The 115,343-nt window shown below is 38.5% G+C and carries 102 protein-coding genes and 1 pseudogene (1 of these 103 running past the window's edge); 52 read left to right on the forward strand and 51 right to left on the reverse strand.

Annotation, left to right across the window (positions count from 1 at the left end):
- From AW165_RS00005 to pepN, 4 genes and pseudogenes are all read right to left on the reverse strand, one after another.
- A pseudogene (locus tag AW165_RS00005) lies at positions 1 to 316 on the reverse strand (fimbrial biogenesis outer membrane usher protein); the annotation flags it as partial.
- A 9-nt stretch (positions 317 to 325) separates the two neighbouring features.
- Positions 326 to 1,030, reverse strand: coding sequence for a molecular chaperone (locus AW165_RS00010; RefSeq protein WP_057086118.1), 705 nt, complete (start codon positions 1,028 to 1,030; stop codon positions 326 to 328).
- Between the two features lie 73 nt (positions 1,031 to 1,103).
- Positions 1,104 to 1,640 (reverse strand): spore coat U domain-containing protein, encoded by a 537-nt coding sequence (locus AW165_RS00015; RefSeq protein WP_014207080.1) that lies wholly within the window; start codon positions 1,638 to 1,640, stop codon positions 1,104 to 1,106.
- A gap of 578 nt (positions 1,641 to 2,218) precedes the next feature.
- A complete protein-coding gene (gene pepN / locus AW165_RS00020; protein WP_060464631.1) occupies positions 2,219 to 4,825 on the reverse strand; it encodes an aminopeptidase N in 2,607 nt (868 codons plus the stop codon).
- A gap of 318 nt (positions 4,826 to 5,143) precedes the next feature.
- Between pepN and AW165_RS00025 the strand changes: the two genes are divergently transcribed.
- From AW165_RS00025 to thiM, 3 genes are all read left to right on the forward strand, one after another.
- The gene (locus tag AW165_RS00025; protein ID WP_005068647.1) at positions 5,144 to 5,401 is read left to right on the forward strand and encodes a hypothetical protein; all 258 of its coding nucleotides are present in this window, start codon (positions 5,144 to 5,146) and stop codon (positions 5,399 to 5,401) included.
- 151 nt (positions 5,402 to 5,552) lie between these two features.
- Positions 5,553 to 6,710, forward strand: coding sequence for a hypothetical protein (locus AW165_RS00030; protein ID WP_039757913.1), 1,158 nt, complete (start codon positions 5,553 to 5,555; stop codon positions 6,708 to 6,710).
- Positions 6,711 to 6,745: 35 nt separating this feature from the next.
- The gene (gene thiM, locus AW165_RS00035; RefSeq protein WP_060464632.1) at positions 6,746 to 7,573 is read left to right on the forward strand and encodes a hydroxyethylthiazole kinase; all 828 of its coding nucleotides are present in this window, start codon (positions 6,746 to 6,748) and stop codon (positions 7,571 to 7,573) included.
- Between the two features lie 122 nt (positions 7,574 to 7,695).
- Here the strand turns inward: thiM and AW165_RS00040 are convergent, their stop codons facing one another.
- Together AW165_RS00040 and AW165_RS00045 are read right to left on the reverse strand one after the other, a co-directional pair.
- Positions 7,696 to 8,055 carry a 5-carboxymethyl-2-hydroxymuconate Delta-isomerase gene (locus AW165_RS00040; RefSeq protein WP_017480884.1) on the reverse strand — a complete coding sequence of 120 codons (360 nt, stop codon included), beginning with the start codon at positions 8,053 to 8,055 and terminating at the stop codon, positions 7,696 to 7,698.
- A gap of 43 nt (positions 8,056 to 8,098) precedes the next feature.
- A complete protein-coding gene (locus AW165_RS00045; RefSeq protein WP_019767620.1) occupies positions 8,099 to 9,811 on the reverse strand; it encodes an AAA family ATPase in 1,713 nt (570 codons plus the stop codon).
- A gap of 230 nt (positions 9,812 to 10,041) precedes the next feature.
- On the opposite strand from AW165_RS00045, the gene mdh reads away from it, so the two are divergent.
- Positions 10,042 to 11,214 (forward strand): iron-dependent methanol dehydrogenase, encoded by a 1,173-nt coding sequence (gene mdh, locus AW165_RS00050; protein ID WP_005068634.1) that lies wholly within the window; start codon positions 10,042 to 10,044, stop codon positions 11,212 to 11,214.
- Between the two features lie 195 nt (positions 11,215 to 11,409).
- Complete coding sequence (locus tag AW165_RS00055) at positions 11,410 to 12,378, forward strand: alpha/beta hydrolase (RefSeq protein ID WP_060464633.1); 969 nt, start codon at positions 11,410 to 11,412, stop codon at positions 12,376 to 12,378.
- Here the strand turns inward: AW165_RS00055 and AW165_RS00060 are convergent.
- Positions 12,375 to 13,565 (reverse strand): helix-turn-helix domain-containing protein, encoded by a 1,191-nt coding sequence (locus AW165_RS00060; protein WP_005068630.1) that lies wholly within the window; start codon positions 13,563 to 13,565, stop codon positions 12,375 to 12,377. The two genes, AW165_RS00055 and AW165_RS00060, sit on opposite strands and share 4 nt — an antisense overlap.
- Before the next feature lie 142 nt (positions 13,566 to 13,707).
- Here AW165_RS00060 and AW165_RS00065 point away from each other — a divergent pair, with 142 nt between their 5' ends.
- The 6 genes from AW165_RS00065 (at position 13,708) to AW165_RS20015 (ending at position 20,251) form a co-directional block, all read left to right on the forward strand.
- Positions 13,708 to 15,219: an aldehyde dehydrogenase family protein gene (locus AW165_RS00065; protein WP_060464634.1), complete on the forward strand. Its 1,512-nt coding sequence runs from the start codon at positions 13,708 to 13,710 to the stop codon at positions 15,217 to 15,219.
- A 220-nt stretch (positions 15,220 to 15,439) separates the two neighbouring features.
- Positions 15,440 to 16,876 (forward strand): ethanolamine permease, encoded by a 1,437-nt coding sequence (gene eat, locus AW165_RS00070; protein WP_060464635.1) that lies wholly within the window; start codon positions 15,440 to 15,442, stop codon positions 16,874 to 16,876.
- A 14-nt stretch (positions 16,877 to 16,890) separates the two neighbouring features.
- On the forward strand, positions 16,891 to 18,276 hold the full coding sequence (locus tag AW165_RS00075; RefSeq protein WP_060464636.1) for an ethanolamine ammonia-lyase subunit EutB: 1,386 nt from the start codon (positions 16,891 to 16,893) through the stop codon (positions 18,274 to 18,276).
- A 10-nt stretch (positions 18,277 to 18,286) separates the two neighbouring features.
- The gene (gene eutC, locus AW165_RS00080) at positions 18,287 to 19,102 is read left to right on the forward strand and encodes an ethanolamine ammonia-lyase subunit EutC (RefSeq protein WP_060464637.1); all 816 of its coding nucleotides are present in this window, start codon (positions 18,287 to 18,289) and stop codon (positions 19,100 to 19,102) included.
- A gap of 166 nt (positions 19,103 to 19,268) precedes the next feature.
- Complete coding sequence (locus AW165_RS00085) at positions 19,269 to 19,991, forward strand: glutamine amidotransferase (RefSeq protein ID WP_005073676.1); 723 nt, start codon at positions 19,269 to 19,271, stop codon at positions 19,989 to 19,991.
- Positions 19,992 to 20,137: 146 nt separating this feature from the next.
- Positions 20,138 to 20,251, forward strand: a complete 114-nt coding sequence (locus AW165_RS20015) for a hypothetical protein (RefSeq protein WP_079284197.1) — start codon at positions 20,138 to 20,140, stop codon at positions 20,249 to 20,251.
- A gap of 77 nt (positions 20,252 to 20,328) precedes the next feature.
- Here AW165_RS20015 and AW165_RS00090 read toward each other — a convergent pair whose 3' ends face one another.
- Positions 20,329 to 22,056 (reverse strand): glutamine--tRNA ligase/YqeY domain fusion protein, encoded by a 1,728-nt coding sequence (locus tag AW165_RS00090; protein ID WP_060464638.1) that lies wholly within the window; start codon positions 22,054 to 22,056, stop codon positions 20,329 to 20,331.
- Positions 22,057 to 22,223: 167 nt separating this feature from the next.
- Here AW165_RS00090 and AW165_RS00095 point away from each other — a divergent pair, with 167 nt between their 5' ends.
- Positions 22,224 to 22,733: a peptidylprolyl isomerase gene (locus AW165_RS00095; protein ID WP_002122280.1), complete on the forward strand. Its 510-nt coding sequence runs from the start codon at positions 22,224 to 22,226 to the stop codon at positions 22,731 to 22,733.
- Positions 22,734 to 22,748: 15 nt separating this feature from the next.
- Positions 22,749 to 23,468 carry a UDP-2,3-diacylglucosamine diphosphatase gene (locus tag AW165_RS00100; RefSeq protein WP_060464639.1) on the forward strand — a complete coding sequence of 240 codons (720 nt, stop codon included), beginning with the start codon at positions 22,749 to 22,751 and terminating at the stop codon, positions 23,466 to 23,468.
- A gap of 7 nt (positions 23,469 to 23,475) precedes the next feature.
- Here the strand turns inward: AW165_RS00100 and AW165_RS00105 are convergent, their stop codons facing one another.
- Entirely contained in the window at positions 23,476 to 23,706 is a 231-nt protein-coding gene (locus AW165_RS00105; protein WP_060464640.1) for a hypothetical protein, read from the reverse strand.
- A 138-nt stretch (positions 23,707 to 23,844) separates the two neighbouring features.
- On the opposite strand from AW165_RS00105, the gene nfsB reads away from it, so the two are divergent.
- Positions 23,845 to 24,498 (forward strand): oxygen-insensitive NAD(P)H nitroreductase, encoded by a 654-nt coding sequence (gene nfsB, locus AW165_RS00110; protein WP_060464641.1) that lies wholly within the window; start codon positions 23,845 to 23,847, stop codon positions 24,496 to 24,498.
- Positions 24,499 to 24,537: 39 nt separating this feature from the next.
- On the opposite strand, the gene AW165_RS00115 is transcribed toward nfsB, so the two are convergent.
- From AW165_RS00115 to tsaE, 5 genes are all read right to left on the reverse strand, one after another.
- Complete coding sequence (locus AW165_RS00115; RefSeq protein WP_060464642.1) at positions 24,538 to 25,395, reverse strand: DMT family transporter; 858 nt, start codon at positions 25,393 to 25,395, stop codon at positions 24,538 to 24,540.
- Positions 25,396 to 25,536: 141 nt separating this feature from the next.
- Positions 25,537 to 26,052, reverse strand: coding sequence for an RNA chaperone Hfq (gene hfq, locus AW165_RS00120; RefSeq protein WP_060464643.1), 516 nt, complete (start codon positions 26,050 to 26,052; stop codon positions 25,537 to 25,539).
- A 93-nt stretch (positions 26,053 to 26,145) separates the two neighbouring features.
- Positions 26,146 to 27,090 carry a tRNA (adenosine(37)-N6)-dimethylallyltransferase MiaA gene (gene miaA / locus AW165_RS00125; RefSeq protein WP_060464644.1) on the reverse strand — a complete coding sequence of 315 codons (945 nt, stop codon included), beginning with the start codon at positions 27,088 to 27,090 and terminating at the stop codon, positions 26,146 to 26,148.
- A 6-nt stretch (positions 27,091 to 27,096) separates the two neighbouring features.
- Positions 27,097 to 29,046, reverse strand: a complete 1,950-nt coding sequence (gene mutL / locus AW165_RS00130; protein ID WP_060464645.1) for a DNA mismatch repair endonuclease MutL — start codon at positions 29,044 to 29,046, stop codon at positions 27,097 to 27,099.
- Complete coding sequence (gene tsaE, locus AW165_RS00135) at positions 29,039 to 29,512, reverse strand: tRNA (adenosine(37)-N6)-threonylcarbamoyltransferase complex ATPase subunit type 1 TsaE (RefSeq protein WP_046812018.1); 474 nt, start codon at positions 29,510 to 29,512, stop codon at positions 29,039 to 29,041. The genes mutL and tsaE overlap by 8 nt, the downstream gene beginning before the upstream one ends.
- A 120-nt stretch (positions 29,513 to 29,632) precedes the next feature.
- On the opposite strand from tsaE, the gene AW165_RS00140 reads away from it, so the two are divergent.
- The 3 genes from AW165_RS00140 (at position 29,633) to AW165_RS00150 (ending at position 31,502) form a co-directional block, all read left to right on the forward strand.
- Entirely contained in the window at positions 29,633 to 30,541 is a 909-nt protein-coding gene (locus tag AW165_RS00140; RefSeq protein ID WP_060464646.1) for a pseudouridine synthase, read from the forward strand.
- 110 nt (positions 30,542 to 30,651) lie between these two features.
- Positions 30,652 to 30,960, forward strand: a complete 309-nt coding sequence (locus AW165_RS00145) for a type II toxin-antitoxin system RelB/DinJ family antitoxin (RefSeq protein ID WP_005068595.1) — start codon at positions 30,652 to 30,654, stop codon at positions 30,958 to 30,960.
- Positions 30,961 to 31,058: 98 nt separating this feature from the next.
- Positions 31,059 to 31,502, forward strand: coding sequence for a GNAT family N-acetyltransferase (locus tag AW165_RS00150; protein WP_002122286.1), 444 nt, complete (start codon positions 31,059 to 31,061; stop codon positions 31,500 to 31,502).
- Here AW165_RS00150 and AW165_RS00155 read toward each other — a convergent pair.
- Both AW165_RS00155 and AW165_RS00160 read right to left on the reverse strand, forming a co-directional pair.
- Positions 31,495 to 32,199, reverse strand: coding sequence for a pseudouridine synthase (locus AW165_RS00155; protein ID WP_060464647.1), 705 nt, complete (start codon positions 32,197 to 32,199; stop codon positions 31,495 to 31,497). The genes AW165_RS00150 and AW165_RS00155 overlap by 8 nt on opposite strands.
- 102 nt (positions 32,200 to 32,301) lie before the next feature.
- A complete protein-coding gene (locus AW165_RS00160) occupies positions 32,302 to 32,520 on the reverse strand; it encodes a hypothetical protein (protein WP_060464648.1) in 219 nt (72 codons plus the stop codon).
- Between the two features lie 250 nt (positions 32,521 to 32,770).
- Here AW165_RS00160 and AW165_RS00165 point away from each other — a divergent pair, with 250 nt between their 5' ends.
- Complete coding sequence (locus tag AW165_RS00165) at positions 32,771 to 33,223, forward strand: DUF441 domain-containing protein (RefSeq protein WP_032012958.1); 453 nt, start codon at positions 32,771 to 32,773, stop codon at positions 33,221 to 33,223.
- 59 nt (positions 33,224 to 33,282) lie between these two features.
- On the opposite strand, the gene AW165_RS00170 is transcribed toward AW165_RS00165, so the two are convergent.
- The 3 genes from AW165_RS00170 to AW165_RS00180 form a co-directional block, all read right to left on the reverse strand.
- A complete protein-coding gene (locus AW165_RS00170; RefSeq protein WP_002122195.1) occupies positions 33,283 to 34,203 on the reverse strand; it encodes a LysR family transcriptional regulator in 921 nt (306 codons plus the stop codon).
- Between the two features lie 288 nt (positions 34,204 to 34,491).
- The gene (locus tag AW165_RS00175; RefSeq protein ID WP_060464649.1) at positions 34,492 to 35,289 is read right to left on the reverse strand and encodes a DUF4198 domain-containing protein; all 798 of its coding nucleotides are present in this window, start codon (positions 35,287 to 35,289) and stop codon (positions 34,492 to 34,494) included.
- A gap of 152 nt (positions 35,290 to 35,441) precedes the next feature.
- Positions 35,442 to 35,870 carry a hypothetical protein gene (locus AW165_RS00180; protein WP_060464650.1) on the reverse strand — a complete coding sequence of 143 codons (429 nt, stop codon included), beginning with the start codon at positions 35,868 to 35,870 and terminating at the stop codon, positions 35,442 to 35,444.
- A gap of 225 nt (positions 35,871 to 36,095) precedes the next feature.
- Between AW165_RS00180 and AW165_RS00185 the strand changes: the two genes are divergently transcribed.
- Positions 36,096 to 37,295 (forward strand): MFS transporter, encoded by a 1,200-nt coding sequence (locus AW165_RS00185; protein WP_060464651.1) that lies wholly within the window; start codon positions 36,096 to 36,098, stop codon positions 37,293 to 37,295.
- Between the two features lie 26 nt (positions 37,296 to 37,321).
- Here AW165_RS00185 and AW165_RS00190 read toward each other — a convergent pair whose 3' ends face one another.
- The 7 genes from AW165_RS00190 to AW165_RS00220 all read right to left on the reverse strand — a co-directional run bounded on the left by AW165_RS00190 (position 37,322) and on the right by AW165_RS00220 (position 51,255).
- On the reverse strand, positions 37,322 to 38,305 hold the full coding sequence (locus tag AW165_RS00190; protein WP_060464652.1) for an ion transporter: 984 nt from the start codon (positions 38,303 to 38,305) through the stop codon (positions 37,322 to 37,324).
- A gap of 116 nt (positions 38,306 to 38,421) precedes the next feature.
- Positions 38,422 to 38,856: a hypothetical protein gene (locus tag AW165_RS00195; protein ID WP_005068573.1), complete on the reverse strand. Its 435-nt coding sequence runs from the start codon at positions 38,854 to 38,856 to the stop codon at positions 38,422 to 38,424.
- A gap of 230 nt (positions 38,857 to 39,086) precedes the next feature.
- Positions 39,087 to 41,726, reverse strand: a complete 2,640-nt coding sequence (locus AW165_RS00200; RefSeq protein ID WP_060464912.1) for a bifunctional aconitate hydratase 2/2-methylisocitrate dehydratase — start codon at positions 41,724 to 41,726, stop codon at positions 39,087 to 39,089.
- Between the two features lie 253 nt (positions 41,727 to 41,979).
- A complete protein-coding gene (locus AW165_RS00205) occupies positions 41,980 to 42,342 on the reverse strand; it encodes a hypothetical protein (protein ID WP_081410476.1) in 363 nt (120 codons plus the stop codon).
- A 135-nt stretch (positions 42,343 to 42,477) separates the two neighbouring features.
- The gene (locus AW165_RS00210) at positions 42,478 to 43,713 is read right to left on the reverse strand and encodes a lactonase family protein (RefSeq protein ID WP_060464653.1); all 1,236 of its coding nucleotides are present in this window, start codon (positions 43,711 to 43,713) and stop codon (positions 42,478 to 42,480) included.
- Positions 43,714 to 43,984: 271 nt separating this feature from the next.
- A complete protein-coding gene (locus AW165_RS00215; protein ID WP_060464654.1) occupies positions 43,985 to 48,493 on the reverse strand; it encodes a translocation/assembly module TamB domain-containing protein in 4,509 nt (1,502 codons plus the stop codon).
- Positions 48,494 to 48,519: 26 nt separating this feature from the next.
- Entirely contained in the window at positions 48,520 to 51,255 is a 2,736-nt protein-coding gene (locus AW165_RS00220) for an autotransporter assembly complex protein TamA (RefSeq protein ID WP_017385429.1), read from the reverse strand.
- Between the two features lie 166 nt (positions 51,256 to 51,421).
- On the opposite strand from AW165_RS00220, the gene AW165_RS00225 reads away from it, so the two are divergent.
- The gene (locus tag AW165_RS00225) at positions 51,422 to 52,744 is read left to right on the forward strand and encodes an MFS transporter (protein WP_081410477.1); all 1,323 of its coding nucleotides are present in this window, start codon (positions 51,422 to 51,424) and stop codon (positions 52,742 to 52,744) included.
- 3 nt (positions 52,745 to 52,747) lie between these two features.
- Positions 52,748 to 53,383, forward strand: a complete 636-nt coding sequence (coq7, locus tag AW165_RS00230) for a 2-polyprenyl-3-methyl-6-methoxy-1,4-benzoquinone monooxygenase (RefSeq protein WP_002119684.1) — start codon at positions 52,748 to 52,750, stop codon at positions 53,381 to 53,383.
- 44 nt (positions 53,384 to 53,427) lie between these two features.
- Here the strand turns inward: coq7 and AW165_RS00235 are convergent, their stop codons facing one another.
- Positions 53,428 to 53,976 carry a DUF2799 domain-containing protein gene (locus AW165_RS00235; protein ID WP_002132149.1) on the reverse strand — a complete coding sequence of 183 codons (549 nt, stop codon included), beginning with the start codon at positions 53,974 to 53,976 and terminating at the stop codon, positions 53,428 to 53,430.
- Positions 53,977 to 54,382: 406 nt separating this feature from the next.
- Here AW165_RS00235 and AW165_RS00240 point away from each other — a divergent pair, with 406 nt between their 5' ends.
- On the forward strand, positions 54,383 to 55,807 hold the full coding sequence (locus tag AW165_RS00240; RefSeq protein WP_060464655.1) for a glutamine synthetase family protein: 1,425 nt from the start codon (positions 54,383 to 54,385) through the stop codon (positions 55,805 to 55,807).
- 76 nt (positions 55,808 to 55,883) lie between these two features.
- Here AW165_RS00240 and AW165_RS00245 read toward each other — a convergent pair whose 3' ends face one another.
- The 9 genes from AW165_RS00245 to AW165_RS00285 all read right to left on the reverse strand — a co-directional run bounded on the left by AW165_RS00245 (position 55,884) and on the right by AW165_RS00285 (position 66,863).
- Positions 55,884 to 56,600 carry a response regulator gene (locus tag AW165_RS00245; protein ID WP_017480855.1) on the reverse strand — a complete coding sequence of 239 codons (717 nt, stop codon included), beginning with the start codon at positions 56,598 to 56,600 and terminating at the stop codon, positions 55,884 to 55,886.
- Between the two features lie 11 nt (positions 56,601 to 56,611).
- Positions 56,612 to 59,266 carry a sensor histidine kinase gene (locus tag AW165_RS00250; RefSeq protein WP_060464656.1) on the reverse strand — a complete coding sequence of 885 codons (2,655 nt, stop codon included), beginning with the start codon at positions 59,264 to 59,266 and terminating at the stop codon, positions 56,612 to 56,614.
- Positions 59,267 to 59,304: 38 nt separating this feature from the next.
- The gene (gene kdpC / locus AW165_RS00255) at positions 59,305 to 59,910 is read right to left on the reverse strand and encodes a potassium-transporting ATPase subunit KdpC (RefSeq protein WP_060464657.1); all 606 of its coding nucleotides are present in this window, start codon (positions 59,908 to 59,910) and stop codon (positions 59,305 to 59,307) included.
- Between the two features lie 13 nt (positions 59,911 to 59,923).
- Complete coding sequence (gene kdpB, locus AW165_RS00260; RefSeq protein WP_081309259.1) at positions 59,924 to 61,963, reverse strand: potassium-transporting ATPase subunit KdpB; 2,040 nt, start codon at positions 61,961 to 61,963, stop codon at positions 59,924 to 59,926.
- A gap of 8 nt (positions 61,964 to 61,971) precedes the next feature.
- A complete protein-coding gene (gene kdpA / locus AW165_RS00265; protein WP_060464659.1) occupies positions 61,972 to 63,681 on the reverse strand; it encodes a potassium-transporting ATPase subunit KdpA in 1,710 nt (569 codons plus the stop codon).
- A gap of 258 nt (positions 63,682 to 63,939) precedes the next feature.
- Positions 63,940 to 64,377 carry a 2-amino-4-hydroxy-6-hydroxymethyldihydropteridine diphosphokinase gene (locus AW165_RS00270; RefSeq protein ID WP_060464660.1) on the reverse strand — a complete coding sequence of 146 codons (438 nt, stop codon included), beginning with the start codon at positions 64,375 to 64,377 and terminating at the stop codon, positions 63,940 to 63,942.
- Complete coding sequence (gene folB / locus AW165_RS00275) at positions 64,334 to 64,714, reverse strand: dihydroneopterin aldolase (protein WP_060464661.1); 381 nt, start codon at positions 64,712 to 64,714, stop codon at positions 64,334 to 64,336. Before folB ends, AW165_RS00270 begins: the two co-directional genes overlap by 44 nt.
- 15 nt (positions 64,715 to 64,729) lie before the next feature.
- On the reverse strand, positions 64,730 to 66,028 hold the full coding sequence (locus AW165_RS00280; protein WP_005306693.1) for an ABC1 kinase family protein: 1,299 nt from the start codon (positions 66,026 to 66,028) through the stop codon (positions 64,730 to 64,732).
- Positions 66,029 to 66,086: 58 nt separating this feature from the next.
- A complete protein-coding gene (locus AW165_RS00285) occupies positions 66,087 to 66,863 on the reverse strand; it encodes a HesA/MoeB/ThiF family protein (RefSeq protein WP_032054155.1) in 777 nt (258 codons plus the stop codon).
- A 173-nt stretch (positions 66,864 to 67,036) separates the two neighbouring features.
- Here AW165_RS00285 and AW165_RS00290 point away from each other — a divergent pair, with 173 nt between their 5' ends.
- The gene (locus AW165_RS00290) at positions 67,037 to 67,615 is read left to right on the forward strand and encodes a flavin reductase family protein (RefSeq protein WP_060464662.1); all 579 of its coding nucleotides are present in this window, start codon (positions 67,037 to 67,039) and stop codon (positions 67,613 to 67,615) included.
- A 92-nt stretch (positions 67,616 to 67,707) separates the two neighbouring features.
- On the opposite strand, the gene AW165_RS00295 is transcribed toward AW165_RS00290, so the two are convergent.
- Both AW165_RS00295 and AW165_RS00300 read right to left on the reverse strand, forming a co-directional pair.
- Positions 67,708 to 68,844: an acyl-CoA dehydrogenase family protein gene (locus AW165_RS00295; protein WP_060464915.1), complete on the reverse strand. Its 1,137-nt coding sequence runs from the start codon at positions 68,842 to 68,844 to the stop codon at positions 67,708 to 67,710.
- Positions 68,845 to 68,863: 19 nt separating this feature from the next.
- Complete coding sequence (locus tag AW165_RS00300) at positions 68,864 to 69,634, reverse strand: 3-hydroxyacyl-CoA dehydrogenase (RefSeq protein WP_060464663.1); 771 nt, start codon at positions 69,632 to 69,634, stop codon at positions 68,864 to 68,866.
- A gap of 169 nt (positions 69,635 to 69,803) precedes the next feature.
- Between AW165_RS00300 and AW165_RS00305 the strand changes: the two genes are divergently transcribed.
- The 3 genes from AW165_RS00305 to AW165_RS00315 all read left to right on the forward strand — a co-directional run bounded on the left by AW165_RS00305 (position 69,804) and on the right by AW165_RS00315 (position 72,884).
- On the forward strand, positions 69,804 to 70,832 hold the full coding sequence (locus AW165_RS00305; RefSeq protein WP_060464664.1) for an AraC family transcriptional regulator: 1,029 nt from the start codon (positions 69,804 to 69,806) through the stop codon (positions 70,830 to 70,832).
- A 234-nt stretch (positions 70,833 to 71,066) separates the two neighbouring features.
- Positions 71,067 to 72,041: an aliphatic sulfonate ABC transporter substrate-binding protein gene (locus AW165_RS00310; protein ID WP_060464665.1), complete on the forward strand. Its 975-nt coding sequence runs from the start codon at positions 71,067 to 71,069 to the stop codon at positions 72,039 to 72,041.
- Positions 72,042 to 72,044: 3 nt separating this feature from the next.
- The gene (locus AW165_RS00315) at positions 72,045 to 72,884 is read left to right on the forward strand and encodes an ABC transporter permease (protein ID WP_060464666.1); all 840 of its coding nucleotides are present in this window, start codon (positions 72,045 to 72,047) and stop codon (positions 72,882 to 72,884) included.
- A 2-nt stretch (positions 72,885 to 72,886) separates the two neighbouring features.
- On the opposite strand, the gene prmC is transcribed toward AW165_RS00315, so the two are convergent.
- From prmC to AW165_RS00330, 3 genes are all read right to left on the reverse strand, one after another.
- Entirely contained in the window at positions 72,887 to 73,702 is an 816-nt protein-coding gene (prmC, locus tag AW165_RS00320; protein ID WP_060464667.1) for a peptide chain release factor N(5)-glutamine methyltransferase, read from the reverse strand.
- On the reverse strand, positions 73,702 to 74,790 hold the full coding sequence (gene prfA / locus AW165_RS00325) for a peptide chain release factor 1 (RefSeq protein ID WP_002119588.1): 1,089 nt from the start codon (positions 74,788 to 74,790) through the stop codon (positions 73,702 to 73,704). Before prfA ends, prmC begins: the two co-directional genes overlap by 1 nt.
- Before the next feature lie 289 nt (positions 74,791 to 75,079).
- Complete coding sequence (locus AW165_RS00330; protein WP_060464668.1) at positions 75,080 to 75,919, reverse strand: type 1 glutamine amidotransferase domain-containing protein; 840 nt, start codon at positions 75,917 to 75,919, stop codon at positions 75,080 to 75,082.
- Positions 75,920 to 76,038: 119 nt separating this feature from the next.
- Here AW165_RS00330 and AW165_RS00335 point away from each other — a divergent pair, with 119 nt between their 5' ends.
- From AW165_RS00335 to AW165_RS00355, 5 genes are all read left to right on the forward strand, one after another.
- Positions 76,039 to 76,941, forward strand: coding sequence for a LysR family transcriptional regulator (locus AW165_RS00335; RefSeq protein ID WP_060464669.1), 903 nt, complete (start codon positions 76,039 to 76,041; stop codon positions 76,939 to 76,941).
- A gap of 192 nt (positions 76,942 to 77,133) precedes the next feature.
- The gene (locus AW165_RS00340; RefSeq protein ID WP_005068514.1) at positions 77,134 to 77,553 is read left to right on the forward strand and encodes a glycine zipper domain-containing protein; all 420 of its coding nucleotides are present in this window, start codon (positions 77,134 to 77,136) and stop codon (positions 77,551 to 77,553) included.
- A gap of 235 nt (positions 77,554 to 77,788) precedes the next feature.
- Entirely contained in the window at positions 77,789 to 78,295 is a 507-nt protein-coding gene (locus AW165_RS00345) for a hypothetical protein (protein ID WP_002119687.1), read from the forward strand.
- Between the two features lie 133 nt (positions 78,296 to 78,428).
- Positions 78,429 to 79,430 carry an LLM class flavin-dependent oxidoreductase gene (locus tag AW165_RS00350; RefSeq protein WP_060464670.1) on the forward strand — a complete coding sequence of 334 codons (1,002 nt, stop codon included), beginning with the start codon at positions 78,429 to 78,431 and terminating at the stop codon, positions 79,428 to 79,430.
- A 152-nt stretch (positions 79,431 to 79,582) separates the two neighbouring features.
- On the forward strand, positions 79,583 to 80,146 hold the full coding sequence (locus tag AW165_RS00355) for a hypothetical protein (protein ID WP_017398520.1): 564 nt from the start codon (positions 79,583 to 79,585) through the stop codon (positions 80,144 to 80,146).
- Positions 80,147 to 80,183: 37 nt separating this feature from the next.
- On the opposite strand, the gene pgaD is transcribed toward AW165_RS00355, so the two are convergent.
- From pgaD to AW165_RS00380, 5 genes are all read right to left on the reverse strand, one after another.
- Positions 80,184 to 80,642 (reverse strand): poly-beta-1,6-N-acetyl-D-glucosamine biosynthesis protein PgaD, encoded by a 459-nt coding sequence (pgaD, locus tag AW165_RS00360; RefSeq protein WP_005073598.1) that lies wholly within the window; start codon positions 80,640 to 80,642, stop codon positions 80,184 to 80,186.
- Complete coding sequence (pgaC, locus tag AW165_RS00365; protein ID WP_032004705.1) at positions 80,639 to 81,886, reverse strand: poly-beta-1,6-N-acetyl-D-glucosamine synthase; 1,248 nt, start codon at positions 81,884 to 81,886, stop codon at positions 80,639 to 80,641. Before pgaC ends, pgaD begins: the two co-directional genes overlap by 4 nt.
- Entirely contained in the window at positions 81,886 to 83,712 is a 1,827-nt protein-coding gene (gene pgaB / locus AW165_RS00370; protein WP_060464671.1) for a poly-beta-1,6-N-acetyl-D-glucosamine N-deacetylase PgaB, read from the reverse strand. Before pgaB ends, pgaC begins: the two co-directional genes overlap by 1 nt.
- Positions 83,712 to 86,150, reverse strand: coding sequence for a poly-beta-1,6 N-acetyl-D-glucosamine export porin PgaA (gene pgaA, locus AW165_RS00375; RefSeq protein WP_060464672.1), 2,439 nt, complete (start codon positions 86,148 to 86,150; stop codon positions 83,712 to 83,714). The genes pgaB and pgaA overlap by 1 nt, the downstream gene beginning before the upstream one ends.
- Positions 86,151 to 86,522: 372 nt before the next feature.
- Positions 86,523 to 87,359 (reverse strand): pyruvate, water dikinase regulatory protein, encoded by an 837-nt coding sequence (locus AW165_RS00380; protein ID WP_002119749.1) that lies wholly within the window; start codon positions 87,357 to 87,359, stop codon positions 86,523 to 86,525.
- 147 nt (positions 87,360 to 87,506) lie between these two features.
- Between AW165_RS00380 and ppsA the strand changes: the two genes are divergently transcribed.
- The 12 genes from ppsA to alr all read left to right on the forward strand — a co-directional run bounded on the left by ppsA (position 87,507) and on the right by alr (position 99,926).
- The gene (gene ppsA, locus AW165_RS00385) at positions 87,507 to 89,894 is read left to right on the forward strand and encodes a phosphoenolpyruvate synthase (RefSeq protein WP_005803576.1); all 2,388 of its coding nucleotides are present in this window, start codon (positions 87,507 to 87,509) and stop codon (positions 89,892 to 89,894) included.
- A 64-nt stretch (positions 89,895 to 89,958) separates the two neighbouring features.
- Complete coding sequence (locus AW165_RS00390; RefSeq protein WP_002119677.1) at positions 89,959 to 90,714, forward strand: RDD family protein; 756 nt, start codon at positions 89,959 to 89,961, stop codon at positions 90,712 to 90,714.
- A gap of 316 nt (positions 90,715 to 91,030) precedes the next feature.
- Positions 91,031 to 92,083 (forward strand): ubiquinol oxidase subunit II, encoded by a 1,053-nt coding sequence (gene cyoA, locus AW165_RS00395; protein ID WP_002119579.1) that lies wholly within the window; start codon positions 91,031 to 91,033, stop codon positions 92,081 to 92,083.
- Positions 92,084 to 92,086: 3 nt separating this feature from the next.
- Positions 92,087 to 94,078, forward strand: a complete 1,992-nt coding sequence (gene cyoB, locus AW165_RS00400; protein ID WP_005068497.1) for a cytochrome o ubiquinol oxidase subunit I — start codon at positions 92,087 to 92,089, stop codon at positions 94,076 to 94,078.
- A 4-nt stretch (positions 94,079 to 94,082) separates the two neighbouring features.
- Positions 94,083 to 94,703, forward strand: a complete 621-nt coding sequence (gene cyoC / locus AW165_RS00405) for a cytochrome o ubiquinol oxidase subunit III (protein ID WP_016140562.1) — start codon at positions 94,083 to 94,085, stop codon at positions 94,701 to 94,703.
- Positions 94,703 to 95,032 carry a cytochrome o ubiquinol oxidase subunit IV gene (locus AW165_RS00410; protein WP_000094534.1) on the forward strand — a complete coding sequence of 110 codons (330 nt, stop codon included), beginning with the start codon at positions 94,703 to 94,705 and terminating at the stop codon, positions 95,030 to 95,032. Before cyoC ends, AW165_RS00410 begins: the two co-directional genes overlap by 1 nt.
- A gap of 10 nt (positions 95,033 to 95,042) precedes the next feature.
- Positions 95,043 to 95,921 carry a heme o synthase gene (gene cyoE / locus AW165_RS00415; RefSeq protein WP_002119614.1) on the forward strand — a complete coding sequence of 293 codons (879 nt, stop codon included), beginning with the start codon at positions 95,043 to 95,045 and terminating at the stop codon, positions 95,919 to 95,921.
- Between the two features lie 181 nt (positions 95,922 to 96,102).
- Positions 96,103 to 96,486 carry a 30S ribosomal protein S6 gene (rpsF, locus tag AW165_RS00420; protein ID WP_002119610.1) on the forward strand — a complete coding sequence of 128 codons (384 nt, stop codon included), beginning with the start codon at positions 96,103 to 96,105 and terminating at the stop codon, positions 96,484 to 96,486.
- An 11-nt stretch (positions 96,487 to 96,497) separates the two neighbouring features.
- Complete coding sequence (rpsR, locus tag AW165_RS00425; RefSeq protein ID WP_000090661.1) at positions 96,498 to 96,725, forward strand: 30S ribosomal protein S18; 228 nt, start codon at positions 96,498 to 96,500, stop codon at positions 96,723 to 96,725.
- Between the two features lie 8 nt (positions 96,726 to 96,733).
- Positions 96,734 to 97,180, forward strand: coding sequence for a 50S ribosomal protein L9 (gene rplI / locus AW165_RS00430; RefSeq protein WP_000382591.1), 447 nt, complete (start codon positions 96,734 to 96,736; stop codon positions 97,178 to 97,180).
- 197 nt (positions 97,181 to 97,377) lie between these two features.
- Positions 97,378 to 98,823, forward strand: coding sequence for a replicative DNA helicase (gene dnaB / locus AW165_RS00435; protein WP_002119718.1), 1,446 nt, complete (start codon positions 97,378 to 97,380; stop codon positions 98,821 to 98,823).
- A gap of 32 nt (positions 98,824 to 98,855) precedes the next feature.
- A complete protein-coding gene (gene alr, locus AW165_RS00440) occupies positions 98,856 to 99,926 on the forward strand; it encodes an alanine racemase (RefSeq protein WP_060464673.1) in 1,071 nt (356 codons plus the stop codon).
- 59 nt (positions 99,927 to 99,985) lie between these two features.
- Here the strand turns inward: alr and AW165_RS00445 are convergent, their stop codons facing one another.
- From AW165_RS00445 to AW165_RS00460, 4 genes are read right to left on the reverse strand one after another with little or no spacing between them, the layout of a single operon-like run.
- On the reverse strand, positions 99,986 to 100,720 hold the full coding sequence (locus AW165_RS00445) for a proteasome-type protease (RefSeq protein ID WP_002119721.1): 735 nt from the start codon (positions 100,718 to 100,720) through the stop codon (positions 99,986 to 99,988).
- A gap of 16 nt (positions 100,721 to 100,736) precedes the next feature.
- A complete protein-coding gene (locus AW165_RS00450) occupies positions 100,737 to 101,516 on the reverse strand; it encodes a transglutaminase family protein (RefSeq protein WP_060464674.1) in 780 nt (259 codons plus the stop codon).
- 2 nt (positions 101,517 to 101,518) lie between these two features.
- On the reverse strand, positions 101,519 to 102,115 hold the full coding sequence (locus AW165_RS00455) for an alpha-E domain-containing protein (protein ID WP_057070485.1): 597 nt from the start codon (positions 102,113 to 102,115) through the stop codon (positions 101,519 to 101,521).
- A 22-nt stretch (positions 102,116 to 102,137) separates the two neighbouring features.
- The gene (locus tag AW165_RS00460) at positions 102,138 to 103,688 is read right to left on the reverse strand and encodes a circularly permuted type 2 ATP-grasp protein (RefSeq protein WP_060464675.1); all 1,551 of its coding nucleotides are present in this window, start codon (positions 103,686 to 103,688) and stop codon (positions 102,138 to 102,140) included.
- 225 nt (positions 103,689 to 103,913) lie between these two features.
- On the opposite strand from AW165_RS00460, the gene AW165_RS19910 reads away from it, so the two are divergent.
- A complete protein-coding gene (locus tag AW165_RS19910; protein ID WP_002119763.1) occupies positions 103,914 to 104,921 on the forward strand; it encodes a helix-turn-helix transcriptional regulator in 1,008 nt (335 codons plus the stop codon).
- 373 nt (positions 104,922 to 105,294) lie between these two features.
- Here AW165_RS19910 and mnmG read toward each other — a convergent pair whose 3' ends face one another.
- Positions 105,295 to 107,175: a tRNA uridine-5-carboxymethylaminomethyl(34) synthesis enzyme MnmG gene (mnmG, locus tag AW165_RS00470; RefSeq protein ID WP_017385460.1), complete on the reverse strand. Its 1,881-nt coding sequence runs from the start codon at positions 107,173 to 107,175 to the stop codon at positions 105,295 to 105,297.
- Positions 107,176 to 107,407: 232 nt separating this feature from the next.
- Between mnmG and AW165_RS00475 the strand changes: the two genes are divergently transcribed.
- The 8 genes from AW165_RS00475 to AW165_RS00510 form a co-directional block, all read left to right on the forward strand.
- Entirely contained in the window at positions 107,408 to 107,638 is a 231-nt protein-coding gene (locus AW165_RS00475) for a hypothetical protein (protein WP_060464676.1), read from the forward strand.
- A gap of 154 nt (positions 107,639 to 107,792) precedes the next feature.
- Complete coding sequence (gene prmA / locus AW165_RS00480) at positions 107,793 to 108,698, forward strand: 50S ribosomal protein L11 methyltransferase (protein WP_002119634.1); 906 nt, start codon at positions 107,793 to 107,795, stop codon at positions 108,696 to 108,698.
- Between the two features lie 12 nt (positions 108,699 to 108,710).
- Positions 108,711 to 109,556 carry a zinc-ribbon and DUF3426 domain-containing protein gene (locus AW165_RS00485; protein ID WP_002119660.1) on the forward strand — a complete coding sequence of 282 codons (846 nt, stop codon included), beginning with the start codon at positions 108,711 to 108,713 and terminating at the stop codon, positions 109,554 to 109,556.
- Positions 109,557 to 109,932: 376 nt separating this feature from the next.
- Positions 109,933 to 110,202, forward strand: coding sequence for a DNA-binding transcriptional regulator Fis (fis, locus tag AW165_RS00490; RefSeq protein ID WP_001086304.1), 270 nt, complete (start codon positions 109,933 to 109,935; stop codon positions 110,200 to 110,202).
- 85 nt (positions 110,203 to 110,287) lie between these two features.
- Positions 110,288 to 111,862, forward strand: a complete 1,575-nt coding sequence (gene purH, locus AW165_RS00495) for a bifunctional phosphoribosylaminoimidazolecarboxamide formyltransferase/IMP cyclohydrolase (protein ID WP_060464916.1) — start codon at positions 110,288 to 110,290, stop codon at positions 111,860 to 111,862.
- A 126-nt stretch (positions 111,863 to 111,988) separates the two neighbouring features.
- Positions 111,989 to 113,275, forward strand: a complete 1,287-nt coding sequence (gene purD / locus AW165_RS00500) for a phosphoribosylamine--glycine ligase (RefSeq protein WP_002119643.1) — start codon at positions 111,989 to 111,991, stop codon at positions 113,273 to 113,275.
- A gap of 474 nt (positions 113,276 to 113,749) precedes the next feature.
- The gene (locus AW165_RS00505; protein WP_060464677.1) at positions 113,750 to 114,622 is read left to right on the forward strand and encodes a MetQ/NlpA family ABC transporter substrate-binding protein; all 873 of its coding nucleotides are present in this window, start codon (positions 113,750 to 113,752) and stop codon (positions 114,620 to 114,622) included.
- Positions 114,623 to 114,697: 75 nt separating this feature from the next.
- Positions 114,698 to 115,343: the 5' portion of a methionine ABC transporter ATP-binding protein gene (locus tag AW165_RS00510; RefSeq protein ID WP_060464678.1), read on the forward strand. It continues 380 nt past the right edge of the window; only the first 646 of its 1,026 coding nucleotides appear in the window; it begins with the start codon at positions 114,698 to 114,700; its stop codon lies off the right edge, out of view.

A 115,343-nucleotide genomic window follows, 5' to 3' on the forward strand; every position in this document is an offset into this window, starting at 1 on the left:
TATCTGGGATATATTCATCCATTTTTAGTCTTAAAGTTTTTAAAGTGCTAGATCGAATATATAGTTTCCCATCCTTAGATTGCTTTACAGCAACCAAATCTTCAGAAGCATTTGAGTTAATCGAAATATTTAAAAATAGATTAATTAAATCAATATTTTGCTCCTGCTCATTCGTTCCTACGTGTTTATATTTATTATCGTTACCAACAGATTTAGGAACACTCGGAACTGCAGTATTCGTATAATCTAGTAACTGTTCGGCAAAAGAATATGCAGGAAAATACGCAACACATAAGACACCTATAATGTATTTCATATAAGCCTCTTAAAGTGTGGTTTTCTTACCATTAACTGTTAGAGATACGCTGTATTTATGATTTGGTTGGTAGGTAAAGTTACTAATCGAGTAACTTTTCGACTTCTCCGCAAGAATATAACCATTCACAGTATTTACTTTAATCGGATAACTTTTATTGGCAGTTGTATCAACAAGCATTAGACTATTTAACAGCGCATGTCGGTTACCTATATTGCTAATATTTAAAGAAGGTGTGTTCTGGTTAACATCAATTTTCCAACTCAGTTTGGTAATCGCATCTTTATTTACTACAAATACAGGTAATGATGAGCGAAGTAATACATTTACTCCCTGAGCTGCTTTACGGCTATCAATTGGTTTTGGTAACTCATCAATAATAATACGATAAGTTTTTTCACCAGAAATAGGTTCTGGGTTAATTCTAACTACACGTAAGTTATAAGAGTCACTAGGTTGTAGTTTTAAAAATGGTGGACTAACTACAATCTCATCCGTAGGGATTAATTGATCTTGCCCAGCATTTTGTCTCCACTCAAATACACGCACCTGCAAATCAGCGCTTTCATTTGACTGGTTATATAAACTAATTGAAGCAGCATTTTGATTACTTAATATTTCTACATTTACAGGTGAAAGACGGATTGTTGCGGCGTTAATAGAGCTAGATAAAGATAAGAATAATCCCGTAATAATAAAAATATTTTTTTTCATGATTTGCTCAAATATAACTTTTTTAATGTATTAGCCCTTTCAAAAGGGCTAACGTAATTCTAATTTATGCAAATTAATAAGTTACCGTTACAGTCACACTGTCAACATAGCTACCTGCACTTGGTAAAGTTGTTCCTGCAGGAATACGACCATATACATTTACAGTTTGAACATTACCCGTTCCGGTTCCACTGTAGGCAGTCGTTGCAATACCAATTGCTGTGGCACGTCCTGTGTCAGAGAAAAGGTTGTAAGGAATATATTCGTTGCTAGTCGCCCCGCCGATCATGCGACGTTGGGTTGATAAAACATTCTGACCACCATCAAATGACAAAGTCCATGGCACAGTATTATTACAAAGGACTTTAATTGAGGTACCACCAGTCGTTGTGGTATCTGCATCAACATTACCAGCAAGTGAACTTAATGTACCAAAATCTAAAACGGCATTTGTTGTCGTGCCAGTTGCAGAGGTATTCAATACACAACTATTCGTTACTGTTGCTCTAACAGTTAATGTACCTGTTGCTGTAGCTGCATTTGCCGCATTGAGAGAAAATACTCCTGCAACAACTGCTGATAAATAAATAAAAGTCTTTTTCATGGCCAAAACCTTTTAAACTAAATTGTCGAATTAATAGATATAAAAAATTTAACCCTTATTCTTACAATCATTTTTATTTGACTGCTCTTTTAAAGCTTATTTTTTTATCCTACTTTCCAACATAATACATAAAAATAAATAAAATGCATGTTCACGTTATTATTTTAATTTCTAATCAATAAAACAAATTTACCTAAACCTATCTTACGGATACAAAAAAACAATATTTACAAAATATAAATATTTGATTTAAATAATTTTAATAAAAACACTAGAAAAAATATTAAGATAAATTTAAATAAATATTTCAAAATTTAGCTAACTTTAAAAAATTAGATAATTTTCTAGAGCCAATTTATTTTTTATATTATTTATCCCTTTAATTTTTATTTTATATTATTTCTTAAAAGTGCATCTTCAAAAAACTATTAAAGATTATAATTTATATAAAAATAAAATGATAAAGCTTGATCTACAGATGAACTATGACAAAGATAGTTTTGTTTATTTTAAATATTGAATAGCTATGAGATATAAAAAAATAAAGGCCTCTTTAGAGACCTTTATTTAGTAATTTTAAATAATTAAACGCTCAGCATGCTATTTAAAGTTTCAGAAACATTTTTCGATTTCACTTTAGGCTGCAGTGCTTGTAAAGCTTGTTGTAGTTGAGTACGCTGAGGCTCTGCAAGCGTATACCAGCGAGATAACACCTGTAATAGGCGTGAACCTAAAATTGGGTTTTTCTCGTCAAGATATTCTGCAAGGTTAATAAAGTGAGCTACACCAAAGCCCCAAGTATTTTCTGGATTATTTGACAAGCCACCACTTACCGCACGAATACGGTTTGGCGTCGTGAGGTCATAATCAGGATGCTGAGTAAGATATTCAATCGTCTCAACAGTGGCATTTGGATTTGCTGCCTGAATCATAAACCATTGATCTAAAGACAATGCTTCATCTTTAAAACGGTCATAGAAATCAGCTAGGGCAGCTTGAGCTTGAGGTGCATTTTGCCAAACTAATACACGTAACGCACCTAAACGTTCAGACATATTGCCTGTGTTTTGATATTGGACATGTGCTAATTCAAATGCACTTTGGTCGTCCTGACGAGCCATCATCATCAACATGATATTTTTTAATGCACGAACGCCCATGGCTAACGAGAATTCTTTTTGCAAGTCTGGGTCAAGGGTAAGGTAAGTATCTTTCCAGAATGAACCCAACTCTTGTGCTAAACGATTAAGCAAGGCTTCACGTTTTACATGAATATCTGCTGGTGCATAGTTCTGATCAATACGACTACCCAAATAACCTTCACTTGGTACATCAAACAAACGTGATGCTAAAAGCGGGTCACGACCAACCAAATCAGGCAAAGTGCTCTGAATAGCTTGAATATACGCATCTGCAGAATGGTCTTCTAGCAAAATACGCTCAAGCAAGGTTTGCGTTGCTTGCCATTGGTTAAAGCCGTTGGTTTCGTGTTGAATTAAGAATGCTAATTCAGCATCGGTATAGTCAAATACAAGATTTACAGGCGCAGAGAAATTACGGAGTAACGACACAACTGGCTGTTCAGTCACACCTGTGAATTCAATGGTTGCTTCGTCTTGATCAAACAAGTACATACCATCTTTAACATCATTTACGAATAGACTGTTACTGTGCAATGTATATTGCTCCCCTGTTTTAGCGTTAAAAAGCGCTAAAGCAACAGGAATTGGAACAGCTTTTAAATTTGGATATTTAGGATGTGCTTTTAGGCTTTGTTTAAAACTTAAACGGTAAGTTTGCGTCGCTGCATCATATTCACCTTTTGCTTCAAGCTTTGGCGTACCTGGTTGGTTGTACCAAGTTAAAAATGCAGATAAATCGACACCTGAACCTGCAGATAATGCAGCAACCCAGTCTTCTACTGTTACGGCTTGTCCATCATGACGGCGGAAGTATTCATCGGTTCCTTGACGGTATTTTTCTTTGCCTAACAAAGTCGACATCATGCGGTTAATTTCCGCACCTTTTTCATAGACTGTCGCTGTGTAGAAGTTATTAATTTCTACAAAGTGATCTGGACGTGGTGGATGCGACAATGGACCAGCATCTTCAGGGAATTGATGCGATTTAAGTACAGCGACATCATCAATACGTTGAACCGCAGCAGATTGTAAATCTTCAGAGAAAGACTGGTCACGGAATACGGTTAAGCCTTCTTTTAAGCACAGCTGGAACCAGTCACGGCAAGTAATGCGGTTCCCTGTCCAGTTATGGAAATATTCATGGGCAATCACAGACTGTACACGCATAATCGCTGCGTCAGTTGTGTATTCTTCATCGGCAAGTACGCATGAAGTATTAAAGATGTTTAAACCTTTATTTTCCATTGCACCCATGTTGAACTGGCTCACCGCAACAATCATATAGTTGTCGAGGTCATAAGCACGGCCGTAGTGTTCTTCATCCCAACGCATTGAATGCTTTAATGCTTCCATCGCGATATGGCATTTTGGAATGTCTTTCTCGATTGCATAGATTTCTAAAGCAACATCACGCCCTTCCGAAGTCGTATAACGATCTTTAAGAACAGCTAGATCACCAATAACACAAGCAAACAAATAGCTTGGTTTTTTAGTCGGGTCTTGCCAGATCGCAAAGTGGCGGTTTTCACCTACCTCACCTGTTTCAAGCAAATTACCATTGGCAAGTAACACTGGATATTTTTTGTCTGCTTCTACGCGTGTCGTAAAGACTGAAATTACATCTGGACGGTCTGGATAGAACGTGATTTTGCGGAAACCTTCAGGTTCATTCTGGGTTACAAACAACTCATCTGCTTTATACAAACCTTCAAGCTGAGTGTTGGTTTCAGGATGAATAATCACTTGAGTCTGTAAAATGACTTCATCTGGTGCATCAGTGATCACCAGTTGTTCACTGTCGAGTGAATATTGTGCAAGAGTAAGATCTTGACCATTGAGCTGAATAGATTGCAACTCAAGATCACGGCCCAATAACACCAAGTCTCCAGCAGTTTGACGCTTCATGACTAATGTTGAATCAACAATTGTTTTGTCATCATATACTTGAATATCAAGATTAATAGATTCAACCAAGAATGAAGGTTTTTGATAATCTTTTAAATAAATTGTTTGATCTGCCTGAACTGGAGGCTGTGCCGCAATATTCATCTTTATTCCTTATATACTTTTCGGAAACCGTAGTACGAATTTTATGAACTTGGTCATACACATTCATACATACCGTATTTGTTTACCTTTATAAAATTAATGGGACTTCATTTATACATTTCAAATTACAATCGTCTTTTATTAGCACAGATTAGACCAAATTTACGATAATCGTTGCTTATATAATCAATCTATACAATAAAAATAAAACAACTTCAGCTTTTAACATTTTTTAGAGTCAGCTTACATTTTGGGCATGGTTCTTGCCTTCATTAATACACCAATATAAATATTTCAATCAGAACAAGAGGTGTCAGTATGGAATTAAAAGCACATTTTCATCGTTTAGAAAATATCAAAGCAATTCATGATCTAGATGCAGCAGGACTCGACCACCATGTGATTGCAGTGTTTTTATCTGCGGAAGGTATTTCTATTACAGCTCAGGAGGTGACCTCTATCGTTAATACTTATGATGCTTTAGGTAAAGTAAAATTACCAAGTAAAAAAGTGCAGGCACTTATCAATGCCAAAAAGCTTGGACAGAATGATGAGAGCTTGCCGTGCCCTGTTTAATTTTAAATTTTAACCCCTTATGAAAACCTAAAGTTAAGACAAAGACTTTAGGTTTTCTATTTTTGCACCAAACAAAAATACAATCTCAGCTATCGGCAATGCGGCTGTGTATAATAAGTCAATCATGATAGTTTTAAACGTTCGGAGCAAAATGGTCTTACAAATTCTACAGAAACAGCTAGATGAAAGTAGCCATTGTCCTCTCTGCCAAGCTTCAATGTACTGGGTAGATGCCGAGCAATTTGAACAAGACATTCAGTTTCATGAATGCAGTCATTGTCAGCACCGTGTTTTTAAAGACACGAAAATGACTTGCCATTGTGAAACATGCACAAAACAACGGAAAAAGCTTTTACAGCAAACACGCCTACAAGAACAACGCCAGTTTAAGTCAAAAGAGCAACCTCAACGTAGTCTGGAACAGCTCAGTTTTTTGCATAAACTTTTTTTACTCAGCCTGCTTGATGACTATGCACGTGACGATGTTGCTCATGACGAATACATTCACTGGGACCAAATTAAATATCACTCTATTACCCCGAACTGGATTTTTCAAAACTATCTGATTAAGCAACTCCATAAAGATGGAATTTTAAACGCCCAAGATCAAGCTGATGAACCTCAGTGCTTTTATTTAAACATTCGCTTGGACGGTTATAGTGACCCAAGTTTATTTAGTGTAGCTCAGCAACTACGCCACTGGTTTTATGAAAATTTAAGTCTTGGTATTCCGTTTCGTAGTGCCGATGAAGTAAAAGACGTACTTTTTCAGGTGCTCTATCAAGAGATTATTCAGTTTATGCAGTTCTATTGCCGAACTTGGGGCATTCAAATTGCAGGAAGCTCTAATTTTCAAACTTTTTGCTATCGCTTAATGGATTCATTGGCAATTGGTCAGATTTATTATTTAATTCAAACCGCACTTGAGTACCTTTATAAACAGAAAGCCCTACAGCCGCGTAATGAAAAATTTATTAACACGAATTTGTTAAAGAAAACCTTAGAACAATATCGCGAGAGAGCCTTAGCTGAAAAGTGGGAAACCTCAATGTTGCCTCGTCCTCACAATATTCCCTACAGTAAAATGAGTTATATTTTACTTAACCGCTTCTTAGGTTACGACGAACAAATCTTTGTACAACCTGTCTGGAAAGCATGGCGAAAAATTGAACCGCGATTAAACTTTTATTCAGTTAAACGTTGTATGCATTGTGGTTCAAACGATTTAAGTGTTGATTATGATGCGGCAGATTATGTTTCTTTAATTTGCCAAAGATGTAAGCATCAAGATCATTATTTTACTCACTAAATCTACAATTACTTTGGCTTAATAAGGATAATAACATGACATCAGCATCGACTTTGATTGAGCAGGTAATTGACGCTTGGCAAAACATGCAGGCAAAGACGCCTCTTGTGCAATGCATTACCAATAGCGTCGCGGCCAACTATACAGCCAATGTTTTACTTGCTTCTGGTGCTTCACCTGCCATGATCGATAATCCTTATGAAGCAGAAAGTTTTACCAAAATTTCATCGGCTTTAAGCATCAATTTAGGCACCCCGACTTCAGAGCAAATGCAAGCCCTGCAAATATCTGCCAAGACTGCACAGCTCAATGGCATTCCATGGGTGCTTGATCCAGTCGGCTATGGACCAATTTTAGCTTGGCGTAGTCAAATGACAGACGAGCTTTTACAGTTCAAGCCAAGCATTATTCGTGGTAATGCTTCAGAAATTAGTACACTTGCAGGCAACCAAGTTCAATCTAAAGGTGTGGATAGTACTTTAAGCAGTGATCAAGCCTATCAACAGGCTTATGCACTATTAGCACATACGGACTGTATCGCTATTTCAGGTGAGTCAGATTATATTTTGTCTAAAGAATTAGACATTGTGATTCAAGTAAACGGCGGAAGTCCTTTACAGCCCAAAATCACAGCAACTGGTTGTGCTTTGGGTGCGCTAATCGCAGCATATAGTGCTGTGACGACACCAACAATTGCTGCTCTTTCTGCTCATGTTCATTTTGCGATTGCGGGTAAACTTGCTGCAAATCAAGCGCAAACTATGGGAAGTTTTAGCACCATCTTTATGGATTACATCCACATGCTAGATGACAACTTGATTGAGCAATATGCAGATATTAAGCTTTTAGAGATACAGGCATAATCTAGGTTATACCTGTATCACGCTAGACTCACTTTAAAAGTAAGTAGATTTCTGTTCATTCGATAGCACTACTTTTACATAGTGCTAATCGCTATTCTTGATCGAAATTGCGCTTTTTAGTGTTATACAACTTGCTTGAAATAATCTTCTCTTGGCATATCGACAAGCTCAACGCACAATTGAATTTCTTTATTAAACTCTTGTTGTAGATATTTTTTATTACTAAGCGCCGCTAATAACTGCTCACCCATAAGCTGTTTTTGTTCAGCCGTTCTTCCCGACAAAATGTAGGCTTTTACATGAATATAGGCTTGATCAGCTCCCAAGCCAATGAGGAAAACATCATCTTTACGCGCACGGCTTTTAATGTCTTCTGGACTAAATAGCTCTGTCTCAATCAATGTGGTATTAATTTCTTCAAGTAATTGTTTTGCGTTTAATCCAGTTAAGTTTTCTGAATAATCAACTACAACGTGCGGCATAGCCACCTCAATTTATATAATAAGTCATTAAGCTAATTAAACTTTACTCAATAAATAATAAAGCTAATCGAACTTGATCATATCCCATTCGAGGACTGGTTGCTTCAACAATTGGTCTTAGTTTGATCGAACCATCATCAGAAAAATGATCTGGATTTTGGCGCTTTTTCAGCTTCTTATAAATTTTACGAATTTCTTCGACCACCTCTTCACCCGGATGGGCAACCGAAATATCTAGCTTTTGCTCTTTATGAAGTCGAGCCAAGTGATTAATAATCGTCGCTGGGGTTAAACCACGTTCATGCGCGATGTCTTCAATCTCATAGCCTTCTTCAAACAGCACACGTGTCTCATCTAAAGTTGCCGTAGCATAATTTTGCTTTCCACCTTTTGCGAGTTTCTTCTCATTACGAGAAATCTCAGTTTCATTCAAGGTGCCACCACAGTGACGAATAAACGCTTTATGCTGAGCCGTTAAATCTACATCTGCAAAGTTGTCTTCGGCCTCTTTTGAAAGTTCTTGGAAACGACGATCCGCTTTTACAGCTAAACTGTCTAGCTCTAAAGCTTGCTCGTTAATACCTAATAATTTTAGACCAGTTAAAGATTTTAAGCGTGACAATGCAACATAACCCTGACCTTTTTCAAAGGTGTTCATGAGGTTAATTTCAGCCGCTTCTAAAGTCATCCCTTGGCTTTTATGAATGGTAATCGCCCACGCTAAACGAAGCGGAATTTGCTGAAAACTTGCAATCACTTTGCCTGCTTCATTTTCAACGGACCACGTTTCAGGAGCAACCAGCAAAGTCGTGCCATCAGTCAGTTTTACTTTCGGCAGTAAGCCATTTTCGTCATCTTCCTCAAAGCCGATGACTTCACCCAAACTTCCGTTGATATAGCCCATATCAAAGTTATTTTTTACAAACATGACTTTGGCATGCTTTTTAAGTGTGAGTTCTTCTGGCGCACGTACTGAAGATTTTAAAGTTTCTAATAATTTTTCATTACCATCTAAAACAGCATTGAATTGATGCCCTTCATTATCAATTTCATTTAAGTGCTGATAATTGATATTGTCGACATCCATATTGTGTGTATAAAGACGAGTAAAGGTCTCACCAATATCGTGCGCGCGTGATTGACGCAGTGCTTGCAAATGATCGGGTTGAATATTTTGCGCGCGAATAGCGTTTAAAATCTGATTCAGAATTTCATCATCTTGACGGTGTTGTTCTGTTAAATAACATACGCGGAATTTGGCTTCGACCCATGCATCTGACATAAAACAGAACTTATCACGGTTGGCTTCACCATTACGTCCTACAGGCGGTAACTGGAAGAAATCTCCAGCCACAATGACTTGAATACCGCCGAATGCTTCATCGCTTTCTTTAAAATATTTTAGAACTTGATTGACCAGATTAAGCTGTTTCGCATGTAGCATTGAGATTTCATCAATCACAAGAACTTGCGCATTTTCAAGGTGTTCCTTGAGATATTTACGCTCTTTCATGCGTTTTAGATCGTCGTCAGTTAACAGATCTTTAATGCCAATGCCAGCCCATGTATGAATGGTCATACCGTTCATATGCGTTGCCGCAATACCTGTAGACGCCGTAATAGCTACAGGCACTTTACGTGCTTTTAGGTATTGGATGTACTGATTGAGTGTATAGGTTTTCCCTGCACCAGCCGAACCGGTTAAAAAAACATTTTCACCTGCTTTGAGCAGTTTAAGCGCAGTTTCCTGTTTCATAATCTCATGTGTACATCTTCAACAGCCCATAGCTTAACGATTTTCCCGAAAAAATTAAATGAATGTGCCAAATTTTATATAAAGTCATTAAAAATCAATAATTAAATCCCAAGTAATATTTGGTAGGTTTTTGGTAGGTAGGAAAATAATCTTCAGATCACAATACTAAGCCCATGGTGAGGCTCACCTGTAATAACAAACAATGGATTTATGGAAGAAGGAATCACTCCATGGCTTTTAAAAATATTGCAGATCAAACAAACGGTTTTTATATTCCATGCGTATCACTCTTTGGACCAGGATGTGCTAAAGAAATTGGTACAAAGGCACAAAACCTCGGCGCAAAGAAAGCATTAATTGTGACCGATGAAGGCTTATTTAAATTTGGTGTTGCAGATCTTATCGCGAACTATTTAACTGAAGCAGGCGTTGCAAGCCATATATTCCCAGGCGCAGAACCTAACCCAACCGATATTAATGTTCATAATGGTGTTAATGCCTATAACGAAAATGGCTGTGACTTTATTGTCTCTCTAGGTGGCGGTTCATCTCACGACTGTGCAAAAGGGATTGGTTTAGTCACTGCGGGTGGCGGCCATATTCGTGACTACGAAGGTATCGATAAAAGTAAAGTACCGATGACGCCATTGATTGCAGTCAATACAACGGCTGGTACTGCATCTGAAATGACTCGTTTCTGTATTATCACCAATACAGACACTCACGTAAAAATGGCAATCGTTGACTGGCGCTGTACCCCACTTATTGCGATTGATGACCCGAAACTCATGATTGCAAAACCGGCAGGTTTAACGGCTGCAACAGGTATGGATGCATTAACCCATGCAGTTGAAGCATATGTTTCTACGGCGGCGAACCCGATTACTGATGCGTGTGCAGAAAAAGCGATTACGATGATTAGCCAGTGGTTACAACCTGCTGTCGCAAATGGTGAAAACATCGAAGCGCGTGATGCAATGAGCTATGCACAATACTTGGCTGGCATGGCGTTTAACAACGCATCTTTAGGTTATGTTCACGCAATGGCGCACCAGTTAGGCGGTTTCTACAACCTACCTCACGGCGTATGTAATGCAATCTTGTTACCACACGTTTGTGAATTTAACTTAATTGCTTGCCCAGATCGCTACGCTAAAATCGCAGAGTTAATGGGTGTAAAAACTCACGGACTCACCGTAACAGAAGCTGCCTATGCTGCAATTGATGCCATTCGTAAACTGTCTTCATCAATTGGTATTCCATCTGGTTTAACCGAGCTTGGTGTAAAAACTGAAGACCTTGCGGTGATGGCAGATAATGCTCAAAAAGATGCATGTATGCTCACCAACCCTCGTAAAGCAAATCATGCACAAGTTGTGGAGATTTTCAAAGCAGCACTTTAATACTGTTGTAATGGCATATCCCTCTAGTAAGTCAAATCCCTCCGACCATTGACTTACTTTTTTGGGGAATACTTAGCTCCAGCGGTATTCCCTTTTTTTAGAACCTATACTCCAACCTTTTCCAAACCTGATTGACAATTCGCCCATTTCATTGAAGGATACTCTGCATGTCTTAATTACAATAGCTCGATAAAAATGAATACATCTTTAGCTAATCAAACTTATGTTCCAGATATTTTAGGCACGGGTTACGAACAGCTCACACTTAGTTTTCCTGATGATTATGAAGGGAAAGTTGTAGCCACCTTAGTGCGTAAAAAAGCCGCTCAATCTACTCAAAAAGCCGTACTATATATTCATGGTTTTTTAGATTATTTCTTTCAAACCGAAATGGCTGAGCAATTCAATGCTCATGGTTACGACTTCTATGCACTTGATTTAAGAAAATATGGCCGCTCAAAGCTGCCTCATCAAATTTTTTATAATGTGCTTGATTTAAATGAATACGACGCCGAAATTACTCAAGCATTAGAGATTATTGGCAAAGAGCAACACACTCAGGTTTTACTCGCAGGGCATTCAACTGGTGGTTTGACAGCAACACTTTATGCTGCCCATCATCCAGATCATCCTCTTATTAAAGCGCTATGGGCAAATAGTCCGTTTTACGACTTTAATTTAAGTCTAGTCGAAAAGAAGTTTGGTATTCCAATGCTCAGTCGAGTAGGAAAATATCTACCAAAAGTTAAATTCCCAAGCCAATTAAACAAATGGTACACCACCAGTCTTCACAAGCAGCTCAAAGGTGAATGGGAGTTTAACCTTGACTGGAAACCAACCTCTGCCCCTACAGTTCAACTCAGCTTTGTACATGCGATTCATACGGCACAAAAAGAGATTCACCGTGGGGTTAAACTGAACGTTCCCACACTGATTATGCATTCACATCAAACTAAAAACCCAAAAAAATGGGGAATAGATGCGACTCAAAGTGACGTAATTTTAGATGTTAAAGACATTGAGAAACATGGTAAAAAAATTAAAGGCGATGTTTCAGTTGTCTCTATTCACAATGGATTGCATGACTTAGTCCTTTCGGCCCAGCCAGTACGAGAACAAGTCTATCAACAATTGTTCCATTGGCTGGATCAAAAAATTACTTAACTAAGCTTAGGTGAGTCAAGGTATTTCACCAGCAGTTGATGCGCAGGATGTTCACTTGGTAAGAGCTCCATAAGGCGTTCTACCGCATCAATTGCTTCAGGGAAATGAGCTAGATGCTTTAATAGTAAATCTGTTTCTTGGGTTTTAAAAATTGCATCGCTCAAGCGTGACTCAAGGCAGTCGCGCCATGCACATAAAAACGGACTTTCAGTTTTTGCCAGAAATACACCTGTGTAAAGCTGCAAAGCCGAGGCTGCATATCCCGCATCGAGCGCTTGTTCAGCTTGTAAAAAATCGGCTTCAACATGCACCAGCAGACGATATGGACGTGAACCAAGTAAACCGCCTAAAATATCTCGCAGTTGAGACATTTCAGCTTTAAGCGTACCCATACTGACTTTACGTTCACCATACAGCGCCTGATAAAGATGCTCTAAAGTTAAACCATGCGGACATAGTGCCAATATTGTTAAAATTTCAATTTGACGCGGCGTTAATAGCAAACTTTTACCGTTAAATTTAACTTGCGGCGTCGAAAATGCACGAATATGTAATTGCTGGCGCTGCTGCTCTAGCAAAGCGGATTGAATAATGGATGCACAACGTTCAGCCGCCAGGATTCCTAAACTATTATGGTTCTTCCATGTGGTTGATAAATCAACAACACCTAGCGTTTGTTTTGAGTATGGATCGATAATCGGTGCGGCATAACACACCCAATCATGAATCGACTCCATGTAATGTTCGTTTGAAAAAACACAGCTTGATTGTTGAGTTTTTAAAGATAAAGCCAAGGCATTCGTACCAACAAATTCTTCACGCCATTGACCACCTTGTACAAAATGTACACGCTCAGCAGCACTTTGCATTTGTGCACTTGGTGCCGTCCAGATAATCGTACTGCCGATATCACCGACAGCAATTACCATTGAAGATTGCTCTGCAATATGACGTAAGTCGTCGGCACATTGGCTTAAAGCCATATCTAAAGCATTTTGTGAAGCAGTTTTTTTCTCGACTAATGGAGCAGCAAAACGCTCTTTAGGAATCGCGGCAGAAGCCGATCGTTCCCACGAGCTTGCAATACTTTGGCCGAGTTTGGCAGCGTTCTGAGGAGAGAGACTATTTTGCGTGCGCAGTTGATCAATCAACGTCCGTTGCTGCAATAAATCCTTTTTTGTGAACATTTGTAAATTCCTTATATATCCACATTTCTATTCCAACCTTTCTCCAACCTTCTTCTTTATATCCTAATTATACAAAGTACGAAAGTACCTACTGACAGGGTTCTTGTTAGTCTTTAGTCCTAAAAAGCAAAGGAATATTTATATGCGCTATATCGATCCAAATCAACCAGGCTCAAAAGTTCAATTTAAATCACAATACGAAAATTTTATTGGCGGTGAATGGGTGGCACCTATAAAGGGTGCATATTTTGATAATGTATCTCCTGTTGATGGAAAAGCTTTCACACGTATTCCACGCTCTAGTGCCGAAGATATTGAACTCGCTCTAGATGCAGCACACAAAGCGAAAGCAACATGGAATAAAGCATCACCAACAGTACGCTCAAATATACTTTTAAAAATCGCCGATCGTTTAGAAGCAAATCTTGAAATGCTTGCGGTTGCCGAAACTTGGGATAATGGTAAAGCAGTTCGTGAAACTTTAGCAGCTGACCTTCCGCTTGCGATTGACCATTTCCGTTATTTCGCTGGATGTATACGTGCTCAAGAAGGCGGAATCTCTGAAATTGATGAAGATACCATTGCTTATCATTTCCACGAACCGCTAGGTGTAGTTGGTCAAATTATTCCATGGAACTTCCCGATTTTAATGGCTGCATGGAAACTTGCACCTGCTTTAGCAGCTGGTAACTGTGTCGTGATTAAACCGGCTGAACAAACGCCAGTGGGTATTTTGTTGGTGGCTGAACTCATCCAAGATATCTTACCGCCGGGCGTCCTTAATATTGTCAATGGTTTCGGTTCAGAAGTTGGCCGTCCGTTAGCGACAAACCCACGTATTGCAAAAATCGCATTCACAGGTTCAACTCAAACTGGACAAATGGTGATGCAATATGCGACCGAAAATATTATTCCAGTCACCTTAGAACTTGGCGGTAAGTCACCGAACCTTTTCTTCGAAGATATCATGGATAAAGAAGATGACTTCTTAGAAAAAACACTTGAAGGTTTTGCTATGTTTGCCTTAAACCAAGGTGAAGTATGTACTTGCCCTTCTCGTGCTTTAGTACAAGAAAGCATTGCTGATCAGTTCTTAGAGATGGCTGTCGAACGTGTAAAACGTATTAAAACTGGTCATCCACTTGATACTGAAACGATGATTGGTGCTCAAGCATCTCTACAACAGCAAGAGAAAATCTTACGTTGTATTAACACGGGTCGTGAAGAAGGTGCAGAACTCTTACTTGGCGGTAGCGGCCGTAAAGAAGTAGGCGATGGTTACTATGTCGATCCGACTATTTTTAAAGGTCACAACAGCATGCAAGTTTTCCAAGAGGAAATTTTTGGACCTGTACTTGCTGTGACAACGTTCAAAGACTTTGACGATGCAATTAGAATTGCCAATGACACCATGTATGGTTTAGGTGCAGGTGTATGGTCACGTTCAGCTCACATTTCTTATCGTGCTGGTCGTGCTATTGAGGCGGGTCGTGTCTGGACAAACTGCTACAACATCTACCCTGCACATGCTGCATTTGGTGGTTACAAGAAGTCAGGTATTGGCCGTGAAAACCATAAAATGATGCTAGATCATTATCAACAAACTAAAAACTTGTTAGTGAGTTATTCAACTAAACCAATGGGCTTCTTCTAAATTTCGCACCAAGTTGATACCAAACTATCAACACTAGAAAGAAGTAAGGTCATTCATGATACAAGAAGCCAGTAATTTAGATTGCTGGCTTCTTTATTTTGTACTGTTAGTTCTCAAGTTTTTACTATCTAGAATAAAAAGCGTCAGCTAATATTTAAAGCAATTTATTTAGGCATTGCTTTTGCATTAATTCATACAAACTAACTCGCAGGAGTATTGTATGAATCAACCAGAAACAGCTTCCGTTATTTCCTCAAAGACAGAAGTCTCGTCAGCAGAATATTTTGCTCAGCGTCAACTTAAACAAGGTACCGTTGGTTGGTTACTCCTGATTGGTTTAGGCGTAGCTTATGTGATATCAGGTGATTTTGCTGGCTGGAACTTCGGCATAGCCCAAGGCGGCTGGGGTGGTATGTTTATTGCCACTGCCCTTGCTGCAATCATGTATCTGTGCCTGTGTCTTTCTATGTCAGAAATGTCCACCATGATGCCGACAGCAGGTGGCGGTTATAGTTTTGCACGTGCTGCCTTTGGTCCTTTTGGGGGCTATTTAACAGGAACAGCCATTTTAATTGAATACGCAATTGCACCAGCGGCGATTGCCGTGTTTATTGGCGGTTATTGCGAATCTTTATTTGGCATTAATGGCTGGATGATTTACCTCGCCTGTTACGCCATTTTTATGGGTATACACCTCAAAGGTGCCGGCGAAGCCTTAAAAATTATGTTTGCGATTACACTTGTCGCAGCTGTTGCTCTGGTTGTGTTCATTGTCGCAATGGTTCCATATTTTAATACACAAAATTTATTTGATATTCCAGTTGGTACAGGTGTTGGTGCAAGTCGTTTTCTACCTCATGGCTATTTAGGCATTTGGGCCGCTGTTCCTTTTGCAATCTGGTTTTTCCTTGCAGTTGAAGGTGTGCCATTAGCCGCCGAAGAAGCAAAAGATCCAGCAAAATCCCTGCCACGCGGTTTAATCGGAGCAATGCTCATCTTAACGGCGTTTGCAATGCTCATTCTATTCTTGGGTGCGGGTGCAGCAGGTGCAAGTACTTTACAAAACTCAGGAGCTCCCCTCGTCGATGCTCTGGTTAAAGTTTATGGCACCAACACTTGGCTTGCAACTTTTGTTAACTTTGTTGGATTAGCAGGTTTAATCGCAAGTTTCTTTTCAATTATCTATGCCTATTCACGTCAAATTTTTGCACTCTCTCGTGCTGGCTACTTACCTACTTCACTCTCTTTAACCAATAAAAATAAAGCCCCTTATCTCGCAATTATTATTCCGGGCATTATTGGGTTCTTGCTTTCACTTACCAAAGAAGGTGATTCACTGATTTTAATCGCGGTTTTTGGTGCCACCATTTCCTATGTGTTGATTCTTTTATCTCACATCAAACTACGCCTATCTAAACCCGATATGCCTCGTCCTTATAAAACTCCCGGAGGAATCGTTACTTCAAGTATTGCCTTAGTTCTAGCAATCGCTGCTGTGGTTGCAGGCTTTGTTGTTAATCCGAAAGTTTGGTTTATTGCTGCCGCTATTTATGTTGTATTTATTGCTTACTTTTTACTCTATAGCCGTTATCATTTAGTTAAAGGTACACCAGAAGAAGAGTTTGCAAATATTAAAGCCGCAGAACAAGAACTATAAAAAAGGATTCAACTATGAGTTATCGCAATATTGTCGCCAATCAACAGTATCACTTTGCTGACTTGAAGACCTTGATGGCAAAAGCAACGCCGTTACGTTCAGGTGATGAATTAGCAGGTGTAGCGGCCAGAGATGCAACCGAACATGTTGCGGCACAAATGACTTTGGCCGATGTACCACTTAAAACTTTTTTGAATGAGGTTGTGGTCGATTACGAAACTGATGAAATTACCCGTTTAATTATTGATGAACATGATCTGGCAGCCTTTGCCCCTATTTCACACTTTACAGTAGGTGATTTTCGAAATTGGTTACTTGGAGAAGAAGCCACTGCTCAAAGTTTAAAAGTCTTAGCATCAGGTTTAACTCCAGAAATGGTAGCTGCTGTCAGCAAAATTATGCGCAATCAAGATTTAATTTATGTCGCCAGCAAATGTGAAGTGGTCACCCAGTTTCGCAACACGATTGGTTTAAAAGGCCATCTTTCTACCCGTTTACAACCGAACCACCCGACCGATGATGTGCTCGGTATTTCTGCCAGTATTTTAGATGGTTTAATGTATGGCAATGGCGATGCTGTGATTGGCATTAACCCCGCCACAGATAATCTTCATAATTTGTCAGAGCTACTAAAATTACTTGATCATGTCATTCAGGAATATCAGATTCCAACACAATCTTGTGTTCTCACACATATCAGCTCAGGCATTCAACTTGCTGAAAAAAATGTGCCAATTGATTTAATGTTCCAATCAATCGCTGGTACACAACTGGCTAACGAAGGCTTTGGAATATCGCTCGATTTACTACAAGAAGGATATCAAGCCACACTCGCACTCAAGCGCGGAACCATTGGACAAAACGTCATGTACTTTGAAACGGGTCAAGGCAGTGCATTATCCAGTAATGCACATCACGGCGTTGACCAGCAAACATTAGAAACGCGTGCTTATGCAGTCGCCCGTAAATACAATCCGCTTTTAGTGAATACAGTCGTTGGCTTTATTGGTCCCGAATATCTTTTTAATGGCAAACAAATTATACGTGCAGGTCTAGAAGACCACTTCTGCGGCAAGTTACTCGGAGTACCAATGGGCTGCGACATTTGCTATACCAACCATGCCGATGCTGACCAAAATGATATGGATGTTCTCCTTACTCTATTTGGTGCCGCTGGCATTAACTTTATAATGGGGATTCCGGGTTCAGACGATGTCATGCTCAACTATCAAACAACATCATTCCATGATGCCCTCTATTTAAGACAACTCCTCGGTTTAAAACCCGCTCCTGAGTTTTCAGCTTGGCTTGAACAGCAAGGTATTTTTAAACAACAAAACTCTCAAATCTGTTGGGCAGACCACATGCCCGACCAATTCTCTCGTCTGCTCATGAACTAGGGAGAACCCCATGAAACTGAACCGTGATATTCAATATCCATCTTCTACCCATCAAGATCAGTGGGAAAAACTTAAACAGTTTACTGATGCCCGTATTGCTCTGGGCCGTGCGGGTTGTAGCATTCCAACACGTGCCTTACTTGAGTTCCAGTTGTCGCATGCGCAAGCAAAAGATGCGGTTTATCAAGAGATGGATGTTTCCTACCTCTCGGAGCAATTAACACAACGGCAGCTGCAAAGTCTTCATGTACAAAGTAATGCACCTAATAAAGAAATTTATCTTAAACGTCCAGATTTAGGTCGTCAGCTTTCAAACCCATCAAAAGAAGCCTTAATTAAGAAGTATGCAGAAAACACGCAACAGTATGATGTTTGTATTGTGGTCGGTGACGGTCTCTCCGCAAGAGCGATTGAAGCGAATGCTATCTCATTCATTACAATGCTGAATGAACAAATTCAGCAAGAAAACTGGCGCCTTGCACCAATTGCAATTGCGACAGGCAGTCGTGTTGCTTTTGGTGATGAAGTCGCAGAAATCTTTAAGGCACCCATGCTTGTGATGCTGATCGGTGAGCGTCCTGGTTTAAGCTCTCCTGATAGTATGGGAATTTACTACACATGGAATGCATATTCAGGCTGCCTCGATGCCAAACGTAATTGTATTTCTAATGTTCGCTCAGCAGGTTTAAGTATTCCAGTTGCAGTACAACGTTTAATCGCTTTAATGAAAAAATCCAAACAACTTGGTTTCTCAGGAGTTAATCTAAAAGATGAGCATCAACTTTCAAATATAGATTTTGAAGAAACTCAAAAGCTATTATTTTAAGCAATGGAATATGCAAAGAGATTTATTGGAAAATAGATAATCCCTTGCATAACGATATTATCTTAACGAAAAATATCAATTTTCAGGTATTGACGATTTATACAGATATTTTCTTCTTTATATTTATCGCTATACTCCACCTATTGATCTTCTATGAATCATTTGTATGAACACAACAAACGCCTTCCCTAAAACTATTTATGCCATTCAGCATCTTGCTTTCGAAGACTTAGGTTCATTAGAAGATGTCTTTTATCAACTTGGATTTCGCGTCCGTTATTTTGAAGCGGGTGTTGACGATTTAACTGCTGCTTTTGCACACGATGGATTAACTATTATTTTAGGTGGCCCAATCGGAGTTTATGAAACTGAAGATTATCCATTTTTAAAAGACGAAATTGCTTTACTTAAACAACGTCTAGCAGCAGATAAACCTACACTTGGTATTTGTTTGGGTGCACAGCTTATTGCCCATGCGCTTGGCGCAAAAGTATATGCGGGGCATCAGAAAGAAATTGGTTGGGGACCACTGAGCTTAAGCCTACGTGCCAATCAGGTGTTATCTCCTTTGCTTAATAATGTCCATGTTCTACATTGGCATGGCGATACTTTCGACCTCCCTGAAAACGCGGTGTTATTAGCTAGTTCAGAGATTTATACCAATCAAGCATTTGAAGTTGGAAATAATATTCTCGCGTTGCAGTTTCATATTGAAACAACAGAAGAAAATTTTGAGAAATGGTTAATTGGCCATACATGTGAACTTCGTAATGCCAAGATTTCGATTCAGAAACTTCGCGAAGAAAACTTGCAATATGCCCAAGCACTCGAACATGCTGCATTTGAAGTAATTCAAAAATTTCTAAAACGCATTGGATATAGTGGTTAATCGCTTTTTACTACTATAAATAAGTTCAAATGCTTTTTTATTAACCAAAAGGTAGAGTAAAAATCTATCTTTTGGAACATTTTATATTAAATTAAGTCTAATGCTTCACGCTACTTTTACTCACAAATATAAATAGTTAAATCATTATGGAAATCCTGAAATTTATCAAAAGCTTTAATACGGTGAATACCTATTTATCGCTAGCGTCTATTCTTCTTCTAACAACAGTTATTTATTTTTATGTGATTAATCCTACTTAGCCATACACAAAAGTAATCTTTAAAAGTAAATATCAACCTAAATAAAAAGCCCAACTGAGTTGGGCTTTTTATTTCTCTTACTTTTTCTCAGGCTTGAAGCTATCTTTCAAATCAAGAATACGGTTGAAAACCGGTTTCTCTGATGAATGATCATATTGATCAGCGACAAAATAGCCTTCACGCTCAAATTGGAAACGATCTTCAGGATTCGCTTGTGCCAAAGCTGGCTCAATGACAGCTTGTACCACTCTCAATGATTCAGGATTAAGATTTGCCAAGAAGTCATCGTCTGCATCAGGTGCGGCTTCGGTAAATAAACGATCGTAAATACGCACTTCAGCAGGAATCCCTTTAGTCGCAGATACCCAGTGAATCACGCCTTTAACCTTACGGCCTTCCGGATTCTTTCCTAGAGTTTCAGGGTCAATTGAACATTTCAGTTCAATCACTTCACCATTTGCATCTTTAATGACTTCATCACATTTAATCACGTAAGCATGGCGTAAACGCACTTCACCGTCAGGAATTAAACGTTTAAAGCCTTTTGGCGGTACTTCTTCAAAATCTTTACGATCAATATAGATTTCCTTAGTTAAAGGAATCATACGATCACCCATATCAACATTAGGATGGCGAGCATGCGTAAGATCCATATCTTCAGGTAAATTAGTTAAAGTCACTTTAAGTGGACTTAAGACAGCCATACCACGCGCAGCAGTATTTTCTAAAGATTGACGAATACAGAACTCAAGCATTGCAACATCAACAATACCGTCAGTTTTTGACACGCCTACACGTTTACAGAAATCACGTAAGCCTTCAGGAGTAAAGCCACGACGGCGCATACCGACTACGGTTGGCATACGTGGGTCATCCCAACCATTTACATACGCACCTTCCACCAATTTACGTAATTTACGTTTTGACGTAATGGTGTAATCCACGTTTAAACGTGAAGATTCGTACTGATGTGGAACAGCTTTAGATTTTACTTTTTCAACAATCCAGTCATAAAACGGACGGTGATCTTGGAATTCTAATGTACAAAGCGAATGGGTAATCCCTTCAATCGCATCAGACAATGGATGAGCATAGTCATACATTGGATAGATTTTCCATTTATCGCCAGTTTGGTGATGCTCTGAATGCAATACGCGATATAAAATCGGATCACGCATATGTACATTTGTACTTGCCATATCAATCTTGGCACGTAAAACCGCTTCACCCTCTTTAAACTCACCGCTACGCATTTTTTCAAAGCGAGCAAGATTCTCTTCAATAGATGCATCACGGTATGGAGAGTTTTTACCTGGCTCAACAAAGCTACCGCGGTTTAACTTAATTTCTTCTGGAGATTGTAAATCTACATATGCATCGCCTTGTTCAATAAGTTGAACTGCCCATGCATATAATTGATCAAAATAACCTGATGCATAGCGTGGTTCACCATTCCAGTTAAAACCAAGCCATTTCACATCATTCGCAATACCGTCAACATACTCTTGTTCTTCAGCATCAGGGTTTGTATCGTCAAAACGCAAATTACACAAACCATCAAACTCTTCAGCCACACCAAAGTTCAAGCAAATCGCTTTTACATGGCCAATATGTAAATAACCATTTGGTTCTGGTGGAAAACGCGTTACGATCTGCTTTGCACGTCCCGTAGCCAAATCATCAGTAATGACTTGGCGAACAAAATCTAAGCCAGCCTGTTGTTCTTGCTGCGCAGAATCGACAGAGGCATGAGTATTCGGTGTCGGGTTATTAGGCAGGCTCGAGACAACATCATTAGGCTTCATAGTGTATCAATCACTTCTTTGTAGATAAATTTCGAAAAATTTAAACGCTATCTTCATTTTTCACAAAGATTTTAACGTTTTTTACTTGCCTTGTAGTTTACAGTTTGCTTATGCTTCTCTCAACCAAAAACCCATGGTCATAAGCCCATGTTTAGGAGATTAATGTAATGAGTTTTCCTCAAGTCGAATTAAACACCAATAAAGGTCGTATTGTTCTTGAACTAAATACTGAAAAAGCACCAAAAACAGTAGCAAACTTTTTAGAATATGTACGTGACGGTTTTTATGACGGCGTTATTTTCCACCGTGTCATTGATGGTTTCATGATCCAAGGTGGCGGGATGGATGAAAACTTCAAAGAAAAAGCAACTCGTGATTCTATCGAAAACGAAGCTGACAACGGTTTAAGCAATGATGTTGGTACGATTGCTATGGCACGTACTCAAGCACCTCACTCTGCTTCTGCACAGTTCTTCATTAACGTAAAAAACAACTCTTTCTTAAACCATACCTCTAAAACTGCTCAAGGTTGGGGTTATGCTGTATTTGGTAAAGTTGTTGAAGGTATGGATGTTGTTGAAGCGATCAAAGGCGTTCGCACTGGCAACCGTGGTTACCACGCTGACGTTCCTTTAGAAAACGTTGTAATCGAATCTGCTAAAATTATTTCTGAATAATTTTAGGAATAAGCTGTGACTTATCTGTTTATCTCTGATTTACACTTGTCACCTGAACACCCTCGACTTGTTCGAGGGTTTTTAGATTTATTGGTGCATTATCAAAATAAACAAACACAGCTTTATATTTTAGGTGACTGGTTTAACGCTTGGATTGGCGATGATTACTCAGCACCATGGCTCGATGAAATTATTGAGGCATTAAAAGACTTTAACAAAAAAGGAAATCGGGTTTACTTCCAAGTAGGTAACCGTGATTTTGCTTTAAATCAGATTTTCCTCAATAAATTTAACGGTGTATTACTACCTGACATTTATTATCTTAATATTGCTGGACATCAGTACCGCCTAGAACACGGTGATGCACTATGTACAGATGACATTTCCTATCAAAGATTTAGAAAAATTATTCGAAATCCACTTTTAGTGGCTTTTTTACGCCGTACACCCCTGAGTTTTCGCACCAAACTGGTTAATGGCTTTCGAAAAAGAAGCTCCGCTGATAAACAGCAAAAAAGCTATGAAATTATGGATGTGAATGAACAAGCTGTTATTTCTGCTTTAAAAGATGCAGATATACTGATTCATGGGCATACCCATCGCCCTTCACTTCATAAGGTAGAAGCTAAACAACGAATTGTTCTTGGCGATTGGCGTGAAGACCAAGCTTATATTTTGGAAATTGATCCATCTTCAAATACGCAACAGCTTGAATTGATTATCTGGAATTATTAACTAAAAATTAGTTACTTTTTATTTGAACTTTCAATTCTTTAATTTTGTTATTTAAATCAAAATTGTAAATCGCACACATACTGGCAATAAATACAAATTTCCAGCTTATATGTGCATGATTGTGATACTCAATGTATAAAATCAAAAGACTCAAAATAAATGCAAAAATGATAAAGGCTTTCACGATTCTAAATTCTCGCAGCTTACTCTTTGCATCTGTTGGCATTAAATCAATCATTTTCAATAGATTATTAAAACTTTATATAAACATTATATTTCTTTATCAAACTACATACGAAATGTTTTTGAATAAAATAGCGTATGATGCCAAAGATTAAAGTCTCTCAATTGCAATAAGATTGATATGGAGTAAAGTATGGATTTATTAAATACGGTTAAAAGTCGCTACACAACAAAAGCATATGATCCTGAAAAGAAAATCTCTCAAGAAAAATTCAATAAATTATTAGAAATTTTACGTTTCACCCCTTCTTCAGTAAATATTCAGCCTTGGCACTTTGTAGTTGCAGATAATCTTGCAGCTAAAGAACGAATCACAAAAGCATTAACAGGAAAGTATGCTTACAATGCTCCTAAAGTGCTTGAGTCATCACATACACTTGTATTCTGTACAAAAACAGATATTTCATCTGAATATTTAAATCAACTACTTGAGCAAGATGATTTAAGTGGCCGTTTTAAAGATGAAAAAGCAAAATTAGGCCAAAAAGATACTCGCCATGGCTACGTCGAGTTCTACCGAAATGAACAGAAAAATTTATTCGGGTGGATGGAAAATCAAACATTCATTGCTTTAGGACAGTTACTGTTTGCTGCGGGCTTAGAAGGCATTGATGCAACTCCAATGGGTGGCTTTGATGAAGAAGTTCTAAATACTGAGCTCGGGTTAACTGAAAAAGGTTTACGAAGCTCTGTGATTGTTTCTCTAGGCTATCGCAGTGAAAATGACTTTAATGCTAAGCTTCCTAAATCACGTCTGCCAGATGAAGTGATTTTCACATATTTATAAAAATCTCTATAGTTCAAGAGATTCTATTCTCTTGAACTATCAAGCCATTGCGATAGCTAAACAAACTACCCCACTTATTCCTAAAAGGATCCCCAAAATAGTAGGCCATTTTAATTTTTCTTTATATAAAATCACTCCGCTTAAAATTCCCAATAACACAACAAGAATATTCATGCTCGCAAAAACAATTGCAGGTGAATCTTTTAAAAGAATATGAGCTTTTACATATAAAGCAATATTTGAAAAATTGAGTATTCCTAATATTAACCCAGCTATCGTACTTTTAAACTGCCACTTTTGAGTCTTCTGTAGCAATAAATATGAAATCGACAATATAAAAGCAGTAATAAAAATAAGATTTAAAGTAAGTGTAAACTGCAGACCTAAACTACTTGTATATTTTAAAAGAATATCTACTGCCGCATAACCACACCATACACTTAAAAGAGCAAAGATCGCTTTTCTAGATTGATGATTGGAAAAAGAGTTCATTTGTCCAAATAAAACAAGTAAAACTGCAAGAATTCCTAAACCTATTCCCCATAGTTTTAATGGATTAAATTGCTCATGAAAAAAGAAATATGCTGCGAGCAAAGAAAGAACAACTGAAAGGCGCTGTGCAAGTTCAGTTTTAACAATTCCTGCATATTCTAGTGATTTAGCAAGACATAAAAAAATACTAGGTAAAATTACCCCCAAGGCAAGGATTAACCACCATGGAGTATGCACTATTGAAACATGTTGGATATTGGGCTGAAACCACAAAAAGCAAAGAAGACTAGCACTTGCATAGTTCCATGCAATCATCTGTAATGGCTGATAACCTTTTTTCTTTAAATTTTTTAATAGGATAGACACCAAGACACTGCTCAAAGCAGCAGCTAATATTAATATCATTAATTAAAGCCCTATCTATTTAAATATATTAGTTATCATGGCCAAATCGCTATCCATGACCGTTTAAATGCTTTGGATTAACTTTTAAATACACATAAAAAAACCAGTCATTATCTGACTGGCTTCTTTTTTAGATTTCAATTAACGATTATTTTCGTCGTCTTGACCATCTTCAAATTTAGAATCGTTGTCAAAACCACCTTGATGACCGCCGAAGCCGCCTTGGCCGCCGAAGCCACCTTGACCACCAAAGCCACCGCCTTGACCACCAAAGCCACCGCCTTGACCACCGAAACCACCTTGACCACCGAAACCACCTTGAGCGCCACCGAAGCCGCCTTGAGCGCCACCGAAGCCACCTTGAGCGCCGCCAAAGCCGCTACCTTGACCACCAAAACCGCCTTGAGTGCCGCCTTGTGCTGGGAAGCCTGTACCTTGTGCGCCTGCTGGACGTGGATTACGTGCTGGAACAACAGTTGAAATCGCGTGCTTGTAAACCATTTGACTTACAGTATTTTTTAATAGAACAACATATTGGTCAAAAGATTCAATATGACCCTGTAATTTAATACCGTTCACAAGGAAAATAGAAACAGGGATACGTTCTTTACGGAGAGAATTTAAGAACGGATCTTGTAAAGTTTGACCTTTAGACATTTTTAACTCCAAAAAAAATTTTTAAATCAGCGCAAAAAAACTATCTTTATTTTTCAACTAAAAATTATAAAAAGACAGTGTGCAAATTTTGCTTTATCCATAAGAGTTTCGCAAGTCTTCTTTCGCCTGCTTTATCGTCAAGTAAGTTTTAAAATCGTGTATTTCTTGCAAAGAACGTAACCACGTATATTGACGTTTGGCAAGTTGTCGTGTTGCAAATAAAGCTTTATCCTCCATTTCACGTTTACTTTTGAGACTTAAGTCACTTTTTAATAGAAATTCTAGTGCTTGTCGATAACCCACCGAACGCATTGAGGGTAAATTTTCATCTAAATCGTATTTTTCAATTAGAGCTTCAACTTCACTCAAAAAACCGATATCCCACATTTTGCTTAATCTTTGCTCAATGCGTTGATGTAATTCTACCCGATCTGGAAGTAAAGCGTAGTTATGAAATATGTATCGATATGGTACGTTTTTTGGTTGTTCTGCCTGCAATTTAGTAATTGGTTCACCCGTAATTTTATAAACTTCCAGTGCCCGAATAATTCTTTGCTTATCAGTTACATTAAACTTTATAGCGGCGGCAGGGTCTACAGAAACCAACTCATCATAAACTGCTTGCCATCCTTCATTTAGAGCTTTTTCTTCAATGGCTGCCCGAACTTGAGCATTAGCACTTGGTAAATTACCAGATAACCCTTCTAACAGTGCCTTGAAATATAACATTGTCCCTCCTACTAAAATAGGAGTTTTGCCACGTGAATGCATTTCATCAATCAATTTACATGCATCTTCAACAAACTGAGCAGCTGAATAGACTTCCAGAGGAGTAATAATATCAATAAGATGATGAGGATAGAGTTCTTGCTCTTCACGCGTTGGTTTAGCCGTGCCAATATCCATATCTTTATAGACAAGAGCGGAATCAACAGAAATTAGCTCAAAATTTCCACGCTCGTATAATTCACATGCCAAAGCGGTTTTTCCGCTCGCAGTTGGTCCCATTAAATTGATGACGGGCAATTGATTTGACATGTAAAACTACTCTCCTCGAGCAAATAATTTATCTAATTGAGATAATGGGAATGCACGCCAAGTTGGCCGCCCATGGTTACATTGGCTCGCAAATTCGGTTTGTTCCATTTGACGAAGTAAAGCATTCATTTCTGAAAGACTGAGTTGTCGATGCGCACGCACTGCTCCATGACATGCCATTCCCGCTAACAACTCATCTCTTTTTTGAAGTAATCCTTGTGCTTCATCATTTGGATCTAAATCATTTAAAAGCTCTAGAATAAGATTTTCAAAATCAGCTTTTTGTAATATGGCGGGCACACCACGAACAATAACTTGCTCATCACCATATAAATCAATTTCCAAACCTAAACGCTCAAGCTGAGGTTTTAATTCTTCGACCCTAACGGCTTGCATACGGCTAATGGAAATTACCTTAGGTATAAGCAACTGCTGAGATGTCCAAAATTCAGGTTTATCCCAAGCATTTTTCATTTGCTGTAATAAAATACGTTCATGTGCCGCATGCATATCAACAATAATAAGCCCTTCGGTATTCTGCGCTAAAATATAAATTCCATGCAGTTGAGCAATTGCGATACCTAATGGAAATTCATCTACTTTAGCAACTGGCTCAACATCCTCATTTACCGAAAAACTAGCCGGTTGGTCGCGAAGTGGGGCTAAATAAGTTTTTAAAGCATTATTTAATTGAGCAGAACCATTATATTTTGGTGTTTGATCTGCATAGTGAATAGCTTGCGGACGACTGGCATTAAAATCGGTTAATAACTCTGTTGGTGTGTGCTGAGTCTGTGGCTCACTATCTGCATTTAAAGTTTCATTTGCGCGGTGCAATGAAAATTGTTCTTGATATTTAGGCTGCGGCTGTACTGAATAATCTGATTGTTCATCTACTTTCATCGCTTGAGCTAAATCAGCACTCGCTGTCTGAAATTGGGATAGAGTTTCTTTTGCGTAATGCCTTACAAACTCATGCACTTCTCTTTGATTTAAAAATCGAATCTCATGTTTGGTCGGATGAACATTGACATCAATATTTTCAGGGTCAACCTCTAAAAAAAGTAAATAAGATGAATGTTGATGACCATGCAAAATACCGTCATAGGCCATGCGTAGCGCATGCGAAATCGTTTTATCTTTGACAATACGACCATTTACATAGACATATTGCATATCAGCCTGTGCACGTGCATCTGAAGGATGACCAAGCCAACCTGATAAACGCATACTAATACTTTCAGCATCCATCCAATATGCATTTTGAACAAATTGTGAGCCTAATAATTGCTGAACTCGCTGAAAACGTAGCTCTCCGCTATCCGCTATAGGTAAATTAATTCTTATATTATCATTATGTTCAAGCACAAAACGTATATCGAAATGCGTTAGAGCCAGACGACGAACAATCTCTTCAATATGACCAAATTCTGTAGTAGGTTTTTTTAAGAATTTACGGCGCGCAGGAACATTAAAAAATAAGTCCTGAACACGTATATGAGTTCCCTTTTGAGCAGCAACAGCTTGTACTTCTTGATGATCAAATGCTGTACCGTTTACTTCAACTTGATGACCAATACCACTTTCATCTTGGCTACTGGTCAAAGTCAATCTTGAAACCGCAGCAATCGAAGCTAAGGCTTCCCCACGGAACCCCAAACTCACAATCGCATGTAAATCTTCAGCAGTTTTAATCTTACTTGTGGCATGACGCATGACAGCAAGTGCCAAATCATCCGGATGAATACCATGCCCATTATCAATGATTTCGATTAAAGTCGAACCACCTTGAGCAATCCGTACAATCAGCTCAGTTGCACCTGCATCAATTGAGTTTTCTAATAATTCTTTGACCACAGAAGAAGGACGCTCAATCACCTCACCTGCTGCAATCTGGTTCGCTAACGCTGCGTCTAATGTATGAATACGACGTTGTGTTAGCTTTTCATCAGTCATGAAGCTGTTCCTGCAAAGTCTGGTACAAATTTTCTGTTGGTAAAGTTAACGTTACTAAACGAGTCAACTCATCATCTGACTTTTGAATGTCAATGATAATATCCGCTTGTGGAATTTCATCACCACCTTTAGAAGGCCATTCAAATAAAAATAATGCATCTGTGATATCTAAATAATCACGGATTCCCATTAATTCAAGTTCGTAGGGGTCATTCAAACGATATAAATCAAAATGAAAAATTTCTTTATCATTAATTTTATACGGCTCAACAAGCGTATAAGTTGGACTTTTAACAGAACCTTTATGACCCAAAGCCTGTAAGAAATAGCGCGTAAGTGTGGTTTTACCCGCACCTAGATCTCCAATTAAATAAATTACACCCGACTGAACATGCTGCGCCAAAGCTTGAGCTAAACGCTCAGTATCTTCTTCATGATTTAAGACCAATTTCAATGAATACGACATAGCACACATAACATGATTCGAAATAATCGTTATGATAACATTGCCCTGCCTTAAAAGCCTACTTAAGCCCTAGAAGTTGGCTTTTTTTATATCAATTTTCTTACATATTTACACTTTTTTATGTCTAGTCCGAACGATTTTTTGCCACCTATGATTGATGGTGTAAGCGCAAGCCAAGTTTATCTTCCTCCACAAAAAGACACTCAAACGATTTATGAGTATCTATGTGGTCACTTTGCACATATTAGAACAGATGAGTGGAAACAAAGATTTGAAGACGGGCTTATTTATGGGGCAAATGGACAAAAACTAACATTAGATAGTCCATACCAAAGTAATACGCATATTTTTTATTATCGATTTCTTGCTTATGAAGTCCACGTTCCATTTGAACATCGGATTTTATTTGAGAATGATGATTTACTGGTGGTCGATAAACCTCATTTTTTAACGATTAGCCCCACTGGACAATATGTTCAAGAAACACTTTTAGTCCGACTAAAAAAACAAACAGACAATGAATTTTTAACCCCTATTCATCGCTTAGACCGTGAAACTGCTGGCGTGGTTCTATTTTGCAAACGGGTTGAGTCGCGCGGTCTTTACCAACAATTATTCGCAGAGCGCCAAGTCAATAAAATTTATCACGCTGTTGCACCTTATAAAAAAGATTTAACTTTTCCTCAAACCTTACATTTGCATTTAGATAAAGGTCATCCTTTTTACACCATGCAGGTTATAGAAAATGTGAAAGCCAATACTCAGACTTATATTGAGCTTATCGAGCACAATCAGATTTGGGCAAAATATCGCTTAACCCCAACAACTGGGAAACAGCACCAACTTCGAGTGCATCTTAATTACCTAGAAATTCCGATTAAAAATGATCCATTTTATCCAGTAGTTCAGCACAAAGCTGAGGATGACTTCTCGGAACCATTACAGCTTCTGGCGAAGCATATTTCATTTACAGACCCCCTCACAAAAGAGGGAATGTCTTTTAATTCCGAGTTTGAATTGACATTGTAATGTAACCGTAATGACAAAAAGATTATTTTTTATGCCAAAAAGCATTGAAATTACATTGCGATGGTTTAAAATAAATTCCTAAAAATTAAAATCATTTGGTTTTGTTATTCATGCGAAAAACAGAAGTTTATCAGGTTCGACTTGACTCCCAAGAAAAAAAGCAGGCTTTTGCTGTTTTTAAACAACTGGGAATTACCCCTGCCCAAGCAGTACGACTTTTTTTTAAACAGGTCGTATTAACTAAATCTATTCCTTTTGCTATCGAAAATCAGAATATTAATATGGAACAATTATTAAAACTGAGAAAAGCAAAAGCATCTTCATTAAACCAAAACTCATCAACTATAGCTGAAGATGATGACCATGAAGATTTATTTGAAGAGTTGAATGCCCTTCTTGGTGAAAGCGACAAAACTTAACACTGTTGCATTTATAAACAAGTTTTAACGTCAAAAAGCTCTTTTTTTCGTTATGCTCTCTTTGTAAAAACATAATGATAAGTTACAAGGAGTGCCAAATGATCGTTAGACGAGCGACTTTTGAAGATTTAGAGCAACTCGCCGTTTTATTTGATGAATACCGCCAATTTTATGGGGCCTCTTCTAATTTTAATGAATCACTTCACTTCCTAAAACAACGTTTTGAGAATAGAGAAAGTGTGTTCTTCATTCATATTAAAGACGATAAAATTACGGGTTTTATTTTACTCTATTTAGGTTTTTCTTCAGTTGCTTGTTCAACTTACTATATCTTAGATGATGTCTATGTTACGCCTGTTTTTCGTCGTCAAGGTTCTGCTAAACAGCTAATCGATACAGCAATCTTATTTGCAAAGCAAGAGAATGCTTTGCGGATTAGTTTGGAAACTCAAAGCAACAATCATGAATCTCATCGCTTATATGAACAAATGGGATTTATTCGAGATAGTGAGTTCCAAACTTTTCATTGTTTTCTCAAATGATATTTTGAGCGAGCTGTTTTTGTTGTTCAGATAAATAAACCCACTCACCATCTTCAAGTTCAGGTAAAACCAATTGCCCGACTTGATGGCGATGTAATGCTTCTACTTTATTTCCCACAGCTGCAATCATTCTTTTTACTTGATGATAAACACCTTGATGAATCGTCATGGTTAATTGATGCGTTTCTAATATCGCTACATCCGTTGCAGCGAAAACGCCTTTTTCTTGATGTAGACTCACACCTTGGCTCAGCATTTCAATTTGCTCAGGTGTAACCGGATCTATGGTCGTAACATGATAAACCTTTGGAACATGCTTACGGGGATGAGTTAAAGCTTGAAGATATTTACCATCATCGGTAAGCAAAAGTAAGCCAGTTGTATCTTGATCTAGACGGCCAATGGCTTGCACACCACGTTGAATCATAATTTCGGGTAAAAGGCTAAATACGCTTTGATGATGATGGGGCTGGTGTGAACACTCAAAACCTTTCGGTTTCTTTAACGCAAGGTAAACTTTTTCTCGATATTGATAAGTTTCCCCAAAAAGAGAAAACTCTAAATTTTCTGGAGAGAATTGCTTTTTAAGGTCACTTACAACCTCTCCATCAACACTTACAGATCCGTTTTTTATTAACTGCTGACAATATTTACGAGAACCAAACCCTTGTGATTGTAAAATTTTTTCCAGCAGCATGAAGTTTTCTCATTAGAACTAAGCTGTTATTTTAACGTAGTTTCCATTTTTTACTAAACACTACTCGCTACTGTTTTCATCTACTTGAACTAGTTCGCACCCTTAATCTTCAACGACTCGATAAATATTTTCGTTCTGTTCGCTTTCAAATAATAATTCTGTAGTAGGCAAAATAATTTCATTATCAACAATAATATGCTCAATTCGTTGGCTTAGTTTTAAAGATTCATTTTCATGTTCCACTAAATTTTTCTTTAGTTGTGCTTTTGCATCATGAATCTTATCAAACTGATCTTTGATCTTGATATCTATAATGTCCATAAAAATATCCCGTACTCATGAGTAATGATTATTTTTATATCATAATTTTTAAATACGATAATTTTTAACTTGTTAATTTATATAACATTGTGTCCATGCGTAACTAAAAATTAAAACTCCTTATCATTGAGAGATATACACTCAATTTTTAATTAAGAAGAGCCGAAATCAGCTGTATCTTTTAAAGCTTTCACATTCCAACTCTTAAATATTATACAATTCCATTTATTTATAATGCCCTCCGCTCGCCATGCTTGCCCAATTTGATGTTAATTTAATTGTTCTACTCGTTCTGCTTGTCTGCGGCTTATTAAGTCAAAATGCAGCTGTAACTATTGCAGCAGGTGTGTTGATTGTCGTTAAAATCACACCATTAAATGAGTTTTTCCCTTATATTCAAGCTCATGGTCTTAATTTAGGAATTCTTATTTTAACCATTGGCGTACTCACTCCAATTGCCAGTGGGAAACTCAGTGGAGAGAGTATTTTAAAATCCTTTATTAGTGTTAAGTCTATTATGGCTATCGCAATTGGCCTGTTAGTCGCCTGGCTAGGTGGTCGCGGAGTAAAACTAATGTCGAGCCAACCTGACGTGGTTGCAGGTTTACTAATTGGTACAGTTGCTGGCGTCGCCTTACTCCGTGGTGTACCAGTCGGTCCTCTAATTGCAGCAGGCTTACTCTCTTTATTTATTGGCAAATAAAAAATCAACATGAAAAAGGTGCAATAAAGCACCTTTTTAAGACTAGGCTAAATTATTTTTTAGCCAGAATAATAGGCGTTTCGCTTTAGAGAGAACTTTTCTAACTGCTTTAAAAAGCCTTCAAAATAACTTTTCTCTTTTTCTTCAGTTCGGTAGCCCGCATATAAAGTTCGTCTTAAACCTGTAGGAGAAACACAATCTAAACGACGACTAGTAACCCACCCCTTTTGTTCATACTCATTCACTACCCAATCAGGTAAAGCAGCAATACCTCGTCCACTTGCAACAAGTTGAATAAGCATTTGGGTTAAATCGGTTGTCCGTATTTGTTTAGGCTGGATATTCGCAGGAATGAAAAGTTTAGACATAATATCTAAACGGTGCTTATCTACCGGATAAGTAATTAAAACTTCTTCGGCCAACTCTTGAACTGTAATATTTTCAGCCCGCACCAAAGGGTGAGTATTTGATAAGACTAACCGTGACTCATATTCAAAAATCGGAAAATACTCAATTCCTTTTAACGCGATTGGGTCAGCTGTAATCAATAAATCAAATTCTGCATTTTGTAAGAGTTCATGTGGATTAGCTTCAAACCCCGAAGCAAAGTCTAAATCGACGTCAGGATATTGCTGGCGATACTGATTTAATAAAGGCATTAACCAGTCAAAGCAACTATGGCATTCCGATGAAAAAATAATTCTACCTGTCTGTCCATGCACAATACGTGTGATATCACTATGTGTAATCTGGATTTGTGGTAAAACATCATCAGCCAATTTTAATAAGCGCTGTCCAACATTAGAAAAACTAACAGGTCTACTTCGACGATTAACTACTTCTACTCCATACCAATGATCTAATTCTTTTAATTGATGAGAAATAGCAGATGGCGTTAAACAAAGATCATTTGCTGCCGAAACTAATGAACCATGCTCGCGTAAAGCAACTAGAGTTTTAAGGTGGCGTATTTCTAACATGGGCCCAAGCCTAAAAAACAGATTTATCTATAAATGGTTAAAGCTCATCTTTGCTTTTCCATAAAAATTTCGACAAATCCTTATTAATGAATTTTATTCACTTTAACATAAAATTAGTTAGTTTGTCTCAACATGAATTTTATTTTATTATCTTTTACTTGCAATGAATTTTTATTTCCTCTGAAACTAAAGTGAAATTAAACGTTTTAATGAAGTTTTTTTAATGAGCAAGAATATGAAAACTAAAAATAGGCCTAATAAAGACCTATTTTTATAAAACACTAAAAACTATTGCGCTAAAACATTTAAGCTAATAATCGTATAACTCTGATCTTTAGGTTTTAATTTCAAATTTAGAGGAGCTGTTACTTCTACTAAATACTCTCCAGCTTTTGGAAACGTAAGCTCAACTTGACCGTTGCTTTCTGCCTTAAACTGCTGCGCTTGCTTGTCAGTTGCACCCTTTTCTCTTAAATTCACTTCAGCATAAGCTAAAGGTTGTCCTTTTTCAGTTATGGTTAATTTAACAGGTTGAGCAGCTTTAATCTGGTTTGGATGTACAGAGAAACTAACTTTAATCGGTGTATTCGGAAGCTGAATATCTGAAACTTTTCCTTTAGAAAGATAACTCTGCAATATCCACTCACGTGTTACTTGTTCTGTTTTAATTGTTTTTGTTTTAAGGTCAGTCGGAATCAAATATTCACGTTCTGCTTTCGGTGGAGTTTTATCAGCTGGCATATCAAAAAATAAATACCATGCTTTTTGGTCGTATACATATTTCAAAGGATAACTTGCCTGTGTTTGGACAATGTATGTGCCTTCTTCAGGTAAATCTATATCAAAAACAGTTACAGACTTATGCAGAGCTTCTGAGTTGACGGTTTTAAGCTCATTTTTAGGTGTAATTACAGTAAGCTTAGCATCCTTTAAAGCATATTCACTATTTAATGCTTCTTCAGCATAACCAGCAATTACAGGTACTTGGGTTTGTTCTGTTTTATAAGCTACAGGAGCTACATAAGGTTCGTGAGCAAAGCCTGTTGTACATATCAATGCAAGTCCCGTCATTAGAAATCTATTCATTATTACAAAATCCTGTTATACGCAAAGTTAAAAATTTCAGACAAAATATAAGCGGATACAGTATACACAAATAAAAATAATTCTTATTATCATTAATAAATTTAATTTTATACAAAAAAAGACCCGAAGGTCTTTCCTTATTTAATTTGATTTTATTGCTGCTTCATCTTTGGAAATGTTTGCTCGAAATCAATTAGCTTATAGCTTTTTACTAAATCATCTGGTCCGTAAGATACTTCGTATGAAGTTTCTTTACCATTAAAATATGCTTCTGTCGGAGTCCCAAATACTTCCCAAAGGCCGATTGAAGCCACATCTGCTACACCATGACCAAAAGCTCTGCCGACTTTCACCCACTTTGAATAACCTTGTTGAAAAGTATAGATCTCAACGCGTGTTCCATCACGGTATTCTGAAAGTACAGGCGCACCAAACTCGGCAATCACATAATTACGAGAACTGCCTGGATTTAGAACATTTAAATTTTTTTTACTTGGTTGATTACCCGCCATAAATACTGCGCAACCAGACATAGATAACATGGCCACACCCATAAGGCAGGTAATAAATAATTTTCTCACGTTTTAGCATCTCTATTTTTAGATATTTATACAAATTGTTGTAATGCTTAAAGTATTACGCGGTAATCATATATAATTTTTAAAAGTTTTTCGATGAATTAATCTATATAAAATTTAAATTTACTTCATTTGAATATGTAATCATTCCCTCAATATTTTAGTTTTTTATTATTCTGTTCTCTTTTCCCTTATACTTCTCTTTTTTGTGTCTTCCCTTAACTTATTATGGCGTCCCCGCAATCTCCTCTTTCCACACCTCAACATTACTCTCTCTTTTTAGCAATTTTCTCACTCGCTGTAGGTGGTTTTTGTATTGGAACCACTGAATTCGTCGCAATGGGATTGATTCAGGAAATTGCAAATAATTTAAATATTACAGTACCTGAAGCTGGTCACTTTATTAGTGCCTATGCATTGGGTGTAGTTATTGGTGCTCCTATCATCGCAATTCTTGGAGCTAAAGTAGCTAGGAAAACTTTATTGCTCGGCTTAATGCTTTTTTATGGTGTTGCGAATGCCTTTACTGCTTTAGCTCATACACCTGAAACTATTTTAGTCTCACGTTTCATTGCAGGTTTACCACACGGAGCATATTTTGGAGTCGGTGCGTTAGTTGCAGCTGAACTAGCGGGTCCGTCAAGAAGAGCTTCTGCAGTTGCCCAAATGATGATGGGCCTTACGGTGGCAACAGTAATTGGAGTTCCTCTAGCAACTTGGTTAGGCCAAAACTTTGGTTGGAGAGCAGGTTTTGAGTTTTCAGCAACTATTGCTTTCGTCACTTTAATTGCTGTTGGCTTCTTTGTACCCAATATCCCAGTTCAAGCTACTGCCAGGATAAAAACTGAATTAGCTGGCCTTAAAAATATCAACATGTGGTTAACACTAGCAGTAGGTGCAATCGGTTTTGGAGGCATGTTTTCAGTTTATAGCTATGTTTCACCAATTTTGACTGAATACACACAAGTTAATATCCAAATCGTCCCTATCGCTTTAGCTATCTGGGGTATTGGTATGGTTATTGGTGGTTTAGCAGCAGGATGGCTTGCAGATAAGAACCTCAACAAAACTATAGTGGGTGTATTAATTAGCTCAGCTATCGCTTTTGTTGTCGCTAGTTTTTTAATGAGTAATATCTATACTGCCATCGCATCTTTATTCTTAATTGGTCTCACGGTAATGGGGTTAGGTGGAGCATTACAGACTCGTCTAATGGATGTCGCAGGTGACGCCCAAACTTTAGCTGCCTCACTCAACCACTCTGCATTTAATATGGCCAATGCATTAGGTGCATTTTTAGGGGGCTGGGTACTCAGTCACCAAATGGGTTGGATCGCTCCAATCTGGGTAGGTTTTATTTTAAGCCTTGGCGGTCTGGTTATTTTACTTATCGCATTTGCAGTAGAAAAAGCCAGCAAAAAAGCTTAATTAAAGAAAAGGCTAACTTATTACTTCTAATCAGTTAGCTTTCCACCACAGTGTGGGCAATAACATTTTTTCTCTCGGACGGACTCTTCTTCCTCTAATACTTTTTCACGCATAATTTGAATAATCAGGTTATGCGCTTGCTCTTTTGGCAATCCTACTTTTTGACGGACCCGCTCAATTTCAACTTCATCATGTAAAATATCAATACCTCGTGCTTGAAGTAGCTCACGAAACTCTTGCTCTAGTCTTTGATTCCGTTGATTAAGCTCATTTGCAAGTCCAGACGCCAAAATACCAGCAGGCAATGCTGCAATACCCACACCTAAAATAGTAATAAGCGCCCCTAATAACTTTCCTAGGCTAGTTACAGGAGTGACATCGCCATACCCTACTGTAGTTAAAGTAACCACTGCCCACCACATAGATTTAGGTATTGAACTAAAAGCTTCTGGCTGAGCTTTGTTTTCAACCACATAAATTCCAGAAGCAGTCATAATAATCATGATAATTAAAATAAAGATAACTGCTTGAAAAGATCCCTTCTCGCGTTTAATCACACATAACAATATCTGTAGTGAGATGAAATAGCGTGTTAATTTTAATAAACGAAGTAGACGTAAAATCCGAAGCATACGAAGATCGATTCGTACAAAGAAATTCAGGTAAGCTGGCAAAATTGCCATCAAATCAATAATTGCTTCCCCACTTTTCATCCAATTCAAGCGAGTTTTCCATGCGGATTGTGTCGTATCTCGATCTGCAACACTCCACAACCTTAATAAATACTCAATACTAAAAATTGCGATTGAAATATTCTCAAAGTAGTCAAACCAAATACGATAATTTGAGTACAAATCATTTACTGTTTCTAATAAAACAGCAGCGACGTTACCAATAATTAAAATAACTAAAAAATAGTTAATGCATTTACTTACCGTCGTTTCATAGTCATGGTTATGAAGATTATTATAAAAAAACTTACGTAATCCCTTCCAAGCTGAATTATGCATATTGATCTGACCACTTAATATTGTAGATATAGTAAGCTCATCGCCTCTATTCACCAATATCGTCTCTAACAATTTTTGTTTTACTTACCCCAATATTTGAGCCTTAATTTTTTTCATCAATTCGTGGCTACACATCGAAATTCATTCTCTTCCCACCACATCACATCATAGATGCCTGGATGCGATTTTAAGATAATATTTATATAATTTTGCAACACCATAATATGATGAGTAATATCAATTTTTCTAAATAGAAATTTTCTTAAAATCGGAGTATTTGGAGAAATAAAAATTGCGAATCCATTACTATATTCTTCATAAACACTAATTCCGAGATACATTGTTATTTCAGCTAAGGGAATCTCAATTTCCCACCCCCAGCTTTCACTATATAACTCTACATTTAAATGATATCTATTCTTTAATATACTAAAAATATATTGTGCAATATCTTCAGTTTTTTGAACTAAAATACCACCTTCATCAGCATAAGTTTTTTGGTCATATAATTGATAATCATCAAATTTAAATTCAACAATTGTCTTTAGCATTCTTAAGTTCCCTATATAAAATACTCATATTTTTTTTAATTATTTTCAAGTTCGTTCAAATATTTTAAAACAAAAATCAATTTAATATCTAGAGTAATATTTATTTTTACATTTTCATTAAATAAAATTTGATCTATTTATTATTTTCTAAGTCTAATAATGTACAAAGTCTCATTTAAAATAAAAAAGGAGCTGAATAATCAGCTCCTTTTTTGTACTAAATCGACATATTAAGTCAATTGAGCAGCTTGGATTTTCTTAGTATCAACTTGATCAGCTTCTTTAGTATATTCGCTCATCTTGTCGAAGTTTAAGTATTTGTAGATGTCAGCAGAAGCGCTGTCGATTTGCGACGCGTACTGTTGATATTCTTCTGGGCTTGGTAATTTACCAAGAACCGCAGCTACAGATGCAAGCTCAGCAGACGCCAAGTAAACGTTTGCGCCTTGACCTAAACGGTTCGGGAAGTTACGAGTAGAAGTCGATACACAAGTTGTGTTCGGCGCTACACGTGCTTGGTTACCCATACATAATGAACAGCCCGGCATCTCTGTACGTGCACCAGCACGGCCATAGATGTTGTACAAACCTTCTTCCATTAATTGGTGCTCGTCCATACGAGTTGGTGGAGCCAACCATAAACGAGTAGACAATGAACCACCAGGTACTTTGTCAAGTAACTGACCAGCTGCACGGAAGTGACCGATGTTAGTCATACAAGAACCGATGAATACTTCATCAATCTTGTCGCCTTGTACTTCAGAAAGAAGTTTCGCGTCATCTGGATCGTTCGGGCAGCAAAGAATTGGTTCTTTGATGTCAGCTAGATCGATTTCGTAAACTTTTAAGTATTCAGCATCAGCATCAGCTTTTAACAAGCTTGGGTTATCTAACCACTTCTGCATGTTTTCAGCACGACGAGCAAGTGTACGTGCATCGCCATAACCTTCTGCAATCATCCACTTCAACATGGTGATGTTAGAACGTAAGTATTCAGCAACTTTCTCTTCAGAAAGTGTAATTGAACAGCCAGCAGCAGAACGTTCAGCTGACGCATCAGAAAGTTCGAATGCTTGCTCAACAGTCAAGTCATTTTCCATTTCTGATAAATCGATCTCAAGGATACGACCAGAGAAGATATTTTTCTTACCTTTCTTCTCTACAGTTAAATCACCCGCTTGAATTGCGTAGTAAGGAATTGCATGTACAAGGTCACGTAAAGTGATACCAGGTTGCATTTTACCTTTAAACTTAACAAGTACAGATTCAGGCATATCAAGTGGCATAACACCAGTTGCTGCTGCGAACGCAACAAGACCAGAACCCGCTGGGAATGAAATACCGATTGGGAAACGAGTATGTGAGTCACCACCAGTACCTACTGTATCTGGAAGTAACATACGGTTTAACCAAGAGTGGATAATACCGTCACCTGGACGTAAAGATACACCACCACGGTTCATGATGAAGTCAGGTAATGTATGGTGAGTTGTTACATCAACTGGTTTTGGATACGCAGCAGTGTGACAGAAAGACTGCATTACCAAGTCAGATGAGAAGCCCAAGCATGCTAAGTCTTTTAACTCGTCACGAGTCATTGGACCTGTTGTATCTTGAGAACCAACTGTAGTCATTTTAGGTTCACAGTAAGTTCCTGGACGGATACCTTGACCTTCTGGTAAACCACATGCGCGGCCAACCATTTTTTGAGCTTGTGTAAAGCCTTTGCCAGTGTCAGCAGGTTGTACTGGAGTACGGAACAATGTAGAAGGTGCAAGACCTAATTCTTCACGTGCTTTAGCAGTTAAACCACGGCCAATGATCAAGTTAATACGACCACCAGCACGTACTTCGTCTAAAAGTACTGGAGTTTTAAGATCTGCTTCAGAGATTTGTACACCATCTTTAAAAGCAGTTACTTTTGCAGCAGCATGGTCAATTTTCAATACTACTTCGTCGCCCATGTTCATGTTAGCAACGTCGATTTCTACAGGTAATGCACCTGCATCTTCCATAGTATTGAAGAAAATTGGAGCAATCTTAGAACCTAAGCACACACCACCGTCTTTTTTGTTTGGAATGTGTGGAAGTTCATCACCAAAGAACCAAAGAACAGAGTTAGTTGCAGATTTACGGCTTGAACCTGTACCAACAACGTCACCTACGTAAGCAACTTGATTGCCTTTCGCGATAAGTTCTTTAATTTGGCTTAATGGACCAACTTCACCTGGTTTTTCAGGGTTGATACCATCACGCTCGTTTTTCAACATTGCATTTGCGTGTAATGGAATGTCTGGACGGCTCCAAGCATCTTGAGCTGGAGACAAGTCATCAGTGTTTGTTTCACCAGTTACTTTGAACACAGTGATTTTGATTTCTTCTGGAACGTCAGGACGGCTAGTGAACCATTCTGCTTCAGCCCAAGATTGTAAAACAGCTTTAGCAGCTTCATTACCAGCTTTTGCTTTATCTGCTACATCATGGAATGCATCAAATACAAGAAGAGTTTTCTTTAATGCTTCAGCAGCTAAACCTGCAAGTTCAGCATTGTCAAGAAGTTCAACAAGTGGTGCTACGTTATAACCACCTAGCATAGTACCAAGTAAGTAAACTGCACGTTCTTTAGAAACGAGTGGTGAAGTTGCTTCGCCTTTTGCAATCGCTGCCAAGAATGCTGCCTTTACGTAAGCTGCTTGGTCAACACCTGCAGGAACACGGTTTTCAAGCAAATCTACCAAGAACGCTTCTTCGCCTGCTGGTGGATTTTTTAATAGTTCAACAAGCTGAGCTGTTTGAGCGTCATCAAGTGGCTTCGGTGGGACTCCGAGTGCGGCACGTTCTTCAACGTGTTGGCGGTAAGCTTCTAGCACGGTGTTCATTCCTCTTTTTTTGAAAAATTACTTGCAAATTCCAGCTTTCTTAAAAGCTTCACAAGTAATATGGACTACAAAAGTTTACTAGAGTTCAAGGTAAAAGTTAATGAGCGCGGGGTGTTTCTCCGTGATGCCCATTATTTTGTATCTAAATACCTGTGTTTAAATAATGAGCATATTAGGCGAAATTGAGCTATTTTTAAGCAAAAAGAGCTTCAGCCAGATGAAAATTCAATAACCTCAACCACAATTAGAATGATTTATATTTTGGCATTTTGTCATGAGGGGTTACCAAACATTCATCCATCATTTGCTTTCTAACTTTTTCTTGAATTGCTTGAGGATCTTTTGTCAGTTCTTCTTTTGGAATTACATAAACTTTTTCAATAACATTAAGAATGAATTTTTTAGTTATCTCATCTTCAATTTTATTTGCATGCTCAACTGCCTGCGTTTTTTCGATTGCTTGCTGACGATCAAAAACAATACTTCTTGCAGCATTTCCTACGCTAGTACAAAAGCCATGCCACTGCTCTTCTGGTGTTAATGGTTTCTTTTCCGAACAACCAACAAAGAGCAAACTCATTGCAATCAATAAAATCTTTTTCATCATTTCACTACACTAATTATTGCTGTCCATATCATACGGAAAATCATCGTTTTTGCCAAAACTGCTATAAAAAAACCGAGATAACAAAATCTCGGTCTTTTGTATTAAGCATTAGAAATGCCTGTTTCATGATTTGAATTAATTAAAGAATTTGATATCCGTAGGTGTTGATATTTTTGCTGCATCGCCAGCTGGTTTTAAGGTGCCATTTTTTGCATCAAAACGGAATAAACTAATATTATTAGTATAAACATTGGTTACATATAGGTATTTACCAGTTGCATCGAATGAGAAAGCACGTGGTTCGATACCATTCGCTTTATAAACAACTGGCTTAGCTAGCAATCCATTCTGTTGGATTTTAAATACTAAAAGTTTATTGTCTGCACCTCGATTGGCAGCAATCACATATTTACCATTTGGGCTAAGGATAATTCCACTCGCACTCTTAAATTCAGGTGTTTTATCCTCGTGGATTAGTTTTAGCTCAGCCACTTTTTTCAAATGACCATCTTGCACGTTAAATGTCACAATTTCACTTCGCATTTCTGCGGTAACATACGCATGTTTGCCATTTGGTGAAAAGACCATATGACGCGGGCCAGAACCATGTGTAAAAGTTACATCGCGGTTGGTATCCGCTTCAAGTGGCTGAGCCTTGTTCGGGTTATAACGAAACGCATAGACTTTGTCATTTCCAAGATCACTAGCATATAAATACTTACCATCCGGACTAAAAGTTGTGGAATGAGCATGTCCACTTTCTTGGCGGCCTTTGACGTGGCCAGAACCTTCCTCAAAAACAATATTTTGTACTTTTTCACCCAAATGGCCATTTGATAAAATTGGCAAAACAGCTACACCACCACGGCCTTTATCGAACGCTGAATAGTTCGACACAAACAGGAACTTACCATCTAAACTAATTGTTGCATGTGTTGGATGTCCACCATGACTATCCACTGTGTTCAACACTTCCACCTTTCCATTTTGAATAGATAATGCGGTTACCGCACCTTCGTTTTCTTCATTAGTGGTATATGCAAAACGACCATCTTTCGATTTCACAATCCAAGAAGGACTTTTCATTTTCAGCACTTTAACAGGAGTTAAAGTTCCATCCTTATTCACTTGAAGCTGGTATAAGCCTTCACTAGCTTGTTTTGGTTTTTGCGCAAGCGGTGCATTAGGAATTGATGTCCATGTTCCTACTAAAGCAATTTGTTGTTGTGCAGCATTTACGGTGGAGCACCATCCAAATGACAAGAGCGTCAATGACAATGTTGCTGTTAATTTTTGAATTAGGCCACGATATTTAACGTTGATATCGTTTTCCTTGCCATTTTTAATTTCAACATAAGTATCTATATTCACTACTATATCCTTGAAAAAACCCACCTTATTTGCATTTATCAACAAGGTATATCAATCTAATTTCATTTAATGTTTCTGAAAACTAATTTATAAAACAGCAATTTTCAAGTGAATTTTCTTTAATCAATACCTATCCAAGGCTTCTTTACTCTTAAGAGAAGCGATACTTTAAATCATAAATACTAAACTTTTTTAAATGTTATGAAGACGTTATTAAATTAAAAGCCCACAATAGTGAGCTCTTAATTCATTCATTATTAGTTTCAACTAACTAAAAGCGCCAGTTGTAGAAAAGATCGATTGCTCTTTCTAGAGATTGACTTGCTTCTAAATATAAACGTCGATTCATTTGATAACGTAAAGTGAGTTTGTTTACAGGAGTAAACACCCCAACACCATAGCGAATAAACAGATCTGGTGTGATATAACCCGTTAAACTCACTTGCGTATCATCACCTGTACCTTGTGCATCTAAAGCTAAACCGCTCAAACCAAACGTACGTCCAATCTGGTTAGTTAAAGCACGTGTACCACCCAAGCCCATACTAATACCCGCAGCAGCAATGGTGTTGTTTACATCAGATTTAAAACCTTCTGCATTACTCAAGCCACTCGAACCTTCATTAATACGACCAGTCACAAGCGCATTTAATGCTTCTTGCTCAGATAGACCTGCATCGTTATAGACCTGAATGTTTGGTGATGTCGCAGTACCTGTAACACGTACCCCAACCATGCTTCCCTGAACATTTTTGTTCGCATCGATATCTAAAGTCGGGTTAGCTAATGGTCCATTAAAACGGGCAATTGCTCGGTTCAAGTCTAGACTTTGTCCATAAGCTTCAATTTTCACTTTTTGGCTAACACCAATCGCCCCATTAGCTCTCATTGCAGTCTCATAGCCACGTTGGCTTAAGTTGAGACGACCAACCAACGGAATATTACTGTTAAAGCCTTGGAAGATAACTTGTTTTCCAATATTAACAGAAATGTCAGCTCGAATATCCCAAGGTTTAGCGGCCCGTAAAATTGCAAGTGGATCTTGACCTTGACGCACGATGCGAACATCTGATGACGTATTAATGATTGGAGCAGTTGTTTCTGGCATTGAAATACGTGCACGAGGAACATCTACAGATCCTTTTAAGCTTAACCGCTTATCGAAAGGATACATATCAAGTGTCAGATTCGGATTGGCAATTGCGGTAATTAATGGTGCTTGACGTACCAGTAAATTATCACCTTTAAGATTTAATTGAAGGCGTGGCGCATCTTTCCACTCAAAACTACCTTTAAGCAAGCCTACACCTTGCCCACTATTAAATGCTCCATCAATTGTTGCCATATCCTGACGAATTGATGAATACACCTGCACATTAGTTAGATTTACTGGCAAAGAAATCATACTGATCGCACCATTTTTCAGGCGCATTTCACCAGTAAATTGAGGTTGAGTTAATGTACCGTTGACTTTACCAGCCAAGGCTAACGTCCCACTCATTGAGCGAACATCTTGAATAAATGGTTTCAAGACTTTTAATTGAACATCATTAAAGGCCACTTCACCATGCATTGGCATTGATGACTGGAATGGGTTGATAATAACATTCGCGTAGCCCGTACCAATATCTGGTGTTTTCACATCAACACGGAATAACAGACCCTCTGATACACTTTTTGCAATTACCCCTAACTCATCATAAGCCAAAGTCGTTGCAGGATCTTGTGGATCTTCAGCAGCTAAACCGATTTCACCTTTACGCGTAATTAAACGCGCATCAAGTTTTGGATTACCGCCATTTACCCACGATGCCTTAGCGTAACCATTTAATTGTCCAGTCATCGCTAAGCCTTCTGGCATAAATGCCGCGAAGTCGCTTAAATCCATGTTCTGAGTTACAAAAGAAATATTACCTCGTGCTTTACTCACTCGGACAGGCTGATCAAAACAGAGCTGACTATTGGTACTTTGCCAGCAATGTTGGCCCACATATAGCTCAGATTTCGCCGAAGAAAAAATTACTGGAGCATTTTGATTTTGTGCCAGACGAATTCGTCGTGAATCAAAACTTCCTTTCTGGATTTGACCTAACCAATCATTCTTTTGATTAAATCCACCTGCCAACTGAACATAGAACTTGGAAACACTATTATTGCCAAGTACTTTCAATAAATGTGCTTTTCTTGTTCCTGTCAAATTCACTTCAGCAGACTGGATTTCTCTATTTCCGCTACGTAGATTATTTAATTTTGCGGTTAATTGAGTCGGTGTTGTTTCCGATGTTGGAAGCTCACCCTGAATACTCAATCTCTTCACACTTACAAGTGTATTAAAAGCAAAATTATCTACGGCAATATTCGCTGTTGCTTTTAAACGTGGTTGTGATTGAACATTCAAATCACCATAAGCTCGACCGCGCAGTCCCGGATATAACTCGTAGAGTGCTGGCGCATTCAGCTTAATTTTTAGATTTTGTGCATTGCCAGTAGCTTGTAGCTGGTTCTGTCCATACACTAAAAATAAGTTATTCGCTTCAAATTGCTGAGGTAAAAAGCCATTTTGATTAGAATCCATCAATAGAGATAGATTACCCTTACCCCGAACAGGTTTATTATTTAAAAAGCCTGCAAGATTCAATTGTTGAATATTAATTCGCTTCAAGTGATCAGACCAAACCCCTTGAGTTTTCAGATTTCCTGAAATTTCACCTTTAACAGTTGAGGCAAAATATTGAGGTTTAAAGCGTACTAATGAACTATTAATATCCCATGCAATGCGGTCTTTTAAATTGACAGAACCAGTAGCATAGATTTTTCCAGCCACACCATCGTGTTGTAATTGGCTAATTCGAATAAAATCTGGCGTGCCCGCTATAGAAAACTTCAACAAACCATTTGCCTGTTTTAAGGCTTTTAAAGACCCGTCATAATTAACCGCAAAGCCTTTAAAACCGCCCCCAGCTTTAACATCATGAAATAATAATGCTGCTGTACTTTTTCCACCTAAACTTACAGTTTCTTGACCTGCTTGAGCCAATCGACCAGTTAAATCAATTTTCTCAAACTGAATAATTTGCTGGTTTGGTTTAGCGAAACCATTTGCCTTAATCGAACCATTTAATAGATTGACCGGCGCTGCTGCATGAATACTTTGCGGATTAAAATCTTTTGCATTTAATAAAGCATTCCAAGCCAACTGTCGTTTTTCAGTAGGCAATAGAACTTTAGCCTGACCTGTTAAGCTACCTTTTTCAGCAGCAAAACTAAAATTAGGCACATTTAAGATATTATCTTTAACATTCAGGTTGGCTAGATATTGTCCTGCTGGCAATAAAGTTTTTTCATGCTGATATACTTTTGTAGCAACCTTAATATCTTGTTGACCGTCACGTAATGTTAAATCGACTTGACCATTATCACTACTTAACCATCCAATATAAGGCATTGCACGGTCTATATTCGCCCACGCCACATTCATGAGCATTGGTTGAGGTTTATTATTCTTTTCAGGCGCCTGATTAAGCTTGAGTTTCCAAGACTCATAACGGTCAAAATCAACGTTAGCAAATACTTCTGTGCCTTTTTCCAAAGAACCAGTTGAAGCAATAGCAGCATCTAAACTTGGTGGTAAAAAGTCTTGAACCACCTGTGGAATCGCTTTGTCTTTAGGATTAATGCGATCTAAACGACCTTTGATGTCCCAAGTCACATGATCTTTCCAATTCACCAGACCTTTAAGATTAACGGCACCTTTCATAACTTGGCCATTGAAATCGGTAATATTAAGCTGATGAACTAAATCAGTATTCATTAAAGCGTTGTACTGACCTTCAGGTAAATTCTCACCCTTTAAATCTGTATCAAGTGCCAAATTAAGCTGTTTAATATCACCTTGAAACTTGATCACACCATTTTTTGCAAATAGTTTTTGTTCTTGTAGCAAAGGTAAATGATAGTTTTTTAATAATAGTTCACCTTGCATTGGAACTTCATCGCGAACAGGATGCAATATTACCCAACCTGTTAATAGATCGGGAGTGGTTGTTGCAACCCCAGCTTTTATAGTATCTAAACTTCCCCGAGCAGCCACTTTAATATTTTGAATATTTAAACTTTTTAAAGATGGGATTCTTAAATCTGCTGTGGCATCTAATGGATATTTACCACTGAAATCCATTTTACCTGTTGCGTTGTGGACCGAAAGATAGCCCATATCCATACTAGATTTTTCAAATTCCAGTTTGGTCTCTGACCAAAGTGCATCCTGCAAATGAACGTCATGAAAACTTACATCTGAGGTTGCCAACTTAATTTCTAAATGATCAACATCACCTTCATCTATACGTAAAACAAAAGGCAATTTGATTGGTTTAAATTCAAACGGTTTACCAGAGGGCGGAGTTTTATTAATAATACGTAAGTTGCGTACATCTGCATGGCTTAAATGTACTTCTTTTTCTAATAATAAAGAACGCCATCCTAAGCCTACATCAGCTCGATCTAATGAAACATCGACATCTTTTAATTGCACCAACACATTTTTGAGAATAATGCCCCGCAATAAGTTCCCGCCTTCGTATTCATATTTAATTATTTTCTGAGCTTCTAAAACCCGATCTAATAAAAAACGGCTTCCGCGATCCGTTGACATCATGATGACTAACGAAGAAGCCAATAATAACAATATGATCAATATCGTCAGTAAGAAGCTACGCAAAATGCGACGCTTCTTCTTAGGAGAGCTTGGTGCCGAAGTGGGCTGCTGTTCTACTTCCGCCATAAAATAAACCTAATAAAATTTTATTTTTAAAGTTGTGGGCCTATAAAGAAATGTAAACGAATCGGATGGTTCTCATCTGAAATACCCGAAGCTACATCTAAACGGATTGGGCCGATTGGAGACTTCCAGCGAATTCCGACACCAACGCTATAAGCTGCTGGATTACTGAAATCTTTATCATAAGCATTACCAAAGTCAGAGAAAACAGCTGCTCGCCATCCGTCTTTGAACTGATAGTTATATTCTAAAGAGCCTACAGCTAAAGCTTGGCCCCCAATTTTATATCCATCTACTTCTGGTGAAAGACTTTTATAGTCAAATCCACGAATTGTTTGGTCACCACCCGTAAAGAATCTAAGATTGTATGGAACTTTGTCAAAATCATCTGTAAAAATATAACTAAGATCAGATCTTCCGACGAATTGGTGATCATCATTTTCACCTAGAGAATAAATAAATCTCCAGCCTGCACTCGCAATTGCCATATTGGCATCTGACAATAAACTCTCGCTGCCTAATTCTAATTTATAAGTTTGTTTAAAAGCTTTTGTTGGGTTTAAACGTGTATTACTTGAAGTTTTAGATGTTTCATAACTAAACAATAATGCTTCTTGCTCAGATGCAGCTGTTTTAAAAGCATCTGGTAATTCAGAAATATCAACATTACCTTTTTGGGTCAAACGGTCTAAACGATAACGAACACCAATAGTATGCTGCCAATTACCTAATGGACGTTTGATTACGCGCTCCCCGCCCACAACAGCAGATTCGGTTAACAGGCTTACATCCGGACCGATATCATCCCGTGTTTCACGCTCATAACCGCCAACGATATTAAAATAGTCATTTAACGGATGTTTATAGGGAATACTATATCGACCATCAATCGATTGACGAATTTCAGAAACTTCTAAGTTGGCATCAAAAGAATGACCATATTTATTTACGATAGAACGGCGATATTGACTACGTAAACGCGCCCCCGTATCGGTTCCATAACCAATACCAGTTTCCAAACTATTTAGCTTGTCAGCATTTAAAGTCACAATAACTGGAATTCTTTTTGTTTCACGTGCTTGAGCTTGTAAACGATCCTGTTCAGTTTCCTGTTCATCATGCTGAGCTGCGGCACTTTGCAACATCGCAGTTTGAGGCTCTGCCTGTTTTGCATTTTGTGTTCCAGCAAACTGTTTTTCATCGACTACGTTTTGCGTAACTTCTTTATTGGATGTCGCTAATTGACGAGCTTTTGCAAGTTGTCGTTGTTCTGGTGAAAGTAAATTAGACTCATCAACATCAATATTTTGCTCATCGACCAAAGCTTGTAAATCTGGTGGTAGCTCAAGTGGCTTTTCAATTGGGTCTGGTTTAATGCTATCAACCAAGGTGTAATTAAAATAACGTGAGTTGGTTAGGTTATTCGCGAGCACATTTACACGCCAGAAAGCATAGTCATCACCCTCTTTCCAAGGCGCCATACTTTCTAAGATATTTTGATTTAATGGCAAAGGTTTCGAAGGATCGCTCATACGAAACTCGACCTTATCTAATTTATAACGCTCACCTGTCTCGTAGCGTAAATTAATATCGGCCTTATTTTCTGGCTGACTTACTTTTACATCATGCAATCGCCAATAAGCATCAAAATAACCGTTATCAGATGCTGCATCGACAATACGGGTTTTAGTGGTTTCATATAAACCGTGGTTAAAAATATCACCCACATCTTGATCAGGAACTAAGCGAATAACCTGAAATTGCGGCTGCTTTTCGCCTGGACCTGTAAACTCAATATTTTGCTCATTAATTCGTACTGGTTCATTTGGTGTCACTCTGACACGAACACGACTCGGACTTAATTTTTCAAATCGGAACTCAGCATTATAGTAGCCAACAGCTTGAGCAGCCTGATTACTTAATGTTCTAAGCTGAGGTAAAGCAGCATTAAAGTCTTCAAAAGATTCTTGAGTAAAAGTTGACAACTTACCTTTAATATTTTTAGCTAACACATCTGAAGCACCTTCTACCTCTGCGCTAATACGCGGTACTTGTTCCATCGGAATTGCACGCGGTGGACGTACTTTATTTAAAATACGCTTAAAGAAACCAGCTTGCTCAGGCGGTTCTTCGGCCTCTGGTGTCAATTCAGGCAGTGTTTTTCCAGTCTCATTGGCTTCAACTACAATCTTACTATCAGACTTAATCTCTTGCATAAGCTGATCAATATTTACAGGTGCCTGATTAATTTGATTTAATTCAGATTGAGTTGCATCGCTTACAGTAACTTCAGGGAGTTTCTGAGTCCCATTTTGAAAGTTCTGTGCTTCATTCTTCGCTTCTTCCGCTACCCTATAAATTTCATTTGCCATGTTTTGATCAACAGGCATATCGGGTAAATCTTCAAGATTATCAAGAGTAATTGGCTTAAATTCATCAATTTGATTTGGAAATTGTTCTTGTTGTTGCAATATAGCCAAGCTATCTTGTTGCTGCTGAGCTTGGGTTACAAGTGTAGCGATATCTGTAACTGGAGCAGTATATTGCTCGTTAACCTGAGCTGATTGTTCAGTTGACTCATCAGATACTGTCTGGTTTAAAGTTGTTGATGAACTATTCTCAACAGAAGTTTGAGCAAAACTTGGCGTTACGCAAACGCTTAACAACAAGCTGCTACAAATAAGTTTAGGAATGCCCTGCATTTTTAAAATTAAATGCATAGAATGTGAGAGAGTTGACTGTTTAAACTTAATTTTAGAAGGCATAGAAAACTCTAGACTTATTTTTTAATAAAACGCACCAATGTGAGTGTAAAACTCACTCAAAACCATTGATTTTTCATTTAATCAAGCGTTAAAAATATCATACATGGTTTTCGATGCAAATTAACACTCGGTCACATTTTTTTATAAAACACAATGAAGTTTGCACATGATGAAACAAGATGAGCACCTGATGACCTCACGTCGGTTTGTACCGATGTTTTTTACCCAGTTTTTTGGCGCATTAAATGATAACGTTTTTAAGCAAGCTTTATTATTGGTGATTACTTATGGATGGATTCAGCAACAATCTGCTCCCGTAAGTACTCTTAATAATTTGGCAGCCCTCTTGTTTATTCTGCCATATTTCTTTTTTTCAGCCACAGCTGGACAAATCGCCGACAAATACGAACGATCTCAACTCGTCCGTGGTATTAAAATTTTAGAAATCATCATTATGCTCATCGGTACTGCGGGTTTCCTGTTAGGAAACTTATGGCTACTTCTTTTTGCTTTATTTTTGATGGGTACGCATTCGACGTTCTTCGGCCCGATTAAATACGCAATTTTGCCTGAAATTTTAAAACCGAACGAGTTAATGTCTGGTAATGCGCTATTTCAATCCGGCACATCCATGGCGATCTTGTTCGGAATGATCTTAGGTGGTGCCGTAATTGCCTCATCAGATGGTAATTTATTGTGGATTAGTATCACCGTAGTGGCTATTGCTTGCATAGGCTATTTATTTAGTCGCTTCATTTTGCCGCAAAAAGTTGCTGCACCTGACTTAAAGATTGACTGGAATTTTATCCGTACAAGTTTCCAGACCATTAAATATGCTAAAAGCTTACCGTTAGTATTCACAATTTTGCTAGGCAACTCATGGTACTGGTTTTATGGCGCGACTTATTTAACTCAAATTCCGCAGCTTACCCAGCAAAACCTTCATGCATCAGAAAATGTTGTTAGCTTGTTACTGACTTTCTTTTCAGTCGGTATTGGTGTGGGTTCTCTTCTTTGCCGTAAAATTGGTGGTTCAGAAATTAATATTAAAATGGTGCCGATTGGTGCAGTTGGCCTTACTGTTTTTGCGCTCTACCTTGCTGCCAGTTTAGCTTTTGTACCAGAAAGAACTGGGGCATTACTTACCTTAAAAGACGTTTTCACCCAAGGCTGGGTTTACTACCATGTCATGATTGCTGTGACTTTATTGGGGATTAGTGGCGGTTTTTATATTGTTCCCCTATATGCCATGATGCAGGCTTATTCACCACGTTCACATCGTGCACGAGTTGTTGCAGCGAATAACATCTTAAATGCCGTTTTTATGGTTTCTTCTGCAATTTTTTCAATCTTAATCTTAAGTCTTTTAAAAATTGATATTAAAATACTATTTATTATTACAGCTGTACTTAGTGCAATCTTTAGTATCTGGCTTCTCGCTAGACTAAAACCAATGCTTGCCACAGCCCACCTTTCTTTAGAGGACTAATTTATGCGCCACTATACTGGAATTGATCAACTTATTAACTCATTTGATCAGGCATTGCGTAGTCTTGTTCCGGGTGCAACAGCAGCACAGCGTCAAAATCCAGCTGAAACAGTAGAAACAAAACTTGGTGTAGAAGATGCTCGCCATGTCGCAGGTTTAATGCGTGTTAACCACAGTGGTGAAGTATGTGCTCAAGCACTTTACCATGGGCAAGCATTAACGGCGAAATTGCCAAATGTACGCCAAGAAATGCAACAAGCAGCGATTGAAGAGCAAGATCATTTAGCTTGGTGCGAAGACCGTTTAAAAGAATTAAACAGTCATACAAGTTTGTTAAACCCAATCTGGTACGGGTTGTCATATGGCATGGGTGCCCTTGCTGGTATTGCAGGTGATAAATATAGCTTAGGTTTTGTTGCTGAAACTGAGCGTCAGGTTAGTCTGCATTTGCAAGATCATTTAAACCAGTTACCTGCTCAAGATGAACGCTCTCGTAAAATTTTAGAGCAAATGAATGAAGATGAATTGCATCACCGTCATACTGCACTTGAAGCAGGCGGTGTTGAATTACCATATGCAGTAAAAATTACGATGACTGCTATTTCAAAGTTAATGACAAAAACGAGTTATTATCTTTAAAAACCAAAGGATTGATCTCATTCGGATCAATCCTGTTTTAAATATTATTTTAAGCCGTGATCATATTTGAAACGTTCGATATCTCGAATTGAATTCCAATAGTTTCTGTTAATACGGTCACGATCAATTTGTAATTCTCTTAAAAGCTTACGATAACGCTCACGCTCTTCTGGCTTTAATTTTTCGTTGTAAGCATTATCAGAATATTGCTTAAACTTCTCGTCATAACGATCATATTCAGCTTTTGCATTGTAGTAATCTGAGGCTGCTCGATAATAAGGTCTTAAACGATTACGCTGCTCAACTGGGCATACATTAATATTGCCGTTACCCTCTAAAGCATTATAAAAAATATTTGATGGCTGGCAATAATACCCTAAGCCCTCTTTATACCCACGTTCATATGACTTTTGATCTGGAACAATATTGGCTTTTCCACACGCTTTGTAATATTGATCTAAACGTGGCGAAGACCCCTTTGAACCATCTTTCTCACCCACTAATGACCAATTCGCAGTCTTACATTCTTCTACGCTCATTGCAGCACAACCTGAAAGGCTGATTGCTAAAATGGCTAAACCGATATTTTTCATATTAAGAAAACTCAAAAATAAAATTTAAAAAACGCAAAAAATAAAATTCCAGTACATGTGCTATATAAGCCTTGCTCAATTCAAGATTTATAAATAAATGTTTAACTGGATAAGCATTTAAGTTTAAAACAGTTTGACCATCTCACCAAATGAGAAGCTTAAATTTTTAGCTTTGTTTAATTTTAAAAAGAGAAATCAGTAGAATTTTATAATGCGCTAACTGATCTTATACGCTAATTTTACTTTAAAAATTGATTGCAAAAATGAGATTCAAGACATTGATTATTAATAAATAAAAACAATAAACCCTATAAAAAAACCTTTCATCATTTTACTCTTTTTTTACGAGATTAACGTCAAAGACTACGTTAGGATTTTAGCTAAATAACCACCAAGGTTTTTTATAATGAGTACGCTTATTTACCCAAATTTAAACTTAAAAGATCCTCACTTTAAGGCATTTAAAATATCAGATAATTTTATTCCTCCGACACAATCTGGTACTTTCCAATCAGATCTTTTTTTAAAAGAAGTTGATGAATATTTAAGTTTATATCCACACACTCAACACATTGATATTTGTCTACATGACTTAAACGGGCATATTCGTGGTAAACGTATTGACGTTAAGAGTCTGAAAAATCTATCTAATGGATGTTATTTTCCTCTTTCTGTTTATGCCATGAGCCTTGATGGAAAAGTGATTGAAGAAACAGGCTTGGGAAAATATATTGGTGAACCAGATAGACTTTGCCTGCCCATTTTAGACAGCTTGCAACCAAGTGCCTTATCCCCAGAATTAAATGCTCAGCTTTACCTATCAATGCAAGAAGAAGATGGTTCAGACTGTCGCTATGAACCACGCAATATATTAAAAAAATTATTAAATCAGTTAAATGCTAATAATTATTTCCCTGTCATGGCTGCCGAGCTAGAGTTTTACCTTTTCTCACCTCAGCATCAGTCTGAAACCTGCATAGAAAACCAATGTTTCGATATAGATGCACCGAATAACTATCAGCAAGTCCTAGATGAAGTTGAGAAAGCAGCCCTACTTCAATCTATTGAAATTACCGCTATTGTTGCGGAATCATCCCCTGGACAATACGAATTAAATCTTCAACACAGCCATGATATTTTAAAGCTCTGCGATCAAATTAATGCTTTAAAAAGAATTGTAAAACAAGTGGCAAGAAAGCATGACTTAACCGCTTGTTTCATGGCGAAACCAAACTTGGCAAAGGCTGGTAGTGGCATGCATTTTCATATGAGCATACTTAATCAATACCATAAAAATATATTTAGTTCAGAAGTAGAAAAAGATGAGCTTTCAGCCAAATTATTGAGCACGATTAGTGGCCTAATTGAGTTAATGCCTGCATCTATGGCGATTTTAGCGCCTAATATTAATTCTTATAGACGTTTTAAAATTGGTCATCACGTGCCATTAGAAGCCAATTGGGATACTAACAACCGAAATGTTGCAATCCGAATTCCATGCTCAGATGTACAAAATCAACGCTTAGAATATCGTGTTGCTGGAGCTGACTGTAACCCCTATCTAGTTACAGCGACTATTTTAGCGGGCGCGTCTTATGGCTTATCTCATAAGTTACCGCTACCAAAACCTGCACATCTTTTAAAATTTCCAGACGAGCACATTTTATTAGCCAACAATCAGCCGGAAGCCTTAAAAATATTTAAAGGAAGTCTTATTTTAAAAGGATATTTAGGCGCTGACTTTGTAGAACACTGGTACACGGTTAAACAGGCTGAATATCAAAACATTTATAGTCAAATGACTGAAGCAGAACAACATTGGGATATATAAATAAAAAAAGCAAAAAAACTATAAACCACTTTGCAAACCCTTAGGGAGAAATACCCTAAGGTTTTTTTATATCTAATTAGTGATTTTTCTGTTTAGCTAAAAAACGTAACCCAACACCTGGTTCAGTAGCAATATAACGTGGCTGAATCGCATTATCTCCCAGTTTACTGCGTAACTTGCCCACTAAAATACGTAAATAGTGCGTATCTTCCTGATGGGTGGGTCCCCATAGCTCTTTTAAGAGCTGAGGCTGTGTTAAAAGCTGCCCTTGATAGCGCATTAATAGTGTCAAAAGTTGAAACTCTTTTCGAGTTAAAGTAATTGGTTGTTGCTCGATCCAAACTAAACGTTGCATGACATCAACCTTGAGATAACCATCGTCATACACATGAGCTTCTTGCTGAATCGGTTGATTTCTTAAAATGACACGTATGCGCGCCAAAAGCTCTTGCACACTAAAAGGCTTGGTCATGTAGTCATTTGCGCCTGCGTCTAGCAAGGTAACTTTTTCATATTCATCAGCACGTACAGATAACACAATAACGGGAACATTCGACCAGCTACGTAATTCCTGAAGCACTTCTTTTCCATCTAAATCGGGTAAGCCTAAGTCTAAAATAACCAAATCAGCCCCTTGGGTTGCCAAAGCCTCTAGGCCTTTGTAACCCGTTTCGCAGAGCGTGGTTTTGTATTTTTGGGTTCTTAAAGCAATGTCTAAAAATTTACGGATTTGAGGCTCATCATCGATAATCACAATACGTGTTTCTACAGGTGAGGTTTCGGAACTTATCATGAATTTACAACTTATTCTTTTACTGGGTGAATGGGTAATCTGATTTGAATTAAAGTACCTTTATTTTGGCGCCCTGAAAATGCTTCTATTGTACCCATATGAGCACCAATAATCGCTTTTACGATTGTAAGCCCTAAACCAGTACCAAACTTTCCACGGTCTCCTCGTTCCATCGTATAAAACATATCGAAAATGCGGTGTCTTTCGTCTTCAGGGATTCCTGCACCTTTATCTTCAATTTCTATTTTTACTTCATCTTCTGACACAAGATGAGTACGAATCATGACTGGTTCATCTGGAGGTGAAAAGTTTGCCGCATTTTCTAAAACATTAAAAATAGCTTGCTCTACCAGTGCTGGGTGGACATACAAACTAATCGGTTGCTCAGGTAACTGAACGACCACTTGCGTATCTGGTTTATAACGCTTTAAACGGCGGGTTGCCGAACCAATTAATTCATCCACCCCAATCCAGTCCCTTTTTAAAGTTAGACCTTCGTGTCCCAAACGGGTCATATCAAGCAAGTTTTGAATATAACGGTCTAAGCGCTCACCTTCTAAATGAATTGTTTCAAGCAGATCTTGTTGGTCTTGTTCTGTCATTTCAGCTTTAAAATTGGCAAGTGTGTCTGCTGCTCCAATAATAGAAGCGAGTGGCGAGCGTAAATCATGCGATACCGAAGATAATAAAGCAGAACGTAAGCGCTCTGTTTCACTGGTGACTTTTGCTTGTTCAAGCTCATTCACCAATTGGGTTCGAAGTACTGCCTGCGCAATATATTCGATTACACTTTCAGTCAATTTCTTTTGCTCAAAATTTAAGGAAACCACTTCATCCTTAAAGTAAATTCCCACAATACCTAAGCTATTTTTTTGTTCTAAAAGTGGTAAAAACCACCAATTTGATTGACTCAGCGTATCGGTAAAACGCCCACATGGCTGCTTGTGTTTCAAACACCATTCTGCGGCTACTTTTTCTTTATCATTTAGCTCAATATCAGAAGAAATTACTTTATCTCGAATCGAAATCCACACTTTAGTTTGAAGTTGTGTTTCTAAAGTCATATGTCCTGTTTGCATGACTTCTTCAAGGTTTACTGCACTAGAAAGCTTACGTGCCAAATCTTGCATCACAGTGGTGTAGGCATTGGCAGCTTTTAAAGATAAAACTTGCTGGCGTAACTGAGAAGCCAAACGCCCGGCAATTAAAGCTGCTGCAAAAAAAGCAACAACGGTGACCACCCCTTGGTGTGCTGAAATCTGAAAAGTATAACGCGGTGCAATAAAGAAAAAATTATAAGCCAAAAAACATATTAAGGCTGCCACTACAGCAGCGAGCATTCTAGTTTTGGTTGCTACAATTAAAACAGAAATAATAAAAATGACAGAGAAGTCTTCAATACCAAATAGAACTTCAGCGAAGTGAGCTAGAAAAATGCTACCGCACGTCACAGCTAAAACAAAAACACTTTCTTTTAATGATAAAAATGAAGGCTTTTTGAGCTGATTAATCTTTTTAGTACCCTGTTCTGGGTGCAAAATGGTTAAAGCAATCGAGTTTTCTTGATTTAATAATTGCTGAGCTAAATTTTTCTTAAATAACGTTAACCACCACGGCGAAATACTTTTGCCAATGACTAGATTCGAAATTCCTCGGTCAACCGCGGCATCCATTAACACTGACGCAACTCGATGGCCATATAAAACTTCTGTTCGACCACCGAGTTGCCGAGCTAACTCAAACGCACGATCGATCTCAATATATTCTTTTTTATAAGAACTCACTGAACTCTGTCCAAAGTCCAAACTTTTAGCAACATTTACTACAGTCCATGTGGCACCATTACGTTCTGCTAAACGACAGCCTGCTCGCACTAAATATTCAGAAGAGCCTTGCCCATCTATCGCAATCATCAATTCATTTTGCAACGATATAGATTTCAAACCCTTTGAGGCATAACTCTCTTTTAAGTCTGAATCGACATGCTCAGCAACGCATTGCATTGCCAGTTCACGTAATGCCGTTAAATTTGAAATGCTAAAAAAGCCTTGTAATGCCAGATTTGCTTGCTCTGGTACATAGACTTTTCCTTGATGAAGCCTTTCAATAAGCTCACTAACGGGTAAATCAATTAAGCGAATGTCCCGAATACGGTCAAACACCCGATCTGGTACCGTTTCATTTACTCGAATGCCTGTAATTTGATAGACCACATCATTTAGGCTTTCTAAATGTTGGATATTTATAGTGGTAAATACATCAATACCAGCGTCTAGCAACTCATTAACATCTTGCCAGCGTCGTTCATGACGACTATTTGGGACGTTGCGATGAGCCAATTCATCAACCAAAACGATTTGCGGATGCCTAAGTAAAATAGCATCCAAGTCCATTTCTTCTAAAGTATGCCCCTGATATTGCATTTCTTTTCTAGTAATCTGAGGCAACCCTTCCAAAATTTTTAGAGTTTCTATTCTTCCATGGGTTTCAACAATACCAACAACAACATCTGTGCCCTGTTGAAATAATTCTTTGGCGCGGGCGAGCATGGCATAGGTTTTTCCTACACCTGGTGCCGCACCGAGAAAGACCGTTAGTCGACCGGCTTGATATCTGTTGACATGATTTAATAAGGCCTCAGCCTGATTTTCGCGATTGCTTTGCACTTGATATCATCCGGTAAACTAACAACTTTATTTTTAAGTTAATGTGTAGATTGTAATTGATCTAAAGCAATATTGAGCTGTAATACATTAACACGAGCTTGCCCCAATACACCAAACTGCTTCGGCTCAACATACTTTTGCAAAAGCTCTTCCACAATCTTAGGGTCTAAATGACGAGCTTGAGCCACTCGAGCAACCTGTAACTGAGCAGATTCAGGACTAATATGCGGATCAATACCACTCCCCGATTTAGTCACTAAATCGCTTGGAATCGGTGTATTACCTGTGTGATCTTGTTTTTTCACCGCAAGAATCTGAGCATCAATTTGTTGCTGTAGTTCAGGATTAGTACGCGCTAAGTTTGTACCTGCCATCGCCATCGGGTCATAAGCGACTGCTGAAGGACGTGGATGAAAATAAGCCTCTCCCACAAATGGCTGAGCGACTAATTTTGACCCTAAAACTTTATGATCTATTTCAACCAAACTACCATTCGCTTGATTGTTAAATAACACCTGCCCAGCACCTGTAGCAATCGCACTATAAGCACCGCCACAGCCAACTAAGGTAAAAATTAATAATCCCAAAGATGCTCTTAAGGTCTGACCCAAATTTGCTTCTGAATTTTGTACATAAGTTTTCATTTCAAACTCCAGATTACAAACCAAATAATTGAAAAATCACTACATCAATTGCTTTAATGGCAAGGAATGGTAGAACTACACCGCCCACCCCATAAATCAACATATTTCGACGTAGTAACTGAGTTGCAGTTGAAGGTTTAAATTTCACGCCTCGGAGTGCGATTGGAATTAATAGCGGAATAATAATCGCGTTAAAAATTAATGCAGATAAAATCGCGCTGCTTGGACTTGCTAAGTGCATCACATTCAATACTTGCATTTGTGGAATCGCAGCAGCGAACAATGCAGGCAAGATGGCAAAGTATTTAGAGACGTCGTTTGCTAACGAAAATGTTGTTAAAGCACCACGGGTAATTAGTTGCTGTTTCCCAATCTCAACCACAGCAAGAAGTTTGGTCGGGTCAGAGTCTAAATCAACCATGTTGCCCGCTTCTTTTGCAGCTTGTGTGCCTGAATTCATGGCTAAGCCAATATCAGCTTGTGCTAGTGCTGGTGCATCGTTGGTTCCATCACCAACCATCGCAACTAAACGACCTTGTTGTTGTTCGGTGCGAATACAAGCCAATTTGTCTTCTGGTTTTGCTTCGGCAATATAATCATCTACACCAGCTTCAGCAGCAATCGCGGCCGCAGTTAATGGGTTATCACCTGTGACCATAACGGTTTTGATGCCCATTTCTCTTAAACGAGCAAAACGTTCTTTAATGCCATGTTTAATCACATCTGAGAGTTCAATCACACCCAATACATGATGTTGATTTGCGACAACCAATGGTGTCGCACCCTTTTTAGCAACTTGTTCAACACGTGCTTTTAACTCTAAATCTTGAGAATAATCTTCATCTACAAACTTCAAAATCGCATCTAAAGCACCTTTACGAATTTGGTCACCATTAGGTAAATTCACACCGGAAATTCGAGTCGAAGCACTAAAAGAGATAAATTCGGCTTGCTCAGGTTCTTGCTGTTTTAGACCTTGCTCTTTTGCTAACTTAACAATCGATTTTCCTTCTGGTGTTGGGTCGGCAAGTGAACTTACCCAAGCAGCAGCTCTCAACTCAGACTCGGTTACCGAAGTTAAAGGATAAAAAGAGGTCGCTTGACGGTCACCATAAGTAATGGTTCCTGTTTTATCGAGTAAGAGCACATCAATGTCACCCGCGACCTCTACAGCTTTACCTGATTTCGCCAAAACATTGGCTTTGAGTGCACGGTTCATCCCCGCAATCCCAATCGCAGGTAACAAGCCACCAATGGTTGTAGGAATCAAGCAGACCAATAATGCCACGAGCACAACTGGATCAAGTTCAACATGCAAATACTTGGCAATAAATGGCAAGCTAATCACGACAATTAAAAACGTGATTGTCATCACCATTAACAAGAAGCCAAGCGCAATCTCATTCGGAGTTTTCTGGCGATTTGAGCCTTCAACCAAAGCAATCATACGGTCTAAGAAACTTTGACCAGATTCAGCTGTCACTTGCACAACAATACGATCTGTAAGTACTTTGGTTCCGCCAATAACACCTGAACGGTCTGTTCCAGCTTCACGTAGCACAGGTGCCGACTCACCTGTAACAGCCGATTCATTAATAGTTGCAAAGCCTTCTACAATCTCACCGTCGGCTGGAACAAGCTCACCTGCATGTACTTCAATGAAATCATTTAAATGAAGTTCGGTCGCTGCAACTTGAGTCGCTTGACGGTCTGTCAAAGAGTTGAGTCTTCGAGCCGTTAAATTTTCTCTTGCTGCACGTAGTGAAGATGCCTGCCCACGGCCTCTAGCCTCTGCAACTGCTTCGGCATAGTTAGCAAATAAAATGGTAATAAACAGAATTGCTGTAACCACTAAACCAAATAACAGCGTGGTGTAACCTAAGATTGTACTAATGCCTGTAACCACTGTTCCAAGCCATACGATTGCCATCACAGGATTTTTAATTGCATGCTGCGGTAGCAGTTTCACAAATGCATTTTTCCAAACTTCAAAATTTGGCACTGCCATGGTTTGTTTATGGCTATTTACATGAGTTTGTGTATTCATTTTCACTCGCCTCCTTAGCCTTTAACCAACAAAAGTTGATCGGCAATAGGCCCAAGGACAAGAACTGGCATAAATTGTAATAAGGTAAGCAACACAACAATCGTAATCAGCGTTAAAGCAAAGGTTGGAGTTTCAACCTGAAGACTACCTGCTGTTTCGGGTGCTTTTCTTTTTGCTGCTAAACGTGTTGCAATCATTAATGGCAAAATTAATGTTGGAAAACGTCCTAACAGTAGAGCGATACTACAAGTAACATTCCACCATACAGTGTTGTCTCCAAGACCTTCAAAACCTGAACCATTGTTGGCAAATGCAGAGACATATTCGTAGAACACTTGGCTAATACCATGTGGTCCTGGATTACTAATTCCAGATATGCCTGGAATGCTGAGGCTTAATGCGGTAAATGCAAGAATGACTAAAGGTTGAATCAAAATAATAATCGCGAGTAACTTAATTTCTGCGGCTTCAATCTTGCGTCCAAACAACTCTGGAGTACGACCTGTCATTAAACCTGCAATAAATACTGCAAGTAATAGATAAATCATAAACTGTTGCAGACCACAGCCCACACCACCCCAAATCGCATTAATCAGCATGTTAATGAGTTCGACTAAACCGGTAAGCGGTGCAGAAGAATCATGCATCATATTGACCGAACCGTTATTCACCTGCGTAGTGATCGCTGCCCAAACTGCTGATGCGGCTGGTCCAAAACGTTGTTCTTTACCTTCCATTACGGCAAGTTGAGATGCTGTCGATGACATACTCTCAGACCAGACAGCCGCTGCACCTGAAATAATCGACATGAAAAGCATGCTGCCAAACACAAAGTAAGCAAACTTTTTACGCTGGGTAAAATGTCCCACCATAAAAATCACGGTAAGTGGAATGAGTAATATCGCAATCATTTCTAATAAATTAGAAAGTGGTGTTGGATTTTCTAAAGGCACACTACTATTTGGACCATACCAACCGCCACCATTACTGCCCAATTGCTTAATCGCTACCATTGGTGCAACTGGGCCTAAAGGAATTTTTTGGGTTTGAACTGTATTGGCTTTATCAATCAGCTGTACTTCTGGCCCGCCTTGGAAAGTCGCTGGTACGCCTTGGCTATTGAGCAATAAAGACCAGACAAAACAGAGAGGAAGCAAGAATCGGACTGTAGGGCGAATTACATCTGCCCAATAGTTCCCAATTAAAATTTGGTCTGGCTGCTCGGCAACATCGGCTGCAATATGGCTTGGGCGCTGATAAAAGAAAGCTCTTAAGGTCGCGACCACCAAAGCCAGCCCCATCATTGGAGTAATGACTTGCAAGCCCACAATACCTGTCATTTGCGACAAATAAGATAATTGAGCTTGCCCAGAATAATGCTGTTGATTGGTATTAGTTAAAAATGAAATAACCGTGTGTAATGCTAAATCCCAACTCATATTTGGTGCATGATTTGGATTTAATGGTAGCCATGCTTGTGTCATAAAAATAGCAAAAACGGCCACAGCTAGAAAAATACAGCTAACAACAAATGCTAGCGAATATTGTTTCCAGTTCATTTGTTGTTGTGGAGATATACCTAACAAGCGAAAAACAGGATTTTCAATCCAGCGAAATAATCCATCACCCCACATCGGCTGATTTGTCATCACTTTGGATAGATATTTACCGAGGCACCATGCTAGAAAAATAGCAATAAATAAAACAAGTATAAGTTCTAACATGGCTATTCTCCTCTATACCCCTTGGCTTGATTTGCCAAACTGGAAATAAGGAGAGATGAAGAAATATCATTTGTTTTAAGTCCGCATAAGACAATGCCAGACTGATGCAAGATGCGCATTTGAGAATTTATAAGCATCTTTATTGTCCTGAAATAACACTAATTTAGTGAATTTCAGTATGGATAAAATGCCCGTAAATTCTCTATTGAGGAAATTAAAGACCGCGTAAAGTTTGCGTAAAATCTAGTGTGAAAGCCTTTAAACTTTAAAATTAACGACTGGATAAAGCATGCTATCAGCCTTTAAGGTTTCACAAGACCAAAGTTCATATAAAGGAATTTTTACATCAAGCGCCAAAGGTAATTTTTTAGAATTAAATTGCATATGGTCCAGATCACTTCCCCATGCAATCAAATCTACATCTAATGAGATATGATGCGATGGACGAACACGCCCAGAATCTGACTCGAGTTGCTTTAAAAAAGATTCAATTTGGTCACACGATAAAGTGCTTTTTAATAGACATGCTGAATTCCAATAATCATCTCCAATACCATCTCGGCATGGAATTTGATAAACAGATGAAAACTGCACTTTCCCCAAAGTTGCTAATTGCGTATACGCAAAAGTAAAGTGCTGATCTGCGTCTAAATTACTCGCTAGAGCGAGCGCAAAAATTGTTTCTGGTGCGTTCAAGACGAATTCCTACAGCATTAGCTTCTGCAATGATGGCGGGCTTACGGATGGTTATGGTAATTTTTTCAACTGTTGGAAAGGTTTCAAACAAACATTTCAAAACAAGATGTGCTGCATGTTCAATTAATTCAGGTTTAGCTTGTTGAATGGTTTGAGCCGATAACTCACAAATCTGGGCATAGTTGAGTGTGTCCTCAAGTTTGTCAGACTCTGCTGCTCGGCTCAAATCATTATGGATGGTTAAATCCAACATTAAAGGTTGAATAATTTGTCTTTCCCAGTTGAAACAGCCAATCACTGTCTCAACCTTCAAGCCTTCAATAATAATGGCATCCATAAATTTAAACTGACCTTAGTGCTTTAACAACGAAGCAGGTTCCATATTTTGAACCATTTTCAAACGTTGGTCTGCATAAATATCAGTATATGGTGCGAGTACGCGCATAAAACGATCGAAATAAAGCATTTGCTTAAATAACAAGGCAAAATCACGTGGGAATTTAATACCGTGGCGCTCACCAACCCCTACCATATCCATCATGATATCGTTTAAATCAGCTGGATTTGAAGCGAGAATTTGTTGAGGATCAGACATTAATACGCCATTAAATAAGCGTTCTAAATCTTGTGCTAATACATCAACATCAACTTTATTATGAGTCATACCCATTTTCAGCATGTTTTCAGCCATTGCCTGATAATCAGTTTTTTGTAAGGCATCCATAAAGGCCATACATGCTGTCCAAACTTCAGGCTTTAACTGACCCACAATACCGAAATCGATAAAACCAATTCGACCATCTTCAAGCAACATTAGGTTCCCAGCATGTAAATCCGCATGAAAACTCTTACATAGCATGAGGCTACCGAACCATGTATTCATGGCAGTAATCAGTACTTGCGATGGATCTTTAGCATATTGTTTTACAACACTAAAGTCCGTCAAAGACACACCGTATAGGCGTTGCATGGTTAAAACACGACGTGTAGAAAACTGATGATAAACCTTAGGTGCAGTCGCAGCTTTGTTTTGCGAAATATTCAGATATTCAATAAAGTCATCTAAGTTTTGTGCTTCTTCAATGAAATCGACTTCACGAACCATACGGCTTTTAATTTCATCAACAATTTCTGAAAGAGCAGCAAATTTGATTTTTGGTACCGCACGCTCAAGCAGCTTGGCAGCCCAATGCACCACACTTAAGTCTGTATATAAAATGGTTTCAACGCCAGGCTTTTGTACTTTAATAACGACATCTTCACCTGTAGTCAGTTTAGCTGCGTGAACCTGAGCAATTGATGCAGAAGCTAATGGCTTTTCATCGATATAGCTAAAAATCTGGCTTAAATCACGCCCTTCAAACTCAGATGCAAGCACGCCTTGAATATAGCTAAATGGCAGAGTTGGAGTCTGGTCTAAACAACCTTGAAATTCTTCTACATATTCTCTCGGGAAAAGTGATGGTGTACTCGCAATAAACTGACCAAGCTTAATATAAGTTGAACCAAGTGACTCAAAAGTCTCTCGCATGAGTTTGGCATTACTTGGTTTTTCAGTTGCGTATTTAATTCCAGCTTTGGCCGCAACCACTGCTGTTTCACCAATGCGGGCGACGGAGCGTAACCCATCAAACAAAATATTTTTTTTCATATTTCTTCAAAACCAAATCATTCAGGTTGAGTGTAGCAAATTTTGTTTAATTTACTGATTAGCTTGCCTGACAAAGTGGGCAATTTACATCTTTATCAAAACTAACAATACGTTGTGTCATATTTAAACCATCCCACAATAATAGTTTCTGCTTTAAAGGTGTACGATTTAACCCTAAATATAGCAAAGTGTGATGTGCTTGTAATGACGCTATCATTACAGGAGTAGTTGCAAGTACCCCTGACTCTGCACAGCGCAGCCCTTCATTGCTATGCTGTTCTTTCGGAAAAAGACATTCATAACAAGCTGAATCTCCTTCAACCATGAACATTTGCGCCTGAAAACCAATTGCTGAAGCGCTAATTAATGCGACTTGATGTTTCTTACAAGCTGCGTTTACCAAATAGCGAGTTGTAAAATTATCACAGCCATCTAAAACCACATCTTGGTGTTCAACCAGTCTATCAATGTTATGTTCGTCTAAACGTTCGTTATAGTATTCAACACAGATATAAGGGTTAATTTTCTGTAACCGTTTAGCTAGAATTTCTGCTTTATAGCGACCAACATCTTCATGACCAAATGCGATCTGACGTTGTAAGTTACTTATCTCGATCGTATCCGCATCAATCAGTGTAATTTTCCCAACCCCTGCTCGCGCTAGTAGCTCTGCACTACTACATCCTATTCCGCCAGCACCGACAATCAGTACATTAGCAAGTTTGAGTTTTTCCTGAGCTTCAATATCCCATCCATCAAGTAAAATCTGACGGCTATAGAGATGCATTTCTTCATCACTTAACTCTACAAAATCGATATCTTGAAGCTCGGTCACGCGTTAATCCTTTCACTTAGAAGCGAAATGATTTTATGACTAAGTTCGTTATTATGAAAGCTATAAAATAGAAACAACTTTTTTATTCTAATAAAGCTTATTTGCCAACATTGCATCTATCAAGCTTTCTGCAACAATAGAAATATCTATTTTCTTTATTACTTAGGCTAAATATGACCCAATCATATATTGCACCTGTAGAGTTAGAAAAAGCTTATCGTTTGTTAAATCATGGTCCAACTGTCCTAGTTTCTGCACAACATGGTGACGACCGTAATGTAATGGCTGCCGCTTGGGCATGTGCCTTAGAGTTCAAACCAGCCAAAGTCTCCGTTGTTCTCGACAAAAGTACTAAAACCCGACAGCTCGTTGAGCAAAGTGGCTATTTCACACTACAAGTTCCTTGCTATGCACAGCTTGATCTGACTCATCAACTTGGAACCATTAGTAAGTTGGATGATCCACAAAAACTTGAGCATTGTGGTGTTGAACTATTTTATCAAGAAGGTCTTACTAGCCCGCTTGTATCAGGTTGCATTGCATGGCTTGTCTGTAAACTTATTCCAGAACCTCATAATCAGTCGGCTCATGATTTATTTATTGGTTCTGTTGTGGGTGCATGGGCAGATAGCCGCGTTTTTAGAGATGGGCACTGGCATTTTCAAGATGCACCAAAAGAACTTCGCAGCCTGCACTATATTGCAGGTGGAACTTTTTATTTGATTGGTGAAGAAGTCAAAGCCCAAATTTAATCATTAAAAAGCGAGATTCATTTAATTGCAAAAAAACCGCATAACAATTGCGGTTTTTTTGCAGTCAACGACATTTTTTAAAAATCTAATATTTAAACTTGAGCCACTTCACGAGCAATCACCAAGCGTTGAATATCAGAAGCACCTTCATAAATCTGACTTACACGAACATCGCGATAAATTCTCTCTACAGGGAAATCACTCACGTAGCCATAACCACCATGAATCTGGATTGCATCCGAACACACTCGCTCAGCCATAGTAGATGCAAATAGCTTTGCCATTGAGGCTTCTTTTAAACAAGGCAGCCCAGCATCTTTTAAAGTTGCAGCATGCAAAACCAACTGATGCGCAGCTTCAATCTGGGTCGCCATATCAGCTAAACGGAAACCAACCGCCTGATGCTGAACTAATTCGACTCCAAAAGCTTTACGCTCATTTGCGTATTGGACAGCAGCATCAAAAGCAGCTCTTGCCATTCCAACCGATTGAGCTGCAATACCAATACGTCCAGCCGCTAGATTAGATAATGCAATTTTATAACCTTCACCCTCTTGTCCCACCAAATTTTCTATAGGAATTCGGCAGTCCTCAAAAGTAATAGTAGCTGTATCTGAAGCATGTTGGCCCATTTTGTCTTCAATACGAGTGACCAAGTAACCTTGTATATTGGTCGGTACAAGAAAACATGAGATTCCTTTTTTGCCCGCTTGTTTATCGGTGACCGCAAACACCAAAGCCACTTGGGCATTTTTACCACTGGTGATAAATTGTTTTACGCCATTGAGCACCCAATGGTCGCCATCGCGCTCAGCTTTACATAAAATCGCGCTCGCATCGGAACCGACATGTGGCTCAGTTAAACAAAAGCATCCTAGCCATTCGCCAGAGGCAAATTTTGGCAAATAGGTTTGTTTTTGCTGCTCTGAACCGTATGCCAGTGTAATACCGCAAATCAAAGAGTTTTGTACGCTTACAATTGTCGAAATAGCACCATCTCCTGCGGCAATTTCCTCAATTGCGAGTACCAAAGATACATAGTCCATTCCGGCACCGCCCCATTCATCGGGCACGGTCATCCCCATAGCGCCTAGTGCACCTAAATCTTTGAGTTCCTGAGCTGGAAATTCATGAGTTTTATCGCGATGTGCAGCAGTTGGTTTTAACTGATTTTGCGCATAGTTACGCATCATCTCCTGAACCATACTTTGTTCAGCATTTAAGATCATTTCAGCATCCTTATTTTTATTATTTTGCTGCCATACGAATTGCACCATCTAGACGGATGACTTCACCATTTAAGTAAGAGTTTTCAGCAATATGTGCCACCAAACGAGCAAACTCTTCTGGTTTTCCTAAACGAGATGGGTACGGCACCATTTGTCCCAAAGCATCCTGTACATTTTGTGGCATCCCCTTAAGCATTGGGGTTTCCATAATTCCCGGCGCAATGGTCATAATACGAATAGCATGTCGCGCAAGCTCACGAGCAATCGGCAATGTCATCGCAACAATAGCGCCTTTTGATGCCGAATAAGCTGCCTGACCAATTTGACCATCAAATGCTGCTACAGACGCAGTGTTTACAATCACTCCACGGTCTTCTTCACCTTCTTCAACCGTGTTTTTACTCATTGCATCTGCTGCAAAACGCAGCATGTTAAATGTACCTGTAACATTAATATTTAAAGTCTTTGAAAATAATGCCAAATCATGTACACCTTCACGACCCACTACTTTCGCAGAAGGGCCAATACCCGCACAGTTCACCAAACCATGCAAATGACCATGTTTTGTCAAAACATCCTTAAAGAACTGTTCAGCAGCAACTTCATCGGCCACATCAAGTTTTACAAAGTCAGCTTTTGGCCCCAACTGTTTTGCTTGTTGCTCACCTGCTTCTACATTCATGTCTACCAAGGTAACTGAAGCACCTTGTTGGACTAAATACTCAGCTGTTGCAGCACCCAAACCAGAGCCACCACCTGTAATGACAAAATGTTTCCCTTGAATTTTCATTATGTAATGTCCTATAGAAATGTTCTTTAAACTTAGTAGTGAGAGTAAAAGTTGTTGTTTTCCGATACAATTTCAAAAAGCCTCAAAATGTTTGCAGCTTTTGATCAATCCAAATTTTAAATATGCAGTATTTCACTTGAAATATATGAAGAAAATATGAGTCTTTGACATGGTTGTCCAATCATCTTTAAGTAAAGGCACAATTTCGATTGCACTAGTACATGAAGCACTGAGTGCGGCTTATGCCAAAGGCCTAAATATACAAATAATTCTAAATAAAGCAGGCATCCCCGCTGAATTACTGATGTCTCCAAAGGCACGTGTGCCTGTTACAACCTATGCCCAATTGTGGATAGAGCTTGCCAATGCCATGAACGATGAGTTTTTTGGGATGGATAGCCACCCCATGCGGCGTGGAAGCTATAAATTACTGACTAAACTCGTCAGTACGGCTGAAACTTTAGAAAAAGCACTCTACGATATTTTGAAGTTTTTTAACTTTGTTTTAGATGATATGCATGGAGAACTCATTCGAGAACAAGAAAAAGCTTATTTAGTGATTCATGATCATGAACAACCTAAACGTATGTTTACCTACGCAACCTTTTTAATATTAGTACATGGACTTATGTGCTGGTTGGTAGACCAGCGAATTGGTTTAAATACTATTATGGTACGTTGTGCTAAACCAAACGATATTCAGGACTATTTAGTTCGTTTTGGTGAAGATATTCAATTTAATGCTGAGATAAATCGAGTTGAGTTCGATGCCCACTATTTAGATATTAAAATTAAGAAAGATAAAAAAGCGCTTTATGATTTTTTAGAGCAAACTCCGCAAAATCTTTTAGTTCGCTTTAAAAATGAAAATGCCCTGAGTGTACTTATTCGTCGCCATTTATTGAAACTCCACCCTGCACAATGGCCCGAACTTAAAGATGTAGCTCACCAACTCAATATTTCAGAAGCCACCGTTCAACGTAGACTGAAACATGAAGGTGTAAGCTATCAACAAATTAAAAATGAAATCCGCTGTGATATTGCTGTTCAACGCTTAAGCAAAACGAATGACTCAATTCAAGATATTAGTGAAGATTTAAGCTTCCATGACCCAAGTGCATTTCACCGTGCTTTTAAAAAATGGACAGGTGTCAGCCCAGGTGCATATCGAGATAATTTAACTGGACACAAACAATAACATATACATCAAATGAAGCTTAGAACTTAAGCTTATGATCTTTATGTATTTTAAATTCAATATTTCAGATAAACGCTTTATTTAAAACTTAATAATATTCATAAAAACAGTGATTTATCATTTTATTCAAACTTTTATCTTTCAAACTGATTTATAAATCAAAATAACTAAGTTCATAAGCCTCTAAACACGTGAAAGGATGATCTCCTATTTCATTTCGGTTTTATTTTTATCATGTCTTTAAAATCAAAATTTTCTCTACCAAAGACTTTGTTGGCATCAACATTGGGGTTTGTATTTGCTTCATCTGCTTTTGCAGCAATTCCGACTACGCTTAAGCTTGATTATGCTTACTATGCACCAACTAGTTTAGTCGTTAAAGATCAAAAACTTCTCGAAAAAGCACTGCCAAATACCCAAATTAAATGGGTTTTTAGTCAAGGTAGTAACCGCTCATTAGAATATCTCAACAGTAACAGCATCGATTTTGCTTCTACCGCTGGATTAGCTGCTGTATTAAGTCGAGCGAATGGTAGTCCAATTAAAACGGTTTATGTACAAAGCCAACCGGAATGGACCGCGCTTGTTATCGCAAAAAATTCACCAATTAAAAGCCTGAAAGATTTAAAAGGTAAAAAAATTGCAGCCACCAAAGGAACAGATCCTTTCTTATTTACACTACAAGCACTAGACACTGTAGGCTTAAGTAAACGCGATGTACAACTGGTTCATCTACAACACCCAGATGGAATAACTGCATTAGAGCGTGGCCAAGTAGATGCTTGGGCGGGGCTTGATCCCTTAATGGCTTCAGCTCAAATTCAATCGGGTGCAAAATTGCTTTATCGTAATGTTGGATTTAATAGCTATAGCGTACTGAGCGTTAAAGAAGATTTTGCAAAGCAAAGCCCTGAAGCGGTAGAAGCCGTTATTAAAGCCTACGAACAAGCCCGAAAATGGGCAAAAGCCAATCCAGATAAAGTGGCAGCACTTTTAGCTCAAGAATCAAAACTTCCCCTACCTGTGGCTAAACTACAACTGAGCCGAACCAACTTTGATCAAAGCATTCCATCAGCAACTCAAGCACAAGCGCTAAAACGTTCTGGGAAAATTTTGACTGAAGAAGATTTGGTTAGAAAAGGCACTAATGTCAATCAAGTGGTTGATCAGTTGCTAGACCCACGTTTTGCTCAAAAAGTCGTGAAATAGTATATGAGTGATTCACTTAACAAAGCTGAGCTAAATCACTTCTTAGCTCAGCAGGCTTTAAAATCTCAGAAAAAGCATCTAAACCACAAATTTACACGGTGGTTTAAAGCGCTACTCATTCCACTCATCTTTTTAACGGCTTGTGAGTTTTTAGTCAGAAATGGCTATATCGATGCTTATCTACTCCCCACACCGTCTAGTTTATGGCAATCTTTTTTAGATTTAGCTCATAGCGACCTGTTTGCCCATATTTATATTAGTACATGGCGTGTTCTGTTGGGCTTTATTATAGGAAGCGGTTTAGGTTTAATTTTTGCGATTTGGGTTGGATTAAGTAAAGAAGCAGAAGCTTATTTAGAACCAACTTTTTCAGCAATTAAATCGATCCCAAGTCTTGCTTGGATTCCCCTGTTATTGCTTTGGTTAGGAATTGACGAAGGTTCTAAAATTACATTGATTGCAATCGGAGCATTTTTTCCAACCTATACCAATACAGTTGCAGCAACTCATAATGTAGATAGAAAGCTCATTGAGGTTGGAAAAGTTTATCGGCTCAATGCTTTCCAGCGGATTATATCTATTATTTTACCAGCAGCCTCTCCGGGCATTTTAACGGGTTTACGCAACAGCTTAAGTTTGTCTTGGATGTTTATGATTGCAGCTGAACTGATTGCAGCCACTCAAGGGATTGGCTATTTACTCAGTGATGGCCGAGAAACGTCTCGACCAGATATTGTTATCATTGCAATTATTTTATTGGCGCTATTGGGTAAAGTAACCGATACCTTAATGAAACTTATCGAAAACTGGTTATTACGTTGGCGAGATACACTACAAAAGTAATTTTAAATCCAGCATGCTAAAGTGACTCGATCATTTTGGCCATAGTCTTGAATGGTTTTAATCTCACTAAAACCATGCTCTGTGAAAATATCTCGAACTGCTTGTCCCTGATCATAACCATGCTCTAGTGCAATCCAGCCTTGCGGTTTTAACCAGTTTTTCCCTTGAGCAATAATAATTTCAATATCAGCCAGTCCCTGATGATCTGCAACCAATGCACGGCGTGGTTCTGTAGCCAAAGCTTGCATGTGTTCATCTTCAGGGTCAATGTACGGCGGATTAGAAACAATTAAATCAAACTTTTGTGGTTCAAGTGCGTCAAACCAAGCGCCGCAGGCAAATTTCACACGTTGCAAATCATGTGCTTGTGCATTTTCTTTTGCGACTTCTAAAGTAGGCGCATAAATATCAGTTGCCGTGACTTGCCAATCTGGACGTTCACTTGCTAATGCAAGCGCAATTGCACCTGTTCCCGTTCCCAAATCAACAATATTTGCAGTATTTGGCAAATTTAGATTTAAAACGGTTTCAACTAAAACTTCAGTATCTGGACGTGGCACTAAAGTATCAGACGTTACTTTTAAATCGAGCGTCCAAAATGGCTGTGAACCCGTCACATAAGCTAAAGGCTCACCATTTTGGATACGTTCTAGACCAGCCAAGTAATCTTGCTCTTGTTGGGCAGTTAACTCTTGCTCAAGTCTAAACTTTAATTCAAGCGAATTGATTTTTAGAAAATACTCAAGTAACCAAGCATTTTCTTGCCGTTCATAACTGTCAGGCTCACCACGAATTGCAAGCGCTTGAGCAATATTCATTAGCCGCCATTTTCCTGTGCAAGCATCGCAAGCTGATCTGCCTGATATTCACGATGTAAGCTATCAAGTAGTTCAGTTAAATCACCTTCCATAATCGCGTCTAACTTATATAAAGTTAGGTTAATACGGTGATCCGTCATACGGCCTTGTGGGTAGTTATAAGTACGGATACGTTCAGAACGGTCACCAGAACCAACCAAATCACGGCGCATCTCAGAAGTTGCTGCGTCGGCTGCTGCACGTTTTGCATTTTCTAAACGCGATACTAACAATGCCATCGCTTTAGCTTTGTTTTTATGCTGTGAACGTTCTTCTTGGCACTCAACCACTGTGCCGGTTGGAATGTGAGTAATACGCACCGCTGAATCGGTTTTGTTAATGTGCTGACCACCTGCACCAGATGCACGGTAAGTATCAATACGTAAATCTGCCGGATTAATTTCAACGTTGGTATCAACATCAATTTCAGGCAAGATCGCAACTGTACACGCTGATGTATGCACACGACCTTGTGATTCAGTGGCTGGAACACGTTGCACACGGTGAGCACCACTTTCAAACTTTAAGCGACCGTAAACGCCATCACCATCTACACGGCAAATAACTTCTTTAAAGCCACCATGCTCGCCTTCATTTTCAGAAAGGACTTCAATACGCCAGCCTTGTGTCTCGGCATATTTGCTGTACATACGGAACAAATCACCAGAGAAAATCGCAGCTTCATCACCACCTGTTCCAGCACGGATTTCTAAATAAGCCGCATTAGAGTCATTTGGATCTTTTGGAATCATCAAAATATTGAGCTGGCTTTCTAATTCTTCAAGCAATGTTTTATTGGCTTGAATTTCTTCTTCTGCCATATCTTTAAAGTCTGGGTCCGACTTCATCATTTCAGCAGTTTCAATGTCTTCTTCTGCTTGACGGTATTTGCCCCAAACTTCGGTAATTTCAGATAAATCACTATGTTCACGAGACAATTTACGGAAACGTTTGTTATCGGAGATCACTTCAGCATCTGCAAGCAATGCAGTAAGTTCTTCATGTCGATCACAGAGTTGATCAAGTCGTAAACGGAGTGACGCTTTCATAAGAGGAAATATCTCAAAAGTCCAAAAAGCTTATCGAAGGCTATGTAAGTATAGAAGATAAGCAAAATCGTAAAAATAGCGCATAGTTTACAGATTATGCTGCTTAAATGACATATATAATCAGCCAATTCATCAACTTTCCCAATAAGTAGAAGCGTATAAATATAATGATTTCGAATAAGATTTATTACTTGCCTATAATTTGGCTGTTCTGTAGAAAATAATAAGTTATATTTTCCCTCTATATGACAATAGAGGCTTTGTTTAAAAAACCTCTTTGCCAGCCTACTTATTTTAATTTTTCTAATAAGGTTTTGCCCACCAAAACAGCCGACGCTGGATTTTGTCCTGTAATAAGTTCACGGTCCACTACTACGTTTGGAGTCCATGCAGTGGTATTACTTTGATACTTAGCGCCAAGTGACTGTAAAGCCGTTTGTGGATAAAACTTCATTTCTCCACCTTTTAATAAAGCTTTAGCCTGCTCTTCTTCCTGATTACTAATCACCGTCATTCGATAATTTTTATAAATCCATTCGCCAGTTTTTACTGGCTTGCCTTGTTCGAGTTGACCAACTACTTCCGAGGCATTAGGTAAAGTAGACATCAATGCAATAGGACCATGACAGACCAACGCAGTAGGTTTACCAGCTTTATGGAAAGCTGTAAGTACTTTTCCAAGTTGTTTATCTTTTAATAGATCTTGCATAGGTGCATGCCCACCTGGAATATAAATAGCATCAAACTGACCCACACCAATTTGTTCAATACGAGATAGGCTCACAACTGGAGAATCTTGAGCAGATGTTAATTTTAGATCATGCAATAAATCTGCATATTGCTTTAATGCTTTTTCGTCTTGATTAAAATACATCGCACTATTTGATGACTCATCTAACGTCGGGGCTTTCCCTTTTGGTGTAGCGAAAGTTACTGTGTGCCCTGCATCTAAAAGCATTTTTGTAGGCTGCATTAACTCATTTAAATAAAAGCCTGTTTTAAAAATATGGCCATTTTTTAGCTCTAGCTGCCCCTCATCAGACAATACAACTAATACATGAGCGGCATTTACACTTAATGCTGCTGAAGCGGTAACTACTGCAAGCATTATTTTATTTAGAGATTTCATTATTTAACCTTCATTCCAGCCTTGTGCTGGATTTACAACTGGGATGGATATATTCTATTTTTGCCAGCAAGGTAGAAAAACAACCACATTTACAAATCTTTTTTGCGTTTGAGGACAAAATGTCTCGTCAATTTGACCATCTTGCCGATATTGAAGTGTTTTTAATTGTGGCTGAGAAGCTTTCTATTAGTGCAGCTGCAATTTATTTAGCAACAACTCCTTCAGTCATTAGTAGAACAATTACGCGGCTAGAGAAAAAACTTGGCATTCAGTTTTTTAGAAGAACAACTCGTCATTTGAGCCTGACTGAAGCTGGTCAACTTTATTATGAAAAGATGCAACATGCATTTCAGTTAATTGACCATGCAGAGCGTGCTATTCAAGGTAAGCAACTGCAAATTTCCGGCAAAATTAAATTAAGCGTACCCACTACCTATGGACACTATCGCCTTCCAGAATTACTACAAAAATTTCTTTTGCAATATCCAGATATTCAAATTGAAGTCAGTATTTCTAATCGAAACGTCGATTTAATTGCGGAAGGATTTGATTTAGCTATTCGTCAAGGTCAGCTTCCTAGTAGCACTCTCATTGCCAGACCTTTGGAGCTTGCCCCTCTTCAACTTGTTGCTTCACCCGATTATTTAAAACGTATGGGTGTTCCTCAAACTTTGGAAGACTTAAACCATCACCAATGTATTGCCTTTGAATTACCGAGCACGGGTAAGGTTACTCCATGGTTTTTTAAAAATGGTGATAATGAAATTCAATGGATACCATCAAATCGGATTTTAGTAAAAGAAGATATTTTGGGAGTAGTTTCTCTTGCTGAAAGTGGATTAGGAATATGTCAGAGTTATAGCTTTATTGTTAATGAAAAGATCCGACAAGGAAAATTGCAGCCCGTACTTGAGGGTTATGCAGGTCACACACGGCCCTTTTCTTTACTGTACGCACAACATAAACATATGTCGTCTGCGACAAGAGCTTTAATAAATTTTCTATGTTCTGATCATGAGTAACCCCTTCAAAACTAAATAAAGCTTAATTTATCTATATGAGTATTAAATATTCTATTTTAATAGAAAACATACAAACCAGACACTAAACTGCAATAATCAAAAGATGGTTCTCCATATTTGGGGAGAAGTGTTTTGTTACATTTGCCGTAACAAAAGATATAGGGTCCTGCAACTAGGGACACGGAGTCAAAAATGAAATTAAATGCTTGGTTATGTAGCGCTGTTCTAGCAACTTCAATGGTTACTGTGGCACATGCTGACAATACAACACATGTAGCAGCCGCTTCTGCTTTAGGTAGCGTAGCAGGTACTGCAATTGGTAAAAGCATGGGCGGTACATCTGGCGCAACAATTGGTGCTGCTTTAGGTGGTGCTGGTGGTGCAGCTGTTGCAAGTGATCGTCGTAACCGTACTGAATCTGCGATTGGCGGTGCTCTAGGTGGTGGTGCTGGTTATACGGTTGGTAAAAGCATGGGCGGTACAAATGGTGGTTATGTAGGCGCTGCTTTAGGTGCTGCGGGTGGTTCTGCTTTGGGTAATAAAATCTCTAAAGACCGTGATGCAGACAGATCTTCTAAGCACTGGAAGAAAAAACACCGTCGTCATCACTAATTAAGCTGATGAAGCAATTTTAAGCACCTTCGGGTGCTTTTTTATTGTGATGAAGTTATACCCTCATATTTCGTATGCTCATGATTTATCCACAAATTAATACAAACACTACAAACAGACACAAAACACTTGTATCACCCTTGGGGTTCTCCATAATTATCACGAAATTTTTTATTACATTTACCCCAAGATAAAGATAACTGTCCTTCCAGTAAAAAGGACATGGAGTTCTACGATGAAAATGAATATTTGGTTGGCTAGTGCATTAATTGCAACATCTTCTATGGTAACAGTTGCACATGCTGACAATGGTACACGTGTTGCTGCAACCTCTGCTTTAGGTAGTGTAGTGGGTACTGCAATTGGTAAAAGTATTGGTGGTACCTCAGGTGCAACAATCGGTGCTGCTTTAGGTGGTGCTGGTGGTGCAGCAGCAGCAAGTGATCGTCGTAATCGTACAGAAGCTGCAATTGGTGGTGCTTTAGGTGGTGGTGCTGGTTATACAGTCGGCAAAAATATGGGCGGCACCAACGGTGGATACATCGGTGCAGCAGTAGGTGCAGCTGGTGGTTCTGCATTAGGTCGTAAAGTTGCTGAAGATCGTAACTACGATGACCGTTATGACCGTGATCGTTACGATCGTGATGACCGCAGATATTACGATGGTGACCGTCGTTATTACAAAGGTGGTAGCCGTCGCCATGACAATGGCTTACACCGTGGTTGGTATAAAAACCGCTAATTCACAGATAAATCAAAAGAGCACCTTCGGGTGCTTTTTTATTGATAGCTAAAAATTAATATCGAAAAAAAACGATATACATCACACCCTATATATCGTATTATTTCGATATATCCTTATTCGAGAATATCGCATGCGATCACTTCAAGATACCAAGTTCTCTATTTTGGAACTTGCTCCTATTCGTAATGATAAAACCATCGAATTCTCATTACGTCACGCATTAGAATTGGCACAACATGCAGAAAAACTAGGTTATGAACGTTTCTGGCTTGCTGAACATCACAACATGGATGGTATCGCAAGTTCCGCTACGGCCGTCTTACTTGGTTTTATTGCAGCACATACACAACATATTCGCTTAGGTTCAGGGGGAATTATGCTTCCTAACCATGCCCCTTTAGTTGTCGCAGAACAGTTCGGGACGCTTGCTACTTTATATCCAAATCGTATTGAACTTGGTTTAGGCCGTGCTCCCGGTACAGATCAACTCACCATGCGAGCTTTACGTCGTGGTCATCAAGAAACAGAAGATCAGTTTCCTAGAGATGTTGTCGAAATCTTAAAATATTTCGATGTACCTCAAGCAGGACAAAAAATTATTGCAACACCAGGGCAAAGCACCCATGTTCCTGTTTGGTTACTTGGATCTAGCCTATTTAGTGCACAACTCGCGGCAAAACTTGGACTTCCTTACTCATTTGCATCACATTTTGCCCCACGTATGTTAGGCCAAGCGATTCAACTTTATCGGGAGAACTTTGAACCTTCTGAGTACCTAGATAAGCCATATGTTTCAATGGGTGTGCCTGTTGTCGTTGCAGATACAGATGAAGAAGCACAATTTTTAGCAACTAGTGCTTACCAACGCGTATTAGGTTTAATCCGTGGTGAAAGCTTGAAGCTGAAACCACCAGTTGAATCAATGCAGGGATTATGGAATACAGCAGAACAACTTTCTGTCGAAAACTTCTATGGAATGGCGCAAATTGGTTCTGTAGATACGGTTCGCTCTGGCTTACAAAAGTTATTAGCGACATACGATGTTGATGAATTTATTTTTACATGCGATGTATACGATACAGCTAAACGTTTAGAAAGCTTTACACAACTCATGAATGTAAAAACAGGATAATAAAATTCTACTTCAAGCTCCCATACTTGAATTGATTTCGAGTATGGGATGACCATCTATCTGAAAAGACTTTACCCCAACTTCCTGCTTGGTTATTTATATTAAAACGATAAAAACATCATGATTTAAAAAACCAAAAGGACTTTTGGAAAATGAGTATTAATATTAAAAATAACACTTCAAAATCAGTAATTTTTCAGAATATCTCTCAAGATTTCGAAGATTTTACTGGTCAAGTGATTTCCTCAACATCAATTAAAGAGTTTGACTTTTCACATTCATCTGTCGCGATTATTGGTACAAATCAAGATAGCGTGACTCACCTTGAAAAAATCTGTCAGCAAGCAAAATTTGTGACTGTCTTCCAAATCACCCCTCATTTTATTTTGCCCCATAGTCAGATGGGTACACATAAGTTAATTACTCACCCACTTATTATCAAAAACCGCAGGTTATTTAACAATCGTGTTAAAAGCATTTTGGCATTACGTTTTCTAGAAACTCAAGTAAACGAACCATGGCTTAAGCGTCTTTTGACTCCCAATACTGCAACCACCAAAAAAGTATTTTTTAAATCCGACAGTTATTATGCAGCACTTCAAAAACCCAACTGTAAATTGCAAACATGGCCAATTGTTAAAATTACCAATACATCAGTTCACAGCATGGATGGTATAGAACAACCTGTTGATATTATTATCAGAGCAATCCCATAAAAGTAAAAAAGCATGGTTTTAGGCCATGCTTTTTTATTTACTCATATTTTTGCAAATTACCATGATCATCGTAATGCAAAATGATGCGCTGTTTTTCTTGCAAATCATTTAGCATGTCGGAAGTAACTGAAAATTGGGCCGCTAATAATTCTACAGAACTATTAGGTGCCTTAGCACGTCGGTCCTCACCACTAAACCTAATCCAGTTATAACTTGCCCATAAAATTAAAATAAGCGCGCTAATTCCGATCATTAATGCTAAATGTAATAAGGTCTTAACTTCTGATAAGTGGTCTACCCAGACGTAATCATAAATTAAGTGACCTTCAAAAACCCATAAAAACAGTGAAACCAATGGGAAAAGCAGCCACATTAAACAAATCCAGCCAATGGTTTGTAATGTATAGTTTGCTGTTTTATTTTTGACATATTCCGGCTGATCAATATATTCAGGGATATCTAAAGTCTCTATATCCTTATTTTCCTCAAGTTTCATGGGTTATCTCCACGGAAGCCTCGGTCTGGACTTACCCAACGGGCACGTTTTTTTGTGTTAAATAAAGTTTTTGGTACCGCAACGACACTCGTGAACAAAGTCAGTAGCCAGAAAAATAACGGGTACCAAATCACCCAAAAGTAATTTCTAAAAAAACGCCCTCGGTCATAACGATGATCAATCCACAAACTCACTAAAAACTGGATCAAACATGTTCCGCCTAGTATTACACCGTACCACTGCGGCATAAGCGTTTTGATCTGCCATTGCTGAGGCAGTTCAACAAATAATCCAACAAAAAATAGCGTGAAGATCATGATCATCACATAAGACCAGATAATACTGACTAGCGCCTCAATCATGACCGGCCACATTCTTCGAACACGCAGTTTGAACATTTGTGGAATATATTCTATAAGAACCTCTACCCCACCTTGCGCCCAGCGAAGACGCTGTTTCCATAGACCTTTAAATGTCTCAGGCATATAGATATAACAAAGTGCTTGTGGAATATACTGAATATCCCAATGGTCGAGCTGTAACTTCCATGAAATATCAATATCTTCGGTAATTTTATCGTCTGACCAAAACCCGACTCGAACGAGTGCAGTTTTACGAAATGCTGCAATCACACCAGATACGGTAAAAATACGACCATATGTACGTTGTGCACGTTTAATCAAACCAATAATCGAAGAAAACTCACCAACTTGTAATTTTCCTAAAATACTAGATCGGTTTAAAATTCGTGGATTACCAGTTACAGCACCAATTCGTGGGAAGTTAATAAATGGTTGCATTAACCAAAGTACCGCATGCGGATGCAACAACGCATCTCCATCGATACAAACAAGATATTCGTATTTACTAACCAGTACTCCCGATCTTAAAGCTACAGCCTTACCCTGATTTTCTGCTAAGTGTACAACCCGAAGTCGTGAATCTTGCGCTGACAATTCATCTAGAATTTCGGCGGTCCTATCACTACTTCCGTCATTAACAGCAATGACTTCAAAATTAGGATATTTGGTTTGTAGCGCATAACGAATTGTTTGGCGTACTTGCGCTTCTTCGTTAAAACACGGAATGATGATACTGCATCCTTCACCTGTAGGTTCAGGAAGCGCTTGTTCGCGGTATTCTCTTTTAAAGAAAAACCAAAGTCCCCCTACCATCCATGTCCAAGCCATCAGTAAGGGATATAAAAAGGCAAAAGCAAACAGAATATCGAGTAATACTCTCATTACTTTTTCCCCTCTACCAATCCAGCAAAAGGCTGATACATCACAGGGCTAGCATTCAGACTAAGCGGATTATATAAGTACTGATGCACATCTTTTGATTTTTCAAAGTCATAGCCATCAATACCGAATTTCTGGATTCCTATTCGCTGAATAGAAAAAAGCCCTTGCTGAACCTCTTCCCAAGCATTTTTTTGCGAATTTTCTGGTAATACTAAAGTCAGCATTATTCTTTGCTTATCATTTTGATCAAGTGTATTTAAGAGCGTTAACAACTGATTAAATTGTTTTTTCTTACCAATCACATCAAACTTCAAATTGACTAAGTCATGTTGCATTAAAAGTGTTTTTATAAGCTCAGGTAGATTTTCGATATGGTCTAAATCAGGTGTAAGTAATAAACTAAACTGTGCCTGATTACTCATATTTAAATAAGGCTTGACCGCTTTTTTAGTCAATTGACTCAGTTGTTCGAACTGTTTTGATTGTTCAATACAACTGCTTTCTTGCACAGATATTTTTTGCATTGCGCAATTTAAAGATGATCCAGCATTAAGCTGAACACCGCTTAAATTACTGTTAAAACGCGCAATATCTTTAGCCAAATCTACAGTTAGAAATGGTTTATCTTTTTGCGGATAAGCAGGCAACTCTAATATTACAGATTGACCAGCACGAGTTTGAGCCTGCCATAAACTACGGTTTAAAATATCTTGTTGAACAGACATTTTATTTGTAGGGAAATAAGCGACATCATATTGCCCATCTCCATCTTTGTCTTCTAAAGGCTTTAAGATTAAAGCGTTGTTTTTTAAGCTATACAGTTTTGATAATAACTGCCCAAGTTTTTCATCAGTTTGAGTATTGTGCTGCGCTGCTAACTGCTTTAAATCCATACTCACAAAATGACGTGGTTGCTTAAATAAATCTGACTCTTCGAAGTTCAGAATATTTAACATGCCCTCTGTCAGTTGTTCAGCTGTTGGGTTATCAATGACTAAGCTACGTTTAAAAGTTGAGTCACTTACGCGATTCATACCATCACGTCCCAAACTGAATGAAAACTGGAAACCCGCCTGTTGTGCTAGCTTTTCCAACTGTTCATTCACGGCGCCATATGGCCAAATAATTGCTTTAGGATTAACCCCTACTTCTTTTTTTAAAACTGCATAAGATTTTTTTAAATCCTGCAAAATGCGTTGTTGATATTCTGCATCGGTTTCATAACGTGATTGCGATTTTAAATAGGCATAAGAAGTAGCAGCAGGTTGCTCATTGCCTTGAGGATTGGCTAATACCCCATGATGTAAATCATCGCTATGGCTTGCAAACTCGGCTAACCCAGATGCTTGCATTTCACGAACTTGAGCCCAGTTCACCAAGTTACCTTGTCCATAGGCTTCATAACCCGCTTTTGTATTACCATTTAACCAACTTGTTGGAAGCGCAAAAACTGCTGGAATCTGATATTGCTTCAGCAAAGGAAATACTCGGCTATAGCTACTTAAAGCACCATCATCAAAGGTCAGTAGAATAGAGTTATGAGGTAATTCTTTACCTTGCTTACGTGCCTCTTCAATGTCTTTTAGACGAATCGGTTTCCAGTCCGACTGGCTAAGCCAATCGAGAAACTGTGCCAGATTATTGGTCTGAATCGCATAAATATCGCGGTCACCTTCCTTGAGTACGTCATCTCGCACATCATGAAAAGTTAAAGAAACCGTATGGTTTTTTGGTAGTTCAGTTTCAATGCGGGCATAGGCAAATTGTACGGGTAATAACGTTGAGGCAAACACACAGCTCAACATTTTTGACATCATGTTATTCATTAAAAACGCCCTTCAAATCCGAAAATACCGTAGGTATGTTGTTCATCATGACCATCATATGGATGGTATTGCCAACCAATTCCATAATTAAGTTGCCAAGTCCGTGAGAGCTGCCATTGATGTTGATATTGCAAAGAATATGTTGGTCGAGCTGAGTAATCTGCTTGTTTATAAAGTCCAACTCCAGCTTCAAAATGCTGTTTAAATGAGCGTTCGTACTCTCGCCAAGTGACCCAGTCATGGCTTAAATTCAGCTCAGCACTGTAATGATTACTTGGGCTAAAGTAAGCGGTCTGATCCTGACTATTGCTGCCATAAAATCCACGAACCGTTCCATAGGTAATATGATGAGGCGCATCAAATAACCGCTCGCGCCAGAAAGTCGAAAACTCTTGTTGTTTATTACCGTCACTTATATCGGTTAAGCCATAACTCGCCCCAATTTGGCGTGACTCATCTTTTTGCCATGTCAAAGCAGCGCGGTAAGCTTGTCCATCCTCACCAGCATCAATTGCTTGTAATGGAATATTAGCCCGACTGTCATATTGCAATTGATACTGCCAATGATCGTTTAACCATTGCGACCAATCAAGACGAACACCTGCTTGGCCACCCTCTGTACTTTGTGACAAAATTGCCGACAATGCCTTACGGTTTGCTTGCCACTCAGCACCAACCCCATAACGTTGGTCATGCACATCACCAAAACGGTATTCTCCGTAACGATCTTGATGCCAAGCAAATAGACGATAATTATCTTTAATCCAAGGGCTATTAATACGAGTTTCCATTTCTCGATCTTTTAAGCCATTTTGCCCACTCACAGAATCGCTATTTTCTGCTTTACTCTGGCCCCAAGTCGTTGAGTGCGAGATGGTTGCTCTATCACGATCATCCAACTCTTTTCGACTTTTAATTACACCGCTATCTTCAGGATAATATTGCAAAAGACTTTCTGTACTTTTGCGCCATTCAGGAATATTCCCTAAAGCCTGAGCATTTTGCATTTGATTAATACGCGTATCTTTAGCAACGGGTGTTAAACCATTTAAACGAGCAATTGTTTGCTTTGCCTGTAACGGTTTATCTCTCCAGCGCTCAACACGAGCAAGGTTATTAATTAAACCTTCGTTAGCAGGTGCAAGATCTACTTGTTTCTGAAAATGCTTTTCTGATTTATCTAAATGATTTGCATAGGCTAAATGCATGCCTTGTAAAGCAATATAATCATCACGATCAGGATGGCTTGATTTATCTACTCCCTTGGCTTGGCTATATTTATATGTAGGAATCAATCGATCAACTTCATTCAAAAGTTGTTCAGCTTGTTTATATTTTTCTTGTTCAATATAAGAATAATAAAGCCCCGTATATACCGTCATATCTGAGTAGTTTTTTTCGGTAAGTAAGGTTTTAAATGCGAGTTCAGCCTGCTTAGGTTGTCTTTCAGCTAAATAACTATCCGCAATCGCATGACGAATATAAGCCGGTAGCTTTTCTAACGGTACATTTAATTTAGTAAATTCATCTAATACCGTACGGCTACGCCCACGAAAGTCCAAAGCATACAAATAGTCATAATGAAATCTTAAATAATTAGGGTCTGACGATTGAATCAAAGGCTGTATTTGCTCACCTTGTTTCAACACAGCATCAAGCTCGGCAAAGCCTTCACTGTCCGACATGCCTTCACGATTCAAATATTTATAGCGGGTAATTGCGTTATTTACACGTTGAGAAAACTCGCTGACTTGTAACCAGTGTTGTAACAATTCTGTTTGCGCATTTTTATCACTGGCAGTCAGCAACTGCTGAGCTTTTTTATAAGCGCCTACAGCCGCCAAGTCGTAACTATATTCTTGCAAAACCGCAAAAGATTTTGGTTGCTGTTGATAAGCTTGCTCGATTGCAGATAAAGCATCTACAGGTGAATTAATAAGTCGATATGCATAAGCAATTTGAACAAATTGATCAGCTGTAAGATTTTTACTCTTAATACCAGATAAATGCACCTTAGCATTTACAGGGTCTTTAGCCTCAGCATATAGAACAGCTAATAAAATCTGCCCATTAGATGTCTTTTGAATATTAAATTTATTCGACCACTCAATTGCATCTTTAAAGTGTTTAAAATCACGAAAATTACGTATTAATGGTAGTTGCCCATATTCTGGAAAATTCACATAATTAACATTTGCTAAATGCTGAGAAAAGGTTAATAAATCTCTTTTTTCACTTGACATGACAACTAAATAATCAGCTAGTAATTTTTGGTCATGCGGGTACTTATTTAGCAATTGTTCTAATTGCAATATTGCTTGTTGAGTTTGCCCAGTTTTGTAAGTGTGAATAGCTTGCTCTCGCAATTCATCTACTTGAGCAGCATATAAATTAAGAGGCAAGATATATACCAATGAAAAAACACATTTTTTTAGCATTTTGATAATCGGATAGTCCCATATCGAGGTGGGAAATTATAATTAAAATAAAAAATCAATCACACAAAGTAAAAATAGTGTGACTTATTTAACATTTTCAGTTATTGAATATTTTTTTACATAGTTTTTCTAAATAGTTAGCAAAATTAAATAATTAGAGTTTTCGCCCAATTTCAAATTTATACATTTCTTTTCAATATTGTTATTTTATTTCACAATAGGCTTGTAAAAACTCAACAGCCTGATAACTAATAAAAACCTTTTAATAACTTTTTGTTTTATATTTAAAACTTTTCTGTGTTATTTATAACCATTCAATTTACTCATTATTAAATATATAAATTGAATGGTTAAAATAAACATTTGATTAAATTAACCAATACGGCGTTTTAATCCCGTCATTTGTAAAATACGAGTTGAAATCTCTTCAATCGACATTTCGGTTACGTTTAAATATTTAATGCCTTCTGAAATATAAATCCCTTCAATTGCTCTTAGCTCCATTTGGCATTGGCTAAAACTTGCATAACGGCTATTCGCTTTACGTTCACTACGAATTGCGACCAAACGCTCAGCATCAATCATCAAACCAAATAACTTGCTACGATGAGCTCTTAATACTGCTGGTAACCGGTTGTCATCTAAATCTTCTTCAGTTAACGGGTAGTTTGCAACACGAATACCGAATTGAAGAGATAAGTAAATAGAAGTCGGTGTTTTACCCGAACGGGAAACTCCAATTAAGATTAAATCCGCTTTATCATAATGACGAGTACGTGCCCCATCATCATTATCAAGCGCAAAATGAACAGCATCGATACGGGCTTTATAATATTCAGAATCGGTTACCGCATGAGTCTGCCCGACCAATGTTGTTGGTGGTGTTCCAAGCTCTTGTTCAAGTTTACTAATTAAACCTTCAAACACATCCAGATTAACCGCTTTAGCCGTATTAATAATCTCTCGCACATGCGGATCGACTAAAGTATCAAATACTAAAGGTAGGCAACCATCTTTGGTTTGGCATCGATTAATCTCAACCACCACATCCATTGCCGCCTCTTCAGTTGTAATATACGGCATGATGTGAATATCAAAATCTACATTGGGAAATTGTGCTAATAACGAATGTCCAAGAGTCTCGGCAGTAATTGCAGTTCCATCAGAAATAAAAAAAACACTCCGCTTAAATTGTTTACTTTCTGACATTAAAATTCTCCTTAAACATTTGTCTTAGTGCTATATAATCTTTATAGTAAACTGATCTTACATGACTGTCGCTTAGTATAATTCTCAACTAAGCACTTTATTTTTATAATTTCATGCCAAGATAGACATTAATACTGCAAAAGTGGAGTGAAAACTTTGGAAGCGCGCGTAATCGGTCTAGAAAAATTAGGGAAACACGATGTCGAACTCGTAGGTGGGAAAAACTCATCTTTGGGTGAAATGATCAGCCATTTATCAAATGCTGGTGTATCGGTACCTGGTGGCTTTGCAACTACTGCTGCTGCCTATCGTGAGTTCTTAGACCAAAGTGGTCTTAACGCTCGAATTCAAGCAGAACTTGCTCAACTCAACGTCGATGACGTAAATGCTCTTGCAGAAACAGGCGCTAAAATTCGTCAATGGATTGTAGAGACTCCACTCACTGCAACCTTAGAACAAGAAATTCGCGCCGCTTTTACAGCACTTTCTAACGGCAACCCTGATATCGCGGTTGCCGTTCGTTCATCTGCAACTGCTGAAGATTTACCAGATGCTTCTTTCGCGGGTCAACAAGAAACTTTCTTGAATATTCGCGGTATTGATAACGTACTTATTGCGATTAAAGAAGTATTTGCTTCTTTATATAATGACCGTGCAATTTCTTACCGTGTGCATCAAGGTTTTGATCATGACATCGTTGCACTTTCAGCGGGTGTTCAGCGTATGGTTCGTTCTGAAACTGGCGCTGCGGGTGTAATGTTTACACTTGATACAGAATCTGGTTTCCGTGATGTTGTATTTATCACTGCCTCTTACGGTTTAGGTGAAATGGTTGTACAAGGTGCCGTTAACCCAGATGAGTTTTACTTATCTAAACCATTATTAAATGCAGGAAGACATTCTGTTTTACGTCGTAACCTTGGCTCTAAACACCAAAAAATGATTTATGGTGAAGAAGGTTCTGCGGGTAAATCTGTTGTTGTTGTTGATGTTGAAAAACAAGACCGTCAACAATTCGCTTTAAATGACCATGAGTTACAAGAGCTTGCAAAACAAGCGCTTATCATTGAGCAGCATTACGGTGCGCCAATGGACATCGAATGGGCAAAAGACGGTGATGACGGTCAAATTTATATTGTTCAAGCCCGTCCTGAAACTGTAAAAAGCCGCCAAAATGTAGGCACTATGGAACGCTACCTTCTCAAACAAAGAGGTACTGTTCTTTGTGAAGGTCGTTCAATTGGTCAACGTATTGGTTCTGGTAAAGTCCGTATTGTTAACTCAATTAAAGAAATGGACAAAGTTCAAGAAGGCGACGTTCTTGTATCAGATATGACCGATCCTGACTGGGAACCGGTAATGAAACGTGCTGCTGCAATTATCACTAACCGTGGTGGTCGTACATGTCACGCAGCAATTATTGCACGTGAACTTGGTGTACCAGCGATTGTTGGTTGTGGGAACGCAACAGAAGTATTAACTGATGGCCAGGAAGTAACTGTTTCTTGTGCTGAAGGTGATACAGGTTTCATTTACGAAGGTGCTTTAGATTTTGAAGTTCAACGCAACTCAATCGAATCTATGCCTAAGCTTTCGTTCAAAATTATGATGAACGTAGGTAACCCTGACCGTGCATTTGACTTTGCTCAAATTCCAAATGAAGGTATTGGCCTTGCTCGTCTTGAGTTCATCATTAACCGTATGATCGGTGTGCACCCTAAAGCCCTACTCAACATTGATAGCCTACCTCGTGAAACTCGTGCTGCGGTTTTAACTCGTACAGCGGGTTATGCTTCACCTGTAGATTTCTATGTTGAAAAATTGGTTGAAGGTATTGCGACTCTTGCTGCTGCATTTGGTGACAAGCCAGTGATCGTTCGTATGTCTGACTTCAAGTCAAACGAATACGCAAACTTAATTGGTGGTAAGTTATACGAGCCTGAAGAAGAAAACCCGATGCTCGGTTTCCGTGGTGCAAGCCGTTATGTATCTGATAACTTCCGTGATTGTTTCGAATTAGAATGTCGCGCACTTAAGAAAGTTCGTGATGAAATGGGTCTAACCAATATTCAAATCATGATTCCTTTTGTACGCACAGTATCTGAAGCGAAACGTGTTATTGAATTACTTGCACAAAATGGCTTAAAACGTGGTGAGAACGGCTTAAAAGTAATCATGATGTGTGAATTACCAACTAACGCTCTGTTAGCTGAACAATTCTTAGAGCACTTCGATGGTTTCTCTATTGGTTCTAATGACTTAACTCAGTTAACGTTAGGCCTTGACCGTGACTCAGGTATTGTTTCACACTTATTTGATGAACGTGATGCAGCTGTTAAAGCTCTTCTTTCAATGGCAATCCATGCCTGCCGTAAAGCAGGTAAATATGTAGGTATCTGTGGTCAGGGTCCTTCAGACCATCCAGATCTTGCAAAATGGTTAATGGAACAAGGTATCGAATCTGTCTCTCTTAACCCAGACTCAGTTTTAGATACATGGTTCTTCCTTGCTGAAGAAAAAATCAAGCAAATCTAATATGTTATAAAAAAAGGCCCATCCGTGGGTCTTTTTTCATCTTTAGAATAGAGAATTTTTATTTATGCAAATTTACTTGGCACGTAATAATCAACAAGCTGGGCCTTATACTTTAGAACAAGTAAATCAAATGTTGGCTAGCCAACAAATTTTGTTAACTGATTTAGCTTGGCATGAAGGCATGACAGAATGGAAAGCTTTAGGAGAATTAACCCAAGGTAAACTTGTATATCAACCTATCGGTTATTCTGTACCTACAATAAATACGAATACATCAACTAATGAAACTATTCGTCAAATTCGTGTAGAACCTAAAGTTCATGAACTTGCGTCTATTCCGGCTCGGGCTTTAGCAAAAATTATTGATTTATTGCTTTGGTTACCAATCGCTGCAATTCCTTCTTTTTTCTTTAATGAAGCTCAATATAAGCAATTATTCGAGTTACAAAAACAGATGCAATCTGCAGAAGTCGCATCGACTAAAGCTGCAGAATTGCAACAACAACTTTTTACTTTAATTCCAATAGAAGCTTGGCATTCAATGCTTCTTTACGTCGTAATTATGCTTGCAATTCAAGCCGTTCTTTTAACAAAGTTTGGTCAGAGTATAGGTAAGAAAATCGTTGGAATTAAAATTGTAGATGCTGAGGACAATAGCAAGGTTAATTTAACTCGCATCTTCTTATTAAGAAGTATTGTTTTTATCATATTAAACTTACTGTTTATGCCGATCAGTACAATTATTGACTATGCTTTTGCATTAGGACAAAAGCGACAAGCTTTACATGACAAAATTGCAAGAACAAAAGTGATCAAATGATAGTGAATGACTCATTCATTTAATGTCTAAAAAAAGAGGAGGCACCCTGCCTCCTTTTTTCTATAGTGAGTTGATATTTAAATAAAAGCTCTATTGAAATTAGATACCCTACAAAAAAAATCGGGTTTTAAAACAATTATTTCAGCCTACTTTATGTATAGCTTAGTTTGTCGATATGAGGCATAATGCCCTACAACGTAGCGGTGTCATATAATTGAGAAGTCTAAATTTAAGGATTAGCGTTCTCAATCATGCGACACTTTAATCGCTATCCCATATTTAATTAGGGAATGGGACTCTTCACCGAGGTTGTAAAATGAGACAAACGATTTTAGCTGTATTGTCTTTATCAACGCTTGCTGCACTTTTGACTGGGTGTGGTGGTGATATGGTACTTCTAAACTCTAAAGGTCCAGTTGGTCAAGGTCAAAGTGACCTTATGATGACTGCGATCTATTTAATGTTACTTGTGGTGATTCCTTCAATCATCATGGCATTATGGTTTGGTTGGAAATATCGCGCGTCAAATAAAGATGCAGACTATAAACCTACATGGGCACACTCAACTGCAATTGAAGTTGTAGTATGGGGTATCCCTGTCATTATTATTGGTATTTTAGCTTGGTTAACTTGGTGGGGTTCCCACAAGTATGACCCATACCGTCCTTTAGAATCAGATAAAGCACCTTTAACTATTCAAGTTATTGCTGAACAGTTTAAGTGGATCTTTATTTATCCTGAACAAAACATTGCAACAGTTAACGAAGTACGTTTCCCTGAAAAAACTCCGTTAAGCTTTAAAATCACTTCTAACTTTACAATGAACTCATTCTTCATTCCACAGTTAGGCGGCCAGATTTATGCAATGGCAGGTATGCAAACTCACCTTCATTTGTTAGCAAATGAAACTGGTGTATATCGTGGTTTCTCTTCTAACTACTCAGGTTACGGTTTCTCTCAAATGCGTTTCAAGGCGCATAGTGTTACAGAGCAACAATTCAACGAATGGGTAGCAGCGGTTAAAGCAGGTAATGGTTCAACCATTAACCCAGAAGCAGTTCAAAAAACTACGCTTGACCAAGCTGAATTGGCAACCTTACGTGATGGTAACCGTTCTAAGCATCAGATCGAGCATTTAGTAAATCGTGCTAAAGCTGCTGGTGATGAAAAAGCAGTTGCTGAAGCTGAAGCTATGAAACCGTTCCCGACTAAGCCACACCCTGTGACTTATTACTCTACTGTTGAGCCTAAATTGTTTGAAACAATTATCAACCACTATATGAGTAACTATCATGGTGTTGACCACTCTGCTGAACACGCAACAGCTGACACTCATGCTGCAGCTGAACACGCTGCTCAAGGGGAATAAGACATGGATATGATTTTTGGTAAACTGGGTTGGGACTCTATCCCGACAGAGCCAATCGTACTTGTCACCATGGTCCTTATGGCAATTGGTGCAATTGCAGTGCTTGGCGGTATCACCTATTTCAAAAAATGGGGATATTTGTGGAATGAGTGGTTTATTACGGTAGACCATAAAAAGATTGGTATCATGTATATCATCGTATCTGTTGTCATGCTTCTGCGTGGTTTCGCCGATGCGATCATGATGCGTTTACAACTTTTCCTCGCTAAAGGCGGCGGCGAAGGTTATCTACATCCTGACCACTACGACCAGATCTTCACCGCACACGGTGTAATCATGATCTTCTTCGTAGCAATGGGTCTCGTTGTAGGTATGATGAACATCTCTGTACCTTTACAGATTGGTGCTCGCGACGTTGCTTTCCCATTATTGAACTCTTTAAGCTTCTGGCTATTCGCTGGTGCTGCTGGTTTGATGATGCTTTCACTTGTATTAGGTGAATTTGCTGCGACTGGTTGGATGGCTTACCCTCCTCTATCTGGCATTCAATATTCTCCTGGTGTAGGTGTTGACTACTATATCTGGGCACTTCAGGTTTCTGGTCTAGGTACGCTTTTATCTGGTGTTAACTTCTTCGTTACCATCATCAAAATGCGTGCACCTGGCATGAAATTAATGGACATGCCTATTTTCACATGGACTTCACTTTGTACGGCTGTATTAATCATTGCATCATTCCCTGTATTAACAGGTACACTTGCAATGCTTACTCTAGACCGTTACTTCGGCTTCCATTTCTTCACAAATGAGCTTGGCGGTAGCCCAATGCTTTATGTGAACTTGATCTGGACATGGGGTCACCCTGAAGTATATATCTTGGTATTACCAGCATTTGGTCTATACTCAGAAATCGTTGCAACCTTCTCTCGTAAAGCGTTGTTCGGTTACAAGTCTATGGTGTATGCAACTATCGCGATTACTGTTCTTGCGTTTGTTGTATGGCTTCACCACTTCTTCACCATGGGTGCTGGTGCGAACGTTAACGCGTTCTTCGGTATCATGACCATGGTTATTGCGATTCCTACTGGTGTGAAAATCTTCTCTTGGTTATTCACCATGTATAAAGGTCGCATCACCTTTACTACTCCAATGTTATGGACGCTTGGCTTCCTTGTAACATTCGGTATCGGTGGTTTAACTGGTGTTCTTATGGCTGTTCCACCTGCGGACTTCTTGGTACACAACTCATTATTCTTGATTGCTCACTTCCATAACGTAATTATCGGTGGTGTGGTGTTTGGTATGTTTGCCGGCATCATTTACTACTGGCCAAAAATGTTTGGTTGGAAGCTCAACGAAGCATGGGGTAAAGCTGCATTCTGGTTCTGGTTCTTCGGTTTCTATTTTGCATTCATGCCACTTTATATCCTTGGTTTCATGGGTATGACTCGTCGTTTGAATACATATGACAACCCTGAATGGGATCCGTACCTTGCGATTGCATTATTTGGTGCTGTTCTTGTTGCGATTGGTATTGCATGTTTCTTAATGCAAATCATCGTTGGCTTCTTACAACGTAAAGACAACATGGACCTTACTGGCGATCCATGGGATGCTCGTACGCTTGAATGGGCGACCTCTTCCCCTGCTCCGTTCTATAACTTTGCGCATGAACCAGATGCAAGCGGTATCGACCGTTTCTGGACTGACAAAGAAAATGGTGTAGCATACGCACGTAACACTAAATATGAAGACATCCACATGCCGACTGATCGTGCTGCTGGTTTTGTCATTGCAATGTTCATTACTCTTCTTGGCTTTGCACTCATCTGGCATATTTGGTGGCTCGTTGTTGTTTCATTCGTTGCAGCTGTTGTTAGCTTGATCGTAAGCTCATTCACTAAGAATGTTGATTACTACGTTCCTGCTGCTGAAGTTGAGCGTATTGAAAACGAACGCTATGCTTTACTTGAAAAACACTTGAAGAAGGACTAAGGAAATGGCTGAAGTACTTCATCACGACAACCACGGCCATGACGGTCATCATGAACATGATGATACTGATTTAACGGTTTTTGGTTTCTGGACATACTTGATGAGTGACTTGATTCTTTTCGGATCACTCTTCATTGCGTTCGCTGTATTAAGCAGTCATGTTCCAGCAGGGACTCCAAGTGCATATGACCTATTCCATGAATCATTAGGCTACGTGTTAACTGAAACATTTGCCTTATTGATTTCATCGGTAACTTTCGGTTTTGCTGTACTTGCATCTTATAAAAAGAATGTAAATCAAGTGATCACTTGGTTATTTATTACATTCCTTTTTGGTGCGACCTTCATCGGTATGGAACTCTATGAATTCCATCACCTTGTAGAAGAAGGTCATGGTCCAACTCACAGTGCATTCTTATCATCGTTCTTTACTTTGGTTGGTACACACGGTATCCACGTAACTTCTGGTTTAGTGTGGATGCTAGTATTAATGTATCAAATCAAAACTAAAGGTTTGACTTTACCGAATACACGTCGTCTTGCTTGCTTAAGCTTGTTCTGGCACTTCCTTGACATCGTTTGGATCTGTGTATTCAGCGTCGTTTACTTACTGGGAGTTCTCTAATGAGTAGTCATGAGCATAATGCTGCTGGTGCGTCACACGGTAACTTTAAGCAATACACTGTTGGATTTATCCTTTCTGTTATCCTCACCATCATCCCTTTCGGGATGGTGATGGCGGGTGGTTTCAGTCGTGGTCTTTTAGTTACAGTGATTGCAATCACTGCGGTTGCTCAGGTTCTTGTACAGCTTGTGTACTTCCTACACATGAATACATCATCTGAACAACGTTGGAATATGATTGCATTCATCTACACAATCCTATGTATCGCCGTACTTTTAATCGGTTCTGTGTGGATTATGAATTACCTTCACTACAATATGATGATCTAAACTGATTGTCATGTTGAGAAAATATCTATTCCTGACTAAACCAGGAATTCTCTTCGGTAATTTCATTACCACCTTGGGCGGCTTTTTCTTAGCCGCCCAAGGCTCTATAGACATCTTATTATTACTTCTCACCCTACTTGGAACAACTTTAGTTGTGGCTTCTGGGTGTGTGGTTAATAATGTTATAGATCAAGATATTGACACAAAGATGCAGCGCACACAAAACCGCGCACTTGTTAAAAAAACAATCTCTCCTACTGTTGCGCTGATATATGCATTAGTACTTGGAGTAATTGGTTTTAGCATTTTGTGGTTCGGTGTAAATGGTTATGCATTTTTGTTTGCAATGATTGGTTTCATTGTCTATGTCGGTTTTTATAGTTTGTGGACCAAACGTACTTCAATCCATCAAACCGTCATTGGTAGCATCTCCGGAGCGAGCCCTCCTGTTATTGGTTATACAGCAGTGACTCATCAATTTGATGTGGCAGCCCTGCTTTTGTTTTTAGCATACGCTTTATGGCAAATGCCTCACTCTTGGGCAATTGCAATTTATCGTTTTGATGATTACAAAAATGCGGGAATTCCAATTTTGCCTGTAGCACGTTCTATTTATCGTACAAAAATTGAATGTGTAATCTATATCCTATTATTTGCAGCTGTTTTGAATGGGTTATATTGTTTTGGCTATACCAATGTATTCTTTTTAATTACCTTTAATGCTTTGACTGCATATTGGTTATATTTATCAGTTATTGGATTTAAAGCCGAAAATGATCAATTGTGGGCTAAACGTTTTTTCCTCTACTCGGTTATATTAATTACCCTGTTAAGTTTGAGCTTTAGCTTTACCTATCAATCCCCTGCTCCAAATCTTCCTCTCTTTTAAACAAGAGAGGATTTCCTCTTTATAGTAAAGAAGTTTTACTTTTCTGATCAAAAGATTTGTTTTTAGTCGAACTTTTACCTATAATTCAGCCTTCGCAAATTTTGCGACATAACTTATTAAGTTATGACTCCTTGCTTCTAATTTTTTTATTAGGGGCTGTTTAAACCGTAAGGAGCTGACAATGCGTCATTACGAAATCGTACTTTTGGTACACCCAGACCAAAGCGATCAAGTTGTAGGTATGGTTGAACGCTATATCTCTCAGATCAAAGAAGCTGAAGGTCAAATTCACCGTTTAGAAGATTGGGGCCGTCGTCAATTGGCTTACCCAATTAACAAAATTCACAAAGCGCACTACATTCTTATGAATGTTGAATGTGGTCAAACTACGCTTGATGAGTTAGAAGAATTATTCCGTTATAACGACGCTATCATTCGTAACCTTATCATCCGTCGTGAACACGCAATCACTGAAGAGTCATTGCTTGCTAAGAGTGCTGAAGAAAAGCGTGCGCGTAAAGCTCAACGCGAAGAAGCACAGCAAGTTGCTCAAGAAGCTGAATAAGGAGAACATCAATGGCACGTTTTTACCGTCGTCGCAAGTTCTGCCGCTTTACAGCTGAGAATGTTGCGTACATCGACTACAAAGATATCGACACTTTAAAACAGTACATCACTGAAAACGGCAAGATTGTTCCTAGCCGTATCACTGGTACTAAAGCTCGTTATCAACGCCAATTAGCACTTGCTATCAAACAAGCTCGCTATTTGTCTTTGATTCCGTACACTGACAACCATAAGTGAGGTGATCTGTGGACGTTATCTTATTACAACGCATTAAGAACCTTGGTAAATTAGGCGATAAAGTATCAGTTAAAGCTGGTTACGGCCGTAACTTCCTTATCCCTCAAGGTAAAGCAGTTGCAGCTACTGAAGCTAACACTGCTGCTTTTGAAGCTCGTCGTGCTGAACTTGAGAAGCAAGAAGCTGAAGTTTTAGCTGCTGCTCAAGCACGTGCTGAACAATTGAATGAAGTTAACATCGTTATCACTGCTAAAGCTGGTGACGAAGGTAAACTCTTCGGTTCTATCGGTACTCGTGACATCGCTGACGCATTAACGAATGCTGGTCTTACAGTTGACCGTGCAGAAGTTCGTTTACCAAATGGCGCGCTTCGTCACACTGGTGAATTCAACATCGCAATCCAATTGCACCATGATGTTGTTGCAGAAGTTCTCGTTACTATCGTATCTGAGTAATTTCTCATCAAAAAAAGAGCATGCTTTTGCATGCTCTTTTTTTATGTTTCAAATTTTAAAATAAGATATATTAATTCCTGATCAGTTCTTCAGTTTAATTGGTTTTTTAATTAGGTAGTTTATTTAATTTTGTTTTAAGATAGTTCTCGGCTTTACAGCCTCTTTGTGTACACCTTTCTTTATCATCAGGTCTAATTATGTCTCAGGCGAATGCCACTTCTTTAGCGCTTTCATCTCCAACAGAAAATAAAACGAGTGAATCAGGCCAACTTAAAGAGTTTCGCACTCCCCCACACAATTTAGCTATTGAACAAGCTGTTTTAGCAGCCCTGATGACAGTTGCCGAATCTTTCGAACAAGTTAACGATGTACTCAAAGAAAATGATTTTTACGCGACTCGCCATAAATATATTTTTCGTGCAATCGAGAAATTAGCACAAGAAAACTCACCCTATGATGCTGTCTTAGTAAGTGACTGGCTCTTAAAACAAAATTTACTTGATGCTATCGGTGGCGAAGAATATTTAATGCAGCTCATGGCTGACTCACCTTCAAGTTTCTATAACTTAGAAACTTATGCCACTAAAATTAAAGAATTTTCTACGCTTCGTAGCATGATTAAAGTTAGTACTGAAATTTTACAAAATGCTTATGACACGAAAGGCCGCGGTGTTAGTGAAATTTTAGACTTAGCTGAAACAAGTATTTTCTCATTAGCAGAACAGCACAATAACAATAAAAAAGATGCTGGTCCTAAATCTATTAGCTCTGTTACCGCAGACGTAATTAGTAAGCTTGATGAGCTTTCAAAATTAGATGGCAATATTACAGGTTTAACGACTGGCTTCTTAGAACTTGATAACAAAACATCTGGTATGCAACCTGGTGACTTAATTATTGTTGCTGCACGTCCATCGATGGGTAAAACTACTTTTGCCATGAATCTGGTTGAGAGTGTTTTGCAATATAATAAGTTACCTGCTCTGGTCTTTTCAATGGAGATGCCAGCAGACTCGATTGCGATGCGTCTTATTTCCGCAATGGGTAAAGTCCATCAAGGACATTTACGTTCGGGGAATTTAGATGCAGATGAATGGACCAAGGTGACTGGTACAATTTTGCAGCTTCAGCAAATGCATCTATATATTGATGACTCATCTGCCCTACCTCCAACTGAACTTCGTGCCCGTGCTCGTCGTGTTGCCAAAATGCATGATGGTAAAATCGGTTGCATCATGGTCGATTACTTGCAGCTCATGAAAGTCCCGGGCATGGGTGATAACCGTGTAGGCGAGATCTCGGAAATTTCACGTAGCTTAAAAGCATTAGCGAAAGAGATGCAATGTCCTGTTATTGCACTTTCCCAGCTTAACCGAAGTCTGGAAAACCGTCCAAATAAACGCCCTGTAATGTCCGACTTACGTGAATCCGGAGCGATCGAGCAGGATGCCGACTTAATTATGTTTATTTACCGTGATGAGGTTTATAACAAAGAGTCAAAAGAAGCCGGCACTGCAGAAATTATTATTGGTAAGCAGCGTAACGGTCCAATTGGTTCAGTTCGTCTTGCTTTTGAAGGTCAATATACTCGATTTAGTAATCTCTCTCCTGAGTATTACAGCCAATATGATGATGAAGAATAAGCTCTATCTCTAGCCCAAAGGAGTAAATGAGGGTGCGCCAAGCAACAGTTTATATTGACCGCAATGCAATTCAATATAACTTAAACCGTGTCAAACAACTTGCAACAAATTCAAAAATTGTAAGTATGGTAAAAGCCAATGCTTATGGACATGGAATCAAAGACTGTTTAGCAGCCTTAAATGCATCAGATGCCTTTGGTGTCGCCTGCCTACAAGAAGGTCTGGAAATCCGTGAACTCGGATTTCAACAACCTGTTACTTTAATTGAAGGGGTATTTTCTGAAGATGAAATGCCAATTGCGATTAAACAAAAATTTGAATGTGTCATTCACCATCAACAACAGTTTGAATGGTTGATTAAACACAAACAAGCATACATCAGCCAAGGCTTAAAAGTCTGGGTTAAACTTAATAGTGGGATGAACCGGTTAGGTTTTAAAAATCCAGAAATTATTGAAGTTATTAAGACTTTAAAATCTGAAGGATTTACTTGTGTACTTACGATGCATTTCGCAAATGCAGATGTAGACCATCTACTTAACGAGCAACAAAAACAACAATTTCTACAAGTTAAACAAGCTTGTGATCCAGTTTTAGCTTCTTGCTGTAACTCTGCTGCTATTTATAAATGGCCAGAGTTACATTTTGATTATGTTCGTCCAGGTATCATGCTTTACGGCGCCTCGCCTTTTGCAGATCAAACAGTTCATGATCTTGACTTAAAACCAGTGATGACTTTTTCAGCAGAAGTGATTGCACTCAACCATATTCAAACTAATGAACATGTCGGTTATGGGTCTACTTTTTGTGCAAAGCAAGCAATGGATATTGCAATTGTTTCTATAGGTTACGGTGATGGTTATCCACGAGCTTATATTAAACAAAACTATGTCGCTATCGATAAACAACTCTGTGCGGTTGTAGGGCGCGTGAGCATGGATATGATTGCAATTGACGTGACGGGCAAGCAAGTAAAATTAGGCACTCCAGTTGAACTCTGGGGTCCACATCGCTTAGTTGATGATGTTGCGGATGCTAACGGAACGATAGGATATGAATTACTCTGTCGCTTAAGTAATCGCCCCACTCGTAAAAGCACTTAAATAATAAAATATAAAAAAATCCAAGCATGCTTGGATTTTTTTATGTAAACATTCAAAATTTATCGCCAGTAATCATCTGTAGGCTTTGGCATTTCCTGTAATCCCCGACGAAGAGTATCTGACCATTGTTTACTAATCTGTGAGAAATAAGGATCATCTTCGGTAATTCGTTTTCCCATGGGAATAACAAAGCTATCTTTAATGTAGACCAATGCATCGAGTGGTAAGCCAACAGAAACATTTGAACGCAAAGTCGAATCAAAAGAAATCAGGCTACAACGTAATGCGTCGTCTAGTGGCATTGCATAATATAAAGCTCGATCCAGAATAGGCTTTCCATATTTACTTTCACCTATTTGAAAATAAGGTGTATCTGTAGTTGCGCAAATGAAATTGCCTTGTGGATAGACATTATAAAGTTGCATGTCACCACCCTTAATCTGCCCACCCACCAAAATACTACAGGCATAATTCATTTGTTCTTGGGTGTCCGAACTAATATCCTCTAAAACAGTTTTTAAGGTTTTGCCAATTAGTTCAGCCGCCTCAAACATCGTATTAACACTATATAGATTAGGCTCTTGCTGCAAAGTCAGGGCATTTTGCAAATGACCTATAACAGCTTGTGTTGTTGCTAAGTTACCTGCAGTTTGCAAGGCGATAAAACGTTCTCCGGTAACGCCGAAAGTATGCAGTTTTCGGAACACAGAAATATGGTCAACTCCTGCATTGGTTCTTGTGTCACTAATAAACACCAAACCTTGTTCCAATCTTAGCGCACAACAATAGGTCATTTCATTCTCTTTACATTCAACATGCCAACACTTGAACCACAGACATCATATTCTCAACTCCACCTTGCTCTCTTACGCCACGAATAGGTGCCACATCAAGATAGTCACGTCCTACTGCAAGGTAGATATGATGTTTGGGTGTAAACAACTGATTGCTTACATCAAAACAATACCACTGATTTTCTAAAAATACCTCCGCCCAAGCGTGACTGGCCAGGTGCGGATAGTTTTGATCAAATAGATAACCAGAGACATAACGTGCAGGTAATTGTAGCGCACGACACATCGCAATTAAAATGTGAGCATGATCTTGGCATACACCTTGACCCGCATGAAATGCTTCAATCGCAGTTGTCTGAACCGAAGTACTTTCAGGCTGATAAAGTATTTTTTGCAAGATATATTCGCTTAATAACGCAATATGCTGTCGATCCTTGACCACTACAATATTTTTGGCAAAGTCCAACATTTCCGAATCACATCGAGTTGCACCTGTCATCTGCAAAAACAAATTTATAGGTGTAGAGAGATCTACACAACCTAGTTCTACATTTTGAAGCTCAACAATTCCTTGGGCCATAAATGTAAGATGTTGGTATGGATAACGCTGACTAGCCGTCATCCATACATTGTTAAATATATCTCTCTTTATTGTTTTATCACCCGGCACGCTAATTGCCCAATTCATAACATGTTGGTGAGGCGATGTTTGAGGCATCATTTTAATATACTGAATGCTGTTCCGAGCAGTTTCAGTATAGCTATAATGCGTTTGATGATTAACCATCAATTTCATAATCAGCCCTCAAACATATTTTCCAACTGCTGTGTAAAAGTATAATAAGCGTCCCACGTAAGTTGCTGCTTGAGTGCTTGCCAATTTTCATTTATATTTTCCCAATTCAAATTAGCGAGCTGTTGCACCACAGTATCTAGCTCTGATATGAGAACAGATAAATCTTCACCAAAACGCAGTTCTATATCAAATTGCTCTATTTTTTGGCCTAAATGCAAAAATAAACGAACATCTTCATGTTCCGCTTCTAGTATTTGTGTGCATTGTTCGACTGCTTTACTCAATGCATCAGGTTGAGCTTGAAGCGTATTAATCACATTATTTAATTCTGCATAAGCATGTGATGACAAAATACCTCTTAGTTCCTGAATATTATCTTTAGCAATAATGAGCTGGTTCAGTAATGAAAATGTTTGCTTCTTGTCTAACATATAGTGATTTAGTAATTCAGCATTTTCTATGACCAAACCAAATGCTGCTGCAAATCTTGTTGCTTTCTCATCTTCTGTAAAGGGTAAATGAGAGGCTGCAAATTTAACTCGCATCAAATATCGACCCAACCAATATATTTGATGCGCACTCGAATTGAGTAAAACCATAAAGTTCCTCTTTAACCCACAATCAGGAATGTAATGTTTCAACAACCCATGTATCTTTTATACCGCCACCTTGAGATGAATTTACGACCAAAGAGCCAGCTTGCATAGCTACACGTGTTAAACCACCAGGTACAATCTCTGTACGATAAGGTGAGCTCAACACAAATGGACGCAAATCAATATGACGTTCCGCTACTCCGCCTGTTGTTAAAGTTGGAGCGACAGATAAAGCTAAGGTAGGTTGTGCAATATACATATGAGGCATCGCAATCAATTTTTTTCTAAAGTCATCAATTTCGCATGAGCTTGCTTTAGGTCCAATCAACATGCCGTATCCGCCCGAACCTTGTGCTTCCTTAACGACTAATTGATCAAGATTAGAGAGTACGTAATCTAAGTGTTCTTCTTTACGGCACTGATAAGTGGGTACATTTTTTAGAATTGGTGTTTCATCTAAATAATATTGAATCATTTGATCTACATAAGGATAGATAGATTTATCATCAGCCACACCCGTTCCAGGTGCATTTGCAATCACAACATTTTTTTGCAAATAAGCAGACATAAGACCTGCTACACCTAAAGCACTGTCTGATCGAAATGCTAAAGGATCTAGAAAGTCATCATCTAAACGGCGGTAAATTACGTCTACTTTTTGACGCCCACGAATAGTTTTGACAAATACTTGATCATTTTCTACAAATAAATCCCGATTTGTAACTAATGGCACATCCATTTCACGCGCTAGAAAAGCGTGCTCATAATAAGCACTGTTAAAACGCCCTGGTGTTAGCACCACAATAAAGGGTTGATCTGCAGAAGAATTTTCTTGCAATATTTCTTTTAAAAGTTTTGGATAATGCTCAATCCCCTGTAAATTATTGGCTGTACATAGCTCAGGCATTAATTTCTGGCTAATATTTCGGCTCTCAATCATATAAGACACCCCAGATGGTGTTCTCAAATTATCTTCTAATACAAAAAACTCCCCTTCACCATCACGGATAATATCGATCCCACTAATTTGTGAATAAATTTTTCCTTTTAAAGAATGTTTAAGCATATGAGGTTGGAAAGCATCATTTCCCATAATTTGTTCTTCGGGAATGATTTGTTCTTTTAAAATATGCTGTCCATGATAAATATCATCTAGGAAATAATTTAACGCTTTAACACGCTGTGCACAGCCTGAGGCAATTTTTTCCCATTGTTTTTTCTCGATAACTCTTGGAATTAAATCAAAAGGAATAGTGCGCTCCGTTCCTTCTTTATCACCATAAACATTAAAAGTAATCCCATGATAAAGAAAATGCTGTTTTGCTTGGGTATTTAACTCCTTTAACTCATCTAAAGTACGGATGCTTAACCATTGTTCAATTTTTTTAGAAGCTGCACCATTTGACGTTACATCATCAAGCATCTCATTAAAGAACTGTGATTTAAGTTGCTCAAAGAGATTGGTTTGCACAGAAATATGTTCTAAAAAAGAGGTTGGGTTAATGAGTGCTGTTGTTGTCTGCTCTTGTATAAAAAAATCATTATCTAGATGTAATTCATGCTCTTGTTCTGACATAACCACCTCGTCTTATCATTTATCTATATTTCATTTTTAAATAAGCAATTTCAGTGCCACTTATATATCTGTAATACTTGTACGGCATCATTGTTATAACTTTCTTCTAAATCTTATCATCGTTTGCCCAATGGGCTATAAACTGAATCTGACAAACTTGCTAAATCTGTAAAGATTTTTTATTGTGTTGACACCAAAGCAATTGGATATAGATGTATTACGCTTATGTCTGTAATAGAAAAAGAAACTTCGAATAGTTTATATCGCCAATGGCAGATCTTGTCTCGCCTACCGACCGGCAAATGGATCGGGACTCGAGAATTGCAAGAAATGCTTGAGCGTGAAGGTATTGATATTAGTTTAAGGACTATTCAGCGTGACTTAAATCAAATTGCTCAGCGTTTTCCGATAGAGAGCAATAAAGCCGTACCTCAAGGCTGGCGGTGGCAATCCGATGCACCTATTCAAAGCTTACCTCACATGACAAGTTCTCAAGCGGTAACCTTTATGATGGTTGAGGAGCACCTTAAACACCTCCTTCCTCCGAGCCTGCTTGATGAGATGGGACCATGGTTCGATTTGGCCAAACGTAGCCTTTCTACACAAAATAATGTGAGACAGTGGATTAACCGTGTACGTATTGTTCCAGCAAGCCAACCGTTAATTCCGCCTGTAGTTGACCGAAATGCTCAACAAGCAATTTATGAAGGCTTGCTCCAAGACAAGCAAATAGAATGTGTTTATCGGGCACGGGTCAATCAGGGTGAAGACAGAACTTATGTTTTAAATCCTTTGGCTTTGGTACAAAAAGGTGCAGTCATTTATTTAATTTGCACACGACATGACAAAACTGAAGTGCAAACATTTGCTCTGCACCGTTTTAAATCAGCAAAAGTATTAGACAGTCGAGCACTGCATCCAGTTAATTTTGATATTGATCATTATATTGACTCAGGGGCTTTAGGCTTTAGAGTGGACTATAACCAACCAACTGAATCAATTCAGCTCACCTTAACCATGACAGAGCAAACTGCGAAAACCTTTTATGAAAGTCAGTTAAGTAAAGACCAAACGATTACTCCGCTTGAAGAAAATATTGTAGAAGTTTCAGCGACCGTACCTTTTACATCTCAACTAGTATGGTGGCTACGTAGTTTTGGTAAGAAATTACTGCATATTGAGCCAGTACAAGTACACAATGCTGTGCGAGAAATTGAAACTGAGAATAAATAGATATAAAAAAGAGAACCATAAGGTTCTCTTTAGATTTTGAATTATAATTTTCTTAATTTTATATTGTTCTTATTTTTTACTTGTTTTCAGACCAATGTGTTCTCCCCCACCAAAACTGATCTACTCTTTCTTTTGCGCTATTTTGAACATGAGCATTGGCATGCCATTTCATATCCATTGTAGCGAATTGATTTCATTGTCATGGTTAAAGCCCTCTTGTTTGAACGTGAATTCAATATAACTGGCGGCTTAAAATATGTGAAATAATAAAAAAAGGAAGCGAAATCTCTTTTCTTCCTTAGGAAGTTTCCATATATTTTTTGAATAGAAAATAAAAAAGCCCAATAAATGGGCTTTTTGTACATTTAAATGATTAAGCTGTTTTCTTAATCATATTGTTTTTACGAATTGTGATCATTACGAGTTGAACTGCTGCTGGCGTAACACCAGGAATACGGCTTGCTTGAGCTAAAGTTTCTGGAAGAACTGTTTTTAACTTCTGCGTGATTTCACGTGACAACCCAGACACGACATCATAGTCAAAGTCGGCAGGAATTTTAGTTTCTTCAAGACGCTTTAATTGAGCAACATCTTCATGCTGACGGTTAATGTAACCTTCATATTTCACAGCAATTTCAATTTGCTCCCCCACTTGTTCTGAAACTTCAGAACCAGTAAGTTCAGCAATTTGACCGAAGGTGATATTAGGGCGCTTGAGCAAATCAATCGCACTACATTCCTTACTCAAATCAGCACCCGTCATTTCAACGAATTTTTTACCCATAGGGTTATTTGGTGCTGCCCATAAATGTTGTAAACGAGAGGTTTCACGCTCAACCGCTTCCATTTTTTCGCAATAAGCAGCCCAACGAACATCATCAACCAAACCAAGTTCACGACCAATAGAAGTTAAGCGCTGATCCGCATTATCTTCACGCAACATCAAACGATATTCAGCACGTGAGGTAAACATACGGTACGGTTCTTTAGTACCTAACGTGATGAGGTCATCAACCAACACACCCATATAAGCTTGGTCACGTTTAGGCGTCCATTCTTCTTGCTCCCACGCACGACGCGCAGCATTTAAACCTGCAAGTAAACCTTGGGCACCAGCTTCTTCATAACCTGTTGTACCATTAATTTGACCAGCAAAGTACAAGCCATTAATCGCTTTAGTTTCAAGTGTAAATTTCAAAGCTTGCGGATTGAAATAATCATATTCAATTGCATAGCCCGGACGTAAGATATGAGCATTTTCCATACCACGAATTGAACGTACAAGCTCGAACTGAACATCAAACGGTAAAGAAGTCGAAATACCGTTTGGATAAAGCTCGTGTGTATCTAGACCTTCTGGTTCCAAGAATACTTGATGTGAGTCTTTATCAGCGAAACGGTGAATCTTATCTTCGATTGATGGACAGTAACGCGGACCTACACCTTCAATAACACCGGTGTACATTGGTGAGCGATCTAAACCACCACGAATAATATCGTGGGTTTTTTCATTTGTATGGGTGATATAACAGTTTACTTGCTCAGGGTGCATAGAAGCATCACCCATGAATGACATCACTGGAGATGGGAAATCACCCGGCTGCGGAATCATGACTGAAAAATCAACTGAACGTGCATCAATACGTGGCGGAGTACCAGTTTTTAAACGTCCCACTGGTAATTTTAATTCACGTAAACGTTGAGCAAGTGCAATAGAAGGAGGATCTCCTGCACGGCCACCGCTTGATTTTTCTAAACCAACGTGGATTACACCACCCAAGAATGTACCTGTAGTCAACACAACAGTTTTAGCATCAAAGCGAATACCCATTTGGGTAACAACACCTTTAACGGTATCGCCTTCAACAATCAGGTCATCAGCTGCTTGCTGGAAAATGTCAAGATTTGCTTGATTTTCCAAAGTATCACGGATAGCAGCTTTATAACGCACGCGGTCAGCTTGAGCACGTGTTGCACGCACAGCTGCACCTTTACGCGAATTTAAAATACGGAACTGAATACCACCTTTATCGGCAGCCAGAGCCATTGCACCGCCAAGTGCATCAATTTCGCGTACTAAGTGAGACTTACCAATACCACCAATTGCTGGGTTACAACTCATTTGGCCCAAAGTCTCAATGTTATGGGTCAAAAGCAAAGTCTGTCGTCCCATACGCGCAGCAGCAAGGGCCGCTTCCGTACCTGCGTGACCGCCACCGATAACGATAACATCATAAACTTTAGGATAGTGCATGAGTACAAAAACACCAGAAAAAAAAGACGGAACATTATAGCAAAATTATCTGCTTATTGATGTACATAATTACAAAATTGTCTTCACATAATTTACGCTATGCCACATGATTTGACATTTTGTTTCATGAATTCAATACAAAGTGAATGTTTTTAAAATTAATTCATCTTAGAATAAAAAATGTACAGCACTTCTATGACTTTAAAATTAACGCAAAGAGAAGGAATACAAAATGAAAACGACCATGTTAAAAATCTTAACTGCATCTCTAATTTGTTTTTCAGGCGTAACTTTTACCCATGCTGCTGACACGAGCAAAGCCGAAACGCAAAAACAAATTCGAGTCTGTGCAAAAAAACAGCAAGGTGAATGGGTTTCTTACAATCACAACGGTGTAATCTTTAACGGTACTTGCCAACCAAACGAAAATGGCAAGTTACAATTTAAGGCCCCTGCTCCTTAATCTGTTTTGACATAGGTATAGAAGAAGTCATTTATTTTCCGCTATATCTCATCAGTATTTTCAAAGACGGTCCATTAAAGATGGGCCGCTTTCTTTTTTAAAATGGTCTAGTCCGCTACAATACGCCTTTAAATAAAATTTTTAGGTCCTTTTCGTGAAGTGGTTACAAATACACATTACCGTTGATCAAGAACAAGTTGAGTTCACAGAAACACTTTTAATGTCTCTAGGTGCGGTAAGCGTAACGCTGGATGATGCTGAAGATCAGGCTTTACTTGAACCATTACCGGGTGAAACACCTTTATGGAACAAAGTTATTGTGACAGGCATCTATCAACAAGACGAACAAGACCCAATTGATGTCGACACTTTAGAAGCTTTCTTAAAAGCTCAACTTCCAGATGTTCCTATGCGTCATGAAGAACTTGAAGATCAAGTGTGGGAACGCGCGTGGATGGATTACTATGAGCCAATTCAGATTGGGGAAAAGTTCTGGATTGTGCCTGAATGGCTAGAGCCCCCAGAAGCGGACGCAACTAATATTAAGTTAGATCCAGGTCTTGCATTTGGTACAGGTAACCACGCAAGTACTTTCCTATGCTTACAATGGCTGGGTAAAACTGACGTTAAAGATAAAATCGTGATTGATTATGGCTGTGGTTCAGGAATTTTAGGCGTAGCAGCTTTATTATTAGGCGCTAAAAAAGTATACGCTACCGATATTGATCCTCAGGCTGTTTTAGCAACAAAACAAAATGCAGAGCTCAATGGTGTATTAGATCGACTATATGTAGGTCTTCCTGAAGAGTTTGATCAAGAATTCAAACCTAAACAAGCCGATGTTTTAGTTGCAAACATTTTAGCAGGACCTTTAATGATGCTTGCGCCTGAATTTGCAAATTTAATCAAATCTGAGGGCGAGTTCGCACTTGCTGGTGTGATTGAAGAGCAAGTTGCTGATGTTTCACGTGTTTATTCTGAATTTTTTGATATATTAGATGTCGAAAAGCGCGAAGAAAACTGGTGTCGCATTTCAGGAAAACGTAAAACAATAAATTGAGATTTTTAACTCATGAATGAAAAACAAACCCGCTGCCCTAAGTGTTTAACAGTTTATAAAGTATCTCTTACTCAATTGACTGTTGCTCAGGGTATGGTTTGTTGCCCTAAATGTAATTCAAGCTTTAATGCCTTAACCCATCTAATCAATATTGAACAGCCAGTTATGGTCAACTCAACGACATTAGCCAATGGCTCAATGCAGACGAGATATATGACGCATTCTCATGTATTAGATATCTTTGACCAAAAAGTAGAAAACTCTAATATTGATCTTTTAACTTATCTCAACAACTTAAATTACTTTCACAACGAACCTATTAATGCTCTACCAAACCTTAATTTAGCTGAGCAGGCATCCCCACAAGAACAAGAAAACAATAAAAAGCATAGTTGGCTTTACTATACGCTCTGGAGCTCTGCCAACCTTATTTTAATTTTAGTTTTTACTTTTCAAATTCTCTGGTTTAACCCTAAGCTCATGCATGCAAGCCCAACCGTTAGCCATGCTTTTAATTACGTTTGCCAAATACTACACTGCAACAAATCAGCAGAACTTTATCAACTTATCTATATAGAAAAGTTAAAAGTCCGCAAGATCGATGCGAACCATACCCAGTTCTCAGGCATATTGCTCAACCAGAATGATAAAAGTATTGAGCTTCCTAATCTAAAGTTGATTTTTGCAACAGAGCCAGACAAAACAGAGGAAATCATATTAACTCCTCAACAATATTTAGTTGAAAACCTACGGGGTATTCAACGCATTCCATCAAACACTCCTTTCCGATTCCAATTTGAGCTAAACAAAAGCAAAAAAAGGCTAGTAAATTATCGATTAGAAATTGTCCACCCCTAAAATGTAAAAAAAGTGAAAAAAAAATAAAAAAAAATGCAGTTAATTTGCTCACTTTTTCCTAGACAATGGTATGATACGCGCCACGAAAGCTTTGACTCATATACTCCTCGCTCTCAATCCAAAAAAAATACTGTTAAGCATGTGTGCTTTTCTACTTTAAGCGCATAGCCTAACTTTTTTTGTTTTTGAGGGGGCTGTAACAAATATTTAATTATTGTTACGCTTATTTTTTATTCAATACGAAGAAATATGGCAAGCTAATTGTTCTTATGTTTTAGAGTCACTGTTTTAGGATCTAAAACAGGACTCCGTATTTTTAGACCACATTTATATACTACTTTACCCAAGCTAGTATTTGATTTTCGGATTAACTCGCATGAATAGCAAATCTCCTATTTTTACTGCACAATCTGATGTTGCTCTTCGCATCCACGTGGATCGCGCAGTTCGCCATTATTTTGCACAATTGCAAGGTGAGCAACCATCTCAGGTATATGACATGGTGCTAGCAGAAATGGAGAAACCTCTTTTATCTGTAGTTCTTGAATATACACGTGGTAATCAAACGCGTGCTGCAGAAATTCTTGGACTCAACCGTGGCACTTTACGTAAAAAGTTAAAAGCTCACGGTTTAATGAGTGAATAAATGATAAAATGCTCACGACGTCGTGGGCATTTTTTTATGCTTATTGGTTTTAATCCGTAGACTTGAAATTGTTGAATTAAACATCATGACTATTAAACGTGCTTTGATTTCTGTATCTGATAAGACAGGAATTGTCGAATTTGCTCAAAACCTTGCAGCTCTAGGGGTAGAACTATTATCTACAGGCGGCACATATAAGTTGCTTAAAGATAATAATATCGCGGTTGTAGAAGTATCTGAACATACTGGCTTCCCTGAAATGATGGATGGTCGTGTTAAGACATTACATCCAAAAATTCATGGCGGTATTCTTGCTCGTCGCGGTTTAGATGAAGCAGTTATGGAAGAACACAACATCGATCCGATTGATCTTGTTGTTGTAAACCTTTATCCATTTGCTGCAACCGTTGCAAAACCTGACTGTACTCTTCCTGATGCAATCGAAAATATCGACATCGGTGGTCCTACAATGGTTCGTGCAGCTGCTAAAAACCATGCTTCAGTAGGTATTGTAGTTAATGCTTCTGATTACGATACTGTAATTAATGAATTAAAAACTGCTGGTTCACTTTCTTATGAAACACGTTTTGATTTAGCAGTTAAAGCATTTGAACATACAGCTCAATACGACGGCATGATCGCTTCTTACTTAGGCGCTCGCGTTGGTAAGACCGAAGGTGAAGCTGACTTATTCCCTCGTACATTCAATACTCAATTGAACAAAGCACAAGATTTACGTTACGGTGAAAACCCACATCAATCGGCTGCTTTCTATGTCGAAGCTAATGCAAAAGAAGCATCAGTTTCTACTGCAAAACAGTTGCAAGGCAAAGAATTGTCTTATAACAACATTGCAGATACAGATGCTGCACTTGAATGTGTTAAATCATTCGCAAAACCTGCTTGTGTCATCGTGAAACATGCTAACCCTTGTGGTGTTGCGGTTTCTTTAGACGGTATTAAAGCTGCTTATGATTTAGCTTATGCGACTGACCCAGAATCTGCTTTTGGCGGTATTATTGCATTCAACCGTGAATTAGATGTTGCAACTGCTAAAGCAATTGTAGAGCGTCAATTCGTTGAAGTGATTATTGCTCCAAGTATTGCTGATGGCGTGCTTGAAGTTACTGGCGCTAAGAAAAATGTACGTGTTTTAGTATGTGGTGAGTTACCTGCAATTGATGCACGTGCCCCGCAACTTGACTATAAACGCGTAAATGGTGGCTTACTTGTTCAAGATCAAGACTTGGGCATGATCACTAAAGATGATCTTAAAGTAGTTACTAAGCGTGCGCCAACTGAGCAAGAAATTGATGATCTTATCTTTGCTTGGAAAGTTGCGAAATACGTAAAATCAAACGCAATTGTTTATGCTAAAAACCGCCAAACTATTGGTGTAGGTGCAGGTCAAATGAGTCGCGTTAACTCAGCTCGTATTGCTGCCATTAAAGCTGAACATGCTGGTTTGGTTGTTGAAGGTGCTGTAATGGCATCTGATGCATTCTTCCCGTTCCGTGACGGTATTGATAATGCTGCTAAAGCTGGCATTAAATGCATCATTCAACCAGGTGGTTCTATGCGTGATGAAGAAGTAATCGCTGCAGCAGACGAAGCTGGTATTGCAATGGTGTTCACTGGTATGCGCCATTTCCGTCACTAATTTAAATTTAGTCCTCCCTAATAACCCTCCTTTTATTCAGGAGGGTTTTCCACAATAATGGAGCTAAACTCCACCTTGAGGAATAGAGGGGGATGAAAAGGATTAAAGTTAAGGAACAAATTAAAAATGAATATTTTAGTTTTAGGTAGTGGTGGTCGTGAACATGCTTTGGCATGGAAAATCGCGCAAGATACCAAAGTTACTCAAGTTTTCGTTGCACCGGGAAATGCGGGAACTGCAACTGAAGACAAATGCGTTAATGTTCAGCTTGATATTTTAGACAACCCTGCAATTATCGCTTTTGCTAAAGAAAATAATGTTGAACTTATTATTGTTGGTCCAGAAGCACCTTTAGTGAATGGTGTGGTAGATGCTGCTCGCGAAGCAGGTCTAAAAATTTGGGGACCAACTCAATATGCTGCGCAGCTTGAAGGCTCAAAGGCATTTGCTAAACATTTTTTAAAGCGTCATAACATTCCAACTGCTTTTTACGAAGTATTTACGGAAGTTGATGCAGCTAAAGCTTATGTTGAAAAAAATGGTGCACCAATTGTAATTAAGGCAGACGGTCTTGCTGCTGGTAAAGGTGTAATCGTTGCAATGACCAACGAAGAAGCTTTTGCAGCAATTGATGACATGCTTGCAGGTAACAAATTTGGTGATGCTGGTTCACGTGTTGTAATTGAACAGTTCCTTGCAGGTGAAGAAGCTTCTTTCATTTGTATGATTGATGGTAAAAACATTTTACCAATGGCAACTTCACAAGATCACAAGCGTATTTTTGAAGGTGACCAAGGTCCTAATACTGGTGGTATGGGTGCTTACTCTCCTGCTCCGGTGGTAACTTCTGACATTTTCGAACGTGTTATGACCGAAATCATGCGTCCAACTGTTGAAGGTATGGCTGCTGACGGACATGTCTACACTGGTTTCTTATATGCTGGCTTAATGATTGATGAACAAGGTCAACCACGTGTGATCGAGTTCAACTGTCGTTTTGGTGATCCTGAAACTCAGCCAATCATGATGCGCTTAAAGTCATCTCTTGTTGAATTGGTAGAAGCTGGTATTGCTGGCAATTTACCAAAAGAAGCAGAATGGGATGAGCGTAAGTCAATCGGTATCGTACTTGCAGCCGAAGGCTATCCTGATAGCGTACGCAAAGGTGATGTAATTTCAGGTATTGGACAATCACCTGAAGATACTAAAATTTTCCACGCAGGCACTGCAACTCGTGAAGATGGTCACATCGTGACTTCTGGTGGTCGAGTTCTTTGTGTAACTGCGCTAGGCGACAGCGTGCTTGAAGCACAAATTAATGCACTTGAAGTATGCGGACAAGTGACCTTTACAGGTATGCAATATCGTAGTGACATTGGCTATCGCGCAATTGCTCGTGAAAAAGCTGAATAAAAGTTAATAAAAAAAGCTTCCTAAGTAGGAAGCTTTTTTTTATTTTGTACCCCAGCATAAGAAAATAATATAAATTTTTTATAAGATTTATTAAGATATCAACAAATAGAAAAAAGCCCTCTATATCAACTACATTTTTATTGCTATCATTAGTACATAGTTGTAACTGTCATCAGACACTGCTGTTTTAATAATTTCCATAAAGACTTGCTCTACAAATTATGCCTGTAGAGAGTTTTTTAATATTCTAAATTTATGAATGCTCGTTTGGCTACTGTTGGGGATGAACTGTTTGGGGAAACAGTTTTTGTTTATTAAACAATTACCCTCTGTTATAGCCAAAATATGCAAGCAAATTATGGAACCCCAGAAAAAGATCACAGAGTTTAGACTAGTTGTAATTCCAACTCCTCTCTTTTCATATTGATATAGATCAATCGTTATTGTTCTATATCTTAATCAGGACTTTTTTAAATGAAAAAGCTGATCAGCCTTTTTTTAAGCATGTCAGTAGTATTATTGACAGCATGTAGCAAACAAGAAAATGCTCAACAAGCCGAACAAAACAATGATAGTACCAAAGTACAAAAGGTAGTAATTGCCTCTACAGGTTCGGATGCTGAAATTTGGCGTTATATCGCAACTTTACCTGAAACCCAAGCTGCTGGCTTAAAGTTAGAAGTGAAAAACTTCTCAGACTCCGTTTCAATGAATACAGCAATTGCAAATAAAGAAGTAGATTTGAACGCATTCCAAGCTTATTCTTATCTTACTGCATTTAATAATTCAAACCCGGATAAGATTGCAGCGGTTTCTACCACTTATATTGAGCCAATGGGGATTTATTCAAGTAAATACAAAAAAATTGAAGAACTTCCTGAAGGTGCAATTATTTCAATCCCGGATGATGCTGCCAGCGAATCTCGTGCGCTACTCTTGTTACAAACTGCTGGCTTAATCAAGCTTAAAGCTGACTTTAATCCTATTCAGGGCAGTCCAATTGATGTTATCGAAAATCCTAAAAAGATCAACATCAAACCAATCAAAATGGAAACTGCATTACGTCTTAAAAATGAATTTGATGCAGTTGTATTAAATAATACCATAGCACTCGAGGGAGGTTTAAACGTACTCAAAGATTCTATGTTCTATGAACCTATTGATCAAATCTCAAAAATTAGTGTCAACGTTCTAGCAACTACTGAATCACGTAAAAATGATCCTGTCTTGCAAAAAGTTGGTAAGCTTTACCACAATGCAGCTGTTAAAAAATACATTGAAGAACACTTTGGTGGAACAAAAGTTGACGTAGACAAACCAATCAGCTATCTCTCAGAAGCTAAATAGTAATATAATAGCTGCAACGCGAAACAGGCAAAAACTCTTTGCCTGTTTTTTCTTTTCAGCATAGTTTTTGACGACATGATTCAATTTAAAAACATTTCAAAGCACTATCAGCTTAAAGGCCAAACCATACGAGCTCTGGACCAAATTAATTTGGAAATTCCTGAAGGGAGTATTTTTGGCATTATTGGCTATAGTGGTGCAGGTAAAAGTACTTTAATCCGCCTGATTAACTTACTTGAACGACCAAATGAAGGTCAGGTTATCATTAATCAAAAGGACTTCACTGCTTTGGATGCGCGTTCATTACGTCAGGAACGTGCAAATATTGGTATGATTTTTCAGCACTTCAATTTGTTACAAACCAAAACGGTTGCTGAAAATATCGAAATGCCAATGCGTCTGCTGAATTACAATAAAGCAGAACGTGAAAAGCGCTTAAATGAGTTATTGGAGTTCATTGATCTTAAGCATAAAAAAGATGCTTATCCTGATGAACTTTCTGGCGGCCAAAAGCAACGTGTCGGTATTGCTCGTGCTTTGGCAAATCATCCAAAAATTCTTTTGTGTGATGAAGCAACCTCTGCCCTAGACCCGCAAACAACCAAGTCTGTTTTAGAGTTACTCAAGAAAATCAATCAAGAGCAAAAAATCACAATCGTTATGGTAACCCATGAAATGGATGTCATTGAAACTGTTTGTGATCATGTAGCTGTGATGGAAG

It is taken from the genome of Acinetobacter sp. LMB-5 (assembly GCF_001541635.1).
GTDB lineage: Bacteria > Pseudomonadota > Gammaproteobacteria > Pseudomonadales > Moraxellaceae > Acinetobacter > Acinetobacter pittii.

What these genes read in the sequence shown, in the direction of transcription:
- AW165_RS00340 (WP_005068514.1), top strand. Translation starts at nt 77,134, where the DNA reads ATGAAATTAAATGCTTGGTTATGTAGCGCTGTTCTAGCAACTTCAATG.
- AW165_RS00010 (WP_057086118.1), bottom strand. Translation starts at nt 1,030, where the DNA reads ATGAAAAAAAATATTTTTATTATTACGGGATTATTCTTATCTTTATCT.
- AW165_RS00295 (WP_060464915.1), bottom strand. Translation starts at nt 68,844, where the DNA reads ATGATCTTAAATGCTGAACAAAGTATGGTTCAGGAGATGATGCGTAAC.
- AW165_RS00380 (WP_002119749.1), bottom strand. Translation starts at nt 87,359, where the DNA reads ATGTCAGAAAGTAAACAATTTAAGCGGAGTGTTTTTTTTATTTCTGAT.
- AW165_RS00505 (WP_060464677.1), top strand. Translation starts at nt 113,750, where the DNA reads ATGAAAAAGCTGATCAGCCTTTTTTTAAGCATGTCAGTAGTATTATTG.
- AW165_RS00330 (WP_060464668.1), bottom strand. Translation starts at nt 75,919, where the DNA reads ATGAAATCTCTAAATAAAATAATGCTTGCAGTAGTTACCGCTTCAGCA.
- AW165_RS00445 (WP_002119721.1), bottom strand. Translation starts at nt 100,720, where the DNA reads ATGACCTATTGTTGTGCGCTAAGATTGGAACAAGGTTTGGTGTTTATT.
- kdpA (WP_060464659.1), bottom strand. Translation starts at nt 63,681, where the DNA reads ATGTTAGAACTTATACTTGTTTTATTTATTGCTATTTTTCTAGCATGG.
- eutC (WP_060464637.1), top strand. Translation starts at nt 18,287, where the DNA reads ATGAAACTGAACCGTGATATTCAATATCCATCTTCTACCCATCAAGAT.
- AW165_RS00190 (WP_060464652.1), bottom strand. Translation starts at nt 38,305, where the DNA reads ATGCATAATTCAGCTTGGAAGGGATTACGTAAGTTTTTTTATAATAAT.
- AW165_RS00410 (WP_000094534.1), top strand. Translation starts at nt 94,703, where the DNA reads ATGAGTAGTCATGAGCATAATGCTGCTGGTGCGTCACACGGTAACTTT.
- eat (WP_060464635.1), top strand. Translation starts at nt 15,440, where the DNA reads ATGAATCAACCAGAAACAGCTTCCGTTATTTCCTCAAAGACAGAAGTC.
- pgaC (WP_032004705.1), bottom strand. Translation starts at nt 81,886, where the DNA reads ATGAGAGTATTACTCGATATTCTGTTTGCTTTTGCCTTTTTATATCCC.
- AW165_RS00335 (WP_060464669.1), top strand. Translation starts at nt 76,039, where the DNA reads ATGTCTCGTCAATTTGACCATCTTGCCGATATTGAAGTGTTTTTAATT.
- AW165_RS00205 (WP_081410476.1), bottom strand. Translation starts at nt 42,342, where the DNA reads ATGATGAAAAAGATTTTATTGATTGCAATGAGTTTGCTCTTTGTTGGT.
- pgaD (WP_005073598.1), bottom strand. Translation starts at nt 80,642, where the DNA reads ATGAAACTTGAGGAAAATAAGGATATAGAGACTTTAGATATCCCTGAA.
- AW165_RS00040 (WP_017480884.1), bottom strand. Translation starts at nt 8,055, where the DNA reads ATGCCGCACGTTGTAGTTGATTATTCAGAAAACTTAACTGGATTAAAC.
- AW165_RS00090 (WP_060464638.1), bottom strand. Translation starts at nt 22,056, where the DNA reads ATGAAGCCTAATGATGTTGTCTCGAGCCTGCCTAATAACCCGACACCG.
- AW165_RS00220 (WP_017385429.1), bottom strand. Translation starts at nt 51,255, where the DNA reads ATGCCTTCTAAAATTAAGTTTAAACAGTCAACTCTCTCACATTCTATG.
- AW165_RS00030 (WP_039757913.1), top strand. Translation starts at nt 5,553, where the DNA reads ATGGTCTTACAAATTCTACAGAAACAGCTAGATGAAAGTAGCCATTGT.
- AW165_RS00225 (WP_081410477.1), top strand. Translation starts at nt 51,422, where the DNA reads ATGATGAAACAAGATGAGCACCTGATGACCTCACGTCGGTTTGTACCG.
- miaA (WP_060464644.1), bottom strand. Translation starts at nt 27,090, where the DNA reads ATGTCAAATCAATTGCCCGTCATCAATTTAATGGGACCAACTGCGAGC.
- mutL (WP_060464645.1), bottom strand. Translation starts at nt 29,046, where the DNA reads ATGACTGATGAAAAGCTAACACAACGTCGTATTCATACATTAGACGCA.
- folB (WP_060464661.1), bottom strand. Translation starts at nt 64,714, where the DNA reads ATGGATGCCATTATTATTGAAGGCTTGAAGGTTGAGACAGTGATTGGC.
- AW165_RS00355 (WP_017398520.1), top strand. Translation starts at nt 79,583, where the DNA reads ATGAGTATTAATATTAAAAATAACACTTCAAAATCAGTAATTTTTCAG.
- AW165_RS00235 (WP_002132149.1), bottom strand. Translation starts at nt 53,976, where the DNA reads ATGAAAAATATCGGTTTAGCCATTTTAGCAATCAGCCTTTCAGGTTGT.
- AW165_RS00240 (WP_060464655.1), top strand. Translation starts at nt 54,383, where the DNA reads ATGAGTACGCTTATTTACCCAAATTTAAACTTAAAAGATCCTCACTTT.
- AW165_RS00290 (WP_060464662.1), top strand. Translation starts at nt 67,037, where the DNA reads ATGACCCAATCATATATTGCACCTGTAGAGTTAGAAAAAGCTTATCGT.
- kdpC (WP_060464657.1), bottom strand. Translation starts at nt 59,910, where the DNA reads ATGAAAACTTATGTACAAAATTCAGAAGCAAATTTGGGTCAGACCTTA.
- AW165_RS00460 (WP_060464675.1), bottom strand. Translation starts at nt 103,688, where the DNA reads ATGTCAGAACAAGAGCATGAATTACATCTAGATAATGATTTTTTTATA.
- hfq (WP_060464643.1), bottom strand. Translation starts at nt 26,052, where the DNA reads ATGTCTAAAGGTCAAACTTTACAAGATCCGTTCTTAAATTCTCTCCGT.
- AW165_RS00055 (WP_060464633.1), top strand. Translation starts at nt 11,410, where the DNA reads ATGAATACATCTTTAGCTAATCAAACTTATGTTCCAGATATTTTAGGC.
- AW165_RS00065 (WP_060464634.1), top strand. Translation starts at nt 13,708, where the DNA reads ATGCGCTATATCGATCCAAATCAACCAGGCTCAAAAGTTCAATTTAAA.
- AW165_RS00350 (WP_060464670.1), top strand. Translation starts at nt 78,429, where the DNA reads ATGCGATCACTTCAAGATACCAAGTTCTCTATTTTGGAACTTGCTCCT.
- cyoB (WP_005068497.1), top strand. Translation starts at nt 92,087, where the DNA reads ATGGATATGATTTTTGGTAAACTGGGTTGGGACTCTATCCCGACAGAG.
- tsaE (WP_046812018.1), bottom strand. Translation starts at nt 29,512, where the DNA reads ATGTCGTATTCATTGAAATTGGTCTTAAATCATGAAGAAGATACTGAG.
- AW165_RS00185 (WP_060464651.1), top strand. Translation starts at nt 36,096, where the DNA reads ATGGCGTCCCCGCAATCTCCTCTTTCCACACCTCAACATTACTCTCTC.
- rpsF (WP_002119610.1), top strand. Translation starts at nt 96,103, where the DNA reads ATGCGTCATTACGAAATCGTACTTTTGGTACACCCAGACCAAAGCGAT.
- purD (WP_002119643.1), top strand. Translation starts at nt 111,989, where the DNA reads ATGAATATTTTAGTTTTAGGTAGTGGTGGTCGTGAACATGCTTTGGCA.
- AW165_RS20015 (WP_079284197.1), top strand. Translation starts at nt 20,138, where the DNA reads ATGGAAATCCTGAAATTTATCAAAAGCTTTAATACGGTGAATACCTAT.
- AW165_RS00475 (WP_060464676.1), top strand. Translation starts at nt 107,408, where the DNA reads ATGAAAACGACCATGTTAAAAATCTTAACTGCATCTCTAATTTGTTTT.
- purH (WP_060464916.1), top strand. Translation starts at nt 110,288, where the DNA reads ATGACTATTAAACGTGCTTTGATTTCTGTATCTGATAAGACAGGAATT.
- AW165_RS00025 (WP_005068647.1), top strand. Translation starts at nt 5,144, where the DNA reads ATGGAATTAAAAGCACATTTTCATCGTTTAGAAAATATCAAAGCAATT.
- cyoE (WP_002119614.1), top strand. Translation starts at nt 95,043, where the DNA reads ATGTTGAGAAAATATCTATTCCTGACTAAACCAGGAATTCTCTTCGGT.
- cyoC (WP_016140562.1), top strand. Translation starts at nt 94,083, where the DNA reads ATGGCTGAAGTACTTCATCACGACAACCACGGCCATGACGGTCATCAT.
- AW165_RS00060 (WP_005068630.1), bottom strand. Translation starts at nt 13,565, where the DNA reads ATGTTCACAAAAAAGGATTTATTGCAGCAACGGACGTTGATTGATCAA.
- coq7 (WP_002119684.1), top strand. Translation starts at nt 52,748, where the DNA reads ATGCGCCACTATACTGGAATTGATCAACTTATTAACTCATTTGATCAG.
- AW165_RS00310 (WP_060464665.1), top strand. Translation starts at nt 71,067, where the DNA reads ATGTCTTTAAAATCAAAATTTTCTCTACCAAAGACTTTGTTGGCATCA.
- AW165_RS00450 (WP_060464674.1), bottom strand. Translation starts at nt 101,516, where the DNA reads ATGAAATTGATGGTTAATCATCAAACGCATTATAGCTATACTGAAACT.
- AW165_RS00145 (WP_005068595.1), top strand. Translation starts at nt 30,652, where the DNA reads ATGCGAAAAACAGAAGTTTATCAGGTTCGACTTGACTCCCAAGAAAAA.
- AW165_RS00390 (WP_002119677.1), top strand. Translation starts at nt 89,959, where the DNA reads ATGCAAATTTACTTGGCACGTAATAATCAACAAGCTGGGCCTTATACT.
- AW165_RS00345 (WP_002119687.1), top strand. Translation starts at nt 77,789, where the DNA reads ATGAAAATGAATATTTGGTTGGCTAGTGCATTAATTGCAACATCTTCT.
- AW165_RS00150 (WP_002122286.1), top strand. Translation starts at nt 31,059, where the DNA reads ATGATCGTTAGACGAGCGACTTTTGAAGATTTAGAGCAACTCGCCGTT.
- AW165_RS00165 (WP_032012958.1), top strand. Translation starts at nt 32,771, where the DNA reads ATGCTTGCCCAATTTGATGTTAATTTAATTGTTCTACTCGTTCTGCTT.
- prfA (WP_002119588.1), bottom strand. Translation starts at nt 74,790, where the DNA reads ATGAAAGCGTCACTCCGTTTACGACTTGATCAACTCTGTGATCGACAT.
- AW165_RS00170 (WP_002122195.1), bottom strand. Translation starts at nt 34,203, where the DNA reads ATGTTAGAAATACGCCACCTTAAAACTCTAGTTGCTTTACGCGAGCAT.
- AW165_RS00455 (WP_057070485.1), bottom strand. Translation starts at nt 102,115, where the DNA reads ATGGTTTTACTCAATTCGAGTGCGCATCAAATATATTGGTTGGGTCGA.
- AW165_RS00215 (WP_060464654.1), bottom strand. Translation starts at nt 48,493, where the DNA reads ATGGCGGAAGTAGAACAGCAGCCCACTTCGGCACCAAGCTCTCCTAAG.
- AW165_RS00315 (WP_060464666.1), top strand. Translation starts at nt 72,045, where the DNA reads ATGAGTGATTCACTTAACAAAGCTGAGCTAAATCACTTCTTAGCTCAG.
- AW165_RS00105 (WP_060464640.1), bottom strand. Translation starts at nt 23,706, where the DNA reads ATGATTGATTTAATGCCAACAGATGCAAAGAGTAAGCTGCGAGAATTT.
- AW165_RS00195 (WP_005068573.1), bottom strand. Translation starts at nt 38,856, where the DNA reads ATGCTAAAGACAATTGTTGAATTTAAATTTGATGATTATCAATTATAT.
- pepN (WP_060464631.1), bottom strand. Translation starts at nt 4,825, where the DNA reads ATGAATATTGCGGCACAGCCTCCAGTTCAGGCAGATCAAACAATTTAT.
- thiM (WP_060464632.1), top strand. Translation starts at nt 6,746, where the DNA reads ATGACATCAGCATCGACTTTGATTGAGCAGGTAATTGACGCTTGGCAA.
- AW165_RS00085 (WP_005073676.1), top strand. Translation starts at nt 19,269, where the DNA reads ATGAACACAACAAACGCCTTCCCTAAAACTATTTATGCCATTCAGCAT.
- AW165_RS19910 (WP_002119763.1), top strand. Translation starts at nt 103,914, where the DNA reads ATGTCTGTAATAGAAAAAGAAACTTCGAATAGTTTATATCGCCAATGG.
- rpsR (WP_000090661.1), top strand. Translation starts at nt 96,498, where the DNA reads ATGGCACGTTTTTACCGTCGTCGCAAGTTCTGCCGCTTTACAGCTGAG.
- AW165_RS00140 (WP_060464646.1), top strand. Translation starts at nt 29,633, where the DNA reads ATGTCTAGTCCGAACGATTTTTTGCCACCTATGATTGATGGTGTAAGC.
- AW165_RS00485 (WP_002119660.1), top strand. Translation starts at nt 108,711, where the DNA reads ATGAATGAAAAACAAACCCGCTGCCCTAAGTGTTTAACAGTTTATAAA.
- AW165_RS00115 (WP_060464642.1), bottom strand. Translation starts at nt 25,395, where the DNA reads ATGATATTAATATTAGCTGCTGCTTTGAGCAGTGTCTTGGTGTCTATC.
- AW165_RS00075 (WP_060464636.1), top strand. Translation starts at nt 16,891, where the DNA reads ATGAGTTATCGCAATATTGTCGCCAATCAACAGTATCACTTTGCTGAC.
- AW165_RS00175 (WP_060464649.1), bottom strand. Translation starts at nt 35,289, where the DNA reads ATGAATAGATTTCTAATGACGGGACTTGCATTGATATGTACAACAGGC.
- fis (WP_001086304.1), top strand. Translation starts at nt 109,933, where the DNA reads ATGAATAGCAAATCTCCTATTTTTACTGCACAATCTGATGTTGCTCTT.
- mdh (WP_005068634.1), top strand. Translation starts at nt 10,042, where the DNA reads ATGGCTTTTAAAAATATTGCAGATCAAACAAACGGTTTTTATATTCCA.
- dnaB (WP_002119718.1), top strand. Translation starts at nt 97,378, where the DNA reads ATGTCTCAGGCGAATGCCACTTCTTTAGCGCTTTCATCTCCAACAGAA.
- AW165_RS00045 (WP_019767620.1), bottom strand. Translation starts at nt 9,811, where the DNA reads ATGAAACAGGAAACTGCGCTTAAACTGCTCAAAGCAGGTGAAAATGTT.
- nfsB (WP_060464641.1), top strand. Translation starts at nt 23,845, where the DNA reads ATGGATTTATTAAATACGGTTAAAAGTCGCTACACAACAAAAGCATAT.
- AW165_RS00095 (WP_002122280.1), top strand. Translation starts at nt 22,224, where the DNA reads ATGAGTTTTCCTCAAGTCGAATTAAACACCAATAAAGGTCGTATTGTT.
- pgaA (WP_060464672.1), bottom strand. Translation starts at nt 86,150, where the DNA reads ATGCTAAAAAAATGTGTTTTTTCATTGGTATATATCTTGCCTCTTAAT.
- AW165_RS00280 (WP_005306693.1), bottom strand. Translation starts at nt 66,028, where the DNA reads ATGAAAAAAAATATTTTGTTTGATGGGTTACGCTCCGTCGCCCGCATT.
- mnmG (WP_017385460.1), bottom strand. Translation starts at nt 107,175, where the DNA reads ATGCACTATCCTAAAGTTTATGATGTTATCGTTATCGGTGGCGGTCAC.
- AW165_RS00160 (WP_060464648.1), bottom strand. Translation starts at nt 32,520, where the DNA reads ATGGACATTATAGATATCAAGATCAAAGATCAGTTTGATAAGATTCAT.
- AW165_RS00245 (WP_017480855.1), bottom strand. Translation starts at nt 56,600, where the DNA reads ATGATAAGTTCCGAAACCTCACCTGTAGAAACACGTATTGTGATTATC.
- AW165_RS00305 (WP_060464664.1), top strand. Translation starts at nt 69,804, where the DNA reads ATGGTTGTCCAATCATCTTTAAGTAAAGGCACAATTTCGATTGCACTA.
- AW165_RS00155 (WP_060464647.1), bottom strand. Translation starts at nt 32,199, where the DNA reads ATGCTGCTGGAAAAAATTTTACAATCACAAGGGTTTGGTTCTCGTAAA.
- prmC (WP_060464667.1), bottom strand. Translation starts at nt 73,702, where the DNA reads ATGAATATTGCTCAAGCGCTTGCAATTCGTGGTGAGCCTGACAGTTAT.
- cyoA (WP_002119579.1), top strand. Translation starts at nt 91,031, where the DNA reads ATGAGACAAACGATTTTAGCTGTATTGTCTTTATCAACGCTTGCTGCA.
- AW165_RS00300 (WP_060464663.1), bottom strand. Translation starts at nt 69,634, where the DNA reads ATGAAAATTCAAGGGAAACATTTTGTCATTACAGGTGGTGGCTCTGGT.
- pgaB (WP_060464671.1), bottom strand. Translation starts at nt 83,712, where the DNA reads ATGAATAACATGATGTCAAAAATGTTGAGCTGTGTGTTTGCCTCAACG.